Annotated in this window: 100 protein-coding genes (1 of these 100 cut by a window edge); 67 read left to right on the top strand and 33 right to left on the bottom strand. The window is 73.6% G+C overall.

Annotation, left to right across the window (positions count from 1 at the left end):
• Nucleotides 1–23 precede the first annotated feature (23 nt).
• Nucleotides 24–1,379 carry a CapA family protein gene (locus H6X67_RS01010; protein WP_249376985.1) on the bottom strand — a complete coding sequence of 452 codons (1,356 nt, stop codon included), beginning with the start codon at nt 1,377–1,379 and terminating at the stop codon, nt 24–26.
• Between the two features lie 25 nt (nt 1,380–1,404).
• On the opposite strand from H6X67_RS01010, the gene pgsA reads away from it, so the two are divergent.
• From pgsA to H6X67_RS00980, 6 genes are all read left to right on the top strand, one after another.
• Nucleotides 1,405–2,019: a CDP-diacylglycerol--glycerol-3-phosphate 3-phosphatidyltransferase gene (pgsA, locus tag H6X67_RS01005; RefSeq protein ID WP_249368436.1), complete on the top strand. Its 615-nt coding sequence runs from the start codon at nt 1,405–1,407 to the stop codon at nt 2,017–2,019.
• Complete coding sequence (locus H6X67_RS01000; protein WP_396121339.1) at nt 2,016–2,552, top strand: CinA family protein; 537 nt, start codon at nt 2,016–2,018, stop codon at nt 2,550–2,552. The genes pgsA and H6X67_RS01000 overlap by 4 nt, the downstream gene beginning before the upstream one ends.
• Before the next feature lie 117 nt (nt 2,553–2,669).
• Nucleotides 2,670–3,086, top strand: a complete 417-nt coding sequence (locus tag H6X67_RS00995; RefSeq protein ID WP_283251264.1) for a helix-turn-helix domain-containing protein — start codon at nt 2,670–2,672, stop codon at nt 3,084–3,086.
• A gap of 45 nt (nt 3,087–3,131) precedes the next feature.
• Nucleotides 3,132–3,362, top strand: a complete 231-nt coding sequence (locus H6X67_RS00990; RefSeq protein WP_249368434.1) for a DUF3046 domain-containing protein — start codon at nt 3,132–3,134, stop codon at nt 3,360–3,362.
• A 347-nt stretch (nt 3,363–3,709) separates the two neighbouring features.
• On the top strand, nt 3,710–4,876 hold the full coding sequence (gene recA / locus H6X67_RS00985) for a recombinase RecA (RefSeq protein ID WP_249368433.1): 1,167 nt from the start codon (nt 3,710–3,712) through the stop codon (nt 4,874–4,876).
• The gene (locus tag H6X67_RS00980) at nt 4,876–5,385 is read left to right on the top strand and encodes a regulatory protein RecX (RefSeq protein WP_249368432.1); all 510 of its coding nucleotides are present in this window, start codon (nt 4,876–4,878) and stop codon (nt 5,383–5,385) included. Before recA ends, H6X67_RS00980 begins: the two co-directional genes overlap by 1 nt.
• An 87-nt stretch (nt 5,386–5,472) precedes the next feature.
• Here the strand turns inward: H6X67_RS00980 and H6X67_RS00975 are convergent, their stop codons facing one another.
• The gene (locus H6X67_RS00975) at nt 5,473–7,353 is read right to left on the bottom strand and encodes a phosphoenolpyruvate carboxykinase (GTP) (RefSeq protein WP_249368431.1); all 1,881 of its coding nucleotides are present in this window, start codon (nt 7,351–7,353) and stop codon (nt 5,473–5,475) included.
• A 314-nt stretch (nt 7,354–7,667) separates the two neighbouring features.
• Here H6X67_RS00975 and H6X67_RS00970 point away from each other — a divergent pair, with 314 nt between their 5' ends.
• Complete coding sequence (locus H6X67_RS00970) at nt 7,668–9,428, top strand: formate--tetrahydrofolate ligase (protein ID WP_249368437.1); 1,761 nt, start codon at nt 7,668–7,670, stop codon at nt 9,426–9,428.
• Nucleotides 9,429–9,491: 63 nt separating this feature from the next.
• Here H6X67_RS00970 and H6X67_RS00965 read toward each other — a convergent pair whose 3' ends face one another.
• From H6X67_RS00965 to H6X67_RS00950, 4 genes are all read right to left on the bottom strand, one after another.
• Nucleotides 9,492–10,886: an ABC transporter substrate-binding protein gene (locus H6X67_RS00965; RefSeq protein ID WP_249368430.1), complete on the bottom strand. Its 1,395-nt coding sequence runs from the start codon at nt 10,884–10,886 to the stop codon at nt 9,492–9,494.
• Nucleotides 10,887–10,894: 8 nt separating this feature from the next.
• Nucleotides 10,895–11,845, bottom strand: coding sequence for a carbohydrate ABC transporter permease (locus tag H6X67_RS00960; protein ID WP_249368429.1), 951 nt, complete (start codon nt 11,843–11,845; stop codon nt 10,895–10,897).
• Between the two features lie 12 nt (nt 11,846–11,857).
• Nucleotides 11,858–12,769, bottom strand: a complete 912-nt coding sequence (locus H6X67_RS00955) for a carbohydrate ABC transporter permease (RefSeq protein ID WP_249368428.1) — start codon at nt 12,767–12,769, stop codon at nt 11,858–11,860.
• Nucleotides 12,770–12,877: 108 nt separating this feature from the next.
• Entirely contained in the window at nt 12,878–15,058 is a 2,181-nt protein-coding gene (locus H6X67_RS00950; protein WP_249376983.1) for an alpha-galactosidase, read from the bottom strand.
• Between the two features lie 187 nt (nt 15,059–15,245).
• Here H6X67_RS00950 and H6X67_RS00945 point away from each other — a divergent pair, with 187 nt between their 5' ends.
• Entirely contained in the window at nt 15,246–16,394 is a 1,149-nt protein-coding gene (locus H6X67_RS00945) for an ROK family protein (RefSeq protein ID WP_311765861.1), read from the top strand.
• Between the two features lie 100 nt (nt 16,395–16,494).
• Nucleotides 16,495–18,018 (top strand): NAD(P)/FAD-dependent oxidoreductase, encoded by a 1,524-nt coding sequence (locus H6X67_RS00940; RefSeq protein ID WP_249368425.1) that lies wholly within the window; start codon nt 16,495–16,497, stop codon nt 18,016–18,018.
• Between the two features lie 13 nt (nt 18,019–18,031).
• Here the strand turns inward: H6X67_RS00940 and gcvH are convergent, their stop codons facing one another.
• Genes gcvH through gcvP form a run of 3 tightly spaced genes read right to left on the bottom strand, consistent with a single transcriptional unit; the run spans nt 18,032 to nt 22,600 of the window.
• Nucleotides 18,032–18,418 (bottom strand): glycine cleavage system protein GcvH, encoded by a 387-nt coding sequence (gene gcvH / locus H6X67_RS00935; protein ID WP_249368424.1) that lies wholly within the window; start codon nt 18,416–18,418, stop codon nt 18,032–18,034.
• 50 nt (nt 18,419–18,468) lie between these two features.
• Nucleotides 18,469–19,728 carry a glycine cleavage system aminomethyltransferase GcvT gene (locus H6X67_RS00930; protein WP_249368423.1) on the bottom strand — a complete coding sequence of 420 codons (1,260 nt, stop codon included), beginning with the start codon at nt 19,726–19,728 and terminating at the stop codon, nt 18,469–18,471.
• Between the two features lie 28 nt (nt 19,729–19,756).
• Nucleotides 19,757–22,600 carry an aminomethyl-transferring glycine dehydrogenase gene (gcvP, locus tag H6X67_RS00925; protein ID WP_250649311.1) on the bottom strand — a complete coding sequence of 948 codons (2,844 nt, stop codon included), beginning with the start codon at nt 22,598–22,600 and terminating at the stop codon, nt 19,757–19,759.
• 211 nt (nt 22,601–22,811) lie between these two features.
• Between gcvP and miaB the strand changes: the two genes are divergently transcribed.
• Together miaB and H6X67_RS00915 are read left to right on the top strand one after the other, a co-directional pair.
• The gene (miaB, locus tag H6X67_RS00920; protein WP_249368421.1) at nt 22,812–24,569 is read left to right on the top strand and encodes a tRNA (N6-isopentenyl adenosine(37)-C2)-methylthiotransferase MiaB; all 1,758 of its coding nucleotides are present in this window, start codon (nt 22,812–22,814) and stop codon (nt 24,567–24,569) included.
• A gap of 9 nt (nt 24,570–24,578) precedes the next feature.
• Nucleotides 24,579–25,073 carry a 2-thiouracil desulfurase family protein gene (locus H6X67_RS00915; protein ID WP_249368420.1) on the top strand — a complete coding sequence of 165 codons (495 nt, stop codon included), beginning with the start codon at nt 24,579–24,581 and terminating at the stop codon, nt 25,071–25,073.
• Here H6X67_RS00915 and H6X67_RS00910 read toward each other — a convergent pair.
• The 4 genes from H6X67_RS00910 to H6X67_RS00895 are packed head-to-tail and all read right to left on the bottom strand — an operon-like array spanning nt 25,065 to nt 28,369.
• Complete coding sequence (locus tag H6X67_RS00910; RefSeq protein WP_249376980.1) at nt 25,065–26,231, bottom strand: alpha/beta hydrolase; 1,167 nt, start codon at nt 26,229–26,231, stop codon at nt 25,065–25,067. The two genes, H6X67_RS00915 and H6X67_RS00910, sit on opposite strands and share 9 nt — an antisense overlap.
• Complete coding sequence (locus H6X67_RS11710; RefSeq protein WP_249369867.1) at nt 26,228–26,521, bottom strand: NUDIX domain-containing protein; 294 nt, start codon at nt 26,519–26,521, stop codon at nt 26,228–26,230. Before H6X67_RS11710 ends, H6X67_RS00910 begins: the two co-directional genes overlap by 4 nt.
• 28 nt (nt 26,522–26,549) lie before the next feature.
• Complete coding sequence (locus H6X67_RS00900) at nt 26,550–27,650, bottom strand: FtsX-like permease family protein (protein ID WP_249369869.1); 1,101 nt, start codon at nt 27,648–27,650, stop codon at nt 26,550–26,552.
• Nucleotides 27,650–28,369, bottom strand: coding sequence for an ABC transporter ATP-binding protein (locus tag H6X67_RS00895; RefSeq protein WP_249376978.1), 720 nt, complete (start codon nt 28,367–28,369; stop codon nt 27,650–27,652). Before H6X67_RS00895 ends, H6X67_RS00900 begins: the two co-directional genes overlap by 1 nt.
• 157 nt (nt 28,370–28,526) lie before the next feature.
• On the opposite strand from H6X67_RS00895, the gene H6X67_RS00890 reads away from it, so the two are divergent.
• The 6 genes from H6X67_RS00890 to H6X67_RS00865 all read left to right on the top strand — a co-directional run bounded on the left by H6X67_RS00890 (nt 28,527) and on the right by H6X67_RS00865 (nt 34,581).
• Nucleotides 28,527–29,582, top strand: a complete 1,056-nt coding sequence (locus H6X67_RS00890; RefSeq protein WP_249375701.1) for a sensor histidine kinase — start codon at nt 28,527–28,529, stop codon at nt 29,580–29,582.
• A 19-nt stretch (nt 29,583–29,601) separates the two neighbouring features.
• Nucleotides 29,602–30,003, top strand: coding sequence for a helix-turn-helix transcriptional regulator (locus H6X67_RS00885; RefSeq protein ID WP_249376976.1), 402 nt, complete (start codon nt 29,602–29,604; stop codon nt 30,001–30,003).
• Nucleotides 30,000–31,292, top strand: coding sequence for a sensor histidine kinase (locus H6X67_RS00880; protein ID WP_249369272.1), 1,293 nt, complete (start codon nt 30,000–30,002; stop codon nt 31,290–31,292). The genes H6X67_RS00885 and H6X67_RS00880 overlap by 4 nt, the downstream gene beginning before the upstream one ends.
• Nucleotides 31,285–32,100 carry a response regulator gene (locus H6X67_RS00875; RefSeq protein ID WP_249369274.1) on the top strand — a complete coding sequence of 272 codons (816 nt, stop codon included), beginning with the start codon at nt 31,285–31,287 and terminating at the stop codon, nt 32,098–32,100. Before H6X67_RS00880 ends, H6X67_RS00875 begins: the two co-directional genes overlap by 8 nt.
• Before the next feature lie 106 nt (nt 32,101–32,206).
• Entirely contained in the window at nt 32,207–32,962 is a 756-nt protein-coding gene (locus H6X67_RS00870) for an ABC transporter ATP-binding protein (protein WP_249369276.1), read from the top strand.
• On the top strand, nt 32,959–34,581 hold the full coding sequence (locus tag H6X67_RS00865; RefSeq protein WP_249369278.1) for an ABC-2 family transporter permease: 1,623 nt from the start codon (nt 32,959–32,961) through the stop codon (nt 34,579–34,581). The genes H6X67_RS00870 and H6X67_RS00865 overlap by 4 nt, the downstream gene beginning before the upstream one ends.
• 15 nt (nt 34,582–34,596) lie before the next feature.
• Here the strand turns inward: H6X67_RS00865 and H6X67_RS00860 are convergent, their stop codons facing one another.
• Nucleotides 34,597–35,514, bottom strand: coding sequence for a DDE-type integrase/transposase/recombinase (locus H6X67_RS00860; RefSeq protein ID WP_249369280.1), 918 nt, complete (start codon nt 35,512–35,514; stop codon nt 34,597–34,599).
• Nucleotides 35,471–35,902, bottom strand: coding sequence for a hypothetical protein (locus H6X67_RS00855; RefSeq protein WP_249369282.1), 432 nt, complete (start codon nt 35,900–35,902; stop codon nt 35,471–35,473). Before H6X67_RS00855 ends, H6X67_RS00860 begins: the two co-directional genes overlap by 44 nt.
• A gap of 867 nt (nt 35,903–36,769) precedes the next feature.
• Between H6X67_RS00855 and H6X67_RS00850 the strand changes: the two genes are divergently transcribed.
• From H6X67_RS00850 to H6X67_RS00840, 3 genes are read left to right on the top strand one after another with little or no spacing between them, the layout of a single operon-like run.
• Complete coding sequence (locus tag H6X67_RS00850; protein ID WP_249375529.1) at nt 36,770–37,516, top strand: hypothetical protein; 747 nt, start codon at nt 36,770–36,772, stop codon at nt 37,514–37,516.
• Nucleotides 37,494–38,591, top strand: a complete 1,098-nt coding sequence (locus tag H6X67_RS00845; protein WP_249369285.1) for a hypothetical protein — start codon at nt 37,494–37,496, stop codon at nt 38,589–38,591. Before H6X67_RS00850 ends, H6X67_RS00845 begins: the two co-directional genes overlap by 23 nt.
• 58 nt (nt 38,592–38,649) lie before the next feature.
• Entirely contained in the window at nt 38,650–39,273 is a 624-nt protein-coding gene (locus tag H6X67_RS00840; RefSeq protein WP_249369287.1) for an ABC transporter ATP-binding protein, read from the top strand.
• Between the two features lie 43 nt (nt 39,274–39,316).
• Here H6X67_RS00840 and H6X67_RS00835 read toward each other — a convergent pair whose 3' ends face one another.
• Entirely contained in the window at nt 39,317–40,357 is a 1,041-nt protein-coding gene (locus H6X67_RS00835) for an FAD:protein FMN transferase (protein WP_249376974.1), read from the bottom strand.
• A gap of 198 nt (nt 40,358–40,555) precedes the next feature.
• Between H6X67_RS00835 and H6X67_RS11705 the strand changes: the two genes are divergently transcribed.
• The 14 genes from H6X67_RS11705 (at nt 40,556) to H6X67_RS00765 (ending at nt 55,039) form a co-directional block, all read left to right on the top strand.
• Nucleotides 40,556–42,277 carry an FTR1 family iron permease gene (locus tag H6X67_RS11705; protein ID WP_283251262.1) on the top strand — a complete coding sequence of 574 codons (1,722 nt, stop codon included), beginning with the start codon at nt 40,556–40,558 and terminating at the stop codon, nt 42,275–42,277.
• Between the two features lie 41 nt (nt 42,278–42,318).
• Nucleotides 42,319–42,984, top strand: a complete 666-nt coding sequence (locus H6X67_RS00825; RefSeq protein WP_249369478.1) for an iron transporter — start codon at nt 42,319–42,321, stop codon at nt 42,982–42,984.
• A gap of 176 nt (nt 42,985–43,160) precedes the next feature.
• A complete protein-coding gene (locus tag H6X67_RS00820; protein ID WP_249369480.1) occupies nt 43,161–44,432 on the top strand; it encodes a Fe-S-containing protein in 1,272 nt (423 codons plus the stop codon).
• Nucleotides 44,432–45,724 carry an ABC transporter permease gene (locus H6X67_RS00815; RefSeq protein WP_249369482.1) on the top strand — a complete coding sequence of 431 codons (1,293 nt, stop codon included), beginning with the start codon at nt 44,432–44,434 and terminating at the stop codon, nt 45,722–45,724. The genes H6X67_RS00820 and H6X67_RS00815 overlap by 1 nt, the downstream gene beginning before the upstream one ends.
• 5 nt (nt 45,725–45,729) lie before the next feature.
• Nucleotides 45,730–46,965 carry an ABC transporter permease gene (locus tag H6X67_RS00810; protein WP_249369484.1) on the top strand — a complete coding sequence of 412 codons (1,236 nt, stop codon included), beginning with the start codon at nt 45,730–45,732 and terminating at the stop codon, nt 46,963–46,965.
• Nucleotide 46,966: 1 nt separating this feature from the next.
• The gene (locus tag H6X67_RS00805) at nt 46,967–47,719 is read left to right on the top strand and encodes an ABC transporter ATP-binding protein (RefSeq protein WP_249369486.1); all 753 of its coding nucleotides are present in this window, start codon (nt 46,967–46,969) and stop codon (nt 47,717–47,719) included.
• Entirely contained in the window at nt 47,716–48,258 is a 543-nt protein-coding gene (locus H6X67_RS00800; protein ID WP_249369488.1) for an FMN-binding protein, read from the top strand. The genes H6X67_RS00805 and H6X67_RS00800 overlap by 4 nt, the downstream gene beginning before the upstream one ends.
• A gap of 444 nt (nt 48,259–48,702) precedes the next feature.
• Nucleotides 48,703–48,915 (top strand): hypothetical protein, encoded by a 213-nt coding sequence (locus H6X67_RS00795; RefSeq protein WP_249369490.1) that lies wholly within the window; start codon nt 48,703–48,705, stop codon nt 48,913–48,915.
• Nucleotides 48,916–48,965: 50 nt separating this feature from the next.
• Nucleotides 48,966–49,442 (top strand): YbjN domain-containing protein, encoded by a 477-nt coding sequence (locus tag H6X67_RS00790; RefSeq protein WP_249375551.1) that lies wholly within the window; start codon nt 48,966–48,968, stop codon nt 49,440–49,442.
• Entirely contained in the window at nt 49,439–50,014 is a 576-nt protein-coding gene (locus tag H6X67_RS00785) for a type III secretion system chaperone family protein (protein ID WP_249376972.1), read from the top strand. Before H6X67_RS00790 ends, H6X67_RS00785 begins: the two co-directional genes overlap by 4 nt.
• Nucleotides 50,011–51,027 carry a tRNA (adenosine(37)-N6)-dimethylallyltransferase MiaA gene (gene miaA, locus H6X67_RS00780; RefSeq protein ID WP_249369700.1) on the top strand — a complete coding sequence of 339 codons (1,017 nt, stop codon included), beginning with the start codon at nt 50,011–50,013 and terminating at the stop codon, nt 51,025–51,027. Before H6X67_RS00785 ends, miaA begins: the two co-directional genes overlap by 4 nt.
• Before the next feature lie 10 nt (nt 51,028–51,037).
• Nucleotides 51,038–52,060, top strand: a complete 1,023-nt coding sequence (locus tag H6X67_RS00775) for a diaminopimelate epimerase (protein ID WP_249369698.1) — start codon at nt 51,038–51,040, stop codon at nt 52,058–52,060.
• Between the two features lie 36 nt (nt 52,061–52,096).
• Complete coding sequence (brnQ, locus tag H6X67_RS00770; RefSeq protein ID WP_283251274.1) at nt 52,097–53,524, top strand: branched-chain amino acid transport system II carrier protein; 1,428 nt, start codon at nt 52,097–52,099, stop codon at nt 53,522–53,524.
• Between the two features lie 30 nt (nt 53,525–53,554).
• The gene (locus tag H6X67_RS00765) at nt 53,555–55,039 is read left to right on the top strand and encodes an MFS transporter (protein ID WP_249369696.1); all 1,485 of its coding nucleotides are present in this window, start codon (nt 53,555–53,557) and stop codon (nt 55,037–55,039) included.
• Nucleotides 55,040–55,067: 28 nt separating this feature from the next.
• Here H6X67_RS00765 and H6X67_RS00760 read toward each other — a convergent pair whose 3' ends face one another.
• Nucleotides 55,068–55,676 carry a class I SAM-dependent methyltransferase gene (locus H6X67_RS00760; protein ID WP_249369694.1) on the bottom strand — a complete coding sequence of 203 codons (609 nt, stop codon included), beginning with the start codon at nt 55,674–55,676 and terminating at the stop codon, nt 55,068–55,070.
• A 77-nt stretch (nt 55,677–55,753) separates the two neighbouring features.
• Between H6X67_RS00760 and hflX the strand changes: the two genes are divergently transcribed.
• From hflX to H6X67_RS00745, 3 genes are all read left to right on the top strand, one after another.
• Nucleotides 55,754–57,385, top strand: a complete 1,632-nt coding sequence (hflX, locus tag H6X67_RS00755; protein WP_249375371.1) for a GTPase HflX — start codon at nt 55,754–55,756, stop codon at nt 57,383–57,385.
• 7 nt (nt 57,386–57,392) lie between these two features.
• Nucleotides 57,393–59,414 carry an ATP-dependent DNA helicase gene (locus H6X67_RS00750; protein WP_349305294.1) on the top strand — a complete coding sequence of 674 codons (2,022 nt, stop codon included), beginning with the start codon at nt 57,393–57,395 and terminating at the stop codon, nt 59,412–59,414.
• 87 nt (nt 59,415–59,501) lie between these two features.
• Nucleotides 59,502–60,506 carry an L-lactate dehydrogenase gene (locus tag H6X67_RS00745; protein ID WP_249368780.1) on the top strand — a complete coding sequence of 335 codons (1,005 nt, stop codon included), beginning with the start codon at nt 59,502–59,504 and terminating at the stop codon, nt 60,504–60,506.
• Nucleotides 60,507–60,685: 179 nt separating this feature from the next.
• Here H6X67_RS00745 and lexA read toward each other — a convergent pair whose 3' ends face one another.
• Entirely contained in the window at nt 60,686–61,495 is an 810-nt protein-coding gene (lexA, locus tag H6X67_RS00740; protein ID WP_249368779.1) for a transcriptional repressor LexA, read from the bottom strand.
• Between the two features lie 228 nt (nt 61,496–61,723).
• On the opposite strand from lexA, the gene H6X67_RS00735 reads away from it, so the two are divergent.
• Together H6X67_RS00735 and nrdR are read left to right on the top strand one after the other, a co-directional pair.
• On the top strand, nt 61,724–62,539 hold the full coding sequence (locus H6X67_RS00735) for a LysM peptidoglycan-binding domain-containing protein (RefSeq protein WP_249368778.1): 816 nt from the start codon (nt 61,724–61,726) through the stop codon (nt 62,537–62,539).
• 148 nt (nt 62,540–62,687) lie between these two features.
• The gene (gene nrdR, locus H6X67_RS00730; RefSeq protein ID WP_249368777.1) at nt 62,688–63,173 is read left to right on the top strand and encodes a transcriptional regulator NrdR; all 486 of its coding nucleotides are present in this window, start codon (nt 62,688–62,690) and stop codon (nt 63,171–63,173) included.
• A gap of 154 nt (nt 63,174–63,327) precedes the next feature.
• On the opposite strand, the gene H6X67_RS00725 is transcribed toward nrdR, so the two are convergent.
• Nucleotides 63,328–64,467 (bottom strand): glycosyltransferase family 4 protein, encoded by a 1,140-nt coding sequence (locus tag H6X67_RS00725; RefSeq protein WP_249368776.1) that lies wholly within the window; start codon nt 64,465–64,467, stop codon nt 63,328–63,330.
• A gap of 54 nt (nt 64,468–64,521) precedes the next feature.
• A complete protein-coding gene (locus H6X67_RS00720; RefSeq protein ID WP_249368775.1) occupies nt 64,522–65,262 on the bottom strand; it encodes an IclR family transcriptional regulator in 741 nt (246 codons plus the stop codon).
• Nucleotides 65,263–65,350: 88 nt separating this feature from the next.
• On the opposite strand from H6X67_RS00720, the gene leuC reads away from it, so the two are divergent.
• The 5 genes from leuC (at nt 65,351) to H6X67_RS00695 (ending at nt 70,963) form a co-directional block, all read left to right on the top strand.
• Nucleotides 65,351–66,772 (top strand): 3-isopropylmalate dehydratase large subunit, encoded by a 1,422-nt coding sequence (leuC, locus tag H6X67_RS00715; RefSeq protein WP_249368774.1) that lies wholly within the window; start codon nt 65,351–65,353, stop codon nt 66,770–66,772.
• Between the two features lie 21 nt (nt 66,773–66,793).
• A complete protein-coding gene (gene leuD, locus H6X67_RS00710) occupies nt 66,794–67,480 on the top strand; it encodes a 3-isopropylmalate dehydratase small subunit (RefSeq protein WP_249368773.1) in 687 nt (228 codons plus the stop codon).
• A gap of 225 nt (nt 67,481–67,705) precedes the next feature.
• Nucleotides 67,706–69,028, top strand: a complete 1,323-nt coding sequence (murA, locus tag H6X67_RS00705; protein ID WP_249368772.1) for a UDP-N-acetylglucosamine 1-carboxyvinyltransferase — start codon at nt 67,706–67,708, stop codon at nt 69,026–69,028.
• Between the two features lie 88 nt (nt 69,029–69,116).
• A complete protein-coding gene (locus H6X67_RS00700) occupies nt 69,117–69,926 on the top strand; it encodes a lysophospholipid acyltransferase family protein (RefSeq protein WP_249368782.1) in 810 nt (269 codons plus the stop codon).
• Nucleotides 69,923–70,963 (top strand): NAD(P)H-dependent glycerol-3-phosphate dehydrogenase, encoded by a 1,041-nt coding sequence (locus H6X67_RS00695; protein WP_249368771.1) that lies wholly within the window; start codon nt 69,923–69,925, stop codon nt 70,961–70,963. Before H6X67_RS00700 ends, H6X67_RS00695 begins: the two co-directional genes overlap by 4 nt.
• A 32-nt stretch (nt 70,964–70,995) precedes the next feature.
• On the opposite strand, the gene H6X67_RS11945 is transcribed toward H6X67_RS00695, so the two are convergent.
• From H6X67_RS11945 to H6X67_RS00685, 3 genes are all read right to left on the bottom strand, one after another.
• Nucleotides 70,996–71,169, bottom strand: coding sequence for a family 1 glycosylhydrolase (locus tag H6X67_RS11945; protein ID WP_311765847.1), 174 nt, complete (start codon nt 71,167–71,169; stop codon nt 70,996–70,998).
• Nucleotides 71,166–72,326: a glycoside hydrolase family 1 protein gene (locus H6X67_RS00690; protein WP_306468479.1), complete on the bottom strand. Its 1,161-nt coding sequence runs from the start codon at nt 72,324–72,326 to the stop codon at nt 71,166–71,168. The genes H6X67_RS11945 and H6X67_RS00690 overlap by 4 nt, the downstream gene beginning before the upstream one ends.
• A 133-nt stretch (nt 72,327–72,459) precedes the next feature.
• A complete protein-coding gene (locus tag H6X67_RS00685) occupies nt 72,460–73,185 on the bottom strand; it encodes an AMIN-like domain-containing (lipo)protein (RefSeq protein WP_249368770.1) in 726 nt (241 codons plus the stop codon).
• A gap of 125 nt (nt 73,186–73,310) precedes the next feature.
• Here H6X67_RS00685 and H6X67_RS00680 point away from each other — a divergent pair, with 125 nt between their 5' ends.
• Nucleotides 73,311–74,483 carry a D-alanine--D-alanine ligase family protein gene (locus H6X67_RS00680; protein ID WP_249368769.1) on the top strand — a complete coding sequence of 391 codons (1,173 nt, stop codon included), beginning with the start codon at nt 73,311–73,313 and terminating at the stop codon, nt 74,481–74,483.
• Nucleotides 74,484–74,492: 9 nt separating this feature from the next.
• A complete protein-coding gene (locus tag H6X67_RS00675) occupies nt 74,493–75,551 on the top strand; it encodes a thiamine-phosphate kinase (RefSeq protein WP_249368768.1) in 1,059 nt (352 codons plus the stop codon).
• A gap of 89 nt (nt 75,552–75,640) precedes the next feature.
• Here the strand turns inward: H6X67_RS00675 and rpmB are convergent, their stop codons facing one another.
• Complete coding sequence (gene rpmB, locus H6X67_RS00670) at nt 75,641–75,832, bottom strand: 50S ribosomal protein L28 (protein WP_003785965.1); 192 nt, start codon at nt 75,830–75,832, stop codon at nt 75,641–75,643.
• A gap of 320 nt (nt 75,833–76,152) precedes the next feature.
• On the opposite strand from rpmB, the gene H6X67_RS00665 reads away from it, so the two are divergent.
• From H6X67_RS00665 to H6X67_RS00625, 9 genes are all read left to right on the top strand, one after another.
• A complete protein-coding gene (locus tag H6X67_RS00665; protein ID WP_249369964.1) occupies nt 76,153–78,024 on the top strand; it encodes a DAK2 domain-containing protein in 1,872 nt (623 codons plus the stop codon).
• Nucleotides 78,025–78,100: 76 nt separating this feature from the next.
• Nucleotides 78,101–80,392, top strand: a complete 2,292-nt coding sequence (locus tag H6X67_RS00660) for an ATP-dependent DNA helicase RecG (RefSeq protein ID WP_249368860.1) — start codon at nt 78,101–78,103, stop codon at nt 80,390–80,392.
• Between the two features lie 197 nt (nt 80,393–80,589).
• Nucleotides 80,590–81,852, top strand: coding sequence for an anaerobic sulfatase maturase (locus H6X67_RS00655; protein ID WP_249376427.1), 1,263 nt, complete (start codon nt 80,590–80,592; stop codon nt 81,850–81,852).
• Entirely contained in the window at nt 81,852–82,637 is a 786-nt protein-coding gene (locus tag H6X67_RS00650; RefSeq protein ID WP_249368858.1) for a sulfite exporter TauE/SafE family protein, read from the top strand. The genes H6X67_RS00655 and H6X67_RS00650 overlap by 1 nt, the downstream gene beginning before the upstream one ends.
• Before the next feature lie 41 nt (nt 82,638–82,678).
• Nucleotides 82,679–83,908, top strand: coding sequence for an ROK family transcriptional regulator (locus H6X67_RS00645; protein WP_249368857.1), 1,230 nt, complete (start codon nt 82,679–82,681; stop codon nt 83,906–83,908).
• A gap of 165 nt (nt 83,909–84,073) precedes the next feature.
• The gene (locus H6X67_RS00640) at nt 84,074–85,357 is read left to right on the top strand and encodes an extracellular solute-binding protein (protein WP_249368856.1); all 1,284 of its coding nucleotides are present in this window, start codon (nt 84,074–84,076) and stop codon (nt 85,355–85,357) included.
• A gap of 65 nt (nt 85,358–85,422) precedes the next feature.
• Nucleotides 85,423–86,316 carry a carbohydrate ABC transporter permease gene (locus tag H6X67_RS00635; RefSeq protein ID WP_249368855.1) on the top strand — a complete coding sequence of 298 codons (894 nt, stop codon included), beginning with the start codon at nt 85,423–85,425 and terminating at the stop codon, nt 86,314–86,316.
• A 14-nt stretch (nt 86,317–86,330) separates the two neighbouring features.
• Nucleotides 86,331–87,230: a carbohydrate ABC transporter permease gene (locus H6X67_RS00630; protein WP_249368854.1), complete on the top strand. Its 900-nt coding sequence runs from the start codon at nt 86,331–86,333 to the stop codon at nt 87,228–87,230.
• An 18-nt stretch (nt 87,231–87,248) separates the two neighbouring features.
• Nucleotides 87,249–88,760: a sulfatase-like hydrolase/transferase gene (locus H6X67_RS00625; RefSeq protein WP_283251261.1), complete on the top strand. Its 1,512-nt coding sequence runs from the start codon at nt 87,249–87,251 to the stop codon at nt 88,758–88,760.
• Nucleotides 88,761–88,802: 42 nt separating this feature from the next.
• Here the strand turns inward: H6X67_RS00625 and rsmD are convergent, their stop codons facing one another.
• On the bottom strand, nt 88,803–89,375 hold the full coding sequence (rsmD, locus tag H6X67_RS00620; protein ID WP_249375432.1) for a 16S rRNA (guanine(966)-N(2))-methyltransferase RsmD: 573 nt from the start codon (nt 89,373–89,375) through the stop codon (nt 88,803–88,805).
• A 321-nt stretch (nt 89,376–89,696) separates the two neighbouring features.
• Here rsmD and coaD point away from each other — a divergent pair, with 321 nt between their 5' ends.
• The 5 genes from coaD to mutM all read left to right on the top strand — a co-directional run bounded on the left by coaD (nt 89,697) and on the right by mutM (nt 93,409).
• On the top strand, nt 89,697–90,251 hold the full coding sequence (gene coaD / locus H6X67_RS00615; RefSeq protein ID WP_249368851.1) for a pantetheine-phosphate adenylyltransferase: 555 nt from the start codon (nt 89,697–89,699) through the stop codon (nt 90,249–90,251).
• A gap of 65 nt (nt 90,252–90,316) precedes the next feature.
• Complete coding sequence (locus H6X67_RS00610; RefSeq protein ID WP_249368850.1) at nt 90,317–90,904, top strand: ATPase; 588 nt, start codon at nt 90,317–90,319, stop codon at nt 90,902–90,904.
• A 37-nt stretch (nt 90,905–90,941) separates the two neighbouring features.
• Entirely contained in the window at nt 90,942–91,526 is a 585-nt protein-coding gene (locus H6X67_RS00605) for a YceD family protein (RefSeq protein ID WP_249368849.1), read from the top strand.
• Nucleotides 91,526–92,311 (top strand): ribonuclease III, encoded by a 786-nt coding sequence (rnc, locus tag H6X67_RS00600; RefSeq protein ID WP_249368848.1) that lies wholly within the window; start codon nt 91,526–91,528, stop codon nt 92,309–92,311. Before H6X67_RS00605 ends, rnc begins: the two co-directional genes overlap by 1 nt.
• Before the next feature lie 3 nt (nt 92,312–92,314).
• Nucleotides 92,315–93,409, top strand: coding sequence for a bifunctional DNA-formamidopyrimidine glycosylase/DNA-(apurinic or apyrimidinic site) lyase (gene mutM, locus H6X67_RS00595; RefSeq protein WP_249368847.1), 1,095 nt, complete (start codon nt 92,315–92,317; stop codon nt 93,407–93,409).
• 147 nt (nt 93,410–93,556) lie between these two features.
• Here mutM and H6X67_RS00590 read toward each other — a convergent pair whose 3' ends face one another.
• The 3 genes from H6X67_RS00590 to H6X67_RS00580 are packed head-to-tail and all read right to left on the bottom strand — an operon-like array spanning nt 93,557 to nt 96,184.
• Nucleotides 93,557–94,726: an MSCRAMM family protein gene (locus tag H6X67_RS00590; protein ID WP_249368846.1), complete on the bottom strand. Its 1,170-nt coding sequence runs from the start codon at nt 94,724–94,726 to the stop codon at nt 93,557–93,559.
• Complete coding sequence (locus tag H6X67_RS00585; protein ID WP_349305296.1) at nt 94,669–95,871, bottom strand: CshA/CshB family fibrillar adhesin-related protein; 1,203 nt, start codon at nt 95,869–95,871, stop codon at nt 94,669–94,671. The genes H6X67_RS00590 and H6X67_RS00585 overlap by 58 nt, the downstream gene beginning before the upstream one ends.
• Complete coding sequence (locus H6X67_RS00580) at nt 95,801–96,184, bottom strand: hypothetical protein (RefSeq protein ID WP_249376969.1); 384 nt, start codon at nt 96,182–96,184, stop codon at nt 95,801–95,803. Before H6X67_RS00580 ends, H6X67_RS00585 begins: the two co-directional genes overlap by 71 nt.
• A gap of 261 nt (nt 96,185–96,445) precedes the next feature.
• Between H6X67_RS00580 and H6X67_RS00575 the strand changes: the two genes are divergently transcribed.
• Nucleotides 96,446–97,099 (top strand): response regulator, encoded by a 654-nt coding sequence (locus H6X67_RS00575; RefSeq protein ID WP_249369760.1) that lies wholly within the window; start codon nt 96,446–96,448, stop codon nt 97,097–97,099.
• 51 nt (nt 97,100–97,150) lie between these two features.
• Here the strand turns inward: H6X67_RS00575 and H6X67_RS00570 are convergent, their stop codons facing one another.
• The 5 genes from H6X67_RS00570 to H6X67_RS00550 form a co-directional block, all read right to left on the bottom strand.
• A complete protein-coding gene (locus tag H6X67_RS00570; RefSeq protein WP_249369758.1) occupies nt 97,151–99,199 on the bottom strand; it encodes a GAF domain-containing sensor histidine kinase in 2,049 nt (682 codons plus the stop codon).
• On the bottom strand, nt 99,196–101,073 hold the full coding sequence (gene cydC / locus H6X67_RS00565) for a thiol reductant ABC exporter subunit CydC (protein ID WP_249369757.1): 1,878 nt from the start codon (nt 101,071–101,073) through the stop codon (nt 99,196–99,198). The genes H6X67_RS00570 and cydC overlap by 4 nt, the downstream gene beginning before the upstream one ends.
• Nucleotides 101,070–102,806 carry a thiol reductant ABC exporter subunit CydD gene (gene cydD / locus H6X67_RS00560; RefSeq protein ID WP_249375522.1) on the bottom strand — a complete coding sequence of 579 codons (1,737 nt, stop codon included), beginning with the start codon at nt 102,804–102,806 and terminating at the stop codon, nt 101,070–101,072. The genes cydC and cydD overlap by 4 nt, the downstream gene beginning before the upstream one ends.
• A 228-nt stretch (nt 102,807–103,034) precedes the next feature.
• A complete protein-coding gene (gene cydB, locus H6X67_RS00555) occupies nt 103,035–104,165 on the bottom strand; it encodes a cytochrome d ubiquinol oxidase subunit II (RefSeq protein WP_249368244.1) in 1,131 nt (376 codons plus the stop codon).
• 24 nt (nt 104,166–104,189) lie between these two features.
• The gene (locus tag H6X67_RS00550; RefSeq protein WP_249368242.1) at nt 104,190–105,686 is read right to left on the bottom strand and encodes a cytochrome ubiquinol oxidase subunit I; all 1,497 of its coding nucleotides are present in this window, start codon (nt 105,684–105,686) and stop codon (nt 104,190–104,192) included.
• Nucleotides 105,687–106,253: 567 nt separating this feature from the next.
• Between H6X67_RS00550 and H6X67_RS00545 the strand changes: the two genes are divergently transcribed.
• The 6 genes from H6X67_RS00545 to H6X67_RS00520 all read left to right on the top strand — a co-directional run.
• On the top strand, nt 106,254–109,514 hold the full coding sequence (locus H6X67_RS00545) for an Rne/Rng family ribonuclease (protein WP_249368240.1): 3,261 nt from the start codon (nt 106,254–106,256) through the stop codon (nt 109,512–109,514).
• A 186-nt stretch (nt 109,515–109,700) separates the two neighbouring features.
• Nucleotides 109,701–110,018 (top strand): 50S ribosomal protein L21, encoded by a 318-nt coding sequence (rplU, locus tag H6X67_RS00540; protein WP_249368238.1) that lies wholly within the window; start codon nt 109,701–109,703, stop codon nt 110,016–110,018.
• A 50-nt stretch (nt 110,019–110,068) separates the two neighbouring features.
• On the top strand, nt 110,069–110,326 hold the full coding sequence (rpmA, locus tag H6X67_RS00535) for a 50S ribosomal protein L27 (RefSeq protein ID WP_249368235.1): 258 nt from the start codon (nt 110,069–110,071) through the stop codon (nt 110,324–110,326).
• Between the two features lie 148 nt (nt 110,327–110,474).
• Entirely contained in the window at nt 110,475–112,040 is a 1,566-nt protein-coding gene (gene obgE, locus H6X67_RS00530; protein WP_249368233.1) for a GTPase ObgE, read from the top strand.
• A 5-nt stretch (nt 112,041–112,045) separates the two neighbouring features.
• Complete coding sequence (gene proB, locus H6X67_RS00525; RefSeq protein WP_396121350.1) at nt 112,046–113,212, top strand: glutamate 5-kinase; 1,167 nt, start codon at nt 112,046–112,048, stop codon at nt 113,210–113,212.
• A 141-nt stretch (nt 113,213–113,353) separates the two neighbouring features.
• Nucleotides 113,354–114,648: the 5' portion of a glutamate-5-semialdehyde dehydrogenase gene (locus H6X67_RS00520; protein ID WP_249368230.1), read on the top strand. It continues 1 nt past the right edge of the window; 1,295 of the gene's 1,296 nt are visible here — the first part of the coding sequence; it begins with the start codon at nt 113,354–113,356; its stop codon straddles the right edge of the window (only 2 of its three bases are visible, at nt 114,647–114,648).

Here is a 114,648-nt window from a genome sequence, read left to right as displayed (position 1 = left end):
CTGAGACCAGGACGGGCTCCGGCTCAGGAGCGCGGCAGCGCCACCGGAGCGTCGCCGGTGGGGGAGGGCGCCTCCTCGCTGTAGGTCGCGTTGTTGACCGTGGCCATGACCGCCTCCCAGCGGCGCGCGATCTCCCCCTCGGAGAGCGTGCAGCCCTCGGGGACCTCGCCGCGCCGGGCGGCCGCCAGGTCGATGACGCGGTGCCCGCCGTCGTTGTCCACGGTGAAGGGGTGCCAGTGCAGGGCCTCCACGCGCGCCTCCTGTCTCCCGTCGACGGCGGTGCTCACGACGACGTCGGCCCACACGAACAGGCCGATCCCCGCCATGACGGTGCCCTGGGCCTCGGACTGGTTCGACAGGAAGTTGCCGGCCGAGTAGGACACCCACATGCCCCGGCCGCCGGGCCCGCCGGGCAGCAGCTCGTTCGTCTGGGGCACGTGCGGGTGCGCGCCCAGCAGCAGGTCCACCTGGCCGGTGGCGGCGACGGCGGCGGCGTACTCGCGCTGGGCGTCCACCGGCTCCAGCAGGTACTCCTCACCGATCTGGGTGTGCAGCACGACGACGTCGGCGCCCGCCTCGCGCGCCGCACGGGCCCGGGCCTCGACGGCGGCGACGTCGTTGAGGTCCACGGCCCAGGCGGGTTCCGCGACGAAGCCGTTGAGGCCGTAGGTGGTGGAGATCTGGGCGACGGTGACGCTCACGCCCTCGCGCTCGAGCGCGTAGAGCTGGTAGCCGGTGGCGGCCTCCGCCTCGCTGCGGTGGGTGCCCGCGTAGCCCATGCCGTGGGCCTCGAGCTGGTCGGCGGTGGCGAGCACGCCCGCCAGGCCCTGGTCCCAGGCGTGGTTGGAGGCGGTCGCGCAGCCGTCGAAGCCGGAGGCGGCCAGCGCGGAGACGACCGCGGGGACGGAGGCGAAGACCGGGTAGCCGGAGGCGGTGCCCACGGGCGAGACCGGGACCTCCATCCCGCACAGGGCGAGGTCGGCGCCCGCGGTCCAGGGCGCGGCCCCGGCGATGAGGGGGGCGATGTCCCCGCCGCCACCGGCCGTGTCCTCCATGACGGGCATGTGGGTCAGGACGTCACCGGCGTAGCCGATGGTGAGGTGGACGTCGGGCGGCGGCTCGGGGGTGGGGCTCGGCGTCGGGGAGGGCGACGGGGCTGCGACCACGGGCGCGGCGGTGGGGGAGGGCGGAGGGACGGCACCGCCCAGGCGCTCGCGCAGCACGAGGGCGCCCGAGGCGGCCACGCCGAGCACGAGGAGCAGCACCAGGGCGGTGCGCCACCGCGGGCGCCGGGCGGCCGCGCCGTGGCGCCGGGCCCCGCTGCCACCCGCCCGGGCGGCGGGGGAGCTGCGGGAGGGACGTGGCACGCGGTTGCTCACCCGCCCAGGCTATAGGCTGGGCGTGATGAGCGAGACAGACACTCCCACCCCGGGCGGGCCCGGCGCCGAGGCGCCGCTGCTCAACATCGCCAACGCGCTGACGGTGCTGCGCCTGCTGCTCGTGCCGGTCTTCATCTGGCTCGTGCTGCAGCCGGGCGACGCCATGAGGCTCGCCGCGGCCGTGGTCTTCGCCGTCGCCTCGCTCACGGACCAGCTCGACGGGCACCTGGCGCGCTCGCTCAACCTCGTGACGAGCTTCGGCAAGATCGCCGACCCCATCGCGGACAAGGCGCTGACGCTGTCCGCCTTCATCCTGCTGTCCGTCGACGGCCGCCTGTGGTGGTGGGTCACCCTCGTCATCCTCGTGCGCGAGCTCGGCATCACCGTCCTGCGCTTCCTCATGCTGCGCCGGGCCGTCATGGCGGCCTCGCGGGGAGGCAAGCTCAAGACGGTCCTGCAGATCACCGCGCTCATCGGGCTGCTCGTGCCCTGGGGGGCCTTCCTGCCGGCCGGGGCCGCCCACGCCCTGGACGTCCTGGCCTACGTCGTGGTCGGTGCCGCGCTGGTGGTCACCGTGGTCTCCGGACTGGACTACGTGCGCCAGGCCGTCGTCCTGTCGCGGACGGCGCCGCGCCCGTGAGCCCTGCGGTCCCCGGGAGCCTTGTGAGCCCCGTGGGCGGTCCCGGTGGTCTCCTGCGGCGGGCGGAGCACCTGCTGGTGGCAGCGCGTGAGCGCGGGCTCACGCTGGCCGTCGCCGAGTCGCTCACCGGTGGGGTGGTGTGCTCCACGCTCGTCGGCGTGCCCGGGGCCTCCACCGTGCTCCTGGGGGGCGTCGTGGCCTACGCCACGAGGGTCAAGGCCGAGGTGCTGGGGGTCGACGCCGGGCTGCTGGCGCGCACCGGCCCCGTGGACGGCGAGGTCGCCCTCCAGATGGCCCGGGGCGCAGCGCGCGTGCTGGGCGCGGACCTCGGCCTGGCGACGACGGGCGTCGCGGGCCCCGGGCCCGCGGACGGCCACGAGGCGGGGACCGTGCACGTCGCCGTCGTCACCCCGTGGGGCGAGGCCGAGCGCGGGCTGCGGCTGGACGGGGACCGGCAGCGGGTGCGCCTGGGGGCCGCCGAGGCCGTCGTCGGACTCGCTCTGGAGACGCTGCGGGCTCCCAGGCCCCGCTGAGGCTGCCTCCAAGGCTTCTCCCAGACAAGCGGGTGAGGATCGCCACGACGCCCCGGGGACCGGTTCTCGCCGGCCGGGGCGGGAATGAAACCACGGACCGAACGGTTGCACCCAGCGATGAACAAGACGACTCACCCCCGTACCGCTCGCCCTGTCCGTCCCGCAGGCAGGACCGCGATGCGCTCGGTGCCGACGGCGGGATACGGTGCACCCGTGGAACCCGTCAAGACCGAGAACGTCCTCCTGCGCCGTGAGATCGGCGAGGTGCTGCGCTCGGTGCGCCAGCACCAGGGGCGCACCCTGCGTGAGGTCTCCTCCCAGGCACGGGTCTCGCTGGGCTACCTCTCCGAGGTCGAGCGCGGGCAGAAGGAGGCCTCCTCCGAGCTGCTGGCCTCGATCTGCCAGGCGCTCGACGCCCCGCTGTCCGCCGTGCTGCGCGAGGTCTCGGACCGCATCGCCCTCGCCGAGGGCGTGAGCGTGCCGGACACCGTCCCCGACGAGCTGGTGCGCCAGCAGCGTCTCTTCCTGCGCTGATCCCCCTCGTCGCCGCACGGTGACGGGGTGTGGGACAGTGACGCCATGAAGCACTCCGAGCTCTGGCGCGCCGTCGAGACCGTCTACGGGTCCGCCTACGGCCGCTCACTGGTGAAGGACCTCGTGCTGCCGGGCCTGGGGCGCACCGCCCAGGAGGCCCTGGACGCCGGCCTGAGCCCGCGGCAGGTGTGGGACGCGCTGTGTGACGAGACGGACGCCTCGGAGGCGGACCGCTGGGTCTACCGCGAGGACGCGCGCGAGACGCGCAGGAGGTGACCGGGCGCGGGGATGTCACGATCCAGGCCACCGTCCGCCCGGCACCCGCTCGCGGCCCGGAGCGGCCGCACGACTGCGCCGTTCATGTGACCTCCTCGGGGGTGCTCCCCGGGCAATGGACTGGATCGTGACACGCCGGGGCCCGGTTGGCATCTCGAACACCTGTACGACTACTGTCGTCCCCAGGCGACCTCCCGGTCACGGCCGTCCACTGTTGGCGGCTCGTGCCGGGACACGTGTCAGTGGTCCGGCATAGCGTCGCTCGCGGGCCCCGGAGAGGGGTACCCGCACCGAAGGACCAGCCCTGACCGCCGCGGCGAGGAGCCGCACGAGACCGAGGTAGACCAATGCCCGCAGCCAACCAGACCCAGGACCGCTCCAAGGCCCTGGCCACCGCCCTCGCCCAGATCGACAAGTCCTTCGGCAAGGGCTCCGTCATGCGCCTGGGTGACGACTCCCGCCCGCCGGTGGCCGTCATCCCCACCGGCTCCACCGCGCTGGACGTCGCCCTCGGCATCGGCGGGCTGCCCCGCGGCCGCGTCGTCGAGATCTACGGGCCCGAGTCCTCCGGCAAGACGACGGTCGCCCTGCACGCGGTGGCCAGCGCCCAGCGGGCCGGCGGCAACGCCGCCTTCATCGACGCCGAGCACGCCCTCGACCCGGTCTACGCCAAGGCGCTGGGCGTGGACACCGACAACCTCCTCGTCTCCCAGCCGGACACCGGCGAGCAGGCGCTCGAGATCGCGGACATGCTCATCCGCTCCGGCGGCCTGGACATCATCGTCATCGACTCGGTGGCGGCGCTCGTGCCCAAGGCGGAGATCGAGGGCGAGATGGGAGACTCCCACGTCGGCCTCCAGGCGCGTCTCATGAGCCAGGCCCTGCGCAAGATCACCGGGGCCCTGTCCGCCACCGGCACCACCGCCATCTTCATCAACCAGCTGCGCGAGAAGATCGGTGTGTTCTTCGGCAGCCCGGAGACCACCACCGGCGGCAAGGCCCTGAAGTTCTACGCCAGCGTGCGCATCGACGTGCGCCGCATCCAGACCCTCAAGGACGGGGACCAGCCCGTGGGCAACCGGACCCGCGCCAAGGTCGTCAAGAACAAGATGGCCCCGCCCTTCAAGCAGGCCGAGTTCGACATCATCTACGGCCAGGGCATCTCCCGCGAGGGCGGGCTCATCGACCTCGGCGTCGAGAACGGCGTCATCCGCAAGTCCGGAGCCTGGTTCACCTACGGCACGGACCAGCTCGGCCAGGGCAAGGAGAACGCCCGCACCTTCCTGCGGGACAACCCCGAGCTCGCCGACGAGATCGAGAACAAGATCCTGGGCGTCCTGGGCATCGGGGAGGCCGGCCGCAAGGCCAAGGAGGAGGCGCAGGCCGCTGAGCAGGCCGCTGAGCAGGCCGCCGCGCCCCAGGCGCCCGCCGCAGGCGGCAGCGCCTCGGCCCGCAAGCGCAAGAAGGCGGTGGAGGAGGCCGACGCCTTCGGTGAGGACGCCGGCGGCTTCTGATGGCCTGGCTCACCCCTGACGAGCACCAGCAGCAGGTGGAGGCGGCGAGGGACCTCGTCCTGCGCCGCCTCGACCGCTCGGCCGCGCCGCGCGCCGCCCTCGCCCAGCTCCTTGAGCGCAAGGGGACGGACCTGCGCGTCGCCGAGGAGGTGCTCGACCGCCTCGAGGCCGCCGGGGTCGTGGACGACGCCGCCTACGCCGCCACCCTGGTGCGCACCCGCTTCGCCGAGAAGGGGGCCGCCCGCCGGGCCATCGCTCAGGAGCTGCGCCGCAAGGGCGTCGGCGAGCAGGACCTCGCCGCGGCGCTCGAGCAGATCGACGCCGACGACGAGCGCTCCGCCGCGCTGTCGCTGGCGGCCAGGAGGCTGGCCCTCACCCGCTCCCTGGCCCCCGAGGTGCGCAGGCGCCGGGTGCTGGCGCACCTGGCCCGCAAGGGCTACTCGATGGAGGTGTGCGCCCACGCGCTCGAGCGGGCCCTGGCCCAGGAGGCCGCTGACGCGACAGCCTGAGCCAGGGCCCGCTCGGGGCCCGGTCCGGGTGCGTGCCGGTGTCCCGGCTGTCCGTCCGGGCCTGTGGCACGCACCTGGGCTCTCTGGTCAGCCCTGAGACGTCCCCTCGCCCTCGCGGGCCGCTGCCACCGCAGCGCTCACCCGGCGGTGGGCCTGCCAGATCTCCTCGGGAAGACCCTCGAACTGGCTCAGGTGCTCCTCACGCAGGGCGACCTCCTGCGACCAGCGCTCCAGGTCGATCTCGAGCAGCCGGTCCAGGTCCTCGCGCGAGCCCTCGAAGCCCTCGAGGTTGAGCTCCTCGGGCAGCGGCACGATGCCGACGGGGGTCTGGCGTCCCCGGGCGCGGCCCTCCTTGAGGTCGATGAGCCACAGCAGCGCCCGCAGGTTCTCTCCGTATCCGGGCCACAGGAAGCGGCCGTCCTCGGGGTCGCGCTGGAACCAGTTGACGTGGGCGAAGATCGGCTGGTGCTCGGCCTGGCCCAGGACGGTGAGCCAGTGGCGTGCGTAGGCGCCCTCGGGGAAGGACATGAAGGGGCGCATGGACATGGGGTCGTAGCGCAGGCGGCCCTCGGTGCCCTCGGCGGCGAAGGTCGCCTCCGCGCCCAGCGTCAGCCCGTCGTAGACGCCCTCGGCCAGGTCGGTGGTGGCGCGGATGAGGGGCTCACGGTCGCGGCAGCGCCCGCCGAAGATGATGGCGTCGATGGGCACGCCCTCGGGGCGCTCGTAGTCCTCGGCGATGTTGGGCACCACGGACAGGCGGGCTGTGAAGCGCGAGTTCTTCTGACTCCACAGGTCGGCGTCCTCGCCGGAGCGCTGGTGCTCGGCCGGGCGCTCGCTGATGGGCTCGTCGCGCCAGTCCCGCCAGCCCTCGACGTCCTCGGGGTAGTCGGGGGTCTTGCCCTCCCACCACAGCTCGTGGCTGCGCTCGTGGTGGGCGACGTTGACGAAGAGCGTCCCGGTGCCCTCGGCGACGGCGTGCATGGCGTTGGGGTTGGACTCCCAGTTCGTGTCCTTGGCGACGCCGAAGGTGCCGTACTCGGGGTTCATGCCGTAGACGCGCCCGTCGTTCTCGTCGACGCGCAGCCACACGATGTCGTCGCCGTAGAAGTCGACCTCGTAGCGCTCGCCGAGGGCGGCGGGCGGCAGCATCATGGCCAGGTTCGTCTTGCCGGAGGCGGAGGGCATGCCGCCGCACACGTGGTAGACACGCCCGGTCTCCTTGTCGCGGATCCCGATGAGCATGAACTGCTCTCCCATGAAGCGCCCGGAGGACCAGCCGTCGTAGGAGCCCTGGCGCAGCCCGTGGGCGATCTTGCCCAGCAGGGCGTTGCCGCCGTAGGCGGAGCCGAAGTGCAGGATCTCGCGGCGGTCGGCGATGGTGGCGAACAGGCGCTGGTCGTCCTCGGTGCCCTGGCCCAGCGCGTCCAGGTCGCCGGTGGCGTGGACGGCGCGCACGAAGAAGGCGGGGTCCTCCAGGTCGTTGAGGTACTGCACGCCCACCCGGGCCATGCGCAGCATCTGGAGCACGACGACGCGGTTGTCCGTCAGCTCCACGCCCACGGCCCAGCGCCGCAGCGGGGAGCTGGGAGGGGCCATGAGGTAGGGCACGACGTACATCGTCCTGCCGGTCATGGCGCCGCTCATGTGCTGCACCTGCTGGGGTCGGACCTCCTCGGCGTGGCGCCAGTTGTTGTAGACGCCCTTGTCGGCGGGGTCGTGGGTGGCCACGACCGTGCGCTCCTCGGAGCGGGCGGTGTCCTTGGGGTGGCTGTGGGCGAGGTAGAGGTCGTGGCCGGCCTCGATGATCTCGCCGTCCGCCAGGGCCTCGGAGAGCAGGCGCGCGTCGTCGTCGGAGCCGATCACCTCGATGTGGTCGGGGGCCAGCACGCGCGACCACTCGGCCACGAACTCGTGGACGTGGGGGTTGGTCAGTCCGGCCCGAGACAGGGCCGAGGAGGAGTGAGTCACAGGATCTCCAATCGTCAAGGGGGCTGCAGTGGAGGGCGTTGCCGACCGAGGTCTGAAGGGCCCGGGCAGGAGCCTAAACAAATATTAGGGTGTACGAAACTCTGATAGATTACTGGGAGCGTTGGAGTGGAGGTTCCTGCGGTGATGCCGAGGTCGGCAACCCTGACAGCGTGAGCAGGATCACCGAACCCGGGTGCGCGCGGGGCGGTCCTGGTTACGCTGCTGCCATGACCGAGGCCCATGACGCGACCCGGACCACCAGCACCCCCGCCGGCGCCGTCGGCGCCACCGACATCGCCGAGAAGCCCGTGACGATGGCCGCGCTCGCGGCACGCGCCGGCATCGCCGGCCCCCACCTCATCCCCTACGGCCGGGACGTGGCCAAGATCGACCTGGCCGTCCTCGAGCCCAACGGCGACGCCCCGGCGGGCCCCGAGGGCTCCGGCGCGCCGGCCCCCACCGGGGACGGTGCGCACAGCGGGGAGTGCGCCGTCGCCCCGCCGCACTACGTCGTCGTCACCGCCATGACCCCGACCTCCTTCGGCGAGGGCAAGTCCACCGTCGCCATCGGCCTGGCCCAGGGCCTGGCCCACCGCGGGCACCGCAGCCTGCTCACGCTGCGCCAGTCCGCCATGGGCCCCACCTTCGGTATCAAGGGTGGGGCCGGCGGCTCGGGCAGGGCGCGCATCGAGCCCGCCGAGCGCATGAACCTCCACCTCACCGGCGACTTCCACGCCATCACCGCCGCGCACAACCTCCTGGCCGCGATGATCGACAACCACCTCCACCACGGCAACGCCCTGGGCATCGTCGAGCGCACCATCACCTGGCCGAGGGTCCTGGACGTCAACGACCGCGCCCTGCGCCACGTCGTCACCGGGCTGGGCGCCAGGACCGACGGCGTCACCCGCCAGGCCTCCTTCGACATCACCCCCGCCAGCGAGGTCATGGTCATCGTGTCCCTGGCGACGTCCCTGGTGGACCTGCGCGAGCGCCTGGGGCGCATCGTCGTGGCCCGCGACGGGGAGGGACACTGGGTCACCGCCGAGGACCTGGGCGCCGCCGGCGCGATGACCGCCCTCCTGCGCGACGCCCTGGCCCCCAACCTCCTGCGCACCGGCGAGGGCACCCCGGCCCTCATCCACACCGGGCCCTTCGGCAACATCGCCACCGGCTGCTCCTCGGTCATCGCCGACCTCGTGGCCGCCCGCGCCATGGCCGCGCGCCCCGGCCAGGAGCCCGGCTACGTCCTCACCGAGGCCGGATTCGGCGCCGACATGGGGCTCGAGCGCTTCTTCGACCTCAAGTGCCGGGTCTCCGGCATGAGACCCGAGGCAGCCGTCCTCGTCGTCACCGTCAGGGCGCTCAAGGCCCACTCGGGCGCCTACCGGATCGTGGCCGGCAAGGACCTGCCCGAGGCCATGCTCCGGGAGAACCCGGAGGAGGTGCGCGCCGGGGCCGGCAACATGCTCAAGCACCTGCGGATCGTGCGCGGCTTCGGCATGGAGCCCGTCGTCGCCATCAACGTCTTCCCCACGGACCACGACTCGGAGCTCGCCGAGGTCGAGCGCCTGGCCCGCGGGGCCGGCGCCCACGTGGCCGCCGTCCGGCCGGTGACCGAGGGCGGGGCGGGCTGCGCCGCGCTGGCCGACGAGGTGGTCCGCGCCTGCCGGGCCGCGCGCGGGAGCGCCCCGGAAGACGCCGGCAGGCCCCTGTACGAGCCCGGCGACAGCCTACGCACCAAGATCGGCAAGGTCGCCGCCATGTACGGGGCCGACGGCGTCGACTACGCCCCGTCCGCCGCCCGCTTCCTCGACGACTGCGAGCGCGACGGCTACGGGCACCTGGCGGTCGTCGTCGCCAAGACACCCTTGTCCCTGTCCCACGACCCGGCCCTCAAGGGCGTGCCCACCGGGTGGCGCCTGCCGGTGCGCGAGGTGCGCCTGGCCGCCGGAGCCGGCTACGTCTACGCGGTCTGCGGCAACCTGTCCACCATGCCCGGGCTCCCCAGCCACCCCCAGGCCGAGCGCATCGACGTCGACGTCAGCACCGGGCGGATCCTCAACCTGCGCTGAGCATGGGGCCGGTGACCGGCACCTGCCGGCCACCGGCCCCTGGGCACGGCGAGCACAGCGCTCTCAGCCCGACGCACGCCTGGAGGTCTCGAACAGGAGGTTGACCTGGTCGTTGTACTTCGTCAGCGTCGAGGCGGGCACCCGGTTGGCCCACAGGTCGTCCGTGGCCGGCCTCATGATGGCTGTCACGTCCGCACCGAAGTAGGTCAGTGGGAAGAAGAACGTCGAGCGGTCCTTGACGTGCTGGGTGAAGGGCGAGGTGGGAAGCCCCGTCTCCTCGAAGACCTCGACGGCCCTCTCGCTGGAGGAGGCGATGGCCGGGAAGACGATCCCGTAGGAGGCCACGATGTCCTGAGCCTCAGCGGTGCCCAGGAAGGCCACCCACTGCGAGGCCTGGTCGATGTTGGCCGACTGCTTGGAGATCGAGTCCCCCAGCCCGTTGAACAGGGACATGGAGCGGCCGTTGGGGCCCACCGGGTTCGCCGCGATCCCCACCTCGATGTCGAGCTTGGCGTAGGTGCTGAACATCCACGAGCCGTTGAAGCACATCGCGATCCTGCCGCTGCCGAGCTGCACGTCGGTGCTGGTGGTGGTGGAGAAGGCTCCACGCGGCGACATGTAGCCCTTGTCCACCAGGCCGAAGTACCAGTCCATGGTGTCCTGGAAGACCTTCTCGTCGTAGCGGTAGCGGTTGCCCCACGTCTGCCTGTTCGTGTAGGACCAGTCGCCCGCCGAGCCGGTGAAGGGGCTCCACTGGGTCTGGCCGTCCCCGGATCCGGCGTCCTGGATGCCCATGCCGTAGACCGCGACCCGGCTCCTGTCGAAGCCCGGCTCATCCCCGCGCACACCGTTCTTGTCCACGGTCAGCCTGGCGAGGATCCTCTCGAAGGTGCCCCCGTCGGTGGGGTTCCACGACCAGCCGGCCACGTCCTGCTCGGTCAGGCCCGCCTGGGCGAGCATGTCCTTGTTGTAGAAGACCGCGACCGTGTCCCAGTCCTTGGGGCAACCGTACTGGTGACCGTCCTCGCCCTTCCACAGGTCGATGAGCCCGGCCTGGAAGGCGGACTCGTCGACGCCCGACCAGGCGGCCTGCTCCTCCAGCGGGACCAGGACCTCCAGTTCCACGAACTGGGCGAACTTGGAGATGTGGTCGGTGAAGGCGTCCGGCCCGGTCCCGGCGATGAAGCCGGCCGTCAGCTTGGTCCAGTAGTCGCCCCAGGCGATCTGGGTGATGTTGACCCTGATGCCGGTCTTGGCCTCGAAGGCCCGGGCGCAGGCCTCGTAGGCGGGCAGCTGGCTGGCGTCCCACAGCCAGTACTCCACGGTGCCCGAGCCCTGGTCCTGGGAGCCGCCGGCGCAGGCGGCTAGGGTCAGGGCGGCCGCGCCGGAGGCCAGGCCGCACAGGAGGCTGCGGCGCGAGAGCGAGGAGCGAAGAGAGCTGGTTGGTTGAGTCGTCATCTGGTGCCTCACTTGATTCCGGTAAAGCCGATGGAGTTGACGATGCGCCGGGCGAAGGCCATGAACAGCAGGAGCATCGGGAGGGCCGCCACCAGGGTCGCGGCCATGAGCCCGGACCAGTCGGGGCCGGTCTGCGGCGCCTGGGAGCGGAAGACCGCCAGGGCCACCGTCAGCACGCGCGAGGAGTCCGTGTAGGACACCAGCAGCGGCCAGAAGTAGTCGTTCCAGGCCGTGATGTAGGTGAGGATCGCCAGCGTCGAGATCGGCGCCTTGGCCATGGGCAGGATGAGGGTGAAGAACACCCGGACCTTCGAGGCGCCGTCGAGCAGCGCGGCCTCCTCCAGCTCGCGGGGGATGTTCATGAAGAACTGCTTGAGGAAGAAGACCGCGAAGGGCGTCATGAACATGGTCGGCAGCGCCACCCCCAGCAGCGTGTCGATGAGGCGGAGCTCCTTGACGAGCACGAAGTTGGGCAGGAGCGTGAAGATCGAGGGGACCATGAGGGCGCCCAGGAAACCCGCGAAGACCGCGTCGCGTCCCCGCCAGCGCAGGCGGGAGAAGGAGTAGGCGGCCATCGCGGAGAAGAAGACCTGCCCGACGGTCACCAGCGTCGAGATGATGACGGAGTTGCGCAGGTAGAGCCAGAAGCTGATGGCCGCGCCGCTGCCGCCGTCGGCCAGGGCCTCCTCGGTGGACTGCATCCCGAAGACCCGGGCGAAGCCGCGCAGGTTGGTGTCGACCGGCAGCAGGCTGGTGGGGTCGGCAGTGATGCCCGCGTTGGAGGACAGCGCCGTGCGCAGGACCCAGTAGAAGGGCAGGAGCGTGAACAGCATGATGAGGACCATCGCCGTCCAGGCCAGGGCCTTGCCCACGGTGATCTTGCGCCTGGGGGCCCTGGAGGGGACCGCGGAGGCCACGGGTGACTGCACGTAGGGCACGGATGCGCGTGTCGTTGTCATGGGTGGTCCTCCTCAGTCCAGGTCCGTCTCGCCCGCACGGGTCATGCGGTACTGCAGGATCGTGATGGCCGCCAGGACGAGCAGCAGGCCCACCGCCATGGCGGAGGCGTACCCGAACTGGAAGCGCCCGAAGGCCATGTCGTAGATGTAGTACTGCAGCACGCGGGTGGCGTTGACGGGGCCGCCCTGCGTGGCGACCGAGACGGTGTCGAAGACCTGGAAGGAGCCGATCATCGTCATGATGAGCACCAGTGCGAGGATGGGGCGCAGCAGGGGCACCGTGATGCGCCAGAACATCCGCCACTCGCTGGCGCCGTCCATCTTGCCCGCCTCGTAGACCGTGCTCGGGATCGACTGCAGGCCCGCGAAGATGAGCAGGGCCGTGTAGCCCACGTGCCGCCACACATTGATGACCGCGATGGTGGGGATGGCCAGCGAGGAGGAGAAGAAGTCCACGGACGAGCCCGTGAGGGACTCCAGGAGCTGGTTGGTGATACCCAGTGTGTTGTCCAGGATCCACAGCCACAGCATGGCGGCGACCACGTTGGACACCAGGTAGGGCGTCAGCACGATCGAGCGCACGAGGGTGGACTGGGTCAGGCGCTGCATGAGGACGGCGATGACCAGCGCCAGGACCGTCTGCAGGCCGATGTTGATGACGACGTACTGCACGGTGACGACGACGGCGTTCCAGAAGATGTCGTCCTGGACCATGCGGGTGTAGTTGTCCAGGCCGGTGAACTGCTCGGGGGTCAGGAGGTTGTACTCGGTGAAGGACAGCCAGATCCCTCGGATGAGGGGCCAGATGTAGAAGGCGACGAGACCGATCGTCGCCGGGAGGATGAAAGCGAGGCCGAGCTTGATGTCGGAGCGCGGCCTGCGCTGCCGGCGCGGCGGTTGCGTGACCAGGGACGAGGCGGACATCGGGTCTCCATATCGACGGTGATGTGGGAAACGACTTGAGAACGGACGGGTGGGGGCGCAGTGGACAGGGAGACGGGCACGGTGGCGGCTGACGCCGGCTCCGGGCCCTCAGCCGACGGCGCTCGCGCGCAGCAGGACGAGGTGGTCGGGGTGCAGCACCGGCAGCGCCAGGCCCGTGGTGGTCAGGTACGAGCCCGGCAGCGTGACGCCCTGGGCCATCCAGCCCGCCGTGAGGCTGAGCCCGGGGTAGGCCGGTGCCGCCAGGCGCACGTGGTAGCGGCGTGAGGGGTCCAGGCCGGGCAGCGGGCGCGGGGCCGAGGGCCATGCGAGGAGCTGGCCCAGGCAGGCGATCTCGAACAGGGCGTCGGAGCCGTCGGGGGCGACGACGCCCTCGATGCGCAGCACGTCGTCGTCGGGCAGGTCGGCGTGGACCGTCATGCCCGAGTGCAGCAGGGGGCGCAGCTCCTTGTGCAGCGCGATGATGGAGGCCAGGCGCTCGCGGGTGGGCTCGTCGGCCTCAGTGAGGTCCCACTCCACGCCCATGTGGCCCCACAGGGCGGTGCCGGCACGGAAGTCGAGGTCGAGGTCGCGCAGGGTCGTGTGGGCCCGGCCGGAGCCGACGTGGGTGCCCACGAGCTCCGGGGGCAGCAGCAGCGTGGTGCCGCGCTGGATGTTCTGGCGGTCGTGGGCGTCGATGCAGTCCGAGGCCCACACCCGCTGCGTGCGCTCCATGACTCCCAGGTCGATGCGGCCCCCACCGCCGGCGCAGGACTCGATCTCCAGGGCGGGGAAGCGCTCGTGGAGCGCGTCGAGGAGCCGGTAGAGGGCCAGGACCTGGTCGTGGACGGCGGCCGCCCCGTGGCGCCCCGCCGTCGGGTCGGTCACCTCGTGGCCTGTGGCCAGGAGAGGGGAGTTGTGGTCCCACTTGAGGTAGGCGATGCCGAGGCGCTCGACGAGGGTGGAGATGGCGTCGAGAAGGTAGTCCCAGGCTCCCGGGGCGCAGAGGTCGAGGACCCTCTGGTGGCGGTGCTCGGGGGCGCCGCCGGCGCCGTCGGACAGGATCCAGTCGGGGTGGGCGCGGGCCAGGCCGGAGTCGACGTTGACCATCTCCGGCTCGAACCACAGGCCGAACTCCATGCCCAGGGCGTGGACGTGCTCCACGAGGGGCTCCAGGCCCTGGGGCCAGGCCTCGGGGGAGACCTGCCAGTCGCCCAGGCCGGAGGTGTCGTCGCGGCGCGAGCCGAACCAGCCGTCGTCCAGGACGTAGCGCTCGATGCCGACCTGGGCCGCGGCGTCGGCCAGGGCCTTGAGCTTGTCGAGGTCGTGGTCGAAGTAGACGGCCTCCCAGGTGTTGAGCAGCACGGGGCGGGGGCGCTCGGGGTGGGCCGGGCGCGAGCGCAGCCACGCGTGGCTGCGGTGGGCCAGGGCGTCCAGCCCCTCGCCCCAGGAGAAGACGGCCCACGGCGAGGTGTAGGTCTGGCCGGGGGACAGGGCGACCTCGCCGGGCAGGAGCAGCTCTCCGGCCCCCAGGAGCTTGCGGCCCGAGGCCGGGTTCATCGCCAGGTGGCGGACGTTGCCGGACCAAGCGCAGTGGACCGCGTGGACGCGCCCGCTGCGCCAGCCGAAGCCGGTGGGGCCGGCGACCATCCAGGTGACCGCGTCGTGGCCCGGGCGCCCCTCCCAGGACTCGCGCAGGCGGGTGCCCGGGGTGAAGGGGGTGCGCACGAGCCTGCGCTCCTGGACGTGGTGGCCAGTGGTGTCGAGCAGCTCGTCGGCGCTGTCGGGCACGGGCAGCACCGGGGTGAGCTCGCCGATGACGAGATCGGCGCCCTGGTCGTCACCGCGGACGGGGCGGTCGTCGCGCACCCAGGCGCGTACGCGCACCAGCCCGGAGGGCTCCAGGCGCAGCTCGGTGCCCAGGGTCAGCTCGTGGACGGTGTCGGTCCCGCTGGATCGGACGACGGCGGCGGTTCCGGCGGGCGTGTCCTCGGTGCTCTCCTCGTGGGTGAAGCCGGTGGGGTGGGGGGAGAAGGCGGAGCCGTCGGTGCGTGAGAGCGCCACCGTGGGACGTGCGCTCCAGCCCAGGTGCGCCAGGGGCAGGATCGGCAGGTCGTTGGTGATCCAGGCGGTGTTGGTGCCCAGGGAGGTGGCCGCCGCGAGGTGCGCCTCGGCCAGGTCCTCGCCGCTGACCTCCCCCAGGTCCGGGCCCCAGTGGCGCACCACGGGGAAGCGGTCGTCGGGCAGGTCGAGGGCCACGGAGGTGCCGGCTCGGCGCAGGTGGAGGGTCATCATCGTCCTTCCAGGGTGGAGCGGGAATCGCCACCGATTCCTTGTAAGATGAAAATAATTGCTGGTGCCGGGATCCGCAAGGGTCTGACCTAAAGTGTCGGCTCGACGTGGGCGGCACACGCCACCGCCCCTCCTCGCGAGCCCTCCGGCTCGTCGAGCAGCGCGCAACGGTGGGAACGGGGGCCGGGTGGTGGAAGGTCAGGGGCGCAGCCTCGGTGCCAGGGCCCTGCTCTGCCTGGTCTCGGCCGGGCCCATGAGCCGTGCGGAGCTCGGCCGGCGCCTCGGGCTGTCGGCTGCGACGACGACGCGCACGGTGCGCCCGCTCATCGAGGCCAACCTCATTGAGGAGCGGCCCCCGCAGGAGACCGCGGGGCCGGGCCGGCCCGTGCGCCAGCTGGCCGTCGTCGAGCGCAGCGCCACCGTGGTCGGCGTCAAGCTCACCGACGACACCCTCCACGCCGTCCTCACCGACCCCCTGGGCCAGGTCCTCGCCTACGAGACCCGGCCACTGACCCGCACCGACGCCACCGGCGTGACCGCCCTCATCGCCTCGGTGGTGGCGCAGCTGGCCGGGCGCAGCGGCCGACGGCCCGAGGCGATCGGGATCTCCCTGGGCGCAGCCGTCGTCGGCAGGAGGACCGTGGTGGTGGCCAGCTTCCTGGGATGGCGTGACGTGCCCCTGGCCGACATGGTCCTCGACGCCACCGGGCTGCCCTGCACCGTGGCCAACGACGTGCGCGCCTTCGCCTACGCCGAGGCCTGGTTCGGGGCCGGGCTCGGACGCGACCCCTTCGCCCTGGTCACCCTCGGCGCCGGGATCGGCTGCGGGATGGTGGTGGCCGGTGAGGTCGTCTCCGGGGCCAGGGGGACGGCGGGAAGCGTCGGGCACCTGCCGGTGGACCCCTCGGGCCCCCGCTGCGAGATCGGGCACCCGGGCTGCGCCCGGGCCCTCGCCTCGACCTCCGGCATCCTCAACGCGGCTGCCGAGCACCTGGGCTGCCAGGCCCAGGACCTGACCCTCGACGCGCTCCTGAGCCCGCAGATGCGCCAGGACGACGGCGTCGTCGCCATCCTCAGGCGCGCGGCGCTCGCGGCGGGAACGATCGTGGGGACCCTCATCGCCTACGTCGACCCCGAGCTCGTCATCGTCTCCGGGGAGGGGGTCGGCGTGGTGGAGTCCTGCCGTGAGGTCTTCGACGCGCAGGTCGAGGGCCTGCGGCACTGGGCGGCAGCGCCGGTGCCGGTCCTCACGCGTCCCTTCGAGTTCGACGAGTGGGCGCGGGGGGCCGCCGCCCTGGCGCTGGAGAGGTGGACGCTGGTGGCCGGCGACCGGTGAGCGGCCCCGGTGTGCTCGAGGATCGCACTGTGGTGGGAACCATAGGCGGGCCCGGGCCCCCGTCATGGCGCTCAACTAAGGGCGCCCTTAGATTGGGGGCATGAGTCGAGCCTCCGCCATCGCCCTGTCGACCGCCGGCCTCCTGGCCGCCGGCGCCGCCCTCGCCCTGGCCGCCCGTCCGGCCCGCCACGACGTCCCCGACGTCACCACCGACAACGGCACCCACCGCCCGCCCCGGGTCATCATCGCCGGCGGCGGCTACGTCGGCTTCTGCGTCGCCCGCTCCCTGCGCGCCCAGCTCAACCTCGACCAGGTAGAGATCGCGGTCATCGACTCGCGCGCCTACATGACCTACCAGCCCTTCCTGCCGGAGGTCGCCGCCGGCTCCATCCAGCCGCGCCACGTCATCGCCCCCCACCGGCGCAACCTCGACGGCGTCACCATCATCACCGGCGCCGTCACCGCCATCGACCACGCCGGCCGGACCGTCACCGTGCGCCCGCCCACCCCCCAGTCCACGGGCGAGCAGGTCGAGACCTACACCCTGGCCTACGACCACCTCGTCCTCGCCCTCGGCGCCGAGGCCCGCACCCTGCCGATCCCCGGCCTGGCCGAGCAGGCCATGGGCTTCAAGCAGGTCGAGGAGGCCACCGCGCTGCGCAACCGCGTCCTGACCCGCATCGAGGACGCCGCCTCCACCTGGGACGCCGAGCGCCGTCGCCGCCTGCTCACCTTCGTCTTCGTCGGCGGCGGCTTCGCCGGCGTCGAGGCCATCGCCGAGCTCGAGGACATGGCCCGCGCCACGGTGCGCACCATCCCCTCCATCGAGCAGGACGACGTCCGCTTCGTCCTCGTCGAGGGCTCGCGCCGCATCCTGCCCGAGCTCACCGAGGAGCTCTCCGGCTACGGCCTGCAGCAGCTGCTCGAGCGCGGCATCGACGTGCGCCTGTCCACCTTCCTCAGCTCCTGCGTCGACGGGCACGTCGTCCTGTCCGACGGCACCGAGTTCGACGCCGACACCATCGTGTGGACCGCCGGGGTCAAGGCCGCCCCCGTCCTGCAGACCGCCTCCGACCTGCCCATCGAGCCCCGCGGCCGCGTCACCGCCCTGCCGACCCTCCAGGTCGCCCACGACGGCGTGCCCGTCGAGGGCGCCTGGGCCGCTGGCGACTGCGCCGCCGTGCCGGACCTGACCAGCCAGGACCCGGGGGCGACCTGCGCCCCCACCGCCCAGCACGCGGTGCGCCAGGCCAAGGTGCTCGCCGACAACCTTGTCGCCGTCCTCGCCGCCGGTGAGGAGGGCAGCGTCCAGCTCGCCCAGTACGCCCACGCCAACATCGGCACCGTCGCCTCCCTGGGCATCGGCAAGGGCGTGGCCCGCATCATGGGCCGGGACCTGCGCGGCTTCACCGCCTGGACCGCCCACCGCGGCTACCACGTCTACGCGATGCCCACCCTCAACCGCAAGGTCCGCATCATGATGGACTGGCTCGCCGCCGTCGTCTTCCGCCGCGACCTCGCCTCCTTCGGCTCCATCGCGGAGCCCGGCGCGGCCTTCGCCACCGCCGCCCGCCACGACGCCGTCCTCGCCGAGCGGCGCAAGGCCTCCGAGAGCGGGGCCTGACCGGGCAACCGGCTCAGCCGACGACGACGGCGCCGAAGCGGGCCGCGTACTCCTGGGCCGACAACAGGTCGCCCTCCCGGCAGACCTCCACCGTGAACAGCCAGCCCGCGCCGTAGGGGTCCTCGTTGATCGTGCCGGGCTCCTCGACGACCGCCTCGTTGACGGCGACGACGGTGCCGCTCGCAGGAGCCACGAGGTCAGAGACCGACTTGGTCGACTCGAGCTCGCCGCAGGGCTCACCCGCCTCGACCTGGGAGCCGGCCTCGGGCAGCTCCACGAAGACGACCTCACCGAGGGCGTCGGCGGCGACGGCGGTGATGCCCACACGCGCGGGCTCACCGTCCTCGAGCCACTCGTGGTCGGCGCTGTAGCGCAGGTGCGGGCGAACGGGCTGGGCCATGACAGGGTCCTTCCTCGGGGTGCACAGGGTGGTGGTGGCTGCGGGACGCCTCAGCGCGCCCGCGTGTAGAAGGGGGAGGCGACGACCGTGACGTCCAGCGGGCGGCCGCGCACGTCGGCGACCAGGGCCGTGCCCACGGGCCAGGCGGGGTGGTCCTCGCGGAAGGGCCGCAGGAGCGCCAGGGCGACCGGGTGGCCCAGCGTGGGCGACAGCAGGCCGGAGGTCACCGTGCCGAGCACCTGCCCGCCGGCGTCCAGGACCGTCGCCCCGGCCCGGGCCGCGCGCCGGCCCTGGCCGGCCAGGGCGACCAGCACCGTCGTGCCCTCGGAGCCCTCGCGCCCGGCCCGCTCGGCCAGCGCCTCACGGCCCACGAAACCGGGCTTGTCGAGCCTGACGACGCCGCCCAGGCCGGCGTCGTAGGGCGTCAGGACCTCGTGGAGCTCGTGACCGTACAGGGGCATCCCGGCCTCCAGGCGCAGGGAGTCCCGGGCCGCCAGGCCGCAGGGCGTCAGCGCCGCCACCGTCCCTCCCTCGACCACGGTGGGGGCCAGGGCGGCCCCGGCGTCTGTGAGGACCGTCCACAGGTCCTCGGCGTCCTCCGCCCCGCAGAACACCTCGAAGCCGTCCTCACCGGTGTAGCCGGTACGGGCCAGCAGGACGGAGTGCCCCGCCGCCGTCGCCCTCACCGTCGCGTAGGGGCGCAGGCGCCGCAGCAGGCTCGGCCCGCACAGCACGTCCGGCTCACCACCGGCAGGGGCTCCGCCCTCCGGGTGCCGCAGGGCCGCGGGCATGGCCGCACCGGACTCGATGACACCGCCCAGCACCTCCTGGGCGCGCGGCCCCTGGACGGCGATGAGGCCCGTGACGAGGGAGATGTCCTCGACCGCGCAGTCGGGGCCCGCGCAGCGCGCCACGAGCTCGGCCGCCACGCGCTCGCGGTTGCCGGCGTTGGGCACCACGAGGTACTCCTCGTCGCCCACGTGGTAGACGATGAGGTCGTCGATGACCCCGCCGTCGGGCGTGACGATCATCGTGTACCGGGCGCGGCCCACCGCCACCGCCGAGACGGCCCCCACGAGCGCGTGGTCCAGGGCGGCCGCGGCCCCGGGGCCGGTGACCTTGACCTCGCCCATGTGGGACAGGTCGAAGATCCCGGCGCTGCGCCGCACCGCGTGGTGCTCGGCCAGGTCCGAGGTGTAGCGCAGCGGCATCTGCCAGCCGCCGAAGTCGGTGAAGGAGGCGCCCAGGGCCGCGTGCACCCGGTGCAGGGGGGTGGTGCGCGGGGCGGGCGCCACGTCGTGCTCAGTCATCGCTGTCTCCGTCTCGGGTGCGGCCGGCTCAGGAGCCCTGCGCCTCGAGGGCGCCCGGTGCCGGGCAGGTGCACCTCAGGTGCCGGTCGCCCCACGCGTTGTCGATGCGCGAGACCGGCGGGAAGTACTTGTCCGTCTCCATGCCCTCCAGGGGGAAGGCGGCGCTCGCGCGCGAGTAGGGGCGCTCCCACCGCTCGGCCGTCACGGCCGCCAGCGTGTGCGGCGAGCGGCGCAGCACCGACTCCTCCAGGGCGACGGCGCCGCTGGCCACCTCGTCGATCTCCGCGCGGATGGAGCGCATGGCGGCCACGAAGCGGTCCAGCTCGCACAGGGGCTCGGACTCGGTGGGCTCGACCATGAGCGTGCCGGCCACCGGGAAGGACAGGGTGGGCGCGTGGAAGCCGTAGTCGATGAGCCTCTTGGCCACGTCCTCCGCGGTGACGCCCGTGGCGGCGGTGAGCGGTCGCAGGTCGAGGACGCACTCGTGGGCGACACGGCCCCGGTACGTGTACAGGGTGGGGAAGGAGTCCGCGAGCGCGCGCGAGAGGTAGCTCGCGTGGGCCAGCGCCGTGAGGGTCACCTGGCGCAGGTCGGCGTCGGTGAGCGTGACCAGGTACGTCCAGGCCAGCGGCATGACCCCCGCCGAGCCGAAGCGCGCCCCCATGACCGGCGCCCCGGCGAAGCCGTGGTCCGCTTCCCCGGGCTCCGGCGCGGGCGAGCCGGCGGGGCCGGCCGGCAGGAAGGGGGCCAGGTGCTCCTTGACGACGACGGGCCCCACGCCCGGCCCACCGCCCCCGTGGGGGATGGCGAAGGTCTTGTGCAGGTTGAGGTGGGAGACGTCGCCGCCGAGGTCACCGGGGCGCAGCAGCCCCGTGAGCGCGTTGAGGTTCGCCCCGTCGATGTAGACCTGGCCGCCGGCCTCGTGGACGAGGGCGGTGACCTCGGTGACCCGGGGCTCGAAGACGCCGTGCGTGGAGGGGTAGGTGAGCATGATCGCCGCCACGCGCCCGCCGTGCTCGGCCAGGAGGCCGCGCAGGTGCTCGACGTCGACGGAGCCGTCCTCGGCGGTGGCGACCACCATGACGGTGAAGCCGGCGCCCGCGGCGGAGGCGGCGTTCGTGCCGTGGGCGCTCGCGGGCACCAGGACAAGGTCGCGCCCCTCCTGCCCGGTGGAGCGCAGGTAGCCGCGCACCGCCAGCAGGCCCGCGAGCTCGCCCTGCGCGCCGGAGGCGGGCTGCAGGCTGCACCGGTCGTAGCCGGTCAGGCGCGTGAGCCGATCGGCGAGCTGGCCGAGCAGGAGGCGCCAGCCGCGCGTCTGGGCGGCGGGGGCGTAGGGGTGGATGCCGGCGAGCGCCGGGTCGAGCCAGAGCGCCGACTGGGCGGCGGCGTTGAGCTTGAGGGTGCACGAGCCCAGGGGGATCATTGTCCGGTCCAGGGCGAGGTCGCGGTCCGCCAGCCGCCGCATGTAGCGCACGAGGGAGGCCTCGCTGCGGTGGCGGTGGAAGGTCGGGTGGGTGAGGAAGGGGCTCGTGCGCGCCAGGGACGCGGGCAGGGGGAAGGCGTCGTCGCCGGGCCCCACCCGCCCGGCGGTGCGCGGGCGCGCGGCGGCGAGGGCCGCGAGGACCGTGTCGACGTCGTCGTCGGTGGTGGTCTCGTTGGTGCTCACGCCCACGTGGTCGGCGTCGAGCAGGCGCAGGTTGACGCCCAGCTCCTCCGCGCGCTCGACGGCCTCCCGGGCCGCCCCGGGCACGTGCACGCTCACCGTGTCGAAGAAGTCCTCGTGCTCGAGGTCGAGACCCAGGGCACGGGCCCCGCAGGCCAGTCGCCCGGCCTGGTGGTGCACGTGCCCGGCGATGGCCCTCAGGCCCTCGGGGCCGTGGTGGACCGCGTAGAAGGCCGCGACGACGGCCAGCAGCGCCTGGGCGGTGCAGATGTTCGAGGTGGCCCTCTGCCTGCGGATGTGCTGCTCGCGGGTCTGCAGGGCCAGGCGGTAGGCCTCGCGGCCGTCCGCGTCGCGCGAGATGCCGACGACGCGGCCCGGCAGCTGGCGGCGCAGCGCCTCGGTGACGGCCATGAAGCCCGGGTGGGGGCCGCCGAGGAAGAGGGGGACCCCCAGGCGCTGGGCGGTGCCGACGGCGACGTCCGCACCGACGGCGCCCGGCTCGGTCAGCAGGGTCAGGGCCAGGGGGTCGGCGTCGACGGCGACCAGGCCGCCGCGGGCGTGGACGGCCCCGACCGCGCCGGACAGGTCCTGGACGAGGCCTCGGGTGGTGGTGTGGGCCAGGACCGCCCCCGTCAGGGGGCCGCCGTCGGCGGTGAGCGTGGGGGCGCCGACGACCTCGACGGGGATGTCCAGCGCCTCGGCCCGGGCGCGGGCCACCTCGATGAGCTGGGGGTGCAGGCCCGCGTCGAGGAGCACGGGGCCGTCCGGGCCCCGGTGCGCGCGGGCCATGAGCAGGACGGCCTCCGCCACGGCCGTGGCCTCGTCGAGCAGGGAGGTGCAGGCCACCGGCAGGCCGGTGAGGTCGGCGACGACGGTCTGGAAGAGCAGCTGCGCCTCCAGGCGCCCCTGGCTGATCTCGGCCTGGTAGGGGGTGTAGGCGGTGGTCCAGGCGGGGTTGGACAGGACGTCGCGCACGATGACGGCGGGGGTGGTCGTGGGGTGGTAGCCGCGTCCGATCATCTCGGTGTGCGGGTCGTTGAGCGCGGCCAGGGACCTGAGGCGGGCGACGGCGGCGTCCTCGCTCAGCCCACCGGCCTCGGCTCCGGGCCGCTCCGGCTGCGGCGGCGCCTCCAGGACGGGCAGGGTGGTGGGGACGACCTGCGCGGCCAGGTCCTCCAGGCTCGCGGCCCCGACGCCCTCCAGGACCATGGCCAGGTCCGCCCCCCTGGTCCCGAGGTGGCGGGTCAGGAAGCGGTCGTGGCCGGTGTCGGGGTGCACTGCGGTGACCTCCCTCTCGTCGTGCGCTCGGTCACATCCTAGGAGGGAGGGCGGGCGGCCCGCAGCCGAACGGGGTGCCGGGACCGGGCGGCCCGCAACGGCCGGGTGGGAGGGGCGCGGCGCCGCCCCTAGACTGCCGGTGATGACCACCGCCGACGCCGCTGCCCCCACGCCCGTGCTCGACGCCCGCCCCGGCCCGGGGACGTCCGGCCCCGCCCGGCCGCGCACCTACCACGTGCGCACCCTGGGCTGCCAGATGAACGTCCACGACTCCGAGCACATGGCGGGGCTGCTCGAGGACGCCGGCTACCGGCGCGTCGAGGACGTGCCCGAGGCCGCCGCCCGCGCCACCGAGGCGGGCGACGGCGGCGCCGACGTTGTCATCATCAACACCTGCTCCGTGCGCGAGAACGCCGCCACCCGCCTCTTCGGCAACCTCGGCCAGCTCGCCGCGGTCAAGCGAGAGCGCCCCGGCATGCAGATCGCCGTCGCCGGCTGCCTCGCCCAGCAGATGGGCGAGGGCATCGTCGAGCGGGCCCCCTGGGTGGACGTCGTCTTCGGCACCCACAACCTCGACGTCCTGCCCGCCCTGCTCGAGCGCGCCCGCCACAACGCGCAGGCCGCCGTCGAGATCGAGGAGTCCCTCAAGGTCTTCCCCTCCACGCTGCCCACCCGCCGCGAGTCCGCCTACGCCGCCTGGGTGTCCATCGCCGTCGGCTGCAACAACACCTGCACCTTCTGCATCGTGCCCTCCTTGCGCGGCAGGCAGCGCGACCGCCGCCCCGGCGAGGTCCTGGCCGAGATCGAGGCCGTCGCCGCCCAGGGCGTCACCGAGGTGACCCTGCTGGGCCAGAACGTCAACTCCTACGGCGTCGGCTTCGGCGACCGCGGCGCCTTCGCCCGGCTGCTGCGCGCCGCCGGGGCCGTGGAGGGCATCGAGCGCGTGCGCTTCACCAGCCCCCACCCGGCGGCCTTCACCCAGGACGTCATCGACGCCATGGCCGAGACCCCCGAGGTCATGCCCAGCCTGCACATGCCCCTGCAGTCCGGCTCCGACAGGGTGCTGCGCGCCATGCGCCGCTCCTACCGCTCCGCCAGGTTCCTCAGGATCCTCGACGACGTGCGCGCCCGGATGCCCGAGGCCGCCATCACCACCGACATCATCGTCGGCTTCCCCGGCGAGACCGAGGAGGACTTCCAGGCCACCCTCGACGTCGTCGAGCGGGCCCGCTTCGCCTCCGCCTTCACCTTCGAGTACTCCCCGCGCCCGGGCACGCCCGCCGCGGACCTGCCGCAGGTGCCCGCCGACGTCGTCAAGGACCGCTACCGGCGCCTGGACGAGCTCGTGCGGCGCATCACCCACGAGGAGAACGTGCGTCAGGAGGGGCGTGTGCTCGACGTCCTCGTCGCCGAGGGCGAGGGGCGCCGCGACGGCGTCACCGCCCGCGTCTCCGGCCGCGCCGCCGACAACCGCCTCGTGCACGTCGCCCTGCCCGGGCACCTGGCCGCCGACGACTACGACGGCGGGGCCCCGCGCCCCGGGGACATGGTCACCGTGCGCGTCACCCACGGCGCGCCCCACCACCTCATCGCGGACTCCGCCCGCTGCGGGCGGCCCCTCGGCGCCGAGGAGGCCGCCGCCAACGAGGCCCTGGGCGCCGGTGAGCGGATCTGGTACGACGACGGCCCCGCCCTGTTCGAGGTGCGGCGCACCCGCGCCGGCGACGCCTGGCAGCGCCGCCGCACGGAGTCCCGCTCCGAGCCCGAGCCGGACACGGCGCCGGTGAGCCTGGGCCTGCCGACGATCCGGGTCGGCGCCCCGGGAGCCGTCACCGCCCGTGGCGCGGGCGGCGTGGACATGGGCGGGCGCACCCTGCTGGGCCAGCCCCGCACGATCTGAGCGGGCGCGGTGGAGGACCTGGACGCGGCACCGGCGGGCGCGCACCCCGTCATCGTCTCCGCCTGCCTGGCCGGGGTCCCCTGCCGCTACGACGCCACCGCCAGGCCCGACCCCGAGGTCGTCGCCGCGGTCGCCGAGGGACGGGCCGTGCCCCTGTGCGCCGAGGTCCTGGGCTCTCTGGGCGTGCCCCGCCCGCCGGCGGAGGTCGTCGGGCCCGACGGCGAGGGCGCCACCGGTGCCGACGGCGCCGACGTGCTGGACGGTCGCGCCCGGGTGGTGACCGCCGACGGCCAGGACCTCACGCGCGCCTTCCTCGACGGGGCGCGCGCCGTCGCCGAGCACGCCGAGCGGGTCGGGGCGCGCAGCGCCGTCCTGAGGGCCGGGAGCCCGTCCTGCGGGGCGGGCGGGATCTACGACGGGACCTTCAGTGGGCGCCTCGTGCCCGGCGACGGCGTGCTCGCGGCCCTCCTGCGCCGTCAGGGACTGAGCGTGCGCTCACGCTGAGGGGCCGTCCGGCACCACCAGGTGGTGGCGCAGGTGGGCGAGCATGGAACGGCGCCAGGCGCGGATGACCGGCGCCTGCGGGGCGACGCGGTCGGCCGCGTGGTACATGCCCGGCATGACGACGAGCTCGCACTCGACCCCGGCCCGGCGCAGGCGCCCGGCATAGGCGACGTCGTCGTCGTGGAAGAGGTCAAGGTCGCCCACCCCGACCCAGGTCGGCGGCGTCCCCGCCAGGTCGGTGCGCCTGCCGGGCACGGCGTAGGGGCGGGCGCTGCCCGGCCCCGTGCCGCCCGGCCCGCGCAGGTAGACGGCCCAGCCGAGGCGGTCGAGGCTGCGGCTCCACAGCAGCCGCCCGCGCGTGCCAGGCGCCGAGGCGTCCCGGGCACGGGCGGCGGCACGGTCGTCGAGCATGGGGTAGATGAGCACCTGGGCCGCCAGGTGGATCCCGTGGTCCACGGCGCGCTGCACCAGGGAGGCGGCCGTCCCGCCTCCTGCGCTCTCCCCGACGACGGCGACCCGCCGCGGGTCCACCCCGCCCAGGCCCCCGTCCAGCAGCCAGGTCAGGACCGCCCAGCAGTCATCGACGTCCGCCGGGTGAGGGGCCCTGAAGGCCGTGCGGTAGTCCACGGAGACGGCCACGGCCCCCAGCTCGTCGGCGAGGTGGCGGTAGACCTCGGCGTCCGCGTCGGCGTCGCCCAGGACGTGACCGCCGCCGTGGACCCACAGCAGGGCCGGCACGCTGCGGCCGGCGGCGAGAGCCCGGCGGGCGCCCGGGCTGGTGGCCACCACGACGCGCACCGCCCGGGTGCCGTCGGGGCCTGTGGCGGTGAGCTCCTGCAGGTCGAGGGCGGGGTCCCAGGCGCGCCGCGCGGGCAGGGCGGGCGGGCGCCCGGTGACCTGGGCTGTGACGCGGGCGGCCAGGGCGGCCAGGGCGGTGCGGGCCAGAGGGCCGGCCAGGGCGAGCCCCGGGGGCACAATGAGCCGGGGCCTGCGCAGGTCCGGGTGGACCTCGGCCGCGATGAGGCGGCGCAGGCGCAGGCGGTTGACGAGCGCCGCCGCGGCACCGGCGCCCGCCGCGACGGCGAGCAGTCCGCCCGCCCGCCCGCGTGGCGCCCGCGGGCCCCGGCAGAGGCCGTGCCCCTGTCCCCGCGCGCTCATGAGACCGCCTCCACGAGGACCGGAGGCCGGGGCGCGCCCCTGAGCGGCGCGCGGAGCGAGCGCAGGCGGGCGACGACCTCCACCGTCAGCGGCGCCAGGTCCTCGGGCAGCGGGACCCCGGAGGCCTCGCGCACGGCCGTGTGCTCCGGCGTCTCGGCGGGCTCGGGCTTGCCGCCGGGGAACATGAAGCGGGACGTGCCGCGCTTGCGCACGGTGAGCAGACGCCCGGCGGCGTCGAGGATGACGACGGCGCTCACACGGATCGGCCCGCCGGTTCTGGTGGAGGTCACACAAGGGATCCTAACCGCTGGGCGGCACTCAGTCCCGGGCCCGCAGCACCGTGGCGACGCCCACCCCGCGCCCCGACCAGGTGGAGGCGACGACGGCCGCGCAGGTCGTGGCCAGCGTCAGGCCGAGCATCGACAGGAAGCCGCTCAGACGCACGCTGCCCACGCCCATCCGCGCGCCACCGAGCATGATGACGACGAGGCCGAGAGCGATGAGGAAGGGAAGGACGGTCGCCGTCGAGCGGCGCGACTCCAGCGGCGCGGTGCGGGTGGCGACGTGCCACGCGGGCCCCGGCACCGGCAGCAGCGCAGCGCCGCGAAGCAGGAGGGGGACGAGCCAGGCGGTCAGGACGCACACGAGCACGAGCGCGTAGAGCGCCCCCAGGGCCGCGGCCTCGGACGCCAGCTGGCTCCCGGCACCGCGCCGGTGCACGGCGACGGCGGAGGTGACGACACCCGCCTCGAGCCCACCCGCCACGAGCAGGCGTGTCAGGACGCCGAGGGCACGGGCCGGGCGGGAGCGGCTGCGCTCCTGCGAGCCGGTGAGCAGGTTGGTCTCGGTGGCACGGGCGGCGCGGCGCGCGGGGCCCCAGCCGCCCAGGAGCACGGAGCCGGCGACGACGAGCGCCGTCCAGCCCAGGTCCGCCGGCTCCCAGCGCGCGAGCGTGCCCGGCAGCGCCACGTCCTGGTCGATGAGCAGCGGCATCATGAGCGCGCTCACGGGCCTGCCCAGCAGGGCGCCGCCGAGGGAGCCGAGTGCGCCCACGACGACGAGCTGGCCGAGCAGCAGCGCGCGCAGGAGACCGGGGCGCATGCCCAGGGCCCGCCACAGCCCGTGGTCACGGCGCCGCTGGGACAGGACCAGCCCCGCCGTCGTGGACAGGACGACGGCCGCCGCCAGGACGACGCTGGCGATGACGAAGCCGGAGGTGGTCCTCGCGGCGTCGGCCATCTCCGTGGACAGGGGGTTGCCCCAGCGGCTCAGGCCGGTGGCCCGCCCGGCCGAGTCGAGCGAGCCGTGCATGACCATGAGCTGGCCGGACACGCAGGCCCCGGCCACGAGCGCGACGACACAGGTCCAGGCCCAGGACCCGGCGTGGTGACGCAGGTCGGCGAGCAGCAGACGTAGCATCAGCGCCCACCTCCCGCCCGTGCGGCCAGGACGGCGTCGGAGACGGCGGACGGGTCCCCACCGGGCAGGTGCCCGACGAGGTGCCCGGCGTCCATGACGAGGACCCGCTCGGCGCGGGCGGCGGCCGTGGCGTCATGGGTGACCATGAGGACGGCGGTGCCCGCGGCGGCGAGCTCGGCGAGCCAGCCGAGGACCGCTGCGGCCACGTCCAGGGCCGCGGTGGGCTCGTCGGCGAAGACGACAGCGGGCCGTGAGGCCAGCACCCGGGCGATGGCGACCCGCTGGCGCTCGCCGCCGCTGAGCTCGTGGGGCAGCTGTGAGGCCTGCGCAGACAGGCCGACGTGCTCGGCGCGCAGGCGGGCGGCAGCGCGCGGGCCCAGCCCCGTGGTCTTCCGGCCGAGCACGCTCACGCTGCCCCGGGTGGGGCGGTCCAGGCCCGCCAGGCAAGCCAGGAGCGTGGACTTGCCGCAGCCCGAGGCCCCCACGAGGGAGGTGAAGGAGCCGGCCTCCAGGGCCAGGCTCACCGCGCTGACCGCCACCACGCCCTCCCGGCGCCGCCCGGGCAGGGGGTAGACCCGGCTGAGGTCCCGGCGCGCGAGGGCCGCTACGGCCGGCGCGCGGCCGGTGGCGCCCGCTGCCGGGCGGGGGAGGGCGGAGGGACGGGGCTGGGGAGCCTGTGCGCTCCCGGGTGCCGCGCTGCGGCGGGTGAGTGTGCTCATGCCCTCAAGGCAACCGCCGGCGCCCCGCCGGGTCACGGGCGCTGGCTCCCCACCTGCGCGGTGGTGCTGGGCGCTGCCCGGTGGTGCCGGCTCCACCCGGCAGGTGGGGTCCTGGCACCCGTGTGGGGCGCCCGGCGCCTGCCGTAGCGTCCAGGTCATGCCACACGCCGCCCCGACCTCCTCACCGCGCAGCCGGCGCCTGCGCGCCCTCAGCCTCCTCGTCGCCTTCGGCGGCGGGGTGCTGGCCGCCATCCTCGTCGTCCTGCCCTTCAGGGTCTCCGCCGAGGCCCCGCTCGAGGTCAGCCTCATCGCCTGGTCCGCCGAGATCAGCTCCACCGGGCAGGGGTGGTGGCTGGTGCCCCTGGGGGCCGCCTGCCTCGCGGCGACGGCCGGCCTCCTCTACGCCCTGGGGCTCCTGCGCGCCCGCCTCACCCAGGCGCTGTCCGACTCCTCGCAGGAGGAGCGCCTGGCCACCCTCACCGCCGAGGTCGGCCACCTCACCGCCGGGCGTGCCACCCTCGTGGACGCCTTCGACGCCGAGCGCGCCCGCATCGAGCGGGACCTGCACGACGGCGCCCAGCAGGACCTCGTCGCCCTCACCATGGGCCTGGGCATGACACGGGTGCGCGTGCGCGAGCTCGCGCACGAGGGTGTTACCGGGACCGTGCGCGAGGCCCTGCTCGCCGACCTCGACGCCGCCCAGGACCTGGCTGAGGCCGCCCTGCGGGCCCTGCGCGAGACCGTCCACGGCATCCGCCCCGCCGTCCTCACCGAGCGGGGCCTGGGCCCGGCCCTGCGCGACCTCGCGGGCCGCGCGCCCCTGCCCACCACCGTGAGCGTCACCGGGGCCGAGGAGCACCTGGCGGCACTGACCTCCCCGGTCGCCACCGCCGTCTACTTTGCCGTCTGCGAGGCCCTGACCAACGCCGCCCGGCACGCCGGCCCCCGGGCCACCGCCACGGTGCGGCTCGACGTCGGCGCCGACGGCCTGGTCGTCGTCGTCACCGACGACGGGTGCGGCGGGGCCGACCCGGCGGCCGCGGGCTCCACCGGCCTGGCCGGCATGTCCCAGCGCCTGGAGTCCGTCGGAGGGCACCTCGCCGTCGACTCCGCCCCCGGGGCCGGCACGCGCCTGAGGATCACCGCCCCGCTCACCCCGCCCTGGGCCGAGCCCGCCGTCGGGACCCGCCCCGTGAGCGCTGCCGCCCGCTGAGGTGGGGCAGGATGGCCCCATGAGGATCCTGCTCGCCGACAACGCCGCCCTCCTGCGCGAGGGCCTCGCCGGCCTGCTGGCCGCAGCCGGCCACGAGGTCGTCGCCGTCGGGGGCGTCGTCATCGACCCGGAGGTCCTGGCGAGCCTCATGGGCGCCCCCGCCCGCCCCGCCACGGACGCCGCCACCCCCGCCTCGGGCGAGGACGCCGAGAGGGTCGAGCGGCTGACCGACCGCGAGCGCGAGGTCCTGGCGCTCATGGCCGAGGGCCTGTCCAACACCCAGGTGGCCGAGCGCCTGGTCCTGTCCGACGGCGCCGTCGCCAAGCACGTGGCCAACATCCTGGCCAAGCTCGACCTGCCGCCCGGCGAGGACAACCGCCGTGTGAGGGCGGTCCTCACCTGGCTGCGCGCCACCGCATGAGGGGCCGGGTCACGGACCGGCCCCCGGCGCCCGCCTGCCCGGTCACCGACTGGCGCGCCGGGGCCCGGCTCCTCGGGCCCCGGGACAGTGCCCGCTGCCTGCCCGCGGCGGACGTCCTCCTCGGCGTCGGGTGCCTGCTCATCGCAGCCGTCTCCCTCAGCCTCCTGGCCCGCTTCGGCGTCCACGCCGTCTACGTCGCCGACCTCGCCGTCGGGACCGTCATCGCCGCCGCCCAGCCCTGGCGCCGTGCCCGGCTGCGCGCCAGTGCCCTCGTCACCGCGGCGGGCCTGGCCTCCTACGCCGTGCTCACCCTCCTGTCACCGGTGTCGCTGGGCGTCTCGCCGCTGGCGCTGACGGCCCTGACCACGCTGCACGCCTGCGTGCGCTGGGACCCGGACCCGCGCTGGGGCCGTGGGGCGGTGGCCGTGTCGCTGGCCGGCTGCCTCGTCAACCCGGTCAACATGCTGGTGCTGGGCCGCAACCGCACCGCCCAGCAGTCGCTCACCGCCGCGGGCACCGTGGACCTGCTGATGTACACCACCGTGTGCCTGCTCGCCGTCGTGCTCGTCACCGCCGACGCCCTCAGGCGCCGCCACCTGGCGCAGGAGAGGGTGCGCGAGCGCGAGGCCGTGCGCCGGCGGGCCGTGGACGAGGAGCGGCTGCGCCTGGCCCGCGAGCTCCACGACCTCATCGGCCACTCCCTCACCGCCGTCAAGGTCCGTGCGGGCACGGCCCTGGCGCTCGAGGACCCCGGTGCCCACCGCGCGGCCCTGGTGGACGTCGAGCGCACGGCCGCCGCCTCCCTGGAGGAGGTGCGCGAGCTCGTGCGCGTGCTGCGGGCCCCGGGTGAGGGCGCGCTCGCCCCGGCGGACCTCGGCGCGGTCCACGAGGCGCTGGCCGCCGTGCGCGCCGCCGGCCTCGAGGTCGAGGCGCAGCTGCCCGCGGCCGCTGACCTGACCGCCCTGGGGCAGGGCTGGGGAGTCCACCAGCGCCTGGCGGTGCTGCGCTGCGCCCAGGAGGCGCTGACCAACGCCCTGCGCCACGGCGCCGGCCACGCCACCCTGAGCCTGTGGGAGGCCGACGGCGCCTGCCGGCTCACGGTCACCAACACCCTGACGGCGCCGGCACGGCCGACGGAGCCCGGCAGCGGCCTGAGCGGCCTGGCCGAGCGGGTCAGGCTCGTGGGCGGCGCCCTGAGCACCGGGGTGGTGCCCGGGCCCGGGGGAGCGCGCTTCGTCCTCGACGTCACCGTCCCCGTCACCGCGCGCAGGAAGGAGCACCATGACTGACAGGCACCCACCGGCGGCCCGGCGCGTGGTCGTCGTCGACGACCAGGAGCTCGTGCGCGCCTCCTTCACGATGCTGCTCGAGGCCCAGCCGGACCTGGAGGTCATCGCCACCGCCGCCGACGGCGCCGCCGCGCTCGAGGTGCTGCGTGAGGCGGTCCCGGGTGGTGGGACCGACCTCGTCCTCATGGACCTGCGCATGCCCGTCCTGGACGGGGCGGGCACCATCCGGGCCCTGCGAGCCGACCCGGAGCTGGCCGGCACCCGGGTGCTCGTGCTCACCACCTTCGACGACGAGGAGCTCGTCCTCGGGGCCCTGCGGGCGGGCGCCGACGGCTACCTCCTCAAGGACACCTCCCCGCAGGTGCTGCTCGAGGCGGTGCGCGCCGTCGCCGAGGGCGGCTCCTGGCTGGACCCGGCGGTCACCGGCACGGTCCTGGCCCAGCTGGGGGAGCCGGGGCCGGCCGAGTCCCCGGGGGAGCCGGGGCCGCCGAGCAGCGCCGCCGGGGCGGAGCAGGCCGGGGCGCCGTCGGGCGGCCCGGCCCCGGAGGGCTCGCCCGCGACCACCGGGACCGGCCAGGCTCTGGCCGAGCCCCTGACCGCCCGCGAGGAGGAGGTCCTCGCCCTGGTGTGCGAGGGACTGTCCAACACCGCCGTCGGCGAGCGCCTGCACCTGGCCGAGTCCACCGTCAAGACGCACATGAGGTCCCTGCTGGGCAAGACCGGCTGCGCCAACCGGGTCGAGCTCATCGTCCACGCCTACCGCCACGCCCTGGCCGGGCCCGCGACCGAGGACGGCCGCCCCGCCTGAGCGGGCCCGCCTCCTCCCCAGGGGGGAGGCCGGTGCCGGCCGCGTCCTGCGGACGGTGTCCCTCGGGGGGATCCGCCGGCCCCCACGCGGCGGCCAGGCTCGTGCCATGAGCACCACGACACCGACCACCAGCCCCGCGCACCAGGTGCCGGGCCTGCGCCTGGCGGGCCTGACGAAGTCCTTCCACCGCCGACGGGTCCTCGATGGGCTCGACCTCACCGCCCGGCCCGGGCGCGTCTACGCCCTCCTGGGCCCCAACGGGGCGGGCAAGTCCACCACCCTGTCCATCGCGCTGGGCCTGCTGCGGCCCGAGGCCGGCAGCGTCGAGGTCCTCGGCAGGCCCTTCGACCAGGGCTGCCTGGCGCACATCGGCGCCTCCGTCAACGGCCCCTCCTTCTTCCCCAGGCTCAGCGCCCACCGCAACCTCGCCGTCCACGCCCACCTGACCGGCACCGACCTGGATGTCATCGACCCGCTGCTCGAGCAGGTCGGGCTCGCCGGTGCCGGGCGCACGCGCGCCGGCGCCTTCTCCACCGGGATGAGGACGCGCCTGGCCCTGGCCATGGCGCTGCTCACCGACCCCGAGGTCCTCATCCTCGACGAGCCGCAGAACGGGCTCGACCCGCAGGGCGTCATCGAGCTGCGCGACCTCCTGCGGGCCCTCGCACGCTCCGGGCGCACCGTCATCGTCTCCAGCCACCAGCTGGGCGAGATGGCCCGCATGGCCGACGACGTCGGCGTCCTGAACCGCGGACGGCTGGCCTACGAGGGAGCGCTGGAGGGCCTGGCCGACCCCGACGACGGCGTCGGCCTCGAGAACGCCTACCTGGCGCTCGTCACCGGCACGGGGGAGCAGCGATGAGCACCGTCATGACCCCGACCGCCACAGCCACCGGGGGCTCCGGGTCCTCCGGGCGCCCGCCCCGCCTCCTGCGCGCCGAGCTGTTGCGCTCACGCGGGACCTTCACCTGGGGCTCGCTCGCCGTGAGCCTCGCCGTGGCCGTCTACTGCCTCGTCCTCGCCCAGGTCACGCTGTCGTCCGGCCTGTCCGTCGACGGCGGCCAGTGGGACGGCAACATCCTCGCCTGGCTGTCCTTCTACCCGGTCGCCGTCGCCCTGCCCGCCGGGGCCCTGACCGGGGCGATGGCCGAGTGGCGCGAGCAGCGCTGGCGCTACGGCGGCACCGCCTGGCGGCCCGTGCCCGCCGCCCGCGCCACCCTCGCGCGCGCCGGGGTGCTCACCCTCGCCGCGCTCGCGGCCCAGGTGGTGCTGCTCGCGCCCGTCGTCGCCCACGGCCTGCTCATGGGACAGGGCCCCGGCCCGGCCGGGCGCTACCTGCCCTTCGGCCTGCTCATGTGGGTGGGCACGGCCGGCGCCGCCCTGCTCGGCGCGCTGGCCTGTCGGCTCCTGGGCGGCGCCGCCGTCGGCCTGGCCCCCGCGGCCGCCCTCGCCTGGTCCGTCGCCGGGGCCCTGGGCGCTGAGAGCCCGGGCTGGCTGCTGCGCCCCTGGACCTGGCTGGTTCGCGGCACCCTGCCGCTGCTGGGCGTGCACGCCAACTCCGTCTCCCTCGAGCCCGGCTCTCCCGTGTGGCACTGGCCGTGGTGGCCCTCGGCCGCGCTCCTGACCGGTGCGCTCGCCGCTGCGCTCGTCCTGCTCATGGCGGTGCCCGAGCGGCCTGTGGTGGCGGGCGGGCGCGGCCGCAGGAGGCGCCCCGGGCGCGCGGGGGAGGCTCAGCCCCGGCGCGAGGCCCGTGGTGCCGGCGGGGTCGACGTCACCACACGGGTCCCCGAGACTGCCGGCGTCCCCGCGGCATCCGGTCTCGTGATCTCCGGCCCGGCCCGCGCCGCCGGCCGCCCCCGCCCGCTGCGAGCCCTCCTGCTCGTCCTGCCCTGGGGCGTGTGGAGCCTGCTCGCCGTGCTCATGGTCGCGCTCACCGCCCTCGTCAGCGCCGTCTACGGCCCCGGCGCCGCCCTGAGCCTGCTGGGCCTCGTGGGCCTGCCCGTCTCGGCGAGCGTCGCCGGCACGACCGCCTGGAGCGCCCAGTCCTCCGCCCGCCGCGGCCTGCTGCTGCGCGAGCGGGCCGGCGTGCTCGACGCCGCGGCCCTGGGGCTCACCACCGTCTTCCTCAGCGCGGTGGCCACGGCCTCCTGGGCTGCCGCCGGCGGGAGCGCCGCGGCGGCCTCGGGCCTGGCCCCCACCCACATGCTGCTCGTGACCCCCTGGGTCCTGCTCGTCACCACGGCGGCCGCCTACGCCGTCACCCAGCTGGCCGGCCTGGCCACCGCCCTCGTCGTCGCCGTCCTCGGGCTGCTCACGAGCCTCGTCATCGCCGGCAACGAGGCGCTGTCGGCGGCCCTGTGGCCCGCCGCCCCCTGGGGCTGGGCCCACGTCGTCGCCACCGCGCCCGCCACCTGGCCGGCCGTCATGGGACTGAGCGCGCTGCTCGGCGCCGCGCTCTGCGGGCGGCCGGGTAGGCCCTGAGGCGCGCGGTCGTCATCACAGCCCCGGCGGCAGCAGCCACCCACGTTCCCCGGTCACACCACTGTCTGGGGACCTCGTGGGTGGCTGCGGACGAGGCAGCGCATCGTCTTCGTCTTCGACAAGTGTGGTCCCTGGGTGCGGGCTGAGGCCATCTCGATGAGTTGCTGCTGGATGCGGGTGATGCGGCGGGTGGTCGCTGCGGGGTTCAGTATCCGCGTGCTCGGTGGCCAGTCGGCCGGTGGTGGCGGGGGCGAGGGTGCCCATGCCGAGGAGTCGCTGGTACGGGGTTTTGGGCTTGTCGTAGACGCGCTTGTTCCTGCCCGCGCTGGTGTGGGTCCAGCTGGTGGCCTTCACGCAGGGCAACAGGAAGTTCTTGCGCTTGATCACCAGTGAGTGCAGCTCGTTGGGCAGCCACAGCTCGGCGTCGGTTTCGTAGCGGTAGCCGAACGCGTGCCGACGCACCCGGTCGCCGTTGCGCTGCTCGACGTGAGCGTTGTCGTTGTGCTGATAGGGGCGCCCCCTCGTGACGGGGATCTCGTGGTCGTCACACCAGGCGATCACCGGCCAGTTCAGGAACTCGGACCCGTTGTCGAAGTCCATCCCCAAGATCGGGACCGGCGAGCGCTGCCGGATCCACTCCGTCTCCGCCTTGACGTTCACGTGCGCGTTGTTGCCGATGGCGCGGATCAGCGTCCACCCGGTCACCGGGTCCGTCGCGGTCAGGGTGCGCAGGTACTCGCCTTTGGCGGAGTGCCCGCAGTGCGCGACGGTGTCCAGCTCGTAGAACCCTGGTCCCGCAGGGAGGTCGTCCATCGCGGTGCGCAACGGGATCGAGGACCGCAGGATGTGTGAAGGCCTCGTCGTGCCCAGCGTGCCCGGGTAGCGGGCGTCACGATGCGGCTTCAGGTAACGGTCGATCGTCGCCGGACTCATACCGCAGCTCGCCCAGCACGGCCTCACTGAGCCGGGAGGCGAGGCAGCCGAGCTCGTTGAACTGCACCAGCCGTTCCAGAGTGTCGCCCATGAGCGCGGCGAGGTACTTCCCCAACGGCTGCCCGGCCAGCGCCCACACCTCCTGCAGCACGACGAGTGCGTCGTAGGAGTACTTCCGCTCACGCGGCTTGCGTTGCTGCTGGCTCGCGGCGCCCTTGCGCGCCGCGGCCGCACAGATTGCCCGGCGGGCGTGATCGCGCGTCCACCCGGTGGTCTCGACCAGTGCGTCCAGCAGCCGGCCTTTCTCAGCCCGGTCCGCCTTCGCGTACTTGCGGGCGAACTTCTTCGTGATCTCACGGCGCGCGGCCATCGACAGCTCCTTGCTCACACAGTCAGGGAACCGCCCACCGCTACGCGGACATTCTTGTGTGAGGCACACGCTGCCGCTCCTGGACATCTTTCGTGAGTCAAGTCGGGTGCTTGCCATCGACCTGTGCTTGCAATATAGTGAGGAACGTCACTTGGCAGTCGTAGGCCGAGATCGAGTAAGGCTCGTCAGCCTTTCGGTGTCACCACTTCTGAGGTGGGGTGTGTTGGCCTGAGGATTTTCAGGGATGTTGTCGCTACGATCGTAGCGTTGCTTTCGTTGTGTGCCATTGGAGGTACGGCGATGGCGGGCGGTCCTAACTACGGATATTCTTGGGAGTCGGCGGGGGGCACGCGATGGAACGGGTATGTCCAGGTTGTGGCTTCCTATAGCGATGGAGGCGCTCATTACTGCCAGGCATACCACCGGTTTACGAGAGATGCTGGTCCTTACCTGGATACGGGTCGTATGTACACGACCTCAGCACAGTCGAGGTACGACACGACTGTCCACTACCGTAGAGACTGGGTCTGGGATTCTCCTCTCTGGGGGGATCAGTACACCACGAGGTATTACTGGGGGATGGGCGCGGGGTGCTGGGCGAGTAACACGTGAAGCGAACTGATGCGCATGAAGGTACGTGTGCTTGGGCTGGCGATATGCCTCGGGGTGACCGCGACCTTTGTCTCCTGGTCGATCTCCTGGGCTGTCGTCGACTGGCGGCAGAGCGTCTACGGGCTGGGTCCCGGTGCCCTCATTGTCAGCGCCCACGAAAGGGGTCCCGGAGCTGCTCTGAGTGACGGGGCAGAGAGGTTGTCGGCTGAGATTGAGGGTGCTGACGCCGTCGTCGTGGCCGAGCACGCCGGTGACGGACCACCAGGAATGATGGTGATCGATCCCGGAGGGCACGTCCCCTGGCTCACGGAGCACGCAGGCAGTCTTGTCGTCTCAGACCATCCCCACGCCATCATCCTCAGTGGCACCTACTGCGAGTCCGAGTGGAGGAGCACGGGAACCTGCCCCCTGCTTCCCGAAGGAGCCATGGTCCTAGGGGTCGTCGATGCCGGCGCGACCGGGAGTCTCGACGGCATCCAGTTCGTGTACTCGCCCGGCCCTGACCACGCGTTCACCTCCGGGGTCTACGTGCTCGCCGGTCTTGAGACGCACGAGGAGGAGGCGAGGGTGATCGACGCCCTGTCGTCGGTTGGTCTCGACATCGGTCCCCAGGTGCGCGACCCCCTGTGGCTGGCGCTCGCCACCACCCCCTCGGCCGGCGTCTCCATCAGCCTCCTGCTGGGGACCGTCATCGCGTGCCTGGTGTACTGGGAACGGGCCATGAGCGCTGCGCGAGCCGAGATCGGGTTGCGTCTGGCGGTCGGCGCCAGCCCCGGCGCGCTCGCCGCGCGTACCGCCGCACGCGCCCTGGTCCCCTGCGGCAGCGGTCTGACCGCAGGGGCGGCGGTGGGGTGGGCGGCCATCGCCGCAGCCAGCGGGTGGCAGGCGATGAGTGCCCGGTGGACGGTGCTCGGCGTGCTCACCGCGTGCCTCCTGGTCGCTGCCCTGCTCGGTGCCGCCGTGTGGTCAGCAGGGCGCCGGGTGCTGCGAGGTCAACATGACGTCTCTGTGGCTGCGTGATGTCGCTGGTGGTGTCGCGGACGCCACCCGGCACTGGCGCGATGTGCTCGCCATCGCCGTCATCGGCATGGTGGTCTGCGCCGTGGTCGCCACGCTCCTCGGGGAGACGCTCATGCAGTGGACCATCTTCCGGCGAGGAGCGACTCTGCGAGACCAGCAGGCGGTGACCTTCTCCGTGTCGTACAGCCCCCATGGCAGGGTCTCCTCGGTCTCCGGCTCCTCGCTGGACCTGCTGACCGCCTCCATGGAGTCGGGTCACGCCTACTCGGCAGTCGTCGCCAACGTGAGGTCGAGTGAGCCGAGCACCGGCGACGGTCCTCCGGTCGTCGTCGTTGTGGGTGACCTGGCCGCGCACCTGTACCCAGAGCTCGGGCTGTGCGAGACAGCCCCATGCGCAACGAGCGGAACCAAGGTGGTTGACGCCCCGCAGGAGATCACCTTGGCAGGCACGACGATCGAGGTCCAGGACCACCACCCTGCCGGAAGCGTCTGGTTCGACCCGGCCGCCGGCGGTATCGACCTCGACACGCTCATCATGGTGAGGATCGCACCGCATCACACCGCCGGCCTTGGTGCGCTCGCCCAGGAGGAGCTGGTGTGGCGCGCAGTGCTCACAGGCCCCTCGGCGCAGGAGGTCCGAGCGCTTGTGGCCTCGGCCTCCGCCGACGGCTTGTGGTTGACCCCGCGGTATCTCACCAATGACGAGCCCGCCAGATTCCGCTCCCTGCTGGCTGTCGCCGCGATCTACCTGGTGTCCTTCCTCAGCCTCCTCGTGGCCTGCGCGTACGCGCTCAGCGCCGTCGCGGTGTCGGTGCTGCGCCGCACGGCAGCGGAATTCGCCATCCGGCGCGTCAGCGGGGCGATGGCGCACAGCGTCGTCGTGAGGATGGCCGCCTTCCTCACGACGGTCATGGCTCCGTCCCTCCTGGTGGCGGCGGCCGTGGCTCTCGCGCCGCCCTTCACGTACGTCAGCACCGGAGGTATGGCTGTGCTGGTGAGCCTGCTCGTCATCGACGTCGTCGCGGTCGCCTGTGGTGCGCGAGCGGTCCTCTCCGAGAAGCACATGGGGTCGTGACATGACGCTACTGAGTCTTGACCGGGTCAGCCGGTCCTTTCCCGCGCCCGGCTCTCCCGTGGACGCCGTCACGGACTTCTCCCTCACGATCAGCCCAGGAGACATGACCGGGCTGCTCGGCCCATCCGGCTCCGGCAAGTCCACCGTGCTGTCATTGGCGGGTCTTCTGCTCCGCCCGTCCTCGGGCAGCATCACCGTCAACGGCACGCCGGCGCCCACCGCCGAGAGGGGACGCGCTGCTCTGCGCGGCAGCACACTGGCCCACATCGGCCAGGACTTCTCCGTCATCGGGTGGATGAGCGCGGTCGACAACGCTGCCCTGCCGCTGGAGTACTCGCGTCCCGCCGTGCCCAGGCGGCGGCGGCGCGAGCGCGCTCTCGAGGCGCTCGCCCAGGTGGGGATCGACCCCGACCTCGCCCGCCGACCAGCCCGTACGCTCTCAGGCGGGCAGCGTCAGCGCGTGGCCATCGCACGTGCCATGATCACCCGCCCCGCAGTCATCCTCGCTGACGAGCCGACTGCGGCCCTCGACACGGGCACCGCCAGCGCGGTCATGGACCTGCTGGAGAACCTGCGGGCCGACGGCGTCGGACTCCTCATCGCCACCCACGACCCTCGTGTGGCCCAGCGGTGCACCACCACGGTCTCCATCGTCGACGGTCGACGCGTTGACCCGTCATGACCATCCCGTGCGTCATCATGCTGCTGGCAGGGCAGTGACCGGCTCAGGACGTGAAGAGCTCGCCGGGCAGCGCCGCGAAGCCGTGCGAGACGGCGGCCGTGCCGTCCGCGCGCAGCAGGGCGAAGTCGAAGCGGAAGCCCGCGGCGGCCAGGTCAGCCGGCTCCGCGAGGAACAGGGCCGTGGCCAGGCCGTCCGCGCTCGCGGCGTCCTCGGCCACGGCCCAGCTCGCCGCCGGCACGCGCCCGCCGCCGACCGGCAGCCCGGTGGTGGCGTCGAGCAGGTGGTGCAGGCCCGGCCCCCAGGCGCGCCGGTAGGAGCCCGAGGCGCAAAGCGCCCCTCGGGTGAGCTCCACGACGCCGACGACGCGCCGGGCGCTCTCGCGTCGCTCCCCGGCCGGACGCGGCTCCTCCAGCCCCAGGCGCACAGGCGCCCGGGAGCGCACGAGCAGGTCCCCCGAGCCGTCGACCACGTACTGCTCCACCCCCGCCGCCTCGAGCGCCCGGCCCACGAGGTCGACGAGGAAGCCCTTGCCGACGGCGCCCACGTCCACGAGCGCGGGACGGTCCAGGACGAGACGCTCCCCCTCGTGGTGGGCGTCGCGGCCCCACACGGGCCGTCCCCCCGCAGCACCCAGGTGCTCGGCCACGCCACCCCTCACGACGAAGGTGCAGCCCTCGTCGTAGCCCAGGGCCACGAGGTCGGAGCCGACAAAGGGGTCGAGGCGCCCGGCCGTGGCCGCGTGGAGCCGGTCGTAGAGGTCGAGCATGCGGGCCGAGCCGGCGGGCAGGTCGAGGACCATTGGGTCGGCCCGGCCCCCGGCCTGCGCCGTCCGCCCGCCGTCGGTGGGGCCCGCGGCGGCCCGGCGCACGAGGGAGGCAGGGCGGAAGCGGGAGAAGACGTCCTCGTAGGCGTCGATGAGCGCGACGAGCTCGCGGCGCAGCGGGTGGGGCAGGGGCTCGTGCGTGAGCACCCGCCACGTGGTGCCGGTGGCGGGCGTGCGCCACACCTGCGTCCAGGGGCCGGGGGCCGCCCCACTGCCCGGACCGGGCAGTGGGGCGGGTAGCGGGGCGGGGGAGGGGCTCACCCGGCCAGCATGCCCCGCAGGGCACCGGCGCGCGCCGGTGGGGTCGTCGGGACGGGAGTTCATGACAGCGCGTCCGCCTTGTGCGAGACGCATTTTGACGTCGGCAAAATGGTGACCCTAAGGTGACTCGAGCAGGTCAGGCTTACCTATCCGCCTGTCCCGCCTCCCCAGACACCGCGCGTGAGGATCACCGCCCGCATGCCCTCCCAGACCCAGGCTCTCGCCGGCCCGCGCTCCTGCACACCCAGCGGACGGGTCGGGAGAGCCGCCGTCGTCGCCCTCGCGGTCCTCGTGCTGCTCCTGGGGGCGCTCAGCCCCCTCGGCCCGCGCCCCACGTCCGCGGCCGCCGAGGCCGACACCGACTTCGACACCTGGACCCAGGTCGCCGAGCGCGTCTCCGACGAGCTGGGCACCGCCCTGGAGGAGTACGCCGCCGCCGACCACCCCGGTGCCGCCGCCGCCGTCCTCAAGGCGCAGAGCTCGGGGTACGTGGCCTCCAACATGCGCAACGTCGTCACCGACACCCTCGGCGCCGACGTCTCCCAGTCGCACACCGAGGCCTTCACCTCCCTCGCCTCCACCGCCCGCACCGCAGGCAACGAGGAGGCGCTGAGCACCGGCGTCACCGACCTCGTCGCCTCACTCACCGAGGCCGCCACCGCCCTCGACGCCACCGAGGGCCTGCCCGGCCCCCGGGACCACGCCCAGGCCCTGGCCACGCGGATCGCCGAGGAGCGCGCCGCCATCGACGCCCGCTCCACCGCGGACAAGTCTGGGCGGGGAGACCGCACCTGGGTCGAGGTCGCCACCGAGATGAACGAGCTCATCGACCAGGGCCTGGCCCAGACCCTCGCTGGCGACGGCAGCGCCGGGGCCGAGCTCGTCAACGAGGCCTACTACGGCTACTACGAGAAGCTCGGCTTCGAGAAGAAGGTCATGACGGTCTCCGGGGACCGGGTCTCCCTCGTGGAGTCCACCTTCAAGAACACCCGCAAGGCCATGATCGCCGGGGACACCGAGGCGGCCACCGAGCACGCCCAGACCCTCAAGACCTACCTCCTCGAGGACGCCCAGATGCTCGACGGCGGCGCCGCCGAGGACATCAGCCCCCTCAAGGCCTTCTTCACCGGCTCCTTCGGCCAGGCCTTCCTCATCCTCATCCGCGAGGGGCTCGAGGCCATCCTCGTCGTGGCCGCCGTCATCGCCTACCTCGTCCAGGCGGGCATGAGGGACCGGGTCAAGCACGTCTACGCCGGCGTGGTCCTGGCCCTGCTCGCCTCCGGCGTCGTCGCCGCCCTCTTCTCCGCCCTGTTCAACTCCGCCTCCGCCTACCAGGAGGCCCTGGAGGGCGCCGTCGCGCTCATCGCGATGCTCATGCTCCTGTTCACCTCGAACTGGATGCTGTCGAAGTCCTCGGTGTCCTCCTGGAACCGCTACATCAAGGACAGGACCGAGGCCTCCGTCTCCGAGGGCGGCTTCTGGGGCCTGGTGTCCCTGTCCTTCCTCGCGGTCTTCCGCGAGGGCGCCGAGACCGTCCTGTTCTACCAGGCGCTGTTCGCCATGGACCCCACCGGCAGCGCCAGCATCTGGCAGGGCTTCGCCGCTGCCGCCGCCGTCCTGCTCGTCATCTTCCTGCTCATCCGCTACACCAGCGTGCGCATCCCGCTGCGGCCCTTCTTCGCCGTCACCTCCTTCCTCATGGCCGTCCTCGTCGTCATCTTCGCCGGCGGCGGCGCCCACTCCCTCCTCGAGGGCGACATCATCCCCGCCACCTACCTCGAGGGCGTGCCCACCTACGACGTCCTCGGCTTCTACCCCTACGTCGAGACCATCGGCTTCCAGGCCGTCATGGTCGTCGTCGTCCTGGTCCTGTCCATCGTCTCGGTCATGCGCCACCGCCGCGCCGCGCAGGACTCCTGACCCTCCCCATCCACACCAACCACCACGTAAAGGACAACCCCATGCGTTCCCTCAGGCTCGTCTCCGGACTCGCGGCCCTCACCCTGGCCGGCACCCTCGGCCTGGCCGCCTGCGGCTCCTCCCAGGAGAGCACCCCCGCCTCCGACGCCACCATGGCCGACGGCCAGATGGCCGACGACGAGGCCATGGCCGACGACGGCGAGGCCGCCTTCACCGAGTACCCCATCGGTGAGGACCAGGAGATCTCCTCCGGCGGCACCCCGCAGATCAACGTCGCCCTCGTCTACTTCCAGCCGGTCGACATGGAGCCCGCCGGCTCCTCCGGCCTGGCCGCCTCCGAGTCCAGCTTCCACATCGAGGCCGACATCTCCGCCCTGCCCAGCAACACGCTCGGCTACCCCGAGGGCTCCTTCATCCCCGGCCTGACCGTCACCTACAAGATCGTCGACGCCGCCACCGGTGAGGTCGCCAACAACGGCGCCGCCGAGGGAACCTTCATGCAGATGAACGCCTCCGACGGCCCGCACTACGGCGCCAACGTCGCCCTGCCCCAGGACGGCACCTACAACATCATGATCGGTGTCTCCTCCCCGGAGGAGGCCGGCTGGGTCCTGCACGTCGACCCTGAGACCGGAGTCACCGGCTCCTTCTGGGAGGCCACCGAGCTCACCTGGAAGAACTGGGAGTACACCGTCCAGGAGTGGTGAGACCACCGCAGCGGCCGCCCGCGCCCGAGGACCGCGTGCCCACCCGGACGGCGACCGTCTGATTCACTGGCGCCGTGACACCAGCCCGACCCGGCCTGGAGCGTCACGGCGCCAGTGGCACGCCTCCCACCCGGAGGCCGCCCCACGGAACCGAGAACAAGGAAGTGTGACCAGACGTGCTCGAGCGATTCGTCTCCGTCGTCGGGGGAGCGACCCTGCCCTTCCTGCTCTACGCGGCGGCCGCCGTCATCCTCGCCCCCGCCCTCATCGAGGGGTGGCCGCGCGGCTCGCGATGGCGCCTGGCCAGCGCCCTGGCCGGCACCGCCGGCGCGGTCGCCCTCGCCGCCCTGCGCGCGCTGGCCGTCATCACCGACCGCACCAGCGTCACCGTGCCCACTCTCGTCGTGTGCGTCCTGGCGGACGCTGCCCTGCTCACCTGCGTCCTGCTCCTGGCGCGCCGTCCCCGCTGGGGAGCCGAGGGACGCCTGGGCACCGTCGCCCAGGTGGCCGCCTGCACCGCCCTGGCCGCCGCCTTCTTCCGCGCCGTCCCGGAGGTCGTCCTCCAGCTCGCCGCCTTCATCGAGCCGGGCGAGGAGGTCGTCTCCTCCACGATGCTGCTGCGCGTGCTCGGCTTCGCCGGCGCCTGGGCCAGCGTCGGCGTCCTGTCCTTCCTCTACTACCGCGCCGCGCGCCGCGCCCCGGTGGTCCTCACCCGGGCCAGCCTCGCCGTCTTCCTCGCCGTCGTCACCGCCGTGCACCTGCTGCAGCTGCTGCGCGTGCTCAACGGCACCCAGCGCATCCGCATCACCGGCACCGGCTTCCGGCTCCTGTCCTGGGCCTCCAACAACCTCGAGGGCGCCATCCTGCTCACCGCCGCCGCCATCTGGCTCGTGCCCCTGGCCGTCGAGCTCGCCCGCGCCCTCGGTCGCGCCCCCGCGCAGGCCAACCCCGCCCGCCTGCGCGCGGTGAGGGCCGAGCGCCGCCGCTCGCGCCGCTGGGTCCTGGCCTCCGCCGGCGCCTTCACGGTCCTCGTGCTCACCCGCACCGTCGCCGTCGCCAAGGTCAACGAGGTCCCCACCCTGTCCGAGCCCGAGCCCTACGAGCTCGCCGCCGCCGGCGCCCTCATCCCCACCAGCCTGCTGGCCGACGGCCACCTGCACCGCTTCGCCTACGAGGCCACCGGCGGCACCGAGGTCCGCTGGATCGCCCTGCTCAAGAACGGCGGCGCCTACGGCGTCGGGCTCGACGCCTGCGAGTCCTGCGGCCCCTCCGGCTACTACGAGGCCGACGGCAAGGTCATCTGCAAGCGCTGCGACGTCGCCATCAACCCCGCCACCGTCGGCTTCAAGGGCGGCTGCAACCCGATCCCCATCGACTACACGGTCGAGGACGGCACCATGCTCATCCCCACCGAGGTCCTGGAGGCCAGCGCCGAGGTGTTCGCCTGATGTTCCTCCTGCGCCTGCTGCACCGCTCCTTCACCCGCCAGCTGCGCCGACGCTCCCTCATCGGCCTGACCGTCGCGCTGTGCGCCTCGATCAGCGTCGCCATGCTCGGCGTCGTCTTCGACGTCGGCGACAAGCTCAACGCCGAGCTCACCGCCTACGGCTCCAACATCACCGTCCAGCCCAAGGCGGACGCCGTCGTCGCCGACCTGTACGAGACCGAGGACGAGCCCCAGGCCACCGCCTTCATCGACGAGGCCTCGGTGCCCACCATCAAGACGATCTTCTGGGCCTACAACATCGTCGACTTCGCCGCCCGCCTCACCGGCCACGTCGACGTCACCTCCTCCACCGGCGCCTCCTCCCAGGACCTGGCCGTCGTCGGCACCTGGTTCAACAAGGAGCTCGAGCTGCCCACGGGAGAGACGGTCGTCGCCGGCGTCACCACCCTGCGCTCGTGGTGGTCGCTGGAGGGCCAGTGGCCCGACGACGAGGCCGACGAGGCCGTCATCGGCTCCGCCCTGGCCCAGCAGCTCGGTGCCCGCACCGGCGACGTCCTCACCCTGGCCACGCCGCTGGGTGAGCGCAGGCTGACCGTCACCGGCGTGTACACCTCCGGTGACGACGACGACGCCACCCTGTACGCGCCGCTGGCCGTCGTCCAGGACCTCACCGGGCACACCGGCAAGGTCGAGCAGGTCGAGGTCAAGGCCCTCACCACCCCCGAGAACGACCTGTCGCGCAAGGTGTCCCAGAACCCCGCCATTGTCTCAAGCTACGAGTGGGAGACCTGGTACTGCACCGCCTACGCCTCCTCCATCACCTACCAGATCGAGGAGTCCATCCCCGGCGTCGTCGCCAAGCAGGTCCGCCAGGTCGCCGCCGTCGAGGGCAGCGTCCTGGAGAAGACCCAGGTCCTCATGATCCTCATGACCGCCCTGTCGCTGCTCGCCGCCGCCCTCGCCGTCGCCTCCCTCACCACCGCCTCCCTGGTGGAGCGCACGGGCGAGTTCGCCCTGCTCAAGGCCGTGGGCGCCTCCAGCGCCTCGATCAACCGCCTCATCCTGTCCGAGACCGCCGTCATCGGCGTCATCGGCACGGCCGTGGGGGCCCTGGCCGGCTCCGGCCTCGCCCAGCTCATCGGCAGGATCGTCTTCGACTCCTCCATCACGATGCGGCCCATGGTCTACGTCCTCGTCGTCCTGCTCGTCGCCCTCGTCCTGCTCGTCGCGACCTCCTCGTCGATGCGCTCCATCCTCAGGATCCAGCCGGCGACGGCCCTGCACCGGAGGTGAGCCAGATGACCAACCGCCGCATGTTCCTCACCATGCTCCTGGGCGCCCTGCTGCGCCGCCGGGGGCGCGCCGCCGCCGCCATCGGCTCCTCCGCCGTCGGCGCCGCCACCCTGTTCTGCCTCGCCGCCGTCTGCCTGGCCGTGCCCGCGCAGATGAGCGAGGAGATGCGCCAGTACGGCGCCAACGTCATCCTCGTGCCCGTCGCGGGCGCCACGGCGGGGGAGGGGACCGCGCGCCTGGACGAGACCGCGGTCCGGGCCGCCCAGGACGTCCTCGGCTCCGTGGCGGGCGCCTCCGCGGGGGCCGGGGACCTGCGCAGCGCCGCCTACCGCTACGAGACCGTCCGGGTCAACAAGAGCGCCTACCTCATGGGCGGGATCGACGTCGAGGCCACCCGCTCGCTCAACGGCCACTGGGAGGTCGACGGCGCCTGGCCCGGCCAGGGCGAGGTCCTCATCGGCGCCGACGTCGCCGGCTCCACCGGCCTGGGCATCGGCGACATGGTCAACGTCGAGTACCTGTCCACCGACAACCTCACCCTCGGCTCCGTCGTCTCCTCCGACGGCGCCTCCCAGACCCAGGGCGAGCGCCGCTGGCGGGTCGTGGGCACCGTGGACACCGGCGGCAGCGAGGACGACATCATCTACGTGCCGCTGGCGGCCCTCGAGGACCTCACCGCCGCCGCCGACGCCGGCTACGACGTCGTCGAGATGTCCGTGGACACCAGCACCGTCCCCGCCGCCCAGGCGGTCCAGGACCTCAACGCCGCCGGCCTCACCGCCCAGGACGGCACCGGCCTGCGCGCCCAGGAGGTCTCCAAGATCACCAGCGGCAACACGCGCATCATCGCCATGCTCAACACCCTGTTCTGGGTGGTGGCCGTCGTCGTCCTGGCCCTGACCCTCGTCGGCGTGTCCACGACGATGACCGTCATCGTCTCCGAGCGCAGGAAGGAGATCGGCCTGCGCAAGGCCCTGGGGGCCTCCGCCGCCTCCATCGGTGCCGAGTTCTACACCGAGGCCGCGGTCATGGGGCTCGTCGGCGGCCTGCTGGGCACCGCCGTCGGGCACGGCCTGGCCTGGGCGGTGGGCGTCGGCGTCTTCGAGCGCCCCATCGCCTTCTCCTGGTGGCTGGCCCTGTGCTCCCTCGCCCTGTCCGCCGCCGTCGCCGTCGTCGCGGCGAGCTCACCGGTGCGCCGCGCCACCCGCATCGACCCCGCCGTCGTCCTCAGGGAGGAATGAGATGACCGACACCACCACCGCGCCGGACAGCCGGCCCCTGCTCCAGCTGCGCCACGTCTCCAAGATCTACGGCGACCTGCACGCCGTCGACGACGTCAGCCTCGACGTGCCGCGCGGCCAGTGGCTCTCCCTCGTCGGCTCCTCCGGCTCGGGCAAGACGACGCTCATGAACATCATCGGCTGCATGGACACCCCCTCGAAGGGCTCCGTGCTCCTCGACGGGCGAGAGCTCGGCCGCCTCAACGCCGCCCAGCTCACCGACATCCGCAAGAACGTCATCGGGCTCGTCTTCCAGCAGTTCCACCTCGTGCCGCACCTGACCGCCGTCGAGAACGTCATGGTCGCCCAGTACTACCACTCCATGACCGACGAGAAGGAGGCCCTGGCGGCCCTGGACAACGTCGGCCTGGCCGAGCGCGCCCACCACCTGCCCTCCCAGCTCTCCGGCGGCGAGCAGCAGCGCGTGTGCATCGCCCGCGCCCTCATCAACCACCCCGAGATCGTCCTGGCGGACGAGCCCACCGGCAACCTCGACGAGGCCAACGAGCAGCTCGTCCTCGACATCTTCCACCGCCTGCACGCGCAGGGCACCACCCTCATCGTCGTCACCCACGACGCCCACGTCGCCTCCTGCGGCGAGCGTCAGGTCCTGCTCAACCACGGGCGCCTGGTGGGGGAGAAGATGAACGACGGCGCCGAGCGTCGCCGCACGAGCGACATGCTCGACTTCGCCGGCGAGGGGGAGCCCGCATGAGCCCGCGCGCCACCGGGGCGGCCAGGGCCCTGCGCACCACCGGCGCCACCGCCGGGGCCCTGCTCGCCGCCGGGACCCTCCTGGCCGGGTGCGCTGCCGGCGAGGAGGTCACCATCGCCGGAGACGAGTACGCCGGGCGCGCCCAGACCCATGAGGCCGCCGCCCCCGCCAGGACCCCGAGCCGGGCGCCCGAGGCTCCCGCCGCCCCCACCGGAGGGCCCTACGCCGACGGCGAGTACACCTCGACCCAGACCTACGGCGTCCTCGACGACCTCCTCGAGCAGGACTCCATCGACGTCACCGTCACCCTCGCCGATGGCGTTGTCACCGAGGTCGAGGTCGTCGGCCACCCCTTCGCCGAGCGGTCGAAGGACTACATGCAGGACTTCGTCAACGAGGTCGCCGGCGAGGTCGTGGGCCGCAGCGTCGAGCAGGCGCACGTCACCGCCCTGGCGGGGGCCTCCAAGACCTCCGACGCCTTCAACGAGGCCATCGACGCCATCGCCGCCCAGGCCGCCGGGGCTGCTGCTCAGCAGTGACCTGTCACGATCCAGGACACTGCCGCCCCCGCCCGGCGCGGACGGTCCGCAATCCGGCGCCATGACGCCGTTCTCCCGGGAGCCGGACCGGTGCTCGCCGGGCAATGGACTGGATCGTGACACCGGCGGACGACGGACCCGTGAGAGGGTGCCCCCATGAGCACGTGGAGCGGTGTCGAGGAGGTCTACCGGGTTCTCCTTCGCCACCCTGTGCGCAGGAACCGTCCCGATTCGACGCCGCCCCCGGCGCCCGGGTCGCCATGACGATCTGGCCCTCCGGCGGCGCCCGCTGGGCCGAGCCCGTCGGCGGCGCCTTCACGGACGCGAGCGTGGTCCCGGTCCCCGGGCACGCGCCTGCCCGAGCACCTGGACTTCGCCCGCGCACCCCAGGGGCTGGCGGCTCTGGCCACCGGGGCGGGCCTCGAGGTCGTCACCGCCCAGGAGGTGACCTGGACCTGGTCAGTGCGCCCCGAGGACCTGTGGACGGGCGTCACCGGGGGCGTGGCGACGGCGGGCCAGACCTTCCTCGCCCAGGAGCCGCGGGTCCAGCAGGCCGCCACCAGCCGCTACCGCGAGCGCGCCGCCCAGGCGGTGGCGGGCGACGGGCTGCTCCACCTGCCCAGCCGCGCCGTGCTCGTGCTCGCCGCCAGGGCCTGACTGCGGCCCCGGTGGCGGAGCGGCACGGCCGGGGTCGGTAGGCTGGTGCCATGCCCGCTCACGCCCCCACAGACGCTGGGGTCCCCGCACCGGCCGTGCCCGCGCCGGTCGACGTCGCACGCGTGCGCGACTGCGTGCGTGGACAGGGCCTGCGGTTCTTCATCGACGACGAGGGCGACGTCGGCATCCCCTGGCGCTACGTCACCGTCCACGTCATCATCCAGGACAACCGCACGATCCAGCTGCGGGGCGTGTGGCACCGCATCGCGGACACCGAGCACCTGGTCGAGCTGCGCCGCCTCGTCGAGGAGTGGAACGCCACCCGCATCGGCCCCAAGGCCTACCTCACCGTCGCCGACGGCGGCGTCGTGCGCCTGCACGGCGAGGTCACCTACCCCCTCGGCGCCGGCATGACGGACCCCCAGCTCGAGCAGCTCGTGCTCACCAGCTGCCGCCTCATCGTCGCCCTCATGCGCGAGGCCGAGGAGACCTTCCCGGACCCGCTGCGAGGAGACCTCGAGCCATGAGCAACCACCGCAGGGGCCTGCGCGGCCTCATCTCCCGCCTGCTCGGCGCCCCCGCCGCCCCGAGGCCGGCCGCCCCCACCGCCGGGACCCCGCAGGCCTCCGCCGCCCCGGGGCCGCGGCCCGGTCCCGCTGCACCCACCGCTGAGGCCACCAGCCCCCTCACCCTCGAGCGCATCGAGCGCATGCTCACCGGCCCCATGGGCTACGGCGTCCAGCGCCACGAGGAGGAGGACCACACCTGCCTGCTCGGCACCTGGGACGGCTTCCCCTTCGTCATCGAGGAGCCCGAGGAGCACCCCGGCTGGCTCCTCGTCTCCGGCGACGCCCAGGAGCCCGTGAGCCCCGGTGAGCGCGACGAGGTCGCCGCCAGCGTCAACGACTGGAACCGCGAGAAGTACTACCCGACCGTCTGCCTCGTCGAGACCCCCGCGGGCACGGTCGTGCGCGCCACCTACCTCGTGGACCTCACCAGCGGCGTCACCTCCGAGCAGCTGCAGCTGCACCTGGACACCGCGCTGTCCGCCTGCACCCAGGCGCTGTCCCACGTGGGGCCGCTCCTGCCCGAGCTGTGAGCCCCGCCCCGCTGCGGGTGGCCGTCGTCGGCCCGACGGCGACCGGCAAGTCCGACCTCGCCCTCGACCTCATCGCCGCCCTGGGGGAGGACGCCACCTCCGCCACCCCCGCCGAGGTCCTCAACGCCGACGCCTCCCAGCTCTACCTCGGCATGGACATCGGCACCGCCAAGCTCGGCGTCGCCGAGCGCCGCGGCACCCCCCACCACCAGCTCGACGTGCTCACCGTGCGCGACGAGGCCAGCGTCGCCGCCTACCAGGCCGCCGCCCGCAGCGACCTCGAGGCCGTCGCCGCCCGGGGGGCGCGGGCCGTCATCGTGGGAGGCTCGGGCCTGTACGTGCGCGCTGTCACCGACGCCCTCGAGTTCCCGGGCACCGACCCCGCCGTGCGCGCCGCCCTCGAGGCCCGCGCCCGGCAGGAGGGGGGACGGCGCCTGTGGGAGGAGCTGCGCGAGCGGGACCCCGCCAGCGCCGAGCGCATCGAGCCCGCCAACACCCGCCGGGTCGTGCGGGCCCTGGAGGTGCAGGCCGTCACGGGCCGGCCCTTCTCCGCGACCCTGCCCCGCTACGAGGACCTGGTGCCCACCGTCCACCTCGCCCTCAGGCCCGGGCGCCCGGCCCTCAACGCGCGCATCGAGGCCCGGGCCCGGCGCATGTTCGCCACCGGGCTGGTCGAGGAGACCGAGGCGCTCACCGCCCAGGGGCTGCGTGAGGGCGCCACGGCGCCGCGCGCCATCGGCTACGCCCAGGCCCTGGCCGTCCTGGACGGCACCATGAGCGTGCCGGAGGCCGCCGAGGCCACCGCCGCCGCCACCCGCCGGCTCGCCTCCCGCCAGGTCAAGTGGTTCCGCCGGGACCCGCGCGTGACCTGGATCGACGTCGCCCTCGCCCCTGACGGCGCCTGGTGCGAGGGCGAGCGCGAGCGCGTCACCGCCCTGGCCGCCCGCCTCGTGCGCGAGCGTGAGCAGGCTGACGCCCACCCGGGCTCGGGGAGCGCGGGCCCGCTCGCCTAGGCTGAGCCCCATGACTGAGACCCTGCCTGCCACCGGGCTCGACGGACGCGCGCTGCTCAAGGGACACGCCCTCGAGAGCGACGTCCTGCTCCTCGTCGACCCGGAGCTCGAGGTCAGCCTCACGGCCGCCGACGTCGCCGCCGCCTGCGACCGCCGCACGGGTCTGGGCGCCGATGTCCTCGTGCGCGCCGCGCGCACCAGCGCCCTGGACGGCACGGGCCCGCTGCTGGAGGCCGCCCCGGACGCCGAGTGGTTCCTCGACGCCTACGACCGCACCGGCACCCCGCTCGGCGCCGACGGCCTGGCCGCCGCCGTCATGGCCGAGGCGCTGCTCGCCGGGGGGCTCGTCGCCGACGAGGCCCCCCTGGCCATCGGCACCCGTGCGGGCGCCCGCACCCTGACCCACACCGACGGCCTGTGGAGCGTCGACATGGGCCCCGCCGCCCTCGTCCGGCCCGCCGGCGCCCTCGCCGACGTCGACACCGAGGGCTGGGACACGGTGGTGGCCGTGCCCGGCCTCGAGGGGGAGCGCGCGGCCCTGAGCGTGCGCCTGTCGAGCGCGCGGCCCGAGCCCCACACCGTCGTCGCCCTCGCCGACGAGCGCGAGCTCGATGCCGCCCTGCTGGCCGGCGCCCCCGCCTGCGACCCGGCCCCGCAGGCCCCCACCGCCCTCGACCTCGTCGTCCTCACCGACGACGGGACGGCCGCCGGCCCCGACAGCGCCTCCGGCAGCACCGACGACGATGGCGGTGCTGGTAGTGCTGACAGCGCTGACAGTGCGGGCCCGGCCCGGGCCCGCGCCCGCGTCCTGGTTCCCAGGGAGGGGGAGCGACCCTCGAGCGCCTCCGGCTGCTGCGCCGTCGCCGTCGCCCTGCACGAGTGGCTCGGCCCGCACGCCCCCGAGCACTACCTCATCGAGGTGCCGGGCGGACAGGCGGGCGTGCACGTCGGCCCCGACCCGTGGGCCCCGGACGCCACCGTCCTGCTCGTCGTCCAGGCGGCCCTCACCGGCCGCGCGACCCTGGGAGCCTGACCCGTGAGCACCCCGGCCCCCACCGTGACCACCACTATGACCACCGCCTCCGGGGGCACAGCCCCGGGACCCGGGGCCCCGGCCCTGCGCGGCGCCGTGACGACGGGGCTCATGCTCTTCGCCCTCTTCTTCGGCGCCGGCAACCTCATCTTCCCTCCCGCGCTCGGCGCCTCCTCCGGCGGGCACCTGCCCCTCGTGCTCACCGGCTTCATCGTCACCGGCGTGCTCCTGCCGCTGCTCGCCGTCATCGCCGTGTGCACCTCCGGCGAGGGCGTGCTCGGCCTGGCGCACCGCGTCGGCCCCCGCTTCGGCGCGCTCATGCCGCTGGCCGTCTACCTGTCGATCGGCCCCCTCTACGGCGTGCCCCGCGTCGCCACCGTCGCCTACGAGCTCGCGACCCGACCGGTCCTCGTCCTCGCCGGGATCGAGCCCGGGCGCTGGGCGCTGGCGCTGCACTGCCTCGTCTTCTTCGTCCTCACCGTCTGGGTGGCCCTGAGCCCCGCCCGCCTCGCCGACCGGATCGGCAAGGTCCTCACCCCGGCCCTGCTCGGCCTGCTGACGGTGCTCTTCGCCGTCACCTTCCTGCCCGCTCGCGCGAGCGGGGCGGCGGTGGAACGCGGGGCCGTGGGCGAGTACGCCGCCGCGCCCCTGACCACCGGCCTCACCCAGGGCTACCTCACGATGGACGTGCTCGCCGCCACCGTCTTCGGCATCGTCGTCATCTCCTCCCTGCGCCAGCAGGGGCGCACCACCGTGGGACAGGTCGCCCGCTCGGCCACGCTGTCCGGCGTCGTCGCCGCCGCCCTGCTCGCCACCGTGTACGTCGGGCTGGCCCTCGTGGGCGCGCGCACACCGGGAGAGGACGTCTCCGACGGCACCGCCCTGCTGCGCACGGCCTCCGCTGCCGGGCTCGGCAGCGTCGGCGTCGTCGTCTTCGCCGGCATCGTCCTGCTCGCCTGCCTCACCACCTCGGTGGGCCTGCTGTCCTCCTGGGCCGGCTACGCCTCCACCGCCTGGCGGGGCAGCGGCTACCGCCCCCACCTGCTGGCCGCGGCCACCGTCTCCCTCATGCTCGCCAACCTCGGCCTGAGCACGATCCTCGCGGTCATCTCGCCCCTCACCCTCCTGCTCTACCCGGTCACCATCACCCTCGTCGTCGTCACCCTCGTGGACGCCCTCGCCCCCGGGCACCTGCGCTCGGCCTACACCTGGCCCGCGGCCTGCGCCCTCGCCCTCGGCCTCGTCTCGGCCCTGCACGAGGTCGGCTGGACGGCGCCGAGCGAGCTGCTGGGCCGCAGCGGGCTGTGGAACGACTCGACCGGCTGGATCCTGCCGACCCTCGCCGTCGGCCTGGCGGCCCTCGCCTGGGACGTCCACCGCGGCCGCTGGTCCACCCCCGCCAGCGACGACTCCGGCACCACCGCCCGGGTCGAGCGGATCATCTCGGGGCAGACCCAGCGCTGAGCCGCCCGGCCGGCCAGGAGGAGGGACCGCATGACGAGGACGCCGCACCCGCGCTCGGACTCGAGCGAGGAGATGAGCCCCGAGCAGAGGGCCGTGCTCGCCGTCCTGCTCATCCCCACCTTCGCCTCCCTGCTGGCCGTCTCCAGCGTCAACGTCCTGCTCACCGTCATCCAGGACTCGCTGGGGGCCTCCGCCTCCGCCCTGCAGTGGGTCATCGCCGGCTACTCCCTCGTCTTCGGCGTCCTGCTCGTCGCCGCGGGGCGCGCCGGGGACGTGCTCGGGCGCGCCCGGCTCTTCGTCATCGGCCTGGCGCTGTTCGGCCTGGGCTCGCTCGGCTGCGCCCTGGCCGGCTCCATCGGCCTGCTCAACCTCTCGCGCGTCGTCATGGGGGTGGGCGCCGGCCTGTTCAACCCGCAGGTCACCGGCATGATCCAGCGGGTCTTCCCCGGACCGATGCGTGGACGCGCCTTCGGCTGGTTCGGGGCCGTCGTCGGGGTGAGCGTGGCGCTGGGCCCGGTCATGAGCGGGGTGCTGCTCCAGGTGCTGGGCGACGACGCCGGCTGGCGGGCGAGCTTCGCCGTCAACACCCCCATCGCGGCGGCGGGCGTCCTCGCCGCCTGGAGGGTCCTGCCCGCCGGCACCTGGCAGGGCGCGCCCGCTGAGAGCGCACCGGGCGCGCAGGCGGCCGGCGGGCCCCGGCGCGCCGACGTCGACCCCGTCGGCATGATCCTGCTGGCCGCCTCCATGCTGCTTCTCATGCTGCCCTTCGTGAGCCTGGGGACCGGGCCGGCCGGCCTGGCCAGCGCTCTCGGCGCCGTGGCGTGCCTGGGGGCCTGGACCGCCTGGGAGCGCTGGTACCTCGCTCGCGGACGCGAGCCCATGGTGGACCTGCGCCTGTTCCGGCAGCGCTCCTTCTCGGGCGGCTGCCTCGTCATCGCCGTCTACTTCTTCGGCTGCACCTCCATCTGGATCGTCGTCGCCCAGTACGTCCAGCAGGGCCTGGGGCGCTCGGCGCTCACCACCGGGGTCGTGGGCCTGCCCTCCTCCCTCATCGGGGCGGTGCTCGCACCGGTCGTGGGGCGCTACGTCCTGCGCGCCGGCAGGGCCATGGTGCTCGCCGGCATCGGCGTGGTCATCGCGGGCCTGGCCCTGACCGCGGGCGCCGTGGCCGCCCAGCTCGACGACTCGCACGGCGTGTGGGTCCTGGCCCTGGCCCTGGCCCTGGTGGGGGTCGGGCAGGCCCTCGTCGTCTCCCCGAACCAGACCCTCAGCCTCATGGACGTGCCCCTGCGCTACGCGGGCACCGCCGGCGGAGTGCTCCAGACCGGCCAGCGCCTGGGCACGGCCACGGGGGTCGCGGTCATCTCCTCCCTGGCCTTCGCCGTGGCGGCCTCATCGGGGTGGGAGCGCGCGCTCATCGTCAGCGTCCTGGTCATCATCGCCTCGCTGCTGGTCGCGGGGGCCGTCGCCGTGGCCGACATCGTGGGGGCGCGGCGCGAGGCCCGCGCCGGCTGAGCGGGGGACGGGCCCGCGCCGGGTCTGCTCAGCGGCTCACGCGCAGGACCCGGAACCCCTTGGAGGAGGCCTGCTTGTCCACCGTCCAGCCCTGCTGGGCCAGCCACCGGGCCAGCGAGTCCGCCCCCAGGTTCCGGCCGACGACGAGCCACGCCTCACCCGTGTCCCCCAGCAGGGGCAGCCAGGTGAGCAGCAGCTCGTGCAGGGCCTCCTTGCCCACGCGCACGGGGGGGTTGGACCAGATGAGGTCCAGGCGCCGGCCCGTCTGCCGCAGCTCGCGGGCCAGCGCCCCCGCCTCGGCCACCCGCACCCGGGCGTGGCCGGCAGCGGCAGCGTTGCGGGCCGTGAGGTCCAGGGCCCGCTCGTTGATGTCCACGGCCAGCACGCTCGCCCCGGGCGAGGCGTCCGCCAGCGCGAGCGCCACCGGCCCCCAACCGCAGCCCAGGTCCAGGAAGGTGCCCTCAGCGGGCGGCTGCGGCACGTGGTCGAGCAGCACCTGCGTGCCCTTGTCGAGCCGGTCCGAGGAGAACACGCCGGAGGCCGTCGTCACCTCGTGCTCGCGGCCACGGATCGTGAGGACGTGGGTGCGCTCGGCGGCCCCGGTGGCGGGGGAGGCGGTGAAGTAGTGCTCGCTCACGCCCTGAGCGTACCGGCGCGGGAGCGTGACCCCGCTCGCTGACGCGGCCACGGCCGGGCAGTAGCATCGGCACTCGCATGAAGACCACGCAGAGCCCCGACAGCCCCGCCACCCCCGACCCGGACACCGGGCCCGTGCACGTCACCGACGACGAGCCCACCGCCGCGCCGACGGCCGAGGACATCGTCTCGCGGATCCTGTCGCGCCACGGCACCGCCCTGGCCTCTACCGCCGCCGAGCACGAGCGCCGCGACGCCGACGACGACGGCGCCCTCGAGCGCGAGGCCCGCGCCGGCACCCGCCGCGTCGCCTCCCTGTCCACCGAGCTCGAGGACGTCAGCGAGGTCGAGTACCGCCAGGTCCGCCTCGAGAAGGTCGTCCTCGTCGGCCTCGAGCTGCCCACCGCCCGCCCCGGAGCCACCCCGGGCGCCGCCCGCCATGGCGCCGGCCTCGAGGCCGCCGACGCCCAGGACGCCGAGACCAGCCTCGCCGAGCTCGCCGCCCTGGCCGAGACCGCCGGCTCCGAGGTCATGGACGCCCTCATCCAGAAGCGCGACCACCCCGACCCCGCCACCTACCTCGGCAGCGGCAAGGCCCAGGAGCTGGCCGAGATGGTCGCCGCCGCCGGCGCGGACACCGTCATCGTCGACGGCGAGCTCGCCCCCTCCCAGCGCCGCGCCCTCGAGGACGTCGTCAAGGTCAAGGTCGTCGACCGCACCGCCGTCATCCTCGACATCTTCGCCCAGCACGCCAAGTCCCGCGAGGGCAAGGCGCAGGTCGAGCTCGCCCAGCTCGAGTACCTCCTGCCGCGCCTGCGCGGCTGGGGCGAGTCCATGTCCCGGCAGGCCGGTGGCCGCGTCGCCGCGGGCGCCGGCATCGGCTCGCGCGGCCCCGGCGAGACCAAGATCGAGCTCGACCGCCGCCGCATCCGCGACCGCATGGCCAGGCTCCGCCGCGAGATCAAGGCCATGGCACCCTCCCGTGAGGTCAAGCGCGGCTCGCGCCGCCGTGGCCCCATCTCCTCCGTGGCCATCGCCGGCTACACGAACGCCGGCAAGTCCTCCCTCATGAACCGCCTCACCGACGCCGGCCTCATGGTCCAGGACGCCCTCTTCGCCACCCTCGACCCCACCGTGCGCCGCGCGGAGGCCGCCGACGGGCGGGTCTACACGCTCACCGACACCGTCGGCTTCGTGCGCAACCTGCCCCACGAGCTCATCGAGGCCTTCCGCTCCACCCTCGAGGAGGTCGCCGGCGCGGACGTGCTCGTCCACGTCGTTGACGCCGCCCACCCGGACCCGCTGAGCCAGATCGCGGCGGTGCGCGAGGTCCTCAAGGACATCCCCGGCGCCCTGGACGTGCCCGAGCTCATCGTCCTCAACAAGGCGGACCTCGCCGACGCCGTCACCCTGGCGGCCCTGCGCACCCGCCTGCCCCAGGCGGTCGTCGTCTCCGCCCGCACGGGTGAGGGCGTCGACGAGATGCGCAGGCGCATCGAGGACATGCTCCCGCGCCCGGACGTCGCCGTCGACGTCGTCGTGCCCTACTCGCGCGGCGACCTCGTCTCGCGCGTGCACGCCGACGGCCAGATCGACACGATCGAGTACGTCGAGGACGGCACCCGCCTGCGCGCCCTCGTGGACGCGCCCCTGGCCGCCGAGCTGCGGGCCGCCGACGTCAGGCCCCCCTGCGCCGGGTCCGGCTCCTGAGACCGGTGTGAGCAGCAGGACCGAGCCCGGGGCGGGCCTGGCCGAGCAGGCTCTCGACCTCGCCGTCGCCCGCCTCGGGGGCAGTGCCCGCCAGGGCCAGCGCGCGATGGTCCGACGGGTGGCCGCAGCCGTGGCCGGCTCACAGCACCTGCTCGTCCAGGCGGGTACCGGCACGGGCAAGTCGCTGGGCTACCTCGTGCCCGCCATGGTGCACGCCGTCACCGCCGGCGAGCGGGTCGTCGTGTCCACCGCCACCCTCGCCCTCCAGCGCCAGGTCCTTACCAAGGACGCGCCCCTGGCCGCCGACGCCGTCGAGCAGGCCACCGGGCTGCGCCCCGAGGTGCGCCTGCTCAAGGGCTGGCAGAACTACATGTGCCGCCACCGGGCGGGCGGCGGCTACCCCGACGACGACGCCGACACGCTCTTCAGCGCGGCCCAGGCCACCAACCGCCGCGTCGGCTCCGCCTCCACCACCGGGGTGGGCGAGCAGGTCGTGCGCCTGCGCGAGTGGGCCGGCCGGACCACCACCGGTGACCGTGACGACCTCGTGCCCGGCGTGTCCGACCGCGCCTGGGCGCAGGTGTCGGTCTCCCGGGCCGAGTGCCTGGGCTCCTCCTGCCCCCTGGTCGACGAGTGCTTCCCCCAGCTGGCCCGCGCCGCCGCCGCCCAGGCCGACGTCGTCGTCACCAACCACGCGATGCTCGGCGTCGCCGCCTCCGGCAACCCGAACGTCCTGCCCGAGCACAGCGTCCTCGTCGTCGACGAGGCCCACGAGCTCGCCGACCGCGTGCGCGCCCAGGGCACCGTCACCCTGTCCGCGGCCGCGGTCGCCCGCGTGGCCGCGACCGCGCGAGCCCAGGCCGGGGTCCTCGTCGCCGACCTCGAGGAGGCGGGACAGCACCTCCAGCTGGCCCTGGCCGACCTGCCCGACGGCCGCCTGGCCGAGGGCGTCCCGCCCGGCCTGCGCGCTGCCCTCGTCCTGCTCGACGACGCCGGCCGGCAGGTGCTCGCCGGCATCCGTGAGGCCGCCAAGGCCAAGGGGGCCGCGGAGGCCACAGGGGCCGGGGGCCTGGCCCTGGCCCGCACCGCCGTGGCGGACATGGTCGAGGCGGTCGAGCGCATGACCTCCGACTCCGTGGACGCGCGCCGCGACGTCGCCTGGGTCGAGCGGCCCCGGATGGGCGCCGAGCCGCCGCGCCTGACCCTGGCTCCGGTGGACGTGGCCGGATCCGTCGCCGACACGCTCCTGGCCGGCAGGGCCGCCGTGCTCACCTCCGCCACCCTGTCCCTGGGCGGCAGCTTCGACCCCATGGCCCGCACCCTCGGCCTCACCCTCGCGGAGGAGCCCTGGGAGGGCCTCGACGTCGGCACGCCCTTCGACTACGCCCGCCAGGGCATCCTCTACACGCCCACCCACCTGCCCCGGCCGGGCAGCGGTATCAGCGAGGCCGCCCTCGACGAGGTCCTGGCCCTGACCGAGGCCAGCCGCGGCGGCATGCTCGGCCTGTTCTCCTCGCGCCGCGCCGCCGACGAGGCGGCCGAGGTGCTGCGCCGGGGCACGGACCTGACCGTCTACGCCCAGGGTGACGACCAGCTGCCCACCCTCGTGGAGGCCTTCGCCGCGGACGAGGACGCCTGCCTGGTGGGCACTCTGTCTTTGTGGCAGGGCGTGGACGTGCCCGGGCGCACCTGCCGGCTCGTCATCATCGACCGCATCCCCTTCCCGAGGCCCGACGACCCCGTCGCCCAGGCCCGCTCCGAGGTGGTCGAGGCCGCCGGGGGCAACGGCTTCATGAGCGTGTCCGCCGCCCACGCCGCCCTCCTGCTCGCCCAGGGGGCCGGGCGCCTCGTGCGCCGCAGCGAGGACCGCGGCGTCGTGGCCGTCCTCGACCCAAGGCTGCGCACCGCCAGGTACGGCGCCTTCCTGGCCCGGTCGATGCCGCCCCTGTGGCCGACGCGCGAGCGCGAGGTCGTGCTCGGGGCGCTGGCGCGCCTGGCCGGGCAGGGACGGGAGAGGGGATTGTCATGACGGGGCCTGTCACGGCGGGGCAAGGGGCGTAGCCTGGACGTGGAGGCGAACGCCTGCCGTTCCGCACGACCCCGGAGGAAGAACGCCGTGTCTGAGGCCACCATCACCAACTCTGCCCAGGGCTCCTACCCGATCAGCGGGGGCGGACGCCCCTCGAAGGTCGCCATCATCGGCGCCGGCGCCGTCGGCTCCACCCTCGCCTACGCCTGCGTCACCAAGGGCGTCGCCCGTGAGATCGTCCTGCAGGACATCGCCAAGGACAAGGTCGAGGCCGAGGCGCTCGACATTGCCCAGGGCATCCAGTTCACCTCCGCCGGCTCCGTCTCCGGCTCCGACGACCCCGAGATCTGCCGCGACGCGGACATCATCGCCGTCACCGCCGGGGCCAAGCAGAAGCCCGGCCAGTCCCGCCTCGAGCTGGCCGGCGCGACCGTGGGCATCATGGAGAAGATCCTGCCCACGCTCGTCGAGGTCGCCCCCCGCGCGATCTTCGTGCTCGTGGCCAACCCCGTGGACGTCGTCACCTACTGCGCGAAGAAGATCACCGGCCTGCCCGACAACCAGGTCTTCGGCTCCGGCACCGTCCTGGACACCGCCCGCATGCGCTACCTCGTCTCTCTTGAGACCGGGACCGCCACGCAGAACATCCACGGCTACATCGCCGGCGAGCACGGGGACTCCGAGGTCCCGCTGTGGTCCTCCACCCAGATCGGCGGCGTGCCCATCACCCAGTGGGGCAAGACGCTCGACGGCGGCTACTTCGACCAGGACAAGCGCGACCGCATCGCACACGACGTCGTGCGGTCCGCCTACCGCATCATCGACGGCAAGGGGGCGACGAACTACGCCGTCGGCCTGGCCGTCTCGCGCATCATCGGCGCGGTCCTCAACGACGAGCAGCGGGTGCTGACGGTCTCGCCGCTGCTGGACAACTGGCACGGGATCTCCGACGTATGCATGGCGGTGCCCACCATCGTCGGGCGCGAGGGGGCCGGCAGGCGCCTGGAGCTGCCGCTGACGCTGGACGAGCGCGACGCGCTCACTGCCTCCGCGACCCGCCTGCGCGAGGTCGCCCGCGGCCTGGGCTACTGACCGGGGTCCTCACTCCGACGGCGTGCGGCCCGTTCTCCCGCTGGGGGGGACGGGCCGCACGCCGTCTCCACGCCGGGCGGCCGGGCTGCGGACGGGTCGTGGTCAGACGGGGCGCGTGCCCGGGCGGCGCAGGAGGGTGCGTCAGCGGCGCCCCGCAGGTGCTGTGCTGCCCTGCAGTCCTACAGCGCGCGCAGGACTGTGACGACCTTGCCCATGATCGTGGCGTGGTCGCCGGGGATCGGGGCGTAGTCGGGGTTGCGGGGCAGGAGCCACTGGTGGCCGTCCCGGCGGGAGAGGACCTTGACGGTGGCGGAGGCGCCGTCGACGTCCTCGACCATCGCGGCGACGATCTCGCCGTTGGCGGCGTCCGCCTGGGCCCGCACAACCACCCAGTCGCGGTCGCAGATCGCGGCGTCGATCATCGAGTCGCCGTGCACCTGGAGCATGAAGAGCTCGCCGTCGCCGGTCAGGCGCCGGGGCAGGGCCATGACGTCCTCGACCTCCTGCTCCGCGAGGATCGGGGAGCCCGCCGCGATACGGCCGACCAGGGGCACTGCGACCGCCTCGCCCTCTCCGACCCCGGGCAGCACCGGCAGCGCCGTGTCCTCGGACGGCGCCCGGCGGTGGGAGGCCAGGTCGGTGACGTCAGGCCCGGAGGGGGCTCCTGCGAGGGGCTCGTCAGGGACGGTGCCGGTGGGCTCGGGGGCGCTGGTGGGCGGCTCCTCGGGGACGATGACCTCCAGGGCGCGCGGCAGCCGGGGGTCGCGGCGCACGAGGCCGAGCCTCTCGAGCTTGTCGAGCTGGTGCTTGACGGAGGAGGGGCTGGTCAGGCCCACCTGGGCGCCGATCTCGCGCAGCGAGGGCGGGTAGCCGTGGGTGGTGACCGCCGCGCGCACGGCCTCGTACACGGCGCGGGCGCGCGGGTCCAGGCAGTGGAGCGCCTCGCGCACGGGGTCGACCTGCGCGTCGCGCCGGCTGCTGGTGCTCATACCTGTCCTCCTGTGGTGGCGTCGTGGGCCGTTCCGCACGGCGCCCTGCACGTCCGGCGGTTCGAGCCGGAATTCGTGTCAGTGGCGTGCGGTGACCTTGACGTGTCAAGCCTACGGGGCCGGCGCCACTCGTTCAAACATGTGTTCGACAAGGCGCTGGACGTGTTGCCCGCAGGTCGCTATTGTGTCGAACAGGTGTTCGTCGAACACGTGTTCCAGGAGGATCTCATGAGCGCTCTCGCCGTCCCGCCCTCGCCCCGTCTGCGTGCCGTCTCGGCGGCCTCCGCGCAGGAGGCCGTGGCTGTGCGCCTCACGGCCCTGCCCGGTGGCGGGCCCTCCGCCCCGCAGACCTCTGTGCCGGCGGCGCGCACGGGCCGGGCCGTGCGGGACCTGAGGTGGGGCCACCTGCGTCTGGTCCCGCAGGACACCTCTGGCACCAGCGCCTCCTCCGTCGCGGGCGCCGACGGCGGCGTCCGGGCCCTGCCGGTCGAGCTCACCCGTCGTCCCACAGCCGTGGGGCGCCCGTCCCGTCCCCGTGTGGAGGACCTGACGCACTCCGCTCCGTCGACCCGTGATGTGCCCGGGTCGCGTCTCCCCGTGGAGGACCTGGCTCCTGCCCACCCCGCCGTGCGCGCGGCCCGTGCCCGCCGCGAGCGGGACGTCTCGCGCTCCCGGACCGCCCGTGCCCAGGGCCCCCGCGTTCAGGCCGTCCCCGCCCAGGCTGCCCTCCTTCAGCAGCAGCCGCGTCCCGTGGTCGCACAGCGCCCTGAGGTCCCGGCGGCGCTGCGCCGCCTGGCTCTCGCGGTCGCCTGTGTGCTCGCCGTCGTCCTGCTCGCCGCGGGAGCCGTCGTCGCCTCCGGTCTGGCCGCCGCTCCCGAGCGCACGGCGCTGACCACCGTCCAGCCCGGGCAGTCCATCTGGGACCTCGCCGCCGCCACCGGCGCCTCCGACGTCGCCGAGACAGCCGCCCAGATCGTCGAGCTCAACAACCTCACGAGCTCCACCCTCCAGGCCGGTCAGACCCTCCTCGTCCCCGTCGGCTGACACGCCGGGCCGCTCCGACGGGCTGCGTCCGCCCCGCGCCCCGTCGCGGCGCGACCGGAAGCGACCTGTCCCGCGAACGGCTTGCCACTGCCTCGCACGGGGCCCTACTCTCCGAACCACTGCACCTGTGATGATTCGGAGGCCCCGCGTGCACTGCCCGTTCTGCCGCAACGACGGCTCTCGCGTCGTCGACTCGCGCACCTCCGAGGACGGGTTGTCCATCCGCCGGCGCCGTGAGTGCCCCCAGTGCGGGCGGCGCTTCACCACGACTGAGACCGCCTCCCTGTCGGTGCGCAAGCGCTCGGGCGCCATCGAGCCCTTCTCGCGCGCCAAGGTCGTCGTCGGCGTGCGCCGCGCCTGCCAGGGCCGTCCCGTCTCCGACGACGACCTGGCCCTCCTCGCGCACAAGGTCGAGGAGGCGGTGCGCGCCACGGGCCAGGCCCTCGTCGACTCCCACGAGGTCGGCCTGGCGATCCTCGGCCCCCTCAGCGAGCTCGACGAGATCGCCTACCTGCGCTTCGCCTCCGTCTACTCCGGCTTCAACACCCTCGAGGACTTCGAGGCCGCCATCGCCGAGCTGCGCGAGCGCAGCACTCAGCGCGCGAAGGCGCAGGCGGGGGCCTGCGAGGGCTGAGCGCCCGCCGGCACGGGCCGGGTGGCGGCCAACGCCGCCTGACAGTGCCCGCCAAGGCGGGCCACGGGCTCGAGCCGGGCGGTTGCCGAGGCGGGCCGGCTGACCACGGGCCCAGGCCCTGACGCGCTTCGCGCCGGCGCTCTCACCTTTCTTCTCACCGGGCGTCGATGGCCGCCACCAGGCTGTCGACCAGTGCCGGCCACGTCCACCGCTCCTCCATGAGACGCCGCCCGGCGCGCCCCATGCGCTCGCGCAGCGAGGCGTCCGACAGCTGGGTGACGAGGGCGCCCACGAGGGCGTCCTCGTCCAGGCCGTCCACGACGTTGCCCGTCACCCCCTCGACCACCGTCTCCGGCGCCCCGCCCGAGGTGCCCGCGATGACCGGCAGCCCGCAGGCGGAGGCCTCGAGGAAGACGATCCCCAGCCCCTCGACGTCGAGCCCCCCGCCACGGGTGCGGCAGGGCATCGCGAAGACGTCCCCCATCGCCACGTGCCCGGGCAGCTCCTCAGCCGGCACCGCACCGGTGAGGACGATCGAGTCGCGCACCGGGCAGGCGCGCTTGAGCAGTGCCAGGCGCTTGGCGTAGGAGCCCCAGCCGACGATGACGAGGTGGGCGTCCGGCACCTGCTCCACCACCCTCGGCCACGCCTGGATGAGCGAGTCCTGGCCCTTGCGGGCCACGAGCCGCGAGACGCACACGACCGTCGGCGACTGGCCCAGGTGGTAGCGCTCGCGCAGCGCCCGGCGCGCCACCGGGTCGGGGCGGAAGCGCTCGACGTCGATGCCGCTGGGCAGGCGCAGCACCTGCTGGTCGGCCGCCATGAACGGGCGCAGACGGCCCAGGGTGTAGTCGGAGATGTAGGACACGACGTCGGCCTCGCGGAAGACCTGCTTGAGCGCCTGGCGCGAGCCGGGCAGCATCGACCAGCCGACCTCGTGGCCGTGGGTGGTCGCGATGACCCGGCTGGCGCCGGCCCGGCGGGCGGCGCCGCCGAGCAGGCCCAGGGGGGCGGCGGCGCCGAACCAGACCGTCTCGATGCGCTCGTTGTGGATGATCTCGGCCGTGCGCCTGCGCACGTCGGGCGTGGGCAGCAGCACCTGCGTGGGCGCGCGGTGCACGGCGAAGGGCAGGGTGGCGTCGTGCGCGGCGGCCGCCCGGGGGCCGGCCGGGGGAGTGGAGGCCAGGACGACGAGGTCCCCGGCGGGCAGCCGCCGCGTGTAGTCGTCCAGGTAGGACTGGATGCCGCCCACGACGGGCGGGAAGTCGTTGGTGACGAGCAGGGTGCGGCGCATGAGCCGGAGTCTAGGGACGTGGGCGCGGCCGCCGCAGAGCCTCGCCGTGAGGGCTCAGCCCTCCTCGCTGGAGCGCAGCACCTCCGACAGGCGCCGGGCGGCGGCCATGACGACAGGCCCGTGGGTGCGGCCAGGCTGGCGGCCCATGCGGTCGATCGGCCCGGAGATGGAGATCGCGGCGATGACCTTGCCGCCGGCGCCCCGCACGGGCGCGGAGACGGAGGCGACACCGGGCTCGCGCTCGCCCACGGACTGGGCCCAGCCGCGCCGGCGCACCGCCGAGAGCATGGTGGCGTTGAAGCGGGCGCCCGCCAGGCCCCGGTGGAGGCGGTCGGGCTCCTCCCAGGCCAGGAGCACCTGGGCGCCAGAGCCGCCGAGCATGGACATGGTGGCGCCCACGGGGATGGAGTCGCGCAGGCCGATGGGGCGCTCGGCGTTGGCGACGCACACGCGCACGTCGCCCTGACGGCGGTAGAGCTGGGCGGACTCGTGGGTCTTGTCACGCAGGGCGGCGAGCACGGGGCCCGCGGCAGCGAGCAGGTGGTCCTCACCGGCGGCGGCGGCGAGCTCGTTCAGGCGCGGGCCCAGGACGAAGCGGCCCTGGGAGTCGCGTGAGACGAGGCGGTGGTACTCGAGGGCGACGGCGATGCGGTGCGCTGTGGGGCGTGCGAGGTGGGTGGAGGAGACCAGCTGGGCGAGCGTGGCCGGGCCCGCCTCGAGCGCGCTCATGACGAGGGCGGCCTTGTCGATGACACCGACCCCGCTGCTGCTCTCGCTCTCATATGATGCGTCCATACTCTGATACTGCCATCCCAAGGGTTGAGATATCAAGTAGCGTCGGTCATGTTTTCCGACACCCATTCATCTCAGGAGGCAAGAAGCGATGGGAATGACCCTCGCCGAGAAGGTGTGGCGGGACCACGTCGTGTCCGCCGGCGTCGACGGCGCCCCCGACCTGCTCTACATCGACCTCCACCTCGTCCACGAGGTCACCAGCCCCCAGGCCTTCGAGGGCCTGCGCCTGGCCGGCCGCCAGGTCCGCCGCCCCGACCTCACCCTGGCCACCGAGGACCACAACACCCCCACGCTGGACATCGACCGCCCCATCGCCGACCTCACCAGCCGCACCCAGATCGAGACCCTGCGCGCCAACTGCGCCGAGTTCGGCGTGCGCCTGCACTCCCTCGGCGACGCCGACCAGGGCATCGTCCACCAGGTCGGCCCCCAGCTCGGCGTCACCCAGCCGGGCATGACCGTCGTCTGCGGGGACTCCCACACCTCCACCCACGGGGCCTTCGGCGCCCTCGCCTTCGGCATCGGCACCAGCCAGGTCGAGCACGTCCTGGCCACCCAGACCCTCCAGATGGCGCCCTTCAAGACCATGAGCGTGCGCATCGACGGCGACCTGCCCGCCGGCAGCGGCGCCAAGGACATCATCCTGGCCATTATCGCCAAGATCGGCACCAACGGCGGCCAGGGCCACGTCATCGAGTACCGCGGCCGGGCCATCGAGCAGCTGTCGATGGAGGCCCGCATGACGATCTGCAACATGAGCATCGAGGGCGGCGCCCGCGCCGGCATGATCGCCCCCGACGAGACCACCTTCGCCTACCTCAAGGGCCGCCCCCACGCCCCCGAGGGCGAGGACTGGGACGCCGCCGTCGAGTACTGGCGCTCCCTGCGCACCGACGACGACGCCGTCTTCGACACCGAGGTCGTCCTCGAGGCCAAGGACATCGAGCCCTTCGTCACCTGGGGCACCAACCCCGGCCAGGGCCTGCCCATCTCCGCCACCGTCCCCGACCCCGAGCAGATCGCCGACGCCACCGAGCGCCGGGCCGCCGAGCGCGCCCTGGAGTACATGGACCTGGCCCCCGGCACGCCCCTGCGCGACATCCACGTCGACACCGTCTTCCTCGGCTCGTGCACCAACGGCCGCATCGAGGACCTGCGCGCCGCCGCCGACGTCCTGCGCGGACGCACCAAGGCCGAGGGCGTGCGCATGCTCGTCGTGCCCGCCTCCGCCCGCGTGCGCCTGCAGGCCGAGGCCGAGGGCCTCGACCGGGTCTTCAAGGACTTCGGCGCCGAGTGGCGCAACGCCGGCTGCTCCATGTGCCTGGGCATGAACCCGGACCAGCTGCAGCCCGGGGAGCGGTCCGCCTCGACCTCGAACCGCAACTTCGAGGGACGCCAGGGCAAGGGAGGACGCACGCACCTCGTCTCGCCCGTCGTCGCCGCCGCCACCGCCGTGCGCGGCACCCTGTCCACCCCCGCGGACCTGCCGGCCCTCGAGCCCGTCGCCTGAGCCGGACGAAGGAGACCCCCCATGGACAAGTTCATCCGCCACACCGGCATCGGCGCCCCCCTGCGCCGCAGCGCCGTCGACACCGACCAGATCATCCCCGCCGTCTACCTCAAGCGCATCACCCGCACCGGCTTCGACGACGCCCTCTTCGCCGGCTGGCGCGCAGGCGAGGCCGACTTCATCCTCAACCAGGAGGCCTACACACGCGCCTCCGTGCTCGTCGCCGGCCCCGACTTCGGCACCGGCTCCTCGCGCGAGCACGCCGTGTGGGCCCTGAAGGACTACGGCTTCAAGGTGGTCCTCGCGCCGCGCTTCGCCGACATCTTCCGCGGCAACGCCGGCAAGCAGGGCCTGGTCACCGGCGTCATCAGCCAGGAGGACGCCGAGCAGCTGTGGAAGATCCTCGAGGCCGACCCCGGCAGCGAGATCACGGTGGACCTCGAGCAGCGCACCGTCGAGGCCGGCTCCTTCCGCACGACCTTCCAGATCGACGACTACGTGCGCTGGTGCCTCATGGAGGGGCTCGACGACATCTCCCTCACCCTCACGCACGAGGACGAGATCGCCGCCTTCGAGGCCTCGCGCCCCGGCTACAAGCCCCGCACCCTGCCGGCGCGCACACTGCCCAAGGAGGAGGTCGTCCCCGCCCGCAGCGAGGACATGCCCGTGGCCCTGGGCTACCCCTTCATCCGTCCCGCCCGCGACTGAGGCCCGGGGCCCGGACGCCCCGGCGGCGACCCGGGGTGAGACGTGTCCCGCACCCGTCCCGCGCACGAAGGCCCGTCGGCGTCGGGCCTCGCGCCTATGCTGGGGCAACCCCTCCGACGTGGCCAGAGCCACCGCACCGGCGGGGAACACCCCAGGGGCGGCACCCGTTGCAGCCCTGTCAGGCCCGGGCGCGTCCGGGCGCGTCATGACCCACGGAGGGCTCGTATGGTCGACGGACTGCTGCAGGTCGAGGGCGGTCGCCCGCTCACCGGTGAGATCACTGTGCGCGGGGCGAAGAACCTCGTGCCCAAGGCGATGGTGGCCGCGCTGCTGGGCACCACGGCGTCCGTCCTCGGCAACGTGCCCCGCATCCGCGACGTCGACGTCGTCTCCGGGCTGCTGTCCCTGCACGGCGTCTGCGTCGACTACGACCAGCAGGCGGGCGTCCTCCAGCTCGACCCCTCCCGGGTCGAGAGCGCCCACGTGGCCGACATCGACGCCCACGCCGGCTCCTCACGCATCCCGATCCTCTTCTGCGGCCCCCTCCTGCACCGCCTGGGCGAGGCCTTCATCCCCGACCTCGGCGGCTGCCGCATCGGCGACCGCCCCATCGACTTCCACCTCGACATCCTGCGCAAGTTCGGGGCCACGGTCGACAAGCAGTCGCAGGGCATCCGCCTCACCGCCCCCTCGGGCCTGCACGGCACCGTCATCGAGCTGCCCTACCCGAGCGTCGGCGCCACCGAGCAGACCCTGCTCACCGCCGTGCGCGCCCAGGGCCTGACCGAGCTGCGCGGCGCCGCCGTCGAGCCGGAGATCATGGACCTCGTCGACGTCCTGCAGAAGATGGGCGCCATCATCAGCGTCGACACCGACCGCACCATCCACATCGAGGGCGTCGACGAGCTCGTCGGCTACCACCACGTCGCCCTGCCCGACCGCATCGAGACCGCCTCCTGGGCCTCGGCCGCCCTGGCCACCGGCGGCGACGTGCTCGTGCACGGCGCCCACCAGAGCGACATGACGACCTTCCTCAACGTCTTCCGCAAGGTCGGCGGCGCCTTCGACGTGCGCGAGGACGGCATCCGCTTCTGGCACCCGGGAGGCGACCTCAGGTCCCTCGTCGTCGAGACCAACGTCCACCCCGGTTTCATGACCGACTGGCAGCAGCCCCTCGTCGTCGCCCTCACCCAGGCCCAGGGCCTGTCCATCGTCCACGAGACCGTCTACGAGAACCGCTTCGGCTTCACCCAGGCGCTGGGCCAGATGGGCGCCCAGATCCAGGTCTACCGCGAGTGCCTGGGCGGCGCCTCCTGCCGCTTCGGCCAGCGCAACTTCTACCACTCCGCCGTCATCTCCGGGCCCACGCCCCTGCACGGCGCCGACATCGAGGTCCCCGACCTGCGCGGCGGCTTCTCCCACCTCATCGCGGCGCTCGCGGCCGAGGGGACCAGCCGTGTCGAGGGCGTCGACCTCATCGACCGCGGCTACGAGTCCTTCATGAGCAAGCTCAAGGCCCTCGACGCCGACGTCACACGACTGGCCTGAGGCCGCGGACCTCACGGGGGACCGGCTGCCGGGCGCCGAGGCGGCGGGCCCGGCCGGAGGATAGAGTCGCCCCGTGAGCACACGCCCCATGTCTCCCTTCTACCGCTTCGCCTCGCGCGGTGTCATCATCCCCTTCCTCAAGGCCGTCTCCCGCCAGAAGGTGGAGGGCCTGGACAACATCCCGCGCGACGGGGGCTTCATCGCCGTCGCCAACCACCTGTCCGACCTCGACTCGCTCACGGCGATGCGCGCCCTCGTCGACGCCGACGTCCCGGCCTACTCCCTGGCCAAGTCCGCGCTCTTCGAGATCCCTGTCCTCGGCCACGTCTTCAAGGCCGGCGGCCAGATCCCCGTCTACCGAGGCACCGACAGGGCCGGCAGCTCCCTCATCGAGGCCGAGCGCCGCCTGCGCGGGGGGGACGTCATCATGATCTTCCCCGAGGGCACCCTGTCCCGCGACCCCCTGCAGTGGCCCATGACCGGCAAGACCGGGGCCGCCCGGCTCGCCATGTCCACCGGGGTGCCGGTTCTGCCCATGGGCCAGTGGGGCGCCCACGAGATCTTCGACTCCTTCGGCGGCGGCTTCCACCCCCTGCCGCGCAAGGAGGTCCGCGTCCTCATCGGCGAGCCCTTCACCCTCGCCGAGCGCTTCGGCACCGACACCCAGGACCGCGACAAGGTCGTCGCCGCCACCGCCGAGATCATGTCCCGCATCACCGGCCTGGTCGAGGTCCTGCGCGGCCAGAAGGCCCCGCGGCCCTACGACATGCGCTACGACGGCGACCCCGGCAGGACCCCCGGCGGCCGCGACCTCCTCGGCACGCGCCGCCCCGACCCCCGGCCCGGCACGCAGCAGCCCGACGACGACGCGCACGCCCACGGCGAGGACGCCTCGTGACCTCCACGACGCCGCGCCCCTTCGCGCGCGCCGCCGTCATCGGCTCGGGCGCCTGGGGCACGACCTTCGCCGCCCTGCTCGCCGAGGCCGGCACCCCGACCACCGTGTGGGCCCGCCGCCCTCAGGTGGCCGAGGAGATCAGCAGCGGCCGCAACGAGCGCTACCTGCCGGGCGTCAGCCTGCCGGGGCTCGTGGGCGCCACAACGGACCTGGGCGAGGCCGTCGACGGCGCCGGGCTCGTCGTCGTCGCCGTGCCCTCGCAGAGCGCCCGCCAGGTCCTGACCCCCCTCACGGGCCGTCTGGCCGACGGCGCCGCCGCCGTCTCCCTCATGAAGGGGATCGAGCTGGGCACGGGCCTGCGCATGAGCGAGGTCCTCGGCCAGGCCCTGGGCCTGGGGCCCGAGCGCCTGGCCGTCGTCTCCGGGCCCAACCTCGCCGACGAGATCGCGGCCGGACAGCCCACGGCCACCGTCGTCGCCGCCCAGGACGAGGACCTGGCCGCGGCGGTGGCCGCCTCCTGCGCCACGAGCACCTTCCGCCCCTACACGAACACGGACGTGCTGGGCGTCGAGCTGTGCGGGGCCGTCAAGAACGTCATCGCGCTGGCCGTCGGCATCGCCGCCGGGCGCGGCCTGGGCGACAACTCGAAGGCCACGCTCATCACCCGCGGCCTGGTGGAGATCACCCGCCTGGGGCTCGCCCTCGGCGCCCGGCCCGAGACCTTCTCCGGCCTGGCCGGCATGGGGGACCTCGTCGCCACCTGCTCCTCGCCGCTGAGCCGCAACCAGTCCTTCGGCCGGCACCTAGGGCAGGGCATGACGGCCGAGCAGGCCTCTGCGGCCTCCCGCGGGGTGGCGGAGGGCGCCCGCTCCGCGCGGGCCGTGCTCGACCTGGCCGCCTCCCACGGCGTCGAGATGCCCATCACCGAGGGCGTCGTCGCCGTCGTCGAGGGCCGTGCCACCACCGAGGAGGTCACGGACGCCCTGCTCGCCCGGCCGCGCAAGGCGGAGGGTGTCAACGCCGCCCCACTGGGCTGAGCCGGCCCCGCCCGTGGTGCCGCGCAGGGCGCTCAGTCGGCGCCGCCCAGGCTCTGCCCGTTCGTGCGGATGACCTCCTGGAACCACCCGAAGGACTTCTTCGGGAAGCGGTCGAGGCTTCCGGTGCCGTCGTCCTCACGATCGACGTAGACCATGCCGTAGCGCTTGGACATCTGGGCGGTTGAGGCGCTGACGGAGTCGATCACCCCCCCCAGGCGGTGTAGCCCATGACGGGCACACCGTCGTCGATCGCCTTGGCCACCTGGGTCAGGTGCTGCGAGAGGTAGTCGATGCGGTAGTCGTCCTCCACCGTCCTCACCCCGTCCCGCACGACCACGCTGTCGCGGGCGCCGAGCCCGTTCTCGACGATGAACAGGGGCTTCTGCCAGCGCTCCCAGTACCGGTTGAGGACCAGGCGCAGCCCGACCGGGTCGATCTGCCACCCCCACTCGCTCTCCGGGAGCCGCGGGTTGCGCAGGCCCCCGATGAGGTTGCCCGCGCCCTTCTCGCCCCGGGCCTCGTCAGCGGCAGCGCACACCGACGCGTAGTAGGAGAAGGAGACAAAGTCGACCGTACAGGCCAGGTCCGCCCGGTCCTGCTGCGTGATGTCGAGGACGACGCCCTTGCGTCCCATGTCGCGCAGCGCGTACGTGGGCCAGTGCCCGCGGACGTGGACGTCGCCGTACACGTCGTTGCCGTGCTCGAACTCCATGACGGCCACCGCGTCGGCGGGGTCCGGCGACAAGGGGTAGGCCGGCATCGACAGGATCATGCAGCCGACCCGGTTGCACGGATCGACCTCGTGCGCGATGCGGGTGGCCCGCCCGGAGGCGACGAGCTGGTGGTGCATGGCCTGGTAGAGCGTCTGCTGCGGGATCGAGGCCGGGTCCCCGACCAGCCCGCCCGAGGTGAACGGCGTGCGCACCAGGGAGTTGATCTCGTTGAAGGTGAGCCACAGCCACACGCGCGTGGAGTAGCGCTCGAGCACGGTGCGCGCGAACCTCTCGTAGAAGCCGATGACCCGCCGGTTCGCCCAGCCGCCGTACTCGCGCGCGAGCACGAGCGGCATCTCGTAGTGGGAGATCGTCACGAGCGGGGTGATCGCGTGCCTCTCGAGCTCGTCGAGGACACGGTCGTAGAACGCCAGGCCGGCTTCGTTGGGAACCTCCTCGTCCCCTCGCGGGAAGACACGCGACCACGCGATGGAGAAGCGGAAGCACCGCACGCCCATCTCGGCGAGCAGGGCGATGTCCTCGGCGTAGCGGTGGTAGAAGTCGATCGCCTCGAGCTTGAGGTTGTCGGGGGTCGGGCCCTGCGCCGCAGGCGACATCGAGCCGCGGGGCGTGACGTCCTGGACGGACAGGCCCTTGCCGTCGACGTCGAACGCGCCCTCGATCTGGTTGGCGGCCGCCCCACAGGAAGTCGCTCGGGAAGCGCGTCATGCGTGCTCCTCCTCGTTCTGATGGCCCTCGGCCCTCGTGGTGTCCCTGCGCCCCTCAGGGGCGCTTGACGTCGACGACGAGACGGGTGGGCTCGGAGAGGGTGAGGACGCGGTACTCCTCGGTCTCGGTGCCCAGGGTCAGCTGGTACTGGTCCTCGAAGGTCAGCTGCAGGTCCACCTCGATGAGCCCCGTCCCACCGGGCACGCTCTCGCGCTCGCCCCGGTCCAGGGCCTCGGGCACGTCCTCGACCAGGGCCATCGTGGCCCCCGTGCCGTAGACGACGAGCGTGCGCGAGCCCGCCAGGTCGATCGGGTCCCCCTTGCCCTGGGTGTGCGCCTGCTCGACCCACATGGCGTTCCACCCCGGCGCGCCCGGCCCGGTGAGCTCGACGACGACGCGGTCGTACCCCTCCTCGGGGTGTGCCCCCACCCGGAAGCCGCTGACGACCAGCGCCGAGCCCTCACCGGGCTCAGCGCTCGAGTCCCCGCTCATCCAGTCGGGCCCCTGGGGCTGGGCAGGGGAGGAGGCGGCAGGGGACTGCGAGGCCCCGCCCGTCCCGTCCGCCGTCGCCGGTGCGGTGGGCGAGGCGGCCGGGGGCTGCACCGTCGGTGTCGAGGGCCCGATGGGCTCCGTGCCGCCCGAGCAGGCGGCCAGGGTCCCGGCGCCTGTCAGCGCCAGGACGCCCAGGACGGTGCGGCGCGCGAGCGGCACGCCCATGGTCGCGCGGGTGCCCTGCTGGGGCCGGCCGGGGGTGGTGGGTGTGATGGTGTGGCGTGTCACGGGCACGGCTCCTCCTGGTGCGTCCTGCGGGCGGGGCGCCCCGTGGCCCACGCCGGGACGCGGCCAGGGGACACGTGACCAGGGTACGTGCCGGGCCGTCGTGAGGAGGCGGTAGCGTTGCCGCCATGCCGCACAGCCTCGAGCCCGCCCCCAGCGCACCTACCACCGCGACGGGCAGGCGCCGCGTCGCCGTCGTCTTCGGGGGACGCAGCGGCGAGCACGCGATCTCCTGCGCCACCGCCGCGGGCGTCCTGTCGGCCATCGACCGTGAGCGCTACGAGGTCCTGCCCGTGGGCATCACGACCGACGGTCAGTGGCTCCTCGTTGACGACGACCCTGCGCCCCTCGAGCTCTGCGGCCCCGAGCCCGTCGAGATCACGGCCGACGGCCTGGGCCGCGGCGAGCTCGCCCTCCGGCTCGGCGGCGGGGCGCTGACCTCCCTGACGGCGCTGACGGTGAGCGGGCCGCAGGTCCTGGGCCAGGTCGACGTCGTCCTGCCGCTCCTGCACGGGCCCTACGGGGAGGACGGCACCATCCAGGGGATGCTCGAGATGCTGGGCCTGCCCTACGTCGGCTGCGGTGTGCTCGCCAGCGCCGCGGGCATGGACAAGCAGGTCACGAAGGTCCTGCTGGGCGCCGCGGGCATCGCGACCGCCCCGCACGTCGTCGTCGGCCGCCACGAGTGGGCCCGGGACCGGGCCGGCGTCCTGGCGGCCTGCGAGGACCTGAGCTACCCGCTCTTCGTCAAGCCCGCCCGGGCCGGCTCCTCGCTGGGTATCAGCAGGGTCGAGCGACCCGAGGACCTCGAGGCCGCCATCGAGGCCGCCCGCGCCGTCGACCCGAAGGTCCTCGTCGAGTCCGGGGTCCTGGGCCGTGAGGTCGAGGTCGCCGTCCTCGGCGGTCACGGCGACGACGCCCCGCGCGTGGCCGAGCCCGGTGAGATCGTCATGGACGCCTCCCAGGGTGCCGGCGAGTTCTACGACTACGAGACCAAGTACCTGGCTCACGACGCCGTCCAGATGGTCTGCCCCGCACGGCTGACGCCCGCCGAGCGCGAGCGGCTCATGAGCACCGCGGCCCGAGCCTTCGAGGCCATTGGCGGTGAGGGCCTGGCCCGGGTCGACTTCTTCCTCACCCCCGACGGCGAGGTGGTGGTCAACGAGGTCAACACCATGCCCGGCTTCACCCCCTTCTCCATGTACCCCTACATGTGGCAGGTCTCGGGCCTGGGCTACACCGAGCTCGTCACCGAGCTCATCGAGCTGGCCCTTGAGCGCCCGCTCGACGTCAACCGCTGAGAGGTCCTGGTGAGCGCTGACGGGCTGACGGCGGTCCCCGGCACCCTGGTGGGCGACCTCGACGAGTCCGCGCTGCTCGCCGCCCTCACCCCGCTGCTGCCGGACAGCCCCCTCCAGGTGGTCGGCAACGGTGACGACGGCGCCGTCCTGGCGGCCCCGGACGGCCGCTACGTCGTGTCCACCGACGTGCTCGTCGAGGGGCGCCACTTCCGCACCGACTGGTCCACGCCCGAGCAGGTGGGCCGGCGGGCCGCCGCCCAGAACCTCGCCGACGTCATGGGCATGGGCGCCCGGCCCACCGCCCTGGTCGTCTCACTCGTCCTGCCGGGGACGACGCCGCTGGCCTGGGTGCAGGGCCTGGCCCGCGGCCTGGGGGAGTCCTGCCGCCGGGCGGGTGCCGGCGTCGTCGGCGGCGACCTCAGCTCCGGGGACGCGGTCCTCATCGCCGTGACCGTGCACGGGGACCTCGAGGGCCGACCGCCCGTGCTGCGCTCGGGGGCGCGCCCCGGCGACCTGCTCGTCCACGCCGGGGACCTCGGGGCCTCCCGGGCCGGTCTGGCCCTGCTCAGCGCCGGCCTGGACCCGCAGGCCCTGCCCGCCGACGGCGAGGCGCGCCGCTGCGTCGAGCGCTTCCTGTCCCCGGTCCCTCCGCTGGGCACCGGTCCCGTGCTGGCCGCGGCCGGGGCGAGCTCCATGATGGACGTCTCGGACTCCTTGCTGCGCGACTGCGCCCGCCTCGCCGCCGCCTCCGGGGTCCTCATCGACCTGGACGACCCGGCGCAGGGCGGTGCGCAGCGGCGTCTGGCCGGGGCCCGTGCCGCGCTGGAGACCGTCGCCGCCCTGGCCGGCGAGGCGGACCCGGCTGCGGCGGCGCGGGCCTGGGTGCTCACCGGGGGAGAGGACCACGGTCTGCTCGCCACCATCGCGCCCGGCACCGCCCTGCCCGCGGGCGTGAGCGTCATCGGGCGCGTGCACGCCCCCGGCGAGGGCCGGCTCGCGGCCCCGGGGGTGCTCGTGGGCTCGCGGCCCTGGGAGGGCGCCCTCGGCTGGGACCACTTCGGGGCCTGAGACCCGCCACCGCCCAGGTGCGCGTGGGCACGACGAAGGCCGCCACCCTCGAGGTGACGGCCTTCAGCAGCCTGGACGGGCAGGGGCGCTCAGATGTTGCGCGTCACCTTGCCGGCCTTGAGGCAGGACGTGCACACGTTGAGGCGCTTGGGAGCACCGTTCACGAGAGCACGCACACGCTGGATGTTCGGGTTCCACCGGCGGTTGGTCCGCACGTGGGAGTGCGAGACGCTCTTGCCGAAGATGGGGCCCTTGCCGCAGACGTCGCACACAGCAGCCACGGTCTCACTCCTGAATCTTCATTGCTTGAACGCTCGAGCCGAACGGCCCGGCGCTAGGTCTACCGCCCGGGGAACAGGTCCCTCGGGCAACCCGGACACTGTATCCGACGCCCCAGCCCGTCCCCAAGCCGGACCCGCGTGGGGTGAGGCACACCGCGCACCGGCCGCCGTCGGCCCTCCCTCCCTGGCGCCCGCGCTCCCGCGCCCCGGGACCTGCCCGGGCCGCCGCCGGCTCCCGCCCCGGTCGGCCGGCGCCCTCCCCGGCGGGTAGCCTGGGCAGGACAGCAGCCGCGCCCCCCGCGCGCCCGCCCCAGGAGGACATGACGGTGACAGGCACGCGAACGACCCCACCCGTGCTCGACGCGCGCACGATCCGCTCCTGGATGAGCCTGGCGGTGCGCACCGCCACCCTCACCCGCGAGCTCATCGACACCTTCAACGTCTTCCCCGTCCCCGACGCCGACACCGGTACCAACGTCCTGCTCACCCTCACCTCGGCCGCCGAGGCCCTCCAGCGCCTGCCCCGGGCCGCCGACACCGCCCAGGCCACCCGCACCGTCGCGGACGGCGCCGTGCGCGGCGCCCGCGGCAACTCCGGCCTGCTCGTCTCCCAGGCCCTGGCCGCCCTCGCCGACGTCGCCGCCGAGACCCCCGCCGGGCTGCGCCCCGTCGAGCTCGTCCACGCCTACGAGGCCATCGCCTCCTCCACCTGGGAGGCCGTCTCCCGCCCCGTCACCGGCACCCTGCTCACCGTCGCCGCCGACGCCGCCTCAGCCGCCCGCGCCCTCCTCGACGACGCCGCGCCCGCCGCCCCTCCCACCGTCAGCGACATCGCTGGCGCAGCGGCCCTCAGCGCCCAGGAGAGCGTCGTCGAGACCGCGGGAACGGGCCACGGCCCCGTCGACGCCGGCGGCGCCGCCCTCATGCTCATGCTCACCGCCCTGTGCGACGTCCTGTCCGCCCCGGCCCCCGGCCTGTCCACCGGCCCCCACGAGGACGCCACCGGCCCGGAGCCGGACGGCCCGCTCACCGCCGTCGCCGTCCAGATGCTCACCGACCTGGCCGCCTCCAGCGTCTCACACGGCGCCCTGGTCCAGGCCGGCCCCGACTACTCCACCGGCGAGTTCGAGGTCATGTACCTCCTCGAGGCCACCGCCGCCCAGGCCACCGAGCTGCGCCACCAGCTCGAGCGCGTGGGCGACAGCGTCGGCGTCGTCGGCACCCCCGACGCCCTCGGCGTCGGCCTCTACCAGGTCCACGTCCACACCGACACCCCGCGCGCCGCCCTGCCCCGCGCCGGACGCTGCCGCCAGGTCTGCATCCACCACCTGCACCCCACCGTCCTCGCCCTGGGCGAGCCCCTGGACGCCGGCGAGCCCCCGCTGCCCTACGCCTCCGCCGCCCAGGCGGCCGCCGGGCACGTCGTCTCCTTCGAGCGCCTGGCCGCCCGCCGCCGACGTCTGGACGGCGCGGGCCCGCTCGACGACCAGGCCGCCGGGCGGCGCCCCTCCCCGTCCCCGGCGCCCGACCAGGCCCACCGGGTGGGCGTCATCGCCTGCACCCGGGCCCCCGGGCTCATCGAGCAGCTGGCCCGCACCGGAGCCGTCGTCGTCCTCGACCCGGACCGTGAGAGCGTCCTGCGCGCCGTCGGCGACCTCGGCCTGCCCCAGGTCCTCGTCCTGCCCTGTGACGCCGCCTCCGCGGCCCGCGCCCACGAGGCCGGCCGGCGCCTGAGCGCGCGCACCGTGCCCTCCACCGTCAGCGGACCCGCCGGAGCCGCCACCCCCGTGCACGCCGGGCAGGCGCCCGCCTCCACCCAGCTGCTCATCGCCGACACCGACGACGAGGCCCGGGTCCTGGCGGCGGCCGTCGCCGTCGCCTCCCGCACCACCGGCACCACCCTCACCGACCTCGCCCTGTGGGCCGGGCGCGCCAGCGAGGACATGCGCACCCTCGCCCTGGACGGCGAGGCCGCCGAGGCCGACGCCGTCGCCTCCACCGTCGCCACCCTGCTGCGACCCGACGACGAGCTCCTCACCGTCATCCTCGGACGCGACGCCCTGCCCGACGTCGGCGCCCTGGCCGTCTCCGCCGCCGAGCGCGCCGCCGCCCTCACCGGCACCGATCCCGTCGAGGTCGTCGTCCACGCCGGGGGACAGGCCCACCCCGACGTCCTCATCGCCGTCGAGTAGCACCCGCGCCACCGTGAGCCCCGCCCGCCCCAGCACATCCCCTCCCGCCGCGCCCCCGCCACGCGGCAGCGTCCCCCTGCTCGCCCAGCCCCTCGACAAGGTCCTGGGCAAGCGCACCGCCGACCAGCTCGCCCGCCAGGGCGTGGACACCGCCGGCGACCTCCTGCACCTCCTGCCGCGCCGCTACGACACCTGGGGAGAGCTCACCGACCTGGCCGGCCTGGTCGACGGCGAGCAGGCCACCGTCCAGGCGCAGGTCCTGCGCGCCTCCTCCCGGCGCACCCGCAGTGGGCGCCCACCCGCCCTCATGGAGGCCACCGTCACCGACGGCGTGAGCACGATGGAGGTCGTCCTCTTCGGCGCCGCAGGACTCATGAGCCACCACGCCGACCAGCTCGTCCCCGGCACCACTGTCCTGCTGTCCGGCAGGGTGGGCCTGCGCCACGGCCGCAGGCAGCTCGCGGGTCCCCGCTTCCAGGTCCTCGACGACCTCGACGAGGACGAGCGCGAGGCCCTCCTCGCCCGGCCCGTGCCTATCTACCCGGCCACCGACGCCCTGCCCTCCTGGAGGGTCGCCAAGGCCGTGCGCACCGTCCTGGACCAGCTCGGCCCCGAGGACGTGCCCGAGCCCCTGCCCGAGGAGGTGCGCGCCGCCCACGGCCTGGTCGACGCCCTCACCGCCTGGCGGTGGGTCCACCGCCCCGAGGACGCGGGGCAGTGGCGCGCCGCCCGCCAGCGCCTGCGCCACGAGGAGGCCCTCATCCTGCAGACGGCGCTCGCCCGCCGCCGCGCCGAGCACGAGTCCACCCGCACCGCCGTCGCCTGGCCGGTGCCGGGACCGGACTCCCTGCGCGCGGACCTGGATGCCGCCCTGCCCTATCGGCTCACCGCCGGGCAGGAGCGCGTCGGCGAGGAGATCGCCGCCGCCCTCGACTCCACCGTGCCCATGCAGCGGCTCCTGCAGGGCGACGTCGGCAGCGGCAAGACCCTCGTCGCCCTCAGGGCCATGCTCCAGGTGGTCGGCGCCGGAGGGCAGGCGGCCCTGCTCGCCCCCACCGAGGTCCTGGCCGCCCAGCACCGGTCCTCGCTCGAGCACCTGCTCGGGCCGCTCGCGCGCGGCGGCATGCTCGACGGCGCCGAGCGCGCGACCCGGGTGCACCTGCTCACCGGCTCCACCCCGGCACCACGGCGCCGCACGGTCCTCGCCGCGCTCGCGGGCGGGGAGCCCTCCATCGTCGTGGGCACGCACGCCCTGCTCAGCGAGAGCGTCCAGCTGCCCTTCCTGGGGCTCGTCGTCGTCGACGAGCAGCACCGCTTCGGCGTCGCCCAGCGCGACGCCCTGCGCGAGCGCGGCTCAGTGACCGCCCCCGCCGCCCCGCCGGGCTCCCAGGAGCACCGGACCCCCCACCTGCTCGTCATGACGGCCACCCCCATCCCTCGCACCATCGCCATGACCGTCTTCGGGGACCTGGACACGGCCGTCCTCGACGAGGTCCCCGCCGGCCGCAGCTCGGTCACCACCCATCTCGTGCCCTGGCAGCGCGAGGCCTGGGTCGAGGGCATCTGGCGCCGTGCCGCCCGGGAGGTGGCCGAGGGCGGGCGCGTGTACGTCGTCTGCCCGCGCATCGACGTCACCGACGAGCCGCAGGCGGACCTCGCCCGGGGCTCGCTCGGCCCCGGCACCGATGAGCCGGACCCCGCCGGGACCGAGGACCTGCTCGACGCCCTGGGGGAGGGTCCCGGCCCGGCGTGCCCGCTGGCGGCCGTCACCGAGTGGGCCGAGCGCCTGGCCACCGAGCCCGCGCTCGCGGGGACCGGCGTCGGCACGCTCACGGGCCGCATGAGCCCGGCGGAGAAGGACACGGCGATGGAGGCCTTCGCCTGCGGGCGCACGCCCGTGCTCGTCGCCACGACCGTCATCGAGGTCGGCGTGGACGTGCCGGAGGCGACGATGATGGTCATCCTCGACGCCGACCGCTTCGGCCTGTCCCAGCTGCACCAGCTGCGCGGGCGGGTCGGGCGCGGGGACCGCCCCTCCCTGTGCGTGGCGGTCACCGGCTGCGAGGTCGGCTCGCCCGCCTTCCACCGTCTCAAGGCCTTCGCGCAGACCACCGACGGCTTCGCGCTGGCCGAGGCGGACCTGGAGCTGCGCAGTGAGGGCAACGTCCTCGGGGCGGCGCAGTCCGGGCGCCGCAGCGACCTCGACCTGCTGCGCGTGACCCGTGACGCGCGCGTCATCGAGCAGGCGCGGGGCGAGGCGGAGGCCGTCATCGCCCGGGACCCGCGCCTGGAGCAGCACCCGGACCTCGCCGCCGCCATCACCGAGCGCCTCGACGAGGAGTCCCAGGCCTACCTGGAGAAGACGTGAGTCCCTGCTCCTGCACACGTGTGCTCGGCACAGGGGCACGACGAGAACGGGTATAGGGTGAGGGCTCTCGACAAAGGCGCCGGGGCCAGGCTCGTGTCCTGGTGAGGCTCGCGTGGAGGAGGAACGTGGCGCGTACTGACAGCTCTCAGGCCCACGTGGCCCAGGGGCCGGTGGACCGGCCGCGCCTGCCTCTGTCAGTGGTCACCAAGCCCACCGGTGCTGCCTGTAATCTGGACTGCCAGTACTGCTTCTTCCTGTCCAAGGAGCTGCTCTACGACGTGCCTCGTCAGCTGATGAGCGAGGACACGGCACGGGTCTACGTCAGAGAGCTGCTCGCGGCTAGTCCCGACGGCGAGGTAACACTGCTGTGGCAGGGTGGGGAGCCGACCCTGCGCGGACTGCCCTTCTACCAGCGGGTGCTGGAGATGTGCGAGACCTACCGCCGTCCCACCCAGCAGGTGCGCCATGCGCTGCAGACCAACGCCACCCTTATCGACGAGACGTGGGCCGCCTTCCTGGCTGAGCACGACGTGCTTGTGGGGGTGTCGGTGGACGGGCCGGCCCCGATGCACGACGCCTACCGGGTCAACCGTGGTGGGCGTGGCACCCACTCGATGGTGCTGCGCGGCTACTGGCGCCTGCGTGAGGCTGGGGTGCGCACCAACGTGCTGTGCACCCTCAACGCCGCGAACCAGGAACACCCCCTGGAGGTCTACCGCTACCTGCGTGACGAGCTCTCAGCCTCTTACATCCAGTTCATCCCGATCGTCGAGCGTGTCGAGCGCGGTGACCTGTCAACGGCGGAGGCGGGCTGGCGCTCGGCGTCGGGTACTCGCCTGCTGTACACCCAGAGCGGGGACGCTGTGACCTCACGCAGCGTCAGCCCTCTGGCCTACGGCCGCTTCCTGAGCACGGTCTTCGACGAGTGGGTGCGCCACGACGTCGGGCGCGTCTTCGTCCAGGACTTCGACGGGGCCCTGTCCGCCCTCTTCGGCATCTACCCGGTGTGTGTGCACGCCCCCCAGTGCGGTGTCAATCTCGCCATGGAGTTCAACGGCGACGTCTACGCCTGCGACCACTGGGTGGAGCCGGGTTGGCGCTTGGGCAGCGTCCTGGACAGCTCCTTCGCCGAGCTGGCGCTGACTCCGGTCATGCGCCGCTTCTCGCGCAAGAAGCAGGTCGAGCTCACCGCGCAGTGTCGGCGGTGCCCGGTGGTGGGGCTGTGCCACGGCGGCTGCCCCAAGGACCGTTTCGAGTGCTCGGTCGACGGCGAGGAGGGGCACAACTACCTGTGCCAGGGTTACGCCAGCTTCTACTCCCACATCCTGCCCGACCTGGTGGCGATGGCCCGGCTGTTGCGCGCCGGGCGCGCACCTGCTGAGGTGATGGACCCGGGCACCCGTGAGCGCATCCGCGCCGCCGGGCGGGGTGCCGTTGCCAACGAAGAAGGATCCGGCTGATGGGCACTGTCATCGTCCTGCTCATCGGGGCGTGCGTCGGCGTGGTAGTCGGGGCCCTGGGTGCAGGAGGAGGGATCCTGTCGGTCCCGATCCTGGTCTACCTGCTGGGACAGTCACCGCACGCTGCGGCCAGCGAGTCGCTCGTCATTGTCATCGTGACCGCCCTGGTCTCGCTGCCCTCGCGTGCGTACTGCGGACAGGTCAGGTGGCGTGAGGGTGTTGTCGTCGGCTTGCTGTCGACCGTTGGCGCTGTCGGTGGTTCTTGGCTCAATGCCCTGGTGGAGGGCGAGGCCCTCATGGTTGCCTTCTCCGCTCTGCTCGTCGTCGTTGCCGTGGTCATGGCCTGGCGGACGCGGCGGGCCGAGCACCCGAGCCGGGAGCAGGTAGACCAGATGATTGAGCAGCAGCCCCCTCGGAGCTCCTGGCGGCTATTGGTGGTGGTGGCGGCCACCGCGACCGGGCTGCTGACCGGTTTCTTCGGCGTGGGAGGGGGCTTCGCCGTTGTCCCGATGCTCACCCTGGTCCTCGGCCTCGACATTCGCCGGGCCTCGGCGACCTCCCTGGTGGTCATGGTGATCGCGGCGACGGCGGCGCTGGCGCAGCGGATGATGGGTCCGGTGGAGATCGACTGGGCCCTGACGCTTGCCTTCACCGCGGCCTCGGCGGCAGGTGGGGCGGCTGGCGGGCTGTTGTCTCAACGGGCGCGCGCCTCGACCCTGAGCTATCTGTTCGTCGCGTTGCTGCTAGCTGTGGCGCTGCTCACTGCTGCTCGGGCGCTGTGGTGAGGCAGGCTCTGACCTGTGACAGGGGGGGCTGTTGAGAAGGGATGACGACGATGCGTGAGGCGCTGCGCCACAGGCAGATGCGCGAGCACAACCAGGTTCTTGTCCTGGGCTTGATCCAGCGTTGCGGCCCGGTCACCCGCCCTGAGCTGGGCAGGCGCTCAGGGCTGACGAAGGCCTCCATCACGCGGATCGTCCAAGAACTGGTCAGCCGGGACCTGGTCAGTGAGGTCCCGGCGCAGGGCGCGGGTAGCGGGGGACGCCCGGCCACCTGCCTGACCATGAGGGCGGGAGCGCTGGCGAGCGTGGGTGTCGAGCTGAGGATCGACAGGTGTGCCGTCCTGCTGCGCGACCTGTCTGGAGCCGAGCTGGGCCGCTGGGAGAAGCGCATGGTCCCGGGCACTGGTCCTGCGCAGGTCCTGACTGAGGTTGGGCGGCACGTGCAGCGGCTGCGGCGCGGTCGCCCTCACCGTGTGGTGGGCGTGGGGGTCTCGGTGGGAGGTACCGCCACCGATGACGGGCAGGGCATCGCCAGTTCCCCTTACCTGGGCTGGAACGATGTTGACGTTACCGGACTGCTGGAACCCTACCTGCCGGGGGTCCCGTTGCGGGTGCTGGATGTGTCCTCCTGCGCCGCCCAGGCGAGCTTTGAGTACCTCAGCTACCAGGCCGGCCAGCGCGGCGACCGACTGCCCGCCAGGAACGAGTTCGTGCACCTGCAGTGCGGTATCGGCCTGGGCGCCGGACGTCCGGGAGGCTGGGACGTGCGTCTGCCTCCCCGGGCGAGCAGCCTGCCGGTCGGCCATGTCCCGGCAGACCCTTCTGGGCCGCTGTGCGAGACCTGCGGGTGGAGGGGTTGCCTGGACTCCGTCCTTGGTTTCACCGCGATGATGAGGCGTACCGAGGACCTGGGCCTGACCCCCAGCCAGGACCCGCGCTACATGGAGGGCTACTGCCGCCAGGTGGCTGCTGCAGCAGCCGATGGCGACCGCCGTGCGCTGGACGCGTTGGACGCGCTGGCCCACGACCTGGCGCGAGCGGTGGTGATGATCTCGCTGCTGGCGGGACCCGGTCGTATGACGGTCGGCGGGTGGCCGGTGTATCTCGGTCCGGACTTCATTGAGGACGTCGCACGGCGTGTGGATGCTCGCCGGGTCTGCGGGCTCCTGGGCGTCTCGGTTGGCGACCTCGGTGATGACGCCTCGCTGGTCGGGGCCTCGATGATCGGTGCGGATGTCGGGCTGCTCATACGGCTGACCGATCAGCCAGACTGAGGGGCACGGGGCTGCTGCCAGGGGCTCGTGAGCAGGTCGCGTCTGTCCTGCCGGGGCGTGCGGGTAGCGAGCGCGCCGTAGTGCCGACCGGCTGGCGGAAGAGCGACTCGTTGGTTACAATCTGGAACGAATCGACAGTGATTCGTTCCAGCAAAGGAGCTGCACATGTATCCCACTGTCTCTCGTCGTCATCTCTTCGCCGGCGTCGGCCTGGGCGCCCTTGGCGTCCCGCTCATGGCTGCCTGCGGCTCGAGGTCCGGATCCGGAGGCGCTGACGCCAATTCGCTGAGCTTCATGGTCCTGGGCGGCAACCAGGAGCTCAACACCTACCTGTCAGACACGGTGCTTCCCGCTTTCAAGAAGGAGTCCGGCATCGATGTCGAGGTCCAGAGCTCCGACTGGGGCTCCGCCTTCCAGAAGGTCACCACCGCAGCCGCCTCGGGCCAGATCGCCGACGTCCTCCTCCTGGGCGCTATCTGGACCGCGCCGCTGGCTGCCAAGGGCGCGCTGCTGCCTCTGGACAGCTACATGCCGACGCTGGAGAGCAAGGACGCCATGTTCCCGCGGATGCTTGCCGACGGTGTATGGGACTCCACCCAGTACTCGATCCCCATCTGCACCGACGTGCGCACCAACGTTTACCGTTCCGACCTGCTGGAGAAGGCAGGGGTGGACCCCACCGTGCTGCCGACCACCTGGGCCGAGCTGCGCGAGGTTGCCACCAAGGTGCGCGATGCCGGGGTGTGTGAGTCTCCCATCTGGTTCGGTCTGGACAAGTCCATCGGGCTCCAGCAGGCCTTCGCGATCCTCATGTTCTCCAACGGTGCGGCCTACTGGAAGGAGGACGGCACTGCCAACTTCGACAGCCCCGAAGCCAAGGAGGCTCTGCAGTTCCTGGTCGACTGCTTCGAGACGGGCTTGTCCGACTACCACCTCGTCATGGGTAACAACGCCTTGCGCCCAGTGGTGGCAGGACAGAGCGCGATCTGCTTCGGCGGCACGATGGCTGACATCTCCGATGCCAGGAACAACGCCCCAGACGTCGTGGACAAGCTCGTCATCGGCATGCCGCTGACCGGGCCCTCTGGCTCCGGTCCGGTCGGTGGAGCGTGGATCAACAAGCTCGCCGTGGCCAAGGTGTCGAAGAACCCTGAGGGTGCCTTCCGTTTCATTCGCTTCCTGACCGAGGCCGCCCAGATGTCCGAGTGGGACCGCATCACGGGGACCCTGCCAGTGCGCGAGGACCTCATCGAGGAGGAGTGGCTGGGCAAGGAGGGCAAGGAGTTCATGGAGTTGGCCAAGTACACCAGGTCCCAGGATCCGCACCCGGGCATGATGAGCTTCGGCCAAGATATCAACGAGCTCCTGCAGTCGGCTGTGCGTGGCTCTGCCACGGTCGATGAGACGGCCAAGGCGATCAACGACAAGCTCAACGCCTTCCAGGGGTGAGGCAGGTGCCCGCCACCTCGCGCACAGCCCGGGTTGCGCGCGCTGGTGTTCGAGCAAGGACCCCCTTGCTCGAACACCAGCGCAGCCGGGTCGGTCACCTCCTGGCCGCTCCGGCCCTCATCGTTATCACGGCGATGAGTGTCGTCCCGCTGGTGATGGCCTTCTTCCTTTCCTTCACCCGCTACGACCTGCTGAGCGCGCCCCAGTTCGTCGGGCTCGACAACTACGTCCAGGTGCTCACTGACCCCGTCTTCGGACAAGTCACCGTTAACACTCTCGTCTTCGCCGTTGGACAAGTCGCCGTCGGCATCGTCGTGACCTTCCTGGCCGCGATGCTGTTCAACCAGCGTCTAGCCGGCAACGCGCTGATGCGCACCACGGTCTACCTGCCCCAGGCGATGTCCTACGTCACGGTCGCGCTGTTGTGGAGCTTTCTCTACGATCCCTTCAACGGACCACTCAACGCCGTCATCCAGTACCTGGGAGGTCCGCAGGTCAACTTCCTGACCGAGACCGGCCTCGCGATGCCCTCCATCATGGCGATGTCGCTGTGGCGCAATTTCGGCTACTTCATGGTCATCCTCCTGGCCGGTCTCAAGGCCATCCCTCCGGAGCTGCTTGAGGCGGCCCAGATCGACGGCGCAGGAGCACTGCGCAGACTCATCCACGTCACGCTCCCGCAGATGAAGAACGCCCTTCTCTTCGTCACGGTCACCTGGTTCATGGGTGGGCTGCAAATGTTCACCCAGGCCTATGTCATGACCCAGGGCGGGCCGGAGAACGCCACGCGCACGGTGGTGTACGAGATCTACCGGTCGGCCTTCTCCGACCTCAATATCGGACGGGCTTGCGCCGTTTCGGTGCTGCTGTTCCTCTTCGTGGCCGCATTCGGGCTGCCGCTGCGAGTGGTCGAGCACCTCAAGTCGCGCCACAGTGCCCGTCAGGCAGCAGGACGCTGAGAACAGAGAAGACAATGAGCGCATCCTCCCTCCCTGTGCCCACCACCAGGCGGCGTAGCCGATGTCGCACCACACGCAGCCTCCTGCTGCACCTGGCCGCGCTGGTCGTCACCGCCCTGTACCTCATCCCGTTGCTCAACCTGCTCCTGGTGGCGCTGACTCCCACGGGTGAGCCTGCCACAGGGACGGTGCCCAGCCGCTTCGCCTGGGGAAATTTTGCTGAGGCGATGCAGGCATCTGACTTCGGGCTTTTCTTCGCCAACTCCGTGCTGGTGACTCTGACCTCGACGGTGAGCCAGGTGGTGCTGTCCTGCATGGCCGGCTACGCCCTGGCCAAGATGCCGGTACGTGGAAAGAGCCGCATTCTCTTCGGTCTTGTCGCGCTGCTCGTGGTGCCGCCGGAGGTCATGATGGTCCCCTTGTTCACTCTCTTCAGCCACGTTCCTCTTGCCGGAGGTAACGACTGGCTGGGCCAGGGAGGAGCGGGGCTGCTGGACACCTACCTCGTCATGATCCTTCCCCACGCCGCCTCCGCCCTGGGAATCTTCCTCATGCGGCAGTTCTATATCGATCTGCCAGATGAGCTGGGACAGTCCGCCAGGGTGGACGGGGCCAGCGAGCTGCGGATCTTCACCCAGATCTACACCCCGCTCGCGCTGCCGGCTGTCGCAGTGGTCACGGTCCTGGCCTTCCAGAGCGCCTGGAATGACTTCTTGTGGCCCTTGGTGACGGTCAAGAGCAATGACATGAGGACCCTCCAGCTGGGACTGGCGGTCTTCTACCAGGAGAACTCCACGCAGTGGAACCTCCTGATGGCCGCGGTCCTCATGATGACTATCCCGATCATCGCGATCTTCCTCTACGGCCAGCGCTTCTTCACCGACGGCGTGGCCGCCGGGGCGGTCAAGCAGTAGAAGAAGGAGGAAGGCACCATGACTTCCGCGCAGTCCCCCTCACCTGCCCCGGGCAGAGACGTGCGCCAACCCAGTTTCCTGTTCATCCTCACCGATGACCAGGGGCCGTGGGCGGTGCCCTGGAGGATGCCTGAGCTGCAGATGCCGCACCTGGCGCAGCTCGCCCAGGAAGGGGTCGTCTTCGACAGCTTCTACTGCGCCTCTCCGGTCTGCTCCCCGGCCCGCGCCTCACTCCTGACCGGCCGGATGCCCTCAGCACACGGGATCCACGACTGGCTTGTGGGCACCGAGCATCCGCAGGCCCACCCGGACACTTACCTGGACGACATCACCACCCTGCCGGCCGTTCTGTCCGGTGCCGGGTACGTGTGCGCCCTGTCAGGCAAGTGGCACGTGGGGGAGTCCCGTCAGCCAGCTGCCGGGTTCTCCTCGTGGTACGCCCACCGCTTCGGTGGAGGACCGTACTACGAGGCCCCGATCTGGCAGGAGGGGCGTCAGGCAAGCGAGAGCGAGTACTTCACGCACGCCGTCGCACAGCACGCGGTGGAGTTCCTGCGCACCTACGCGCGTGAGCGCGACGAGGGGCAGGCTGACCACCAGCCCTTCTACCTCCAGGTCTGCCCGACAGCACCCCACACACCGTGGGACAAGGACAACCACCCCCACGAGCTGCTCGAGCTGTACGAGGACTGCGACTTCCCCTCCGTACCGCGAGAGCCCGCGCACCCGTGGACCCGGGCGCGCAAGGAGGACTTCGCAGACTCTTTCGCGGACCCCGACCAGAGCCTGCGCGGCTACTGCGCCTCGCTCAGCGGGGTGGACCGGCTCGTTGGCCGGCTGCGTGAGGAGCTGGAACAACTGGGCCTGGCGGAGGAGACGATCATCCTCTACATGTCGGACAACGGCTTCGCCTGCGGGCACCATGGGATCTGGGGCAAGGGCAACGGAACCTACCCGCTCAACATGTGGGAGAGCTCGGTCGCCGTCCCCTTCGTCATGTACGTGCCCGAAGGGCTGCGCGACCGGGTGGGTCCTGCTGGGCTGCCAGGAGCCGGCAGCCACGTCACCGACAACCTCTCCGCTCTGAGCTTCTTCCCCACCGTGTGCGAGCTGGCCGGTGTCAAGGCGCCAGCGGACCCGCTGCGGGCAGGGGAGTCCTTCCTGCCCTGGCTCAGCCAGGACCAGCACGAGCGGGTCGCGCGCCAGCCCGTGGTTGTCTACGACGAGTACGGAGGGACCAGGATGATCCGCGATGGGAGGTGGAAGTACGTTATCCGCTTCGACGGTCCCGAGGAGCTCTACGACCTCCAGCAGGACCCGCAGGAGAGGCACGACCTCGCGCAGGATGATGCGTTGGCAGCCACGCGTCAGCGTCTGCGCGACCATCTCGAGGACTGGTTCTCCCGGCATGAGACGGCGTGGTCCCGCGCCTATGAGCAGCCGGTCACTGGCCAGGGCCAGATCCACCCGGTGTGGCGCAGGGAGGAGGCCGAGCGCTACGTGCCTTTCGCCCGGGAGGAGCGGGCCTGAGCGGGCCCGCTCAGCGGGTACGGGCGAGCCCTGCAGGGGGCGCTACCCGTCGGCCCTGGCCGGCTCGGCGAACCAGACGGTCGTCTCCCCGTAGCGCCTCTCGCTGAAACGGCGCAGCCCCGCCGGCCACGACGGCTCCGGTGAGCGGGTCGAGCGCTCGAGGACGACGACGGCGCCCGGCGCCAGCCACGGGTCCTGCTCGCGGCCCAGGGGCTCGAGCATGGCGAGGACCCCGGCCTCGTCGACGTCGTAGGGAGGGTCGATGAGCACGAGGTCCACCGGAGTCCCCGCCGTACCCGCCAGGAAGGTCGCGGCCCTGGCCGTCACCGCCCGCACGCCCGGCAGCCCGAGGGAGCGGATGTTGCGCTCGCACACCTGGGTGGCGGCCCTGGAGGAGTCGACGAGGATGACGTCGGCGGCCCCGCGGCTGGCTGCCTCCAGGCCCAGGGCGCCCGAGCCGGCGCACAGGTCCAGGACCCGGGCGCCGCGCAGGATGTCGTAGTGCTCCAGGCGCCCGAATAGCGCCTCGCGCACCCGCTCGGAGGTGGGGCGGGTGCCGGAGCGGGGCACGTCGATCCTGCGTCCGCCGGCGGTGCCGGCCACGATCCGCGTCATGGGGCGGAGCCTAGCCGCCCTGTCCGTCCTGGTCCGTCTCCCGACGGACAACCCGCCGCGGCGCGGACCACCCCCTGCTGGACGGACCACCTGCCGTCCCAAGGACAACCTGTCGCCGGCAGGACAACCTGCAGGCGTCATCCACGTGGTCCACCGGCGCGCACGTTGTCCACCGGGCGCACAGGACCGGACTGTGACAGCCCCGGGCCCTCCCCGGGCCTGACCACCCCGTGGCCCGTGCGGGAACCGTGTGACCCGCACCGTGGAGCCCGCGCGGCGCGCCCCGGCGCCACCGGGGCCCAGGGCCGATACCGTCGCAGGGTGAGCGCCGCACCCCTCCCGACCGTCCCGCCGCCCGCCGCCACCGGCGCGCGCACGCTCGCGGTCTACCCCGGCAGCTTCGACCCGATCACCCTCGGGCACGTGGACGTCGTCACACGCGCCCTGACGCTCTTCGACCGCGTCGCCGTCGTCATCGCCCACAACGCCGCGAAGTCCGGCCGCCACCTGCTCAGCGTTGAGGAGCGCGTCGCGCTCGCCCGCCGCAGCCTGGCCCACCTCGAGGGCGCCGAGGTTGACGTCGTCGACGGCCTCGTCGCGCGCTACTGCCGCAGCCGCGGCGCCACCGCCATCGTCAAGGGCCTGCGCTCGGGCACCGACCTGGACGCCGAGGCCCCTATGGCCCTGCTCAACCGGGAGCTCGGGGGGCCCGAGACCGTGTTCCTGGCCGCCGGCCCGGCGCACGCGCATGTCTCCTCCTCCCACGTCAAGGACATCGCCTCCCACGGCGGCGACGTCACCGCCCACGTGCCGGCCTGCGTCGCCCGGGCACTGAGCCGCGCCCTGGGCCAGGACCCGCCCCGGGCGCCCCACTGAGCCGGGACGGACCCAGGACACCCCGACCACCGCGGACCGCACGACCACACGGAAGGACGACCCTCGTGACCACGACCGGACACGACGCTGGAGACGACCTCCTGCGCATCCTCGACGAGCTCGACACCCTCATCGCCGGCGCCCGCTCCATGCCGATGAGCGCCTCCGCCATCGTCAACCGCGAGGAGGCGCTTGACCTCATCGACCGCGCCCGCTCCGCCGTGCCCAGCGCCGTGCGCCGGGCCGAGGAGATCGTCGCCGACGCCGGCGCCGTCCTCGACCGGGGGCGCGAGGAGTCCGAGCGGATCGTCATGCGCGCCCAGGAGGAGGCCGAGCGCCTGGTCGCCGGCGAGACGGTCGTGCGGCTGGCCAACGACCGGGCCGACACCATCATCGCCGCCGCCGAGGAGCGCGCCACCGCCCTGCGCCACGGCGCCGACGACTACTCCGACCGCTGCCTGGCCGGGCTCGAGATCGAGCTGGGCAGGATCGCGGACCAGGTCCGGGCCGGACGCGAGGTCCTGGCCGGACGGCTGACCCAGGCCGACGCCGCCCAGCGCTGGGCGCAGTCGGTCGAGCCGGGGGCGGAGGGGATCGGGCGCAGGCGCGCCGGCTGGTCCGTCGACCCCGCCGCCGCGGCGCCCCAGCACTGACCGGTAACCTCGGCGACCCGGACCGACAGGAGGACTCGTGAGCACGCTCGTCATCGACATCGTCGACCTGCCCCGGCAGGTCGGCTCCACCAAGGCCGTCCACCTCGACCTGGCGGCCCCCGAGGGCCTGGGCACCGGGGTCATCGGCGCCGCGCCCGGCACGCCCCTCGTCGTCGACGCCACCCTCACGAGTGTCGACGACGGCGTCCTCGTGCGCGGCGGGGCGGATGCCCACGTCCACGCCGAGTGCGTGCGCTGCCTGCGCGACATCGACGAGGAGCACCGGGTCTCCTTCGACGAGCTCTACTACCTGCCCGAGGCCGCCGCCGCCCAGCGGGCCGAGGGGGACGAGGAGGCCGACGACGTCTTCCTCCTGGGGGACACGATCCTCGACCTCGAGCCGGCCCTGCGCGACGCCCTCGTTCTCGACCTGCCCCTCAGGCCCCTGTGCCGTGAGGACTGCGGCGGGCTGTGCCCGCACTGCGGGGAGAGGCTGGACGACCTGCCCGCCGACCACCACCACGAGGTCCTCGACCCGCGCTGGTCCGCCCTGGCCGGGCTCCTGGACGACACCGCCTCCGGCGACGTGCCCGACGCCGCCGGCGGCGAGGAGCTGGCCTGATGGCCCGCGGCTCCCAGAAGCGGCAGGCCCCACCCGCCCGCACCGACGTCGAGACCCTCGTCTACCGGTGGGGGCCCGGCATCGAGCCCGCGCTGCTCGAGCTGGCCCTCACGCACCGCTCCTGGGCGCACGAGAACGGCGGTCTGCCCACCAACGAGCGCCTGGAGTTCCTCGGCGACGCGGTCCTGCAGATCATCGTCACCGAGCGCCTCTACCACGACCACCCCGAGGTGCCGGAGGGCCAGCTCGCCAAGATGCGCGCCGCCACCGTCTCCGAGCCCGCCCTGGCCGCCGTCGCCCGGGACCTGGGCCTGGGGGAGTTCATCCGGCTCGGCAAGGGCGAGGCCCTGTCCGGTGGCCGGGACAAGGACTCGATCCTGGCCGACACCGTCGAGGCCCTCATCGGCGCCACCTACCTCACCCAGGGCCTGGAGCCCACCCGTGAGGTCGTCACCCGGCTCGTCGCCCGCCTGCTCGAGGCCGCGCCCTCGCGCGGCGCCGGCCTGGACTGGAAGACGAGCCTGCAGGAGCTGGCCGCCGTCCACCGCCTGGGCGCCCCCTCTTACGAGGTCACGAGCGAGGGGCCCGAGCACGCGCTCGTCTTCAGCGCCTCCGCCGTCGTTGCCGGCGAGGTGCGCGGCACGGGCAGCGGCCCCTCGAAGAAGGTCGCCGAGCACGCGGCCGCCGAGGGCGCCTACGCCACCATCCTCGCCTCCCACGGCGACGGGGGTCTGACGATCCCCGGGGTCACCGAGGCCCTGCGCGCCGACCTGGGGCTCGGCTGAGCCGTGCCCGAGCTCCCCGAGGTCGAGTCCGTGCGCGCCGGCCTGGCGCGCCACGTCGTCGGCCGCACCGTCACCGCCGTCGAGGTCCTCGACCCGCGGCCCCTGCGGCGCCAGGAGGGAGGTGCCGAGGCCTTCGTCCAGGGCCTGACAGGGCGGGTGCTCACCGCCGCGGTGAGGCGGGGCAAGCTCATGTGGCTGCCGCTCGACGACGGCACCGCCCTGAGCTCCCACCTGGGGATGAGCGGTCAGCTCCTCGTGCGCGGCACCACCCCGGTCGGTGGTCCACAGCCCGGCGATGACCCCTCGCGCTACCTCGCCGCCCCCGGTGAGGCTCCCGCTGACCTCACGGCGACGCGCGCCCCCAGCCTCGTGCGCGACCTGTCCGTGCGGCCGCGTCACCTGCGTGTGCGCCTGCACCTGTCCGCCCGCGAGGGCGGCCCCGGACCCCGGGCGGCCGGCGCGGGCCCGGCGCCCGAGGCCGTCAGTGCCGGCGGGGCCGTTGGAATGGGTGGTGCGGCCCTGGACCTGGTCGACCAGCGCATGCTCGGCGGCCTGCACCTGGTGAGGCTCGTCCCCACCGCGGACGGTGGTCCCGGCGGCCTGGGGTCGGCACAGGCGCTCCTGCCCGAGGACGCCACCCACATCGCGCGCGACCTGCTCGACCCCCACCTGGACCGGGCGGCGGTGGTGGAGCGGGTGCGGGCCTCCTCGCGGGCCGTCAAGACCCTTCTCATGGACCAGTCGGTCGTCTCCGGGGTGGGCAACATCTACGCGGACGAGGGCCTGTGGGCCGCGCGCGTGCACGGCCTGCGCCGGGGCAGCGCGCTGGGGCCGCGGGTCCTCGCCCGTCTCCTGGAGGCCACCGCTGAGGTCATGCGGCGGGCCCTGGCGGCCGGGGGCACGAGCTTCGACGCCCTCTACGTCGACGCCGAGGGTGCCGCGGGGTTCTTTGCGCGCAGCCTGGCCGCTTACGGCCGCCAGGGCCGGCCCTGCCGGCGCTGCGAGACGCCCCTGCGCACCGAGGTCGTCGGCGGACGCAGCCACACGAGCTGCCCGCGCTGCCAGACGCGCCCGCGCACCCGGCGCCGGCCGGCCTGAGCGGCGCGCCGGACCATCCGGCCGGCCGGGCCGGTCAGACCGGCAGCCCCGCCGGGCCGGAAGGACCGCCGGACCGGCCGGGCGGGCAGACCCACCGGCCCGGTCAGACCGGCGGGATCAGCGGACCGGCCAAATCCGCCATGCCTGTCAAGCCTGTGAGGCCCGGCGCCGCCGGGTGACCAGGCCCGCCGCGAGGAGCGCCAGCAGTGCCGCCACGCCTGCGGCCATGAGGAAGGTGTCAGTGCCCATCCCGCCTGTCAGCGGCAGCCCGGGAACGGGGGCCTTGTCGTTGGTGATCTCGCCGACCGACACACTCACCGTCTCCGGCGAGCCGGTGGAGACCTTCGTCGTCGTGCCCTGCGGTCCCGTCACCGTGACGACGGCCCGGGTGGCGTCGTCTGGGTCGGCTGCGATGGTGATTGTCCGTGTGGCGGTGTCGTCGCGGACGAACCCGGCCGGCGCCCTCGTCTCCGTCAGCGTGTAGGTGCCGTAGGTGAGCCCGGTGAGGGTGAAGGAGCCCGCGGCGGCGTCGGTGTCGGACAGGCCCGTGCACGTGCCCGTGCAGTCGGTGATGGTGCCGAGGTCGATGGCGCTGGCGTCGATGCCCGTGCCCGTCAGGGACCACTCCGAGCCGGACAGGGCGGCGGTGCCGTCGGTCTTGCGCCAGGACAGGCTCACCGGGACCGGCCTGTTCTCCTGCTGCCCGGCGCTCGCCGTGAGGTCGGTGCTGGCCCCCGTGACGGTGACGGTGGTGGAGGACGTGAGCCGCTGGTAGCCGGCCGGGGCCCTGGTCTCCTCCAGGGTGTAGGTGCCCCAGGGCAGACCGGTGACGGACAAGGCGCCGTCCGCGGGGTCCTGGTCACCGGTGCCGTTGTCCACGACCGTCACCGGGGCGCCGGCGGGGTCGGTGGGGGTCAGCGTCCACTCAGAGCCCGCCAGCTGTCTGCCGCTCGGGTCGGTCTTCGTCCAGGTGAGGGTGGCCGGCTGGGCGGTGTTGGCGATCGTGCAGACCACGCGGTCCTGGTTCCTCACGGTCACCGTGCCCGCGCCGGTGCCGGCCGTGGAGGAGACCGTGGTGCTGTAGGCGGAGCCTCCCGGCACGGTGCCCTCCGCCTGCTGGCAGGTCCACGCCGAGGCGGTGTAGCCCGGGGCCCGGTCCTCGGCGCTGGCCTCGCTCAGCGCGACCTCGCCGGCCGTGACGACCGTCTCGGGGGCCTGTCCCGCGCCGGACAGGAGAGAGTCTGCTCCCCGGGCCCCGCTCAGGGTCCAGGCCCCGGGTTCCAGGCCGGTCGTGCCCGGCGCAAGGGTGTTGCCCACCGTCTTGACCAGGGTGAGGGTGGGGACGTAGACGTTGACCGGTAGTCCTCGACCTCGCCCGAGGTCGTCACGCCCGTGGGGGGCAGCTGATCGGCGTCCGTGGCGGCGACGATGCGCACGCGCGTGTAGGTCGCAGCCGACTCATCCGCCACGGAGCGCTGGACGTCGTCCGGGACCGTCCATGTGAGGGTGGCGCTGCCGCCGGTGCAGGCGGCGTCCTCGGACTGCTCTCCCTTGCCGAAGGTGCCGTCGCGGTTCCAGTCGATCCAGGCACGCACGGGCGCGCTGTCGCTGCTCGCGCAGGTGACCCGCGTCGTGTAGGTGGCCCCCGGCTGGGTCCTGATGTCCGTGACGCTCCAGCCGTCCTCGTCGTCGGTGCCGTGGGTGTCGTCGTGGTCGGCGCCGTCGGTGTGGACCTGTGCGCTCTCGGCGTCGATGGTCGTGCCGAGGTGGGGCAGGGCAGTGCCGGCCGTGGCGAGGTCCTGGGAGGCGGCGAAAAGGTTGACCGGGGTGCTGGACAGGGGGACCGAGGCCCCGCTCCACGTGGGCTGGAAGGAGGCGCCCGCCACGCCGTAGCCGGCTGGCGCGTCGCCGAAGTCCATGTAGGACACGACGCCGAGCGCCACGGCGCTGCGCCCGTTGCCCGCGACCTTGACGTTGAGGGAGGTCGCGCCCTTCATGAACATGACGGTGGCCGGGCCGGCCCATGTCGAGCCCGAGCTCGCGCACTGTTGGGTGTTGGAGTGGATCTTCAACCCATCATGACTGACCTCGTTGGCGGTCCAGGACCCCATCTTCGCGACCGCCGTGGTGCTGCAGCCCGGGGAGCGGAACCGCTCGAGCAGCTGGTACTGCTGCACGGGGCTCTCGACGACGATGTACTCGCGGTTGCGGGTGGTCCAGCTCGAGGACTCGGCGTCGGCGACGACCATGCCCTCCATCGGCAGCTTCCGGTAGTTGCTGCTGTCACCCATGAGGGAGGGCAGGTCCGCTTTTGTCAGCGAGTCGTTGCCGGTCCTGAACAGGTAGGTCTCGCAGCTGACGCTGAAGGTGACGATCCCCGGTGTGCCAGGGTCATCGGTGGTGCCCCAGCTGGCTTCCCAGCTGTACCCCGAGCGGCCTCTTCCCTCGCGCTGGTTGGCCAGGCCGATGGTGTTGCCGCCGCGGGGAGGACCACATGGTCGAGGTGGTCGACCCGTCGGCCGGGATGCACCTGCCCTCATGCGGCGCCTGCCCGACCGTGTAGGTGCAGTCGCGCGTGTTGCTCGCACCGTCCCAGTCGAGCCAGTCGATCATGCCCGAGTAGCCACTGGCGCTCGTCGACGGGTTGGAGTACACGGCGCTGGCCGGGGCGCCGACGGCGAGCACGCCCAGCGCGCTGAGGCAGGCGCAGGCGAGCAGGGCGACGGCGCTGCGCAGGGGGCGGGAGCGGGGCGGTACTGGTGTCGCAGCAGGCACGGAGGGGGCCTCCTCACGGGGACGGGGGAGGGGCGGGACGCCGGCAACCGGTGTCCTGACACATGGGGTTGTCAGTCTAGATGAGACAGCACTCGTCCCCGTCCGGGACGGGTGTGACACCGGTTGCGGCGGGACCTGGGCGACAGGGGGGGCGGGTACCGGCGCTCCCGCCGCTCCCGGGCGGCCCCTGGGCCTGCGAGCAAGTCCCCGGCTGGTGCGGGCCGTGAGACGTTGGTCCCCGGCGCTGGTAGTCTCGTCGCCATGCCGAGCACCTCCACCACCGAGCAGGTCCGCGTCATGATCGTGGACGACCACGAGATCGTCCGTCGCGGTATCGCCGAGATCATCGACCGCGCCGACGGCCTCGACGTCGTCGCCGAGGCCGGCTCGCGGGCGGAGGCCGTGCGCCGCGCCGAGCTCATGCGCCCCGACGTCGTCCTCGTCGACCTCCAGCTGCCCGACGGCACCGGCATCGAGCTCATGCACGACCTCGCCGAGGCAGCGCCCGAGGCCCTGCCCATCGTCCTGACCTCCTTCGACGACGACGAGGCCCTGGCCGAGGCCCTCGAGGCCGGTGCGCGCGCCTACCTCCTCAAGACCGTCCACGGCGCCGAGATCTCCGACGTCGTGCGCGCCGTCGCCTCCGGGCGCGTCCTGCTCGACGAGCGGACGGTCACGCGCCGTCGTGCCGACCATGACGACCCGACCGCCGAGCTGACCAACGCCGAGCGCAAGGTCCTCGACCTCATCGGCGACGGCCTGTCGAACCGCGAGATCGGTGAGCGCCTGGGCGTCGCCGAGAAGACCGTGAAGAACCACATCACCTCGCTGCTGGCGAAGATGGGCCTGCAGCGCCGCACCCAGGTGGCCGCCTGGGTCGCCGGCCAGCGCGCCTCCGGCTGGCGCAACAACTGACCCCAGCCGCCCCCCCCGGGCCGGCTCCGGGCGGGGCTGACCCAGGACCTCTCAGCGAGGGTCGGCCTGCACCTGCCACGGCACCGGCGCGAGCGGGCGCGGCGCCAGCGGCTCGGGCCGGTCGGGACGGTCTAGCGGCACCCGCCAGGTGAAGCACGTCCCGCGCCGCTCACCGTCGGACCTCGCCCGCGGGCCGATGACGAAGGAGCCCCCGTGACGCCGGGCCCTCTCCGCCATGTTCGCCGTGCCGGAGCGGCGCGTCACCCGCGGGTCCACGCCCACGCCGTCGTCACGGCAGACGATCTCCACCACCGGCTCACCCGTGTAGGGGGCCCAGTCGCCCGAGGCCTGGTCATGGCGGGCCGCCAGGGACGAGGCCGTCGGCAGCGCCCCCCACAGCTTGACGTCCACGGTCACCGAGGAGGCGTGCGCGTGCCGCGCCACGTTGCTCAGGCCCTCACGCACCACGGCCACCATGTCGTCCGCGATCGCCGGGTCCACCGCCGCGTCCACCGCCGCGATGAGCTCGTCCTCCTCCTCGCGCCCCGCCTGGGCCAGCCCGCGCCCGTCCACGCTCAGCAGCAGGGAGGGCGCGTAGCCCAGCGAGGTGCGCGCCAGGGAGGCCTCGCGCCGCAGCCGCTCGACGACGCTGGCGTCCTCGTCACGGTCACGCAGGGAGCGCACGATCGAGCGGATCTGGCTCACGGAGTCGTCCACGGCGGCCAGGGAGGCGTCCAGGGCCTCGCACACCGCCTCGGCGTCGACACCTCCCGCCGCCATCCCCTCACGGAGGCGGTCACGCGCCGCGGTGATGCGCATCCCGGTGGCGAAGAGCTGCTGGATGGCGAGGTCGTGCAGGTCCCGGCCGATCCGGGCGCGCTCGTCCAGCAGCGTCGCCATCTCCTCCGCGTGCTGGGCGTCCGCCAGCTCGAAGGCCATCGTCGCCTGCCCCGCGACCAGCTCGGCGATCTCCAGGTCCTGCTCCGTGAAGGGGGGCGCCCCCTGCTCGCGCAGCAGGAGCATGACCCCCACGCCCCGGCCCCGGTGGATCATCGGCGCGTACAGGGCCGGCCCGAAGCGGGCCAGCGCCGGCACGCGCAGCTCCTGGGCCCGCCAGGCCTCGGCCAGGGAGTCCACGAGGACCCCCTCCTGACGCACGAGCGTCTGGCGGGCGCGCCCCTCGGGTGGGAAGAAGGTCCCGATGAGCTCGGGGCCGTGGTTGCCGTCGGCGATCTCGCACACCCACGTGTCCCCGACGCTTGGCAGCACCAGGGCGGAGGTGTCCGCGTGCGCGACCTGCCGGATGCGCTGGGCGATGAGGGTGAAGGCGTCGTCCTGCTCAGCGCCGGACAGGAGCATCGTCGTCAGCTCCTGGGACACGGCCATCCACTTCTCACGGCTGCGCGCCTCGCGGTACAGGCGCGCGTTCTCGACGGCGACGCCCGCGGCCTCCGCCAGCGTGAGGACGGCGGTGACCTCCGCCTCGCCGAAGCCCCCGGGGCGGTCGCACAGGTACAGGCGCCCGTAGACCTGGTCGTGGGCGCGCAGCGGTGCGGACAGGACCGAGCCGGGGGCCTCGCCCTCGATGGCCCCCGTGAAGGCGCTGGTGCCGGCGAGGTCGTTGACGACGACGACCTCGTCCTGCCTCGCAGGCACGGTGAGCAGCGACTCCAGGTGCTCGGGCGTGGCCGTGGCCGGGCCCACGGTGACGGGCTCGGTGCGGCGCCCGGTGGAGCGCGAGCGGCCCCGCACGGCGATCGTGCCCCAGGCCGCGCCGGTGACGGAGCAGGCGGACTCGACCAGGCGGCGCAGCGCGTCGGGGACCTGCAGCGAGCTCGTCAGGCGCAGCGCGGCACGCAGCAGCTCGACGGCGGAGTCCTCCAGGACGGGTGCGCCGGCGCAGCCCGCACGCGTCGAGCCGAGCCGGTCGGTGTGGACCGCGTAGGCGACGGCCCCCACCCCGGCCGGGTCGTCGGGGCTGACGCCGGAGGGCACCTCGAGGCCGAGGAGGTCCTCGTCGTCGGGGCCGCCGGGGAAGGGGACGGGCGGTGCCGGGGGCCGCGGCGGCAGGCCGGCGCCCGCCGTGCTGGGGACGGTCATGAGCGCGCCTCCCGGGTGCTGTGCGCGGTGGGGGAGGTGTCGGGGCCCTCGGCCAGGTCCTCCTGCGCGAGGGCCCAGGCGTAGGCCGTGCTGCGCTCGCGCAGCTGCTCGTGCGTGCCCCGGTCGGTGACGGTGGCCGGTGCGTGGGGTGACCGCCCGTCGGGGCGCGCGAGGACGATGACCTCGTCGGCCCCGGCCAGGGCGCTCAGGCGGTGCGTGACGACGAGGACGCCGCGCGAGCCCCCGGTGGCGGCCAGCGGCGAGTCCTCGTGACCCGCGGCGAGCAGGCCGGAGACGAGGCGGTCGGCGGCGGCCGGGTCGAGGTGCTCAGCGGGCTCGTCGAGCATCATGAGCCTGGCCGGCGAGCACAGGGCACGAGCCAGCAGGAGGCGGCGCCGTTCACCTCCGGACACGCCCTGGCCGCCCTCGCCGAGCATGGTGCCCAGGCCCTGCGGCAGCGCCCGGTACCAGTCCTCCAGGCCGGCGGCGGCCAGGCGCTCCTCGGCGGTGGGGGCGTCGAGCCGCCCCCAGGCCACGCGCAGGTTCTCCAGGACGCTGGTGGAGAAGACGTGGGCGTCCTCGGTGGTGACGCTCAGGCGCTCGTGCACCTGCTCGCGCGGGGCGGACCACACGGGCACGCCGTCGAGCTCGACGGTGCCGGCCCTGGGCTCGAGCAGCCCGGCGAGCGTGTACAGCAGGGTGGTCTTGCCGATGCCGGAGGGGCCGGCGACCGCGAGGCTGCGCCCCGGGCGCAGCTCGAGGTCGATGCCCTGGGCGACGACCGGGCCGCCGGGCCAGCCCACCGCCAGGCCGCGGGCGCGCAGCACCGGGCCCTCGGCGCCCTCCCGGGGCGCGGGCAGCGGCGTCGCCGGGGGCAGGGCCTCGCGGGAGGCCTCGGCCGCCTCAACGAGCTCGATGACCCGCACGGCGGCGCCGGCTGAGGTGACGAGCTGGACGCTGGCGGGCCCCAGGGCCGCGGTGGCTTCGAAGGCGGACAGGGGCAGCAGCGTGATGACGGCGAGCCACACGGGCGACAGCGCCCCACTGTCCACGGCGGGCAGGCCCACGAGGATGCTGCCGATGACGGACAGGCCCATGGCCAGGGCGTCCACGGCGGCCGCCGCCGCTGCGGGACGGGCGGCACGGTCGCGGGCCGCCGCCATGCGGGCCTCGGTGCTCTCCAGGGCGTCCATGACGGGCCCCATGCGGCCCAGGACGCTGAGCTCGGCACCGTCCTCGAGGACGGTGAGACTGGTGGCGGCCAGGTCGGTGGCCTCCTCCTGGCGGGCGAGCTCAGCGGCACGGGCCGCGCGCACGGTCATGAGCGGCCCGCCCAGGCCGGCGAGCAGGAGGCAGGCCGCCAGGACCAGGCCGGCGGGCCAGTGGATGAGGCCGACGGCCAGGCTCGTGAGCAGCCCGACGGCGGCGGCCACGGCGGCGGGCAGGTAAGCGCGCACGACGAGGTCGCCCACGCGGTCGACGTCGGCCCCCACCCGGGCGAGCACGTCACCGCGGCGCAGGGCGGCGACGGTGTCGGTGCGCGAGGAGGCCAGGACCTCGTAGACACGGGTGCGCAGGGCGTTCATGCCGCGCAGGGCCGTGTCGTGCGAGACGAGCCGCTCGCAGTAGCGCAGCAGGGAGCGCGAGACGCCGAAGAGGCGCACGAGGACGGGGGCGACGCCCAGGGCGACGACCTCGTCGGTGAGGGAGGCACGCGCGATGAGCCAGGCGGCGACGCCGGACAGGGCGACGGCGGAGGCCAGGCCGAGCGCGCCGGTGAGGACGGACAGGGCGAAGCGCCCGCGGTCCAGGCCGAGCATCCGCGTGGCCCGGCCGAGGGCGTGGCGCTCGGCGGGGGTCAGGACGAGGCTCATCGCAGGGCCTCCTTCCCGCCCTCTGCGGGCACGGGTGCGGGGTGCCCGTCCGGCCCGGCCTCCTCGAGCGGGGCGCTGGAGACGGCGACGACGTCGTCGGCGACGGCCAGCAGGGCGCTGCGGTGGGCGATGACGACGACGGTGCGGCCCGCGGACCTCAGCGCCTCGACGGCGTCGACGACGTGCGCCTCGCTGGCGGCGTCGAGGTGGGCGGTGGGCTCGTCGAGCACGACGAGCGGGGTGCGCGCGAGCAGGGCCCGGGTGAGCGCCAGGCGCTGGCGCTGGCCGACGGACAGACCGACCCCGCCCTGCCCGACACGCTGGTGCCAGCCGTCGTCGAGGGCGGAGACCACCTCGTCCAGGCCGCAGGCGCGGGCGGCGGCCAGCAGGGCCGGGTCCTCGTGCGCGCCGGGGCGCTGGGCGGCCTCGAGGCCCAGGACGTTGTCGAGGACCGTGCCGGGCACGATGGCGGGGCGCTGGGGCACCCAGGTGACCTGCTGCCACCAGGAGGCGGGGGAGATGCCGGACAGGTCCGTGCGGGTGCCGTCGGCGGCGAGGACGCGCACGTGCCCGCGGTCGGGCTCGAGCAGGTGCAGCAGGACCTGGGAGGTGGTCGTCTTGCCCGCGCCGGAGGGGCCGGCCAGGGCGGTGAGGCGGCCGGGGCGGACCGTCGCGCTGAGGCCGGCGGGGGCCCAGGAGCCGCGGGCGCGCACGCTCAGGTCCTCGATCTCGAGGGTGGCCGTCGACAGGTCGGGGGCGGGGCGGGAGCCGCGTTGCGGCAGGGGCGTCTCGAGGACCGTGAAGACGGCGTCGGTGGCGGCGGCGCCGTTGGCGGAGGCGTGGAACTGGAAGCCGACCTGGCGCAGGGGCTGGTAGACCTCGGGGGCGATCATGATGACGAGAAGGCCGGTGGCGAGGTCGAGGTGGCCGAACAGGAGCCGGAAGCCGACCTCGACGGCGATGATGGCCACGGACAGGGTGGTGAGGAACTCCAGGACGGCGCCCGACAGGAAGGCGACGCGCAGGGTCGTCATGGTGGTGCGGTTGTAGGCGCGCCCGAGCTCCTTGACGCGCCGGCCGGGGCCGACCTCGCGCCCGAGGGCCTTGAGGGTGGGCAGCCCGGCGATGAGGTCGAGCACCTGGGAGCCCAGCCGCTCCATGGCCTCGAGCCGGTCCTTGGCGTGGCGCTCGGTGAGTCTGCCGATGAGGATCATGAAGACCGGGATGAGCGGCATCGTGAGGACGACGACGACGGTCGAGGCGAGGTCCTGCAGGAGCATGACGAGCCCGAGCAGCGGGGTGGCGGTGGCGGCGAGCAGCAGCTGGGGCAGGTAGCGCGTGAGGTAGGGCTCGAGGTCGTCCAGGCCGCGGGTGAGCAGGGTGGCGGTCTCGCTGGCGTGCTCGGCCTGCCAGCGGGGACCGAGCGCGGCGGCGTGAGCGAGGACCTGGCGGCGCAGCTCGATGGTGGTGCCGACGGCGGCCCGGTGGGCGCGGGCCTCCTGCAGGTGCAGGACGGCGGAGCGGGCCAGGACGACCACGGCGAGGGCGCCGACGAGCGGCAGGACCTGGGCGGCGCCGGCCTGGCCGGTGATGACGGGGGAGATGATGCGGGAGATGAGCCACGCCTGGCTGATGACGAGCAGGGAGAGGACCAGTCCGCTCAGGGCGGTGGACACGATGTATCGCCGGGCGGTGCGCGCGTGGCGCATGAGGCGGGGGTCCAGGGGCTTCACCCGCTCAGGATAGTGGGATGGGACGCTGGTCCCAGGACCTGCCCGCCGTGTGCGCGGCGGGCAGGCCGTCGCGCCTGGCCGCGGGCACGGGCGCGGGGTCCCGCCGGCCGCCCGGACGCCGGGACCCGCCGGCTGCGCGTGCAGCCGGCGGGTCCTGTCCTGGGCCGGGTCTCCCCGGCCTCGCGCCTGTGCGGGCCCGCGTGAGGCTCACGCAGGCCCACGGCCCGGTCAGTAGCCGATGGCGGCCTCGGGCTGGCGGGAGTCGCGCACCTTGGTGGGGTGCAGGCCGCCCTCGTCGGGGTTGATCTCCTCGGCGTTGACCTGCCGGGAGAAGACCTTGTAGCCCCAGATCGTGTAGAAGAGCACGACCGGCACGAAGACGACGGCGGTGACGGTCATGATGAGGAGCGTCGTGTCGGCGCTGGCGGCCTGGGAGATCGTCAGAGAGTAGGCGTCGTCGATGGACGAGCGCATGACGTTGGGCGCCATGGCCGCGAAGATGAAGACGACCGCGAAGGCGATGCCCACGAAGTGCAGGGCGAAGGCCCAGCCCTGGCGGCCCTGCCAGCCCATCCACAGCGAGGCGACGAGGCCTGCGGCGGCGAGCACGAGCGGCAGCCAGGCCAGAGCGTTGAGGGAGTAGACGAGCTGTGCCCACAGGGCCCACACGGCGCACACGACGGTGGAGGCGATGCCGGAGCGGCGGGCGAGGGCCTCGGCGCGGCTGGAGAGCTCGCCGGCGGTCTTGAGGGCGATGAACAGGGCCCCGTGGGTGAGGAACAGCAGGCAGGTGACGACCCCGCCCAGGAGGGTGAAGGGCGTGAGCAGGCTGAGGAAGCCGCCGGTGATCTGGTGGGAGGCCCCGCGGATGAGGTCGCCGCCGACCTCGGAGGCGGGCACGACGGCGCCGGTGGCGGTCTCGACGACCTCGATCTGCATGCCTTGGACCATGTTGGTGAAGGCGGCGCCCCACAGGATGGCGGGTAGCCAGGCGGAGATGGTGTGGGCCCAGTCCCAGCCGTCGCGCCAGCGCTGGGAGTTGATCTTGGGACGCCACTCGAGGGCGCACACGCGCACGATGAGGCACAGGAGGATGAGGAAGAGGACGAGGTAGGCGCCGGAGAAGAGGGTGCCGTACCACTCGGGGAAGGCGGCGAAGGTGGCGCCGCCGGCGGTCAGCAGCCAGACCTCGTTGCCGTCCCAGTGGGGGCCGATGGTCTTGAGCATGGCGCGGCGCTCGCGCTCGTCGCGGCCGAGGATCCTGAGCAGCATGCCGACGCCGAAGTCGAATCCCTCGAGGGTGAGGTAGCCGACCCAGAGGACCGCGATGAGGACGAACCAGAGGATGGAGAGCGTCATGGGTGTGTTCTTTCTTCTCTCGGCTCAGTACTCGAAGGACAGGGCGGGGGCGGGGGAGCCCGCGGCGCCGGCCGTCTCGACGGCCTTGACGGACTGCTCGGTCTGGGTGTGCACGCCCTCGCGGACGTAGCGGCGCAGGAGCACGAACCAGACGACGCCGAGGGCGGCGTACAGCAGCGTGAAGATGACCATCGAGGCCAGGACGGTGCCGGCGGAGACGGCGGTGGAGACTCCGCTGAGGGTGAGCATGTAGACCTCGCTCATGGGGTCGCCGAGGTTGGGGACGACGACCCAGGGCTGGCGGCCGATCTCGGTGAAGATCCAGCCGAAGGTGCAGGCGAGGAAGGGCAGGCCGATGGACCACAGGGCGGCGGTGCCCAGCCGCGTGTCGGTGATGAGGTGGTCCTTGCGGGTGAGCCACAGGGCCAGGGCGCCGATGGCGATGGACAGGCTGCCGAGGCCGATCATGAGGCGGAAGGACCAGAAGGTGGTCATGACGTCGGGGGTGTAGTCCACGCCCTCGCCGTAGAGCTCCTCGTACATCTCCTGGGCGTCGTTGAGGCCCATGACCTCGGCCTTCGGGTTGTTGGTGGCCAGGAAGGAGTAGACGTAGGGCACCGAGATGAAGCGGACGGTGGAGTCCTCGTCGTTGCCGATGGCGATGAGCGTGAAGGGGGCGCCCTCCTCGCTGTTGTACAGGCCCTCGGCGGCGGCCATCTTGGCGGGCTGCTCCTCGGCGACGACCTGCCCCATGGCGTGGCCGGTGCCGGCGGCAAGCAGGCCGGCGATGACCATGGTGACGGCCCCGAAGCGGGTCATGCGGCGCCAGGTCTGGCGGGCCTCGAAGTCCTGGTTCGCGCGGGCGGCCTTGACCATCCACCAGACGGACACGCCGACGACGAGGGCGCCGGCGGTCAGCAGCGAGGAGGCGATCGTGTGGGCGAAGGTGTGCAGGAAGATGCTGTTGGTGAGGACGGCGAGGAAGCCGCCGACGCCGTCGAGCTCGGCGCGGCCGGTCTCGGGGTTGAGGACGGCGCCGACGGGGTGCTGCATCCAGGAGTTGGCCGCGAGGATGAAGGCGGCAGAGAGGTTGGTGCCCAGGGCGACCATCCAGATGCACAGGTTGTGCAGGCGGCCGGAGAGGCGGTCCCAACCGAAGATCCACAGGCCGAGGAAGGTGGACTCCATGAAGAAGGCGAGCAGAGCCTCGAAGGCGAGGGGGGCGCCGAAGATGTTGCCGACGAAGCGGGAGTACTCGGACCAGTTCATACCGAACTGGAACTCCTGGACGATGCCGGTGGCGACGCCGAGGGCGAAGTTGATGAGCAGGATCTTGCCGAAGAACTTCGTGGCGACGCGCCACTGCTCGTTGCCCGTGCGCAGGTAGAGGGTCTCCATGAGCGCGACGAGCGGTGACAGGCCGATTGTCAGGGGGACGAGGATGAAGTGGTAGACGGTCGTGATGCCGAACTGCCATCGAGCGAGCTCAAGGGCGTCCAACGCCATCGGTGCGGTCACCATCGGCGCCACCTTTCGGGGTAGGTGATAAGACAGATAAGTAAATCCGTGACGTGGGTCACGAGGGATAACTCGAGTGTATGCCGTCACTGACGGCCTGTCGTAAAGAACAGAGGTGTCGACGGGGCGATTTGAGTGAGGTGCGGCCCAGGGGGGCGACGACGTGACACACCGGGCCCGGGCGTCATGAACAGCCTCCTTCCAGGCGGGCGGGTACCTGCGCGGGGTGCCCCGACGGCGGCCTCCGGGCTGGGCGCGTCGGACCGCGACCGTGCTCACGGGTGGCGACCTGCTCCGTGACGGCGCCGCGTGTGTGATACTCGGACCGGCCCCGGGTGCTGCGTACCGGCTCCCGGTGTCCGGACCTCAGGGTCCACCCCGTCCGGGAACCTTGCGCCGCCATGAGCGCTGCTGCGGTCCCGTCTCGTGCGGGTGGCCCCGGCCCGGCGCCGCCAGGCGCACACACAGGCTTTTCCTGCTCCCGCACCGGGAGCACGAGCGCACCGCGCGCCCGAGGGTACGGCGGGAGCAGCGGTGCCCCGGAGAGTGCGACGCACCATGACGTCACCCATGACACCCGACCAGTCCCTCGAACCCGCTGAGGGCGAGGTGAGCGGTCCCGCGCCCGAGCAGGCTGCCCCCGCCGAGCAGGCCCCTGCCGCTGAGACCACTGAGGCGGCGCCCAAGACGCGTCGCCGTCGCGCGACGTCCAGGACCACCGCCCCCGCCAAGGCCCCCGCACCGGCGGCCGACGGCGAGGCGCCCGGCGCCGCCACGCCGGACAGCGTCGGGGACGGCCCCGCGGTCGAGGAGGCTGACGCCGAGGACGCCCCGGCCACGAGCGCCCCCGCGAGGCCGGCCCGTCGCACGAGCACCCGCTCCCGGCGCGCCTCGACCGCCAAGGGGACCAAGGCCGCCAAGAGCGCCAAGGCGGCGCCCACTGAGACCACTGAGACCGCTGGGACCGCTGACGCCCCCGGGAGCGGGGCGCCCGCTGAGGCCACTGACTCCACAGGTGCCACCGGCCTCGCTGAGAGCGCGCAGCCCGCGGCGCCCGCCGCGCGCGCCCCTCGCCGTCGTCGGGTCACCGCCGCCCAGGCGGCCCCCGAGGCGACCCCGACCGCGGACGACGAGTCCTCCGGCGAGCCCGAGGTCCTGGCGACGCCCACCGACATCACCGCCGAGGCCTCCGTCTCCAGCGCCGTCGCCGCCGAGGTCGCCAGCGGCGAGGACGCCGGCACCACTGACAGTGCTGACAGCTCCGACAGTGCCGGCAGTGCTGACGCCGCCGGGAGCGCCGGGAGCGCTGCGAGCCCCCGCAGCGCCGCCGAGGCCGACGCCGACGCCGAGGAGACCGACGAGGCCCCGCGCCTGCCCGCCGCCTCCCTCCTGTTCCAGGCGCCCGACCCCTCGCGCGCCCGCCGTCGTCGCAAAGTGACGGCCGTCCAGGCTGCCCCGCAGAGCGCCCCCGAGGTCGAGAGCGCGGCCCCGGCGGCCCCCGCCGAGCAGGCTGACGAGCAGCCCCGGGACGAGGAGCGGCCCGCCGCGACCGCATCCTCGCGCGGACGCCGTCGTCGCAAGGTCACCGCCGCCCAGGCCACCCCCGAGACCGCCCCCGCCCCGCAGCAGCCGGCCGCGGCCGGCGAGACCGCGGACCCCGACGGGCCGGGGACCTCCGGGACCGAGGAGACGCCTGCCGCCGAGGAGGTCCGCCCCCGCCGCTCGCGCCGCGCCCGCGGACGCCGCACGCGCTCCCAGGACGGCGAGGCCGACGAGACCCCTGAGACCACCGACTCCGCTGAGAGCGCTGAGGGCGCCGGCACCGCCGGTGAGGCCCCGGACGAGGCCGAGGAGATGCCCGACGACACCGCGGACGACTCCGAGGGCCCAGAGGGCCCCGAGGGCACTGACACCGCCGAGGGCGGGCGCCGCAAGCGCCGCCGCGGCGGTCGTGGACGCCGCTCCCGCTCGCGCTCCGACGAGGCCACCGAGCCCGCAGAGGCCACCGATCCCGCTGACGAGGCCCCCGCCGGGCCCGGTGCCGACGACGAGGCCGACGGTGACGAGGAGGACGAGGCCGGCTCCGGCTCGCGCCGTCGTCGCCGTCGCCGCTCCCGCTCCACCCGCGCCGAGGGCGGCCGTGAGGGCCGCGACGTGCGCGACGAGGTCACGGCCCTCAAGGGCTCCACCCGCCTGGAGGCCAAGCGCCAGCGCCGCCGTGAGGGGCGCGCCGCCGGACGCCGTCGTCCCATCGTCACCGAGGCGGAGTTCCTGGCCCGCCGCGAGAGCGTCGACCGGCAGATGATCATCCGCGAGCAGGACGGCCTCAACCAGATCGCCGTCCTCGAGGACGGGCTCCTCGTCGAGCACTACGTCGCCCGCCACACCCAGACCTCGATGGTCGGCAACGTCTACGTCGGCCGCGTCCAGAACGTCCTGCCCTCGATGGAGGCCGCCTTCGTCGACCTCGGCAAGGGCCGCAACGCCGTCCTGTACGCCGGCGAGGTCAACTGGGACGCGGCGGGCATGGAGGGCAAGCCGCGCCGCATCGAGGACGCCCTCAAGAGCGGCGACACCGTCCTCGTGCAGGTCACCAAGGACCCCATCGGCCACAAGGGCGCGCGCCTGACCAGCCAGGTCACCCTCGCCGGCCGCTACCTCGTCCTCGTGCCCGGCGGCACGATGACCGGCATCTCCCGCAAGCTGCCGGACACCGAGCGCGCCCGCCTGAAGAAGATCCTCAAGAGGATCGTGCCCGACGCCGCCGGCGTCATCGTGCGCACCGCCGCCGAGGGTGCCAGCGAGGAGCAGCTGACCGCCGACGTCGAGCGCCTGCTCAAGCAGTGGGAGGCCATCGACAAGAAGGCCACGCGGGTGCTCGCCGGCTCCGGCAAGGCGCCCGTCCTGCTCAAGGGCGAGCCCGAGCTCGCCGTGCGCGTCGTGCGCGACGTGTTCAACGAGGACTTCCGCTCGCTCATCGTCCAGGGGCCCGACGCCTGGACCACCATCAGCGAGTACGTCACCGAGCTCAGCCCGGACCTGGCCGACCGCCTGCAGCACTGGGTGAGCCCGGAGGACGTCTTCAGCGCCCACCGCATCGACGAGCAGCTGGCCAAGGGCTTCGACCGCAAGGTCTGGCTGCCCAGCGGCGGCACGCTCATCATCGACCGCACCGAGGCCATGACGGTCATCGACGTCAACACCGGCCGCTTCACCGGCGCCGGCGGCACGCTCGAGGAGACCGTCACCCGCAACAACATCGAGGCGGCCGAGGAGATCGTCCGCCAGCTGCGCCTGCGCGACATCGGCGGCATGGTCGTCATCGACTTCGTCGACATGGTCCTGGAGTCCAACCGCGACCTCGTGCTGCGCCGCCTGGTCGAGTGCCTGGGCCGCGACCGCACCCGCCACCAGGTCACGGAGGTCACGAGCCTCGGCCTGGTGCAGATGACCCGCAAGCGTGTCGGCCAGGGGCTCGTCGAGGCCTTCTCCACGCCCTGCGAGTGCTGTGGCGGGCGCGGCTTCATCGTCCACTCCGAGCCGGTGGAGAACCAGCAGGCGGACCTCAGCACCTCCGCCTCGCGCTCGTCGGGCCGCGGCCGCGGCCGCAAGGGCTCGTCCGAGGCCGCCTCTCAGGAGACGCCCCGCAAGGGCTCCTCGCGCCGCCGCGGCAAGGAGGACGCCGACGACGTCATCGACGACCAGACCCGCGCCGCCGTGCGCGGGGCCCTGGCCCAGATCGCCGCCGCCGCCGAGCACGCCCACAAGGAGGCGGACCCGGCCCCCGAGGAGGGCGCCGCCGAGGCGGGCGCCGGCCAGGACGAGGACTGAGGGGCGCGGCCCCTGCGGCACCCGTCTCCGTGCGGAAGACCACAGGGGCCGCGGGCCCGACGGAGTTGGACCGGCCTGCCCGATCGCATACAGTGGTCCGCCGGTGCACTTCGCACCTTGCCAAGGAGACAGCCCTTCCGGACGGCCCGCCGTCCACGACCGGGGTGTCCGAAGATTTCGACAGAGATGAGCATTCAAGTGGTCTACGCGATCGTCAAGGCCGGCGGCCGTCAGGAGAAGGTCTCCGTCGGCGACGTCGTGGTTGTCGACAAGCTTGCCGGTGAGGTCGGCGACGAGGTCACCCTCGCCCCCGTCATGCTGGTGGACGGCGACAAGGTGACCGCTGGAGCGGACCTGGCTCAGTCCTCCGTCACGGCCGAGATCGTCGGTGACGAGAAGGGCCCCAAGATCAACATCCTCAAGTTCAAGAACAAGACGGGCTTCCGCAAGCGCCAGGGTCACCGCGCCCAGCTCACGGCCGTCAAGGTCACCGCGATCAAGTGAGCGCCCTCGCGGCATCCTGAACGCACCCGCTCGAGAGAAAGAAGCCTGATATGGCACACAAGAAGGGTCTTGGTTCCTCCCGCAACGGCCGTGACTCGAACGCTCAGCGTCTCGGCGTCAAGCGCTTCGGCGGCCAGTACGTCGGCGCCGGCGAGATCATCGTCCGCCAGCGCGGCACCCACTTCCACCCCGGCAAGAACGTCGGCCGCGGCAACGACGACACCCTGTTCGCCACTGCCGCCGGCAACGTCCAGTTCGGCACCTTCCGTGGCCGCAAGGTCGTCAACGTCGTGCTCCCCGAGGCCTGAGCCTCCAGCACACCACGGCATCCGCGAGGGCGAACGGCTTCGGCCGTCCGCCCTCGCGCCGTACCAGCGCCCCTGCCGTAGCGCCACGGCCGCCCCGGGACGGGACCGGCCCCGACCACCTTCACGCGTCCAGCCCAGGAGACGAGACATGCCCAGCTTCATCGACCGAGTGGTCCTGCACGTCGCCGGCGGCGACGGCGGCGACGGCTGCACGTCCATCCACCGTGAGAAGTTCAAGCCCCTGGCCGGCCCCGACGGCGGCGACGGCGGCCACGGCGGCGATGTCGTCCTCGTCGCCGACCCCCAGGTCACCACCCTGCTCAGCTACCACCGCTCACCCCACCGCAGTGCCGGCAAGGGCACCCCCGGCATGGGGGACTGGCGCCGTGGCGTCGACGGCGACGACCTCCTGCTGCCCGTGCCCGAGGGCACCGTCGTCAAGGACAGCGACGGCAACGTCCTGGCCGACCTCGTCGAGCCGGGCGCCACCTGCGTCGCCGCCGCGGGCGGCACCGGCGGGCGCGGCAACTTCTCGCTGGCCTCCTCCAAGCGGCGAGCCCCCGGCTTCCACCTGCTCGGTGAGCCGGGTGAGCGCCGCGACGTCGTCCTCGAGCTCAAGACCATCGCGGACGTCGCCCTCGTGGGATACCCCAGCGCCGGCAAGTCCTCCCTCATCGCCGCGATGAGCGCCGCCCGTCCCAAGATCGCCGACTACCCCTTCACCACGCTCGTGCCCAACCTCGGCGTCGTCGAGGCGGGCGAGTCGCGCTACACGGTCGCGGACGTGCCGGGCCTCATCCCCGGGGCCTCCGAGGGGCGCGGCCTGGGCCTGGAGTTCCTGCGCCACATCGAGCGCTGCGCCGTCATCGTCCACGTCCTGGACTGCGCCAGCCTCGACGCCAGCCGCGACCCGCTGGCCGACCTCGACACCATCGAGGCCGAGCTCGCCGCCTACAGCGCCCAGCTGGGGCAGGCGGAGAACGACCCGGCCCTCACGGGGCGGGCGCCCCTCATGGAGCGCCCGCGCGTCGTCGTGCTCAACAAGGTCGACGACCCCGACGGCGCGGCCATGGCCGAGCTCGTGCGCGCCGACGTCGCCGCCCGCGGCCTGCCCGTCTTCGAGGTCTCGGCCCTGGCACGCACCGGGCTGCGCCCGCTCAGCTTCGCCCTCGCCGCCCTGGTGGAGCAGGCCCGCCGGGACGCCCCCGCCGCCCTCGAGCCGGTGCGCGAGGTCATCCGCCCCACCGCCGTCGGACGCCGCACCAAGGAGGCGGTCGCCACCGTGCGCCGGATCCACTACCCGGGAGAGGGCGAGGTCCTCCAGGTGCGCGGGGACAAGCCGGAGCGGTGGGTGCGCCAGACCGACTTCACCAACAACGAGGCGGTCGGATACCTCGCGGACCGTCTGGCCACCGCCGGCGTCGAGACCGAGCTCGTCAAGGCCGGCGCCCACGCCGGCGACTCCGTGCTCATCGGCGAGGTCGAGGGCGGGGTCCTGTTCACCTGGGAGCCCACCGTCACCGCCGGGGCCGAGCTCCTGGGCGCCCGGGGCACGGACGTGCGGGTGGAGGACTACAGCCGTCGCACGAACGTCGAGCGCCGTCGCCAGTACCACGCGTCCATGGACGCCAAGGAGGCCGCTCGCCAGGAGCTGCGCGACGAGGCCGCCGAGGGCCTGTGGACGGACGCGTCGAGCTGGGACGGGGAGGACTGAGCGCCGTGGAGGCCCCCGACGCCCTCACGCCGGCCGGCACTGGCCGGCGCCCCGACAGCCTGCCCCGGGGCGCGAGGATCGTGCTCAAGATCGGCTCCTCCTCCCTCACGCGCCCCGACGGCGGGCTCGACCTCAACCGCATCGACGTCATCTCGGCCCTGGTGGCGGGCCTGCGCCGGCGCCGCCACGACGTCGTCCTCGTCGCCTCCGGTGCCGTCGCCGCCGGCCTGCCGACCCTGGGCCTGGCCCAGCGCCCCACCGAGCTGCGCCTGCTGCAGGCCGCGGCGAGCGTGGGCCAGAGCCGCATCATGGGGCGCTGGGAGGCCTCCATGAGCGTGCACGGGCTCGTCGCCGCCCAGGTGCTGCTCACCGCCCACGACGTGGCCGTGCGCGACCACTACCGCACCGTGCGCGAGACCTTCGACGCGCTGCTGTCCATGGGGGCCGTGCCCGTCGTCAACGAGAACGACGCCGTGGCCAACACCGAGTTCAACCTGGGCGACAACGACCACCTGGCGGCCCTCGTCTCGCACCTCGTGGCCGCCGACCTGCTCATCCTGCTCACCGACGTCGACGGCCTGTGGACCGCCCGCCCGGGATCGGCCGGGGCGAGCCCGATCCGTCTCGTGACGGACCCGGCCCGCCTGGCCGCGGTGGACGTCACGGGGCGCGGCTCCTCGCTCGGCACCGGCGGGATGCGCACCAAGGTCCAGGCCGCCACCCTCGCCTGCAGCTCCGGCACCGCCACGATCATCGCCTCGGCCGCCGACGCCGTCGAGGTCCTCGGCGGCCAGCAGGTCCCGGCGGACAAGGGCACGTGGTTCCTGCCGACGGGCCCGCACCGCCCGTCCAGGCGCCTGTGGATGGCGCACGCCTCCCTGCCCCAGGGCAGGGTCCTCGTGGACGACGGTGCCGCCCGGGCGGTGACGGTCGGCAAGAAGTCCCTGCTGCTGCCCGGTGTCGTCGGCGTTGACGGGGAGTTCGAGTCCGGCTCCGTCATCGAGGTCGTCGGCGCGGCGGGCCTGCTCGCCCGCGGCATCTGCCGCTACTCGGCGGCCGACCTGCGCGAGGTCCTGGCGGCCCGCCGCGACGGCGCCCCCGCACCGGACCACGTCACCCCCGTCATCCACCGCGACGACCTCGCCGAGCTGCCCCGCACCGCCCAGGGCTGACAGCGGCCCCGGCGGGGGTGTCACCCATCCCTGGTCAGAGACCTCGCCGTGTGACCGGAGCCGCGGAACTCCGCGGCTCGTACGACTGCCGCAGAGCCCTGACCAGGGATCCGTGACAGGTTCCTCACCTAGAGTGCAGGCATGACACACGACGACGCCGAGCGCGCGGCCCTGCTCGTGACCGAGGCCGCCACCGCCGCCCGCCGCGCCCAGCGACAGCTCGCCCCGCTCACCCGCCAGGACAAGGACGCCGCCCTGCACGCCCTCGCGGACGCGCTCGTGGACGCCACCGACCGCGTCCTCGCCGCCAACGCCGAGGACACGGCCCGCGCCCGCGCCCAGGGCATGAGCGAGGGCCTCATCGACCGCCTCGCCCTCGACGCCGGGCGCCTGGCCGCCATCGCCGCTGCCGTGCGCGAGATCGCCGCCCTGCCCGACCCCGTCGGCGAGATCATCGACGGGCAGACGCTGCCCAACGGCCTGCGCGTGCGGCGCCGGCGCGTGCCGCTCGGCGTCGTCGGCATGATCTACGAGGCCAGGCCCAACGTGACCGTTGACGTCACCGCCCTGGCCCTGAAGTCCGGCAACGCCGTCATCCTGCGCGGCGGCAGCGCCGCCGAGGCGACCAACGCCGTCATCGTCAAGGTCCTGCGCGCGGCGCTGGCCGGCTGCGGCCTCAGCCCCGACCTCGTCGCCACCGTGGACCCCGCCGGGCGCGCCGGGGCCAGGGCCCTCATGCGGGCCCGCGGCCTCGTGGACGTCCTCGTGCCCCGCGGCGGCGCCGGCCTCATCAAGACCGTCGTCGAGACCTCCTCCGTTCCCGTCATCGAGACCGGCTCGGGCAACTGCCACGTCTACGTCGACGCCTCCGCGGACCTGGAGGACGCCGTCGGCATCATCGTCAACGCCAAGACCCAGCGCGTGGGCGTGTGCAACGCCGCCGAGACGCTCCTCGTCCACGAGGCCGTCGCCGACGCCTTCCTGCCCCGGGCGGCCCGGGCCCTGTGGGAGCGCGGCGTCACCCTCCACGCCGACGACGCCGCCCGCGCCGTGCTCGCTGCGCCCGGCACCGGGGCGGACGCGCTCGTGGCCGCCACCGAGGAGGACTGGGCCACCGAGTACGGCAGCCTCGACCTGGCCGTGCGCGTCGTCGCCGACGTCCACGAGGCCACCGAGCACGTGCGCCGCTACTCCACCGGGCACACCGAGGCCGTCCTCGCCCAGGACCTGCGCGTGGTCAACGACTTCACCACGGGCGTGGACTGCGCCGTCGTCATGGTCAACGCCTCCACGCGCTTCACCGACGGCAGCCAGCTCGGCCTCGGCGCGGAGCTGGGCATCTCCACCCAGAAGCTCCACGCCCGCGGCCCCATGGGCCTGGCCGCGCTGACGACCACCCAGTGGCTCGTCGAGGGCGAGGGGCACGTGAGGCCCTG

The sequence above is a fragment of the Actinomyces sp. AC-20-1 genome, assembly GCF_023369555.1.
Taxonomy (GTDB): Bacteria; Actinomycetota; Actinomycetes; order Actinomycetales; family Actinomycetaceae; genus Actinomyces.
The sequence above is the reverse complement of the archived record's forward strand: the minus strand, read 5'-3'. Positions and strand labels throughout refer to the sequence as shown.

Excerpts from the sequence above, each read along its gene's own strand:
- pgsA (WP_249368436.1), top strand. The coding sequence starts at position 1,405 with ATGAGCGAGACAGACACTCCCACCCCGGGCGGGCCCGGCGCCGAGGCG.
- H6X67_RS00995 (WP_283251264.1), top strand. The coding sequence starts at position 2,670 with ATGAACAAGACGACTCACCCCCGTACCGCTCGCCCTGTCCGTCCCGCA.
- H6X67_RS00990 (WP_249368434.1), top strand. The coding sequence starts at position 3,132 with ATGAAGCACTCCGAGCTCTGGCGCGCCGTCGAGACCGTCTACGGGTCC.
- recA (WP_249368433.1), top strand. The coding sequence starts at position 3,710 with ATGCCCGCAGCCAACCAGACCCAGGACCGCTCCAAGGCCCTGGCCACC.
- H6X67_RS00980 (WP_249368432.1), top strand. The coding sequence starts at position 4,876 with ATGGCCTGGCTCACCCCTGACGAGCACCAGCAGCAGGTGGAGGCGGCG.
- H6X67_RS00970 (WP_249368437.1), top strand. The coding sequence starts at position 7,668 with ATGGCCGCGCTCGCGGCACGCGCCGGCATCGCCGGCCCCCACCTCATC.
- H6X67_RS00965 (WP_249368430.1), bottom strand. The coding sequence starts at position 10,886 with ATGACGACTCAACCAACCAGCTCTCTTCGCTCCTCGCTCTCGCGCCGC.
- H6X67_RS00960 (WP_249368429.1), bottom strand. The coding sequence starts at position 11,845 with ATGACAACGACACGCGCATCCGTGCCCTACGTGCAGTCACCCGTGGCC.
- H6X67_RS00955 (WP_249368428.1), bottom strand. The coding sequence starts at position 12,769 with ATGTCCGCCTCGTCCCTGGTCACGCAACCGCCGCGCCGGCAGCGCAGG.
- H6X67_RS00950 (WP_249376983.1), bottom strand. The coding sequence starts at position 15,058 with ATGACCCTCCACCTGCGCCGAGCCGGCACCTCCGTGGCCCTCGACCTG.
- H6X67_RS00940 (WP_249368425.1), top strand. The coding sequence starts at position 16,495 with ATGAGTCGAGCCTCCGCCATCGCCCTGTCGACCGCCGGCCTCCTGGCC.
- gcvH (WP_249368424.1), bottom strand. The coding sequence starts at position 18,418 with ATGGCCCAGCCCGTTCGCCCGCACCTGCGCTACAGCGCCGACCACGAG.
- H6X67_RS00930 (WP_249368423.1), bottom strand. The coding sequence starts at position 19,728 with ATGACTGAGCACGACGTGGCGCCCGCCCCGCGCACCACCCCCCTGCAC.
- gcvP (WP_250649311.1), bottom strand. The coding sequence starts at position 22,600 with ATGGTCCTGGAGGGCGTCGGGGCCGCGAGCCTGGAGGACCTGGCCGCG.
- miaB (WP_249368421.1), top strand. The coding sequence starts at position 22,812 with ATGACCACCGCCGACGCCGCTGCCCCCACGCCCGTGCTCGACGCCCGC.
- H6X67_RS00910 (WP_249376980.1), bottom strand. The coding sequence starts at position 26,231 with ATGAGCGCGCGGGGACAGGGGCACGGCCTCTGCCGGGGCCCGCGGGCG.
- H6X67_RS00900 (WP_249369869.1), bottom strand. The coding sequence starts at position 27,650 with ATGCTACGTCTGCTGCTCGCCGACCTGCGTCACCACGCCGGGTCCTGG.
- H6X67_RS00895 (WP_249376978.1), bottom strand. The coding sequence starts at position 28,369 with ATGAGCACACTCACCCGCCGCAGCGCGGCACCCGGGAGCGCACAGGCT.
- H6X67_RS00890 (WP_249375701.1), top strand. The coding sequence starts at position 28,527 with ATGCCACACGCCGCCCCGACCTCCTCACCGCGCAGCCGGCGCCTGCGC.
- H6X67_RS00885 (WP_249376976.1), top strand. The coding sequence starts at position 29,602 with ATGAGGATCCTGCTCGCCGACAACGCCGCCCTCCTGCGCGAGGGCCTC.
- H6X67_RS00880 (WP_249369272.1), top strand. The coding sequence starts at position 30,000 with ATGAGGGGCCGGGTCACGGACCGGCCCCCGGCGCCCGCCTGCCCGGTC.
- H6X67_RS00875 (WP_249369274.1), top strand. The coding sequence starts at position 31,285 with ATGACTGACAGGCACCCACCGGCGGCCCGGCGCGTGGTCGTCGTCGAC.
- H6X67_RS00870 (WP_249369276.1), top strand. The coding sequence starts at position 32,207 with ATGAGCACCACGACACCGACCACCAGCCCCGCGCACCAGGTGCCGGGC.
- H6X67_RS00865 (WP_249369278.1), top strand. The coding sequence starts at position 32,959 with ATGAGCACCGTCATGACCCCGACCGCCACAGCCACCGGGGGCTCCGGG.
- H6X67_RS00860 (WP_249369280.1), bottom strand. The coding sequence starts at position 35,514 with ATGAGTCCGGCGACGATCGACCGTTACCTGAAGCCGCATCGTGACGCC.
- H6X67_RS00845 (WP_249369285.1), top strand. The coding sequence starts at position 37,494 with ATGACGTCTCTGTGGCTGCGTGATGTCGCTGGTGGTGTCGCGGACGCC.
- H6X67_RS11705 (WP_283251262.1), top strand. The coding sequence starts at position 40,556 with ATGCCCTCCCAGACCCAGGCTCTCGCCGGCCCGCGCTCCTGCACACCC.
- H6X67_RS00825 (WP_249369478.1), top strand. The coding sequence starts at position 42,319 with ATGCGTTCCCTCAGGCTCGTCTCCGGACTCGCGGCCCTCACCCTGGCC.
- H6X67_RS00815 (WP_249369482.1), top strand. The coding sequence starts at position 44,432 with ATGTTCCTCCTGCGCCTGCTGCACCGCTCCTTCACCCGCCAGCTGCGC.
- H6X67_RS00810 (WP_249369484.1), top strand. The coding sequence starts at position 45,730 with ATGACCAACCGCCGCATGTTCCTCACCATGCTCCTGGGCGCCCTGCTG.
- H6X67_RS00805 (WP_249369486.1), top strand. The coding sequence starts at position 46,967 with ATGACCGACACCACCACCGCGCCGGACAGCCGGCCCCTGCTCCAGCTG.
- H6X67_RS00800 (WP_249369488.1), top strand. The coding sequence starts at position 47,716 with ATGAGCCCGCGCGCCACCGGGGCGGCCAGGGCCCTGCGCACCACCGGC.
- H6X67_RS00790 (WP_249375551.1), top strand. The coding sequence starts at position 48,966 with ATGCCCGCTCACGCCCCCACAGACGCTGGGGTCCCCGCACCGGCCGTG.
- H6X67_RS00785 (WP_249376972.1), top strand. The coding sequence starts at position 49,439 with ATGAGCAACCACCGCAGGGGCCTGCGCGGCCTCATCTCCCGCCTGCTC.
- H6X67_RS00775 (WP_249369698.1), top strand. The coding sequence starts at position 51,038 with ATGACTGAGACCCTGCCTGCCACCGGGCTCGACGGACGCGCGCTGCTC.
- brnQ (WP_283251274.1), top strand. The coding sequence starts at position 52,097 with ATGACCACCGCCTCCGGGGGCACAGCCCCGGGACCCGGGGCCCCGGCC.
- H6X67_RS00765 (WP_249369696.1), top strand. The coding sequence starts at position 53,555 with ATGACGAGGACGCCGCACCCGCGCTCGGACTCGAGCGAGGAGATGAGC.
- hflX (WP_249375371.1), top strand. The coding sequence starts at position 55,754 with ATGAAGACCACGCAGAGCCCCGACAGCCCCGCCACCCCCGACCCGGAC.
- lexA (WP_249368779.1), bottom strand. The coding sequence starts at position 61,495 with ATGAGCACCAGCAGCCGGCGCGACGCGCAGGTCGACCCCGTGCGCGAG.
- H6X67_RS00735 (WP_249368778.1), top strand. The coding sequence starts at position 61,724 with ATGAGCGCTCTCGCCGTCCCGCCCTCGCCCCGTCTGCGTGCCGTCTCG.
- H6X67_RS00725 (WP_249368776.1), bottom strand. The coding sequence starts at position 64,467 with ATGCGCCGCACCCTGCTCGTCACCAACGACTTCCCGCCCGTCGTGGGC.
- H6X67_RS00720 (WP_249368775.1), bottom strand. The coding sequence starts at position 65,262 with ATGGACGCATCATATGAGAGCGAGAGCAGCAGCGGGGTCGGTGTCATC.
- leuC (WP_249368774.1), top strand. The coding sequence starts at position 65,351 with ATGGGAATGACCCTCGCCGAGAAGGTGTGGCGGGACCACGTCGTGTCC.
- leuD (WP_249368773.1), top strand. The coding sequence starts at position 66,794 with ATGGACAAGTTCATCCGCCACACCGGCATCGGCGCCCCCCTGCGCCGC.
- murA (WP_249368772.1), top strand. The coding sequence starts at position 67,706 with ATGGTCGACGGACTGCTGCAGGTCGAGGGCGGTCGCCCGCTCACCGGT.
- H6X67_RS00700 (WP_249368782.1), top strand. The coding sequence starts at position 69,117 with ATGTCTCCCTTCTACCGCTTCGCCTCGCGCGGTGTCATCATCCCCTTC.
- H6X67_RS00680 (WP_249368769.1), top strand. The coding sequence starts at position 73,311 with ATGCCGCACAGCCTCGAGCCCGCCCCCAGCGCACCTACCACCGCGACG.
- H6X67_RS00665 (WP_249369964.1), top strand. The coding sequence starts at position 76,153 with ATGACGGTGACAGGCACGCGAACGACCCCACCCGTGCTCGACGCGCGC.
- H6X67_RS00650 (WP_249368858.1), top strand. The coding sequence starts at position 81,852 with ATGGGCACTGTCATCGTCCTGCTCATCGGGGCGTGCGTCGGCGTGGTA.
- H6X67_RS00645 (WP_249368857.1), top strand. The coding sequence starts at position 82,679 with ATGACGACGATGCGTGAGGCGCTGCGCCACAGGCAGATGCGCGAGCAC.
- H6X67_RS00640 (WP_249368856.1), top strand. The coding sequence starts at position 84,074 with ATGTATCCCACTGTCTCTCGTCGTCATCTCTTCGCCGGCGTCGGCCTG.
- H6X67_RS00630 (WP_249368854.1), top strand. The coding sequence starts at position 86,331 with ATGAGCGCATCCTCCCTCCCTGTGCCCACCACCAGGCGGCGTAGCCGA.
- H6X67_RS00625 (WP_283251261.1), top strand. The coding sequence starts at position 87,249 with ATGACTTCCGCGCAGTCCCCCTCACCTGCCCCGGGCAGAGACGTGCGC.
- rsmD (WP_249375432.1), bottom strand. The coding sequence starts at position 89,375 with ATGACGCGGATCGTGGCCGGCACCGCCGGCGGACGCAGGATCGACGTG.
- rnc (WP_249368848.1), top strand. The coding sequence starts at position 91,526 with ATGGCCCGCGGCTCCCAGAAGCGGCAGGCCCCACCCGCCCGCACCGAC.
- H6X67_RS00575 (WP_249369760.1), top strand. The coding sequence starts at position 96,446 with ATGCCGAGCACCTCCACCACCGAGCAGGTCCGCGTCATGATCGTGGAC.
- H6X67_RS00570 (WP_249369758.1), bottom strand. The coding sequence starts at position 99,199 with ATGACCGTCCCCAGCACGGCGGGCGCCGGCCTGCCGCCGCGGCCCCCG.
- cydC (WP_249369757.1), bottom strand. The coding sequence starts at position 101,073 with ATGAGCCTCGTCCTGACCCCCGCCGAGCGCCACGCCCTCGGCCGGGCC.
- cydB (WP_249368244.1), bottom strand. The coding sequence starts at position 104,165 with ATGACGCTCTCCATCCTCTGGTTCGTCCTCATCGCGGTCCTCTGGGTC.
- H6X67_RS00550 (WP_249368242.1), bottom strand. The coding sequence starts at position 105,686 with ATGGTGACCGCACCGATGGCGTTGGACGCCCTTGAGCTCGCTCGATGG.
- H6X67_RS00545 (WP_249368240.1), top strand. The coding sequence starts at position 106,254 with ATGACACCCGACCAGTCCCTCGAACCCGCTGAGGGCGAGGTGAGCGGT.
- rplU (WP_249368238.1), top strand. The coding sequence starts at position 109,701 with ATGAGCATTCAAGTGGTCTACGCGATCGTCAAGGCCGGCGGCCGTCAG.
- rpmA (WP_249368235.1), top strand. The coding sequence starts at position 110,069 with ATGGCACACAAGAAGGGTCTTGGTTCCTCCCGCAACGGCCGTGACTCG.
- obgE (WP_249368233.1), top strand. The coding sequence starts at position 110,475 with ATGCCCAGCTTCATCGACCGAGTGGTCCTGCACGTCGCCGGCGGCGAC.